The following is a 111,629-nucleotide window of genomic DNA, read 5'->3' on the forward strand; positions in this document are numbered from 1 at the left end:
GGCTTCCCATGCTCCGATTGTCGATAATTTAGTACTCTGTGGTGCGACAACAATATTCCGTTCTGAAATCCTATCTTGTATAATGTTGCTCACCGTGTTTTTAGTCCCGTTTATCGATGCGGCTGGGAATTGGAATGTGTCTACTTCTGGTTGAGATAAGATCATATCTTGCTCGTCTTCATTTCTGTCCAGAAATTCCGGATTTGTTGGTGGGTCACCTATCCCAAGTAATACTTCTGGTGCCTCGAATTCTTCGATTATTTTCTCAGTTCGATCACTCTCAAACCCTGATAGAAGGATTAACGTTGTAGGACGAGTTGATTTGTGAAGCCCTGACTGTCCCAATATATTTCTGATCTTTCTATGTCCTCTACTTAGCCATTGGCCGTGTTCCTTTGGCGATATGTAGAATATCTTAGGACTATCTGGTTTAAATCGGCGATATAGCAAATTCAGGAGAATTAAAAGAGTCTCTTTACTAAAACATGTTGAGTCAATACTAGCCTGTACTGAGGAGTCTTGGCCAGAATTGAATTCCTCCATTTCCCTTTCGAGCGCCCGGAGTTGTTTAACTGGGTCCAACCAACTTCCCCTAGCCACTCGGACCTCATCACAGTGATTTTGGAGTTTATCTTTTAATGATTTCAGATTATCCTTTGTCGATCCGACATCGGGCTCTGATAACAACTCCTCATTCACATACACAATTCCTACTCTGGCATGGTATCCAGAGGAGAGGGCATCAACCGCTGCTGTTGCACGTGGTTCAAACCCTGCACTCACAATGAATAAATCGTCGCTCTCGGTTCCTTGGAGTAGTCCTCCCTGAGATCTGAAATCTCGATAGTTGTATTGTTGGGTCATTGGTTGAAGTCCTCAAGTCCACTCTGTCTTTCATCATCACCTAGCACTCTACGAACAAATTCCTGTGGGTCATTACATCCTTCTTCTAACTGACGCTGAGTGAGACGTATTCTCCCTTGGAAACCTGATGGATCAATCTTGAACTGAGGAGCAAGCCTTCGGTTTAGAATATACCAGTCCTCTCTTCCTCCGCCATCCTTGCTACTATACGTATCCTTTTGGAAATATTGCATAGTTCGCCCGAGTTCAAGCACTGATTTCACTTCAGAGTCTTCGTCTATCTCTTCTCGGACCGTAAACGAGAATATTCGCGGCTCACGCGAATCCTCATCGTGGAGTCGGTTGTAGAACAGTTGGCCAAGCGATTTTATTAATGTAATCAGTTTATCCAGCTGACTGCGCCGCTCTGGCTTCAAATCTTTCTTCATCTTTTCCGGCTCCCCAATCAGCAAGTCTCGAGAATATTCCCGTAGTATCTTATCTTGTATGTTTGGTGGAATTTCCTCCATTTCCTCAATATCAACTCCATTGCTCTTCAACTCTTCCACCATCAAGAAACAGGGGTCAAGGAAATATCGAATCCGTCCAGAAGAAATGTGCACTAAATTCTCAAAGCCTGCGTAACTCTTCCTATTCTTTCTATTTGCTAGTTCCTGAAATAGCCTTGCGCTAGCATACCTATTGATAAAGTCTGAGCGCTCTCCTGGTTGACCTTTTTCTTCCCATTCTCTTTCGACCTGTTTTTTTATCTCCTCTAGTAACTCTTGCTCAAACTCATTCTTCGGAAGAAAATCCTCAATGCTATCTGCAGGGATATCGGACAGTTCTAACCGTTTGTTTGCAATTTCGCTGACTTTTTGAGCGTAGTTACTATCATTCCTAGTGTATATTTCATCAATGGAGACTTCGGTGTAATCATGGGGGATCTCAATTCTTCCTCGCCCTACGGTGTTGAATGTCTCATACCTCTCCTTACTAGAAGAGACTTTCACACAAATTGTTCCCTGATCACGATTTGCGATCCATGTATTGACAACTTGTTGTTGTCGCTTCGTCAGGTGGAACGCATCATCTAGTAGAATATATATTGGTACATTTGGCTGACGTAACAATTTTTGCACGTTCGATATTAGTGGCAGGAGAAAATCGTGATATCCACTTGTTGCTCCTTTATAACGGGCATCGTCTGTGAACGGAACTTTATTGAGATAGTGAGTTACTCTCCGTTTCTCCTCTTCGAAGAGTCTATTCAACCATTTGAGTGGCGAATCTGATCTATTATAATAATCATCTGCCCGGTTCTTTGATGCTGCAATAGAGGCTGTATCAAAGAGATTTGCAGCACGTTTTGCGAATTCTTCTTTATCATCTTGGTTGAGATAATCGCTAGGGAACTGAGTTGATAGTGCTGATGTAACTTCTTCGGCAATCGATAGATTTAGCAAATGTTCAGTAATAACACGGCCCTCAGCATCACTTAGTAGAGTCAATTCTTCCTTATCTATTTCTCCCTTACTACAGGGTGTGTATATCCCGATGTAAGGGTCGTTAGTATCAAAGAATTCTTCAACTCCCCCAGCTTCGATAAATTGACACTGTGGTTCCATATATCGGAGAATGAAACTCTTTCCAGAACCTCTGGATCCCCAAAGGAAGGAGTGCTTCTGCTGATTTATCGCTGAGAAACGCGTGTGCTTCTCAACAAACAAATTTACAATAGTTTCTGGCGGGACTTGGTCTAAGGCGTCAGGGCTATGAACCGTAAATGGGTTCTCAGATATGTTAATCATTCATTCTCCCTCCACTGCCTCCAGTTTTTCCGGACTGAGCCTTTTGTTCTTTTGGAAGAACTTATCGTATATCTCGACGTTGGGGTATCCATCTGCACTAGCGAGTCCCGATATTCCAAGAGTTTCATTTATTTCCTCCTCAATCTCACCCCCCTCACCAATCAAACTTAGTCTCACTTGCATGTTCCTTATGTCAACGAATCCTCTAAACTCTGAAGCACAGTACACCTTCTCGTTATTCATCTTTTCTATTCGACATATTATGTATTCGATGAGGGTGATTTTTCCATCTGTTCCCCTAGATTCGTATTCATCAGGAACAGGGTACCGATCCATGGCACTTTCCTGTGTCAATTCTATATTGACACTGACGGTGTTCCGTCTTGGCTTGGAAACGATCCCCGTTATAGAATCTGCGAACCGCCAATAAATCTCGCTTTCTTCGGGGATGTTCGCCCAAATAGCACTGCCTGCACTCACTCGTTCTTGATTCTCAGAAATTTCGTCTGCAAATCTTAGCAAAGCAGATAACGATCTAGATTTAACCGTGAACGATTCATGGCCAATTGTGACTTCGGTCTTTGTCCGTGGAATTTCCAGTCCGTTCTTTCCATCTCCCGTGTGGGCTTTAACAATCCGACTTACGACACTCTGGATGCCTGTATTAGGGAACGCGAGGTCTTGGATTTCCGCAGCAATTCTTGCAGCCTCGTCTTCGTGCCCAGCTCGTTTGCTTACCATCCCTACGTCATGCCAAATGGCACTTGTGAGAAGCAGATACATGTCCATATAGCTAAGAGAGCCATAGTCATCTGACTCTAACTCCTCACTCAAGAGACAATCTAGTTGGCTAATAACGGACTTTACGTGCTTTTCGCCGTGATCTGTAAACCATCTGCAATTATTTAACACCCATGGATAATATTCCCGCTCTAAATATCTTTTTACGCTTCTGTAGTTGTTTAGTAAAGTATCTGCAGACTCATTCCCTTCATCAGCAACTGATTCTAATGCCCCCTCAAGTGTAGCCATATTTGCATTTATTAGAGATCAAACTCATTTGTTGTCCAAGTCTTGTTGTGGATGTTACTATACCCTTCGATTGACTGTCTAGTAGTATGTGTTTCGGTACTCATAAATTACTTATGAAGAATCCATTTAGGGAGAGTCATCAAACTAAAGTATAGTGACGCAGTTCATTTGACCAGATGAGTTCGGATAGCAAGTTAACTGCTTTGGATCTATTTTGCGGTGCTGGGGGGCTCAGCTTGGGACTTGAGCAGGCTGGAATTGAAGTTGTTGCTGGTGTCGATGCGGACCAACACGCCATTTCCACATACTCTTATAATCATAAGGATAGGGGAATATGCCTTGATCTCACCAAGGCTAATCCCCACAGAGAAATTGCTGAGCAGATACGACAGACGGGATTTGATCCGATGGATATCGATTTGGTGGTTGGTGGCCCTCCTTGTAAAGGATTCTCTCAGGCGAATTCGGTCACGCAGAACCAGGACAACCCGCTTAATGTATTACCAGAGTTGTTCCTTGAAATCGCTGAGAATTTTGATCCGCGTGGAATCATTTTAGAAAACGTTCCTCCGCTTCTAACTATGGAGGAAGGGCAGTATAAAAGAAAAATATTAGACACCCTTCAACAATGGGGGTTCGATACTCGTGTTAAAGTTCTTCACGCTGATGAATATGGTGTTCCCCAATTACGGCGTAGGGTATTTTTCATGGCCTCTTCAAGTGAGTGTCCTCAAATACCAGAAACTACTCACAACCCCGGAGCTAGGGAATATGAAGAATTTGAGCAGGATCCCGAATTGAACGATCCCATCCCTGTGCGGGATGCAATTTATGATCTTCCCCGCCTGCCTAAAGGCGGGGGCGGAAGCGAAGTAATGGAATATGATCCCTGCCAAGAATTCATGACGGAATATGTTAAAAAAATACGTTCTAAGATGGAAGAACCTGTTATCTATAATCATAGAACTACGGTAAACAGAGAGTCAACTTTCCGCCGCTTCAAGTATGTTAGCCAGGGTGGGAATTGGGAAGACATCCCTGCAGAATTAATGTCAAACTATAAGAACAGATCTCAAACCCACGATCATATTTATCGTAGATTAAAGCCAAATATGCCTGCATATACTGTTGCTAACTTCCGAAAGCAAATGATGATCCACCCATTGAAGGATTCTCCAGGACACGAAAGGGAAGGTGACCAAGACAGATTATTGTCTGTTCGTGAGGCAGCTCGACTTCAGTCATTCCCTGACCATTATCGGTTCGTGGGTGGGTCGTTCAATGCTCGCCAGCAAATGGTTGGCAATGCGGTTCCAGTACGGTTGGCAAAGGCCGTTGGCAAAACTATGGTTAAGACCTTAAGTGGTAGCTCCCCCTCTCTGGGTTTATCGCAGAGTATGAATCCAAGTGGGATGAAGGAGAACTAAAAATGCGATTCAGTTTAAACAAGAGATTCTGGGTGAAGAGTCGGAAGGCTCGAACTGATAGGATCTGGAGTTCAGGGTTCTATTTCAACTGGAATGTCGCCATCTTGGCATGCCATCGAACTTCTTGGATCAGATCATAGACGTACTGGCTGAGACCGCATCCCTGTTCTTCAACTTCTTTCAGCCATTCACCCTTATGCTGACGGTGGTAATACACCTCGAGACTCGTCGTGTCTTCGGGTAGATCTCTAACTTCGTCGCTCGCCGTGGCGCTGGTGGTACATCGGACATCCAAAAACACCGTATGGATGGGCACTATATCAGATTTTAACAATACCGATAATCGGCTTACTGGTTCCGGATTTCGGTAGATAGTGTAGTGGTACATGTAAGTCGTTTGGGTTGGAGTGCCGAGGCCACGATTTTGACGAGAGACGGTATCTCTGGGTCATCTGGGTGCAGTTACAGTAATTAGAAACCTCGTCAGGCCCGTGCTGGCAGACACGGATTTAAGAACGTTGCTGGACAATCGTCTGCTATGGCCGCCGAAATTTCCGATCGAGTTCGAGAGATTGCGGAGGCTCGCGACCTCCCCGAGTCCGAGGTGTTCGAGCGGGCGCTCGAACGCGGCCTCGAAGACCTATGGGAAGACCTCGTCCTCGCACAGTATCTCGACGGACGTCTCGACCGCGAGGGCGCCATCGAACACGTCGGTCGGACGAAAGTCGAGCGAGCGGAGCGAGAGCGTGAGGTCGTTGAGGAAGATGTCGATTGGGGTCTGAACGCGTGACGCTTGCGGCCGTTTCGGATGCGGGACCGCTCATTCATCTCGCCGAAATCGATTCACTCGAGCTGCTGTCAGCGTTCGATACGCTCCTGATTCCGGAGACAGTCTACGAGGAAATCGAGAGAGGTGGTGTTCCGGACGGGTTTCGGCCCTCTCGTACGAACTCGTCGAAGCGGACGAGAAGCGAATCGAGTTCGAAGAGTTGGATGCTGGAGAACGCGCCGCGTTGGCGGTCGCAAAAGAGCGCGGAGTTGTGTTTCTGACAGACGACCATGCTGCTCGGGAGCGGCTTCCGATGTAGGCACTGAAGTACACGGCTCGATCGGCATACTCGCGCTCAGTTACGCCCGCGGAGAACTCGATAGAGACGAGGCAGCGTCACTCATGCGCGCACTCCAGCGTGAGACGAGTCTCTTCGTGACTGAGGCAGTCGTGGAGCGTGGCATCCAGTTGTTGGACGAACAGTAACGGAACGAGTGCGCTCGATAGATGGTGTAAACACATTCACTATGGATACATTGTGGGTTGTGAGTACTGACGCTCCCTCTCCGCAGGCCAATCTGGCCGCAACGGCCACACTCAGTTGGCGATATACCGAGCGAGGACGACGATCGGCAGGACCGGGATCACCAACCCCGTCGCGATGAGGGCGACGGCGACGATCGCCTTCTCGAGCGTACTCGAGTCGTCCCAGACCGATCGGGAGAGGCTGTCGATACCCGCCGCGGTTCGCTGGAGGAGTCCGGCCATGGCGACCAGCTACCGCGCCAGCGGGCGTAAAGCCTCGCCGTCCGGAGCGGACAGTCACCGGAATCGAAACGAACGCTCGCCGGACGGGTCCCTTGTATTTTCCCGTACGCTTACACTATCCGTTCTACCACTCGAAAAACACGAACGCCCCTCATATGCTCCTGTTACGGCCAGTAGTAGGCCGTTAGTAAATGCCGTGTCCGTCGACCGAGCGGTATGCGACTCGTGCAGGTCTTCGTTCCCAACGAGGACCGCGCCGCGGTGCGGGAGACGCTCGCCGAGATGGAGGTGGAATTCGTCTTCAGCGACGCGGCCGATCACCGGGACGGGAGTCTGGCGAACGTCCCGGTTCCGGCGGGGGCCGTGGACGCGGTCCTCGAGCGACTGTACGACGCCGGACTCGACGAGGACACCTACACCGTCGTCACGGAGGTCGATCGAGCCACCGTTCCGAACGCCGACGAGTTGACGGACCGCTACGTCGAGGGGCCGAAAGGGGAGCGCGGCGCGTCCCACGCCGAGATCCGGGAGCGCGCCGCGGACCTGACCCCCGACACCGCCACCTACCTCGCGTTCGCGATCGCGAGCGCGATCGTCGCGGTCGGCGGCCTCCTGCTGGATTCCGCCATCGTCATCGTCGGTGCGATGGTGATCGCGCCCTTCGCGGGGTCGACGCTCTCCGCGAGTGCCGGCGCGGTCATCAGCGACCGCGAGATGGTCGTCGACAGCGCAACGTCGCAGGTGACGGGACTGGTCGTCGCCTACCTGGGTGCGGTCGCGATGAGCGTGTTTCTGCAACGGTCGGGGTTCCTCCAGCCGACGCTGGACGTCGGTCGCGTCGGGCAGGTCGGCGCCTTCGCCACGCCGAACCTCCTGACGCTGGTCATCGCCATCGCGGCCGGGTTCGCCGGCGCGCTCGCGCTCGCGACCGACCTCCCCGTCTCGCTGGCCGGCGTCGCCGTCGCGGCGGCCATCGTCCCCGCCGCCGCCGCGGCCGGCATCGGGACGGCCTGGGGCGAGCCGATCATCGTCGCTGGCGGACTCGTCTTGCTCCTGATGAACATCGTATTCATCAATCTCACCGCGTATCTGACGCTCATCGCGCTCGGCTACCGCTCGTCGGTGATCAGCGACGTCCGCGAGAACGCGACCGTCTCGCTGCGTACGGGCGCGTACGCCGTCATCGTCCTCGTCTTCCTCGTCGTCGTCGCGCTGACCGCCGCCGGGACCTACCAGCACCTCGTCTTCGAACAGCGGGTCAACGGCGAAGTGCAGGACGTCCTCGAGGAACCGGAGTACGGCTCGCTGGAACTCGCCGGCGTCGAGACCGAGTACAACGACGGGAGCGTGTTCAGCGACGAGGTCTCGGTGACGGTGACCGTCGGACGCTCGAGCGCCCTCGAACACGAGGGGCTGGCGGACGACTTGCAGACCGAAATCGATGCTCGGACGAGCCGGGCCGTCAGCGTCGACGTTCGGTTCGTCGAGTATCAGCGCGCGGCGGCGGTCGGCAGCGACGACGAGCGGAGCGCGTGGTGGCCGATCGACGAGTGGCTGCCGACCGCGACGAGTCCCTCAGTCGCGCAGTCGGCGCCACAGGTCGCGGCACTTCCCGCGGACCTTGTTGAGCAACGAGCCGACCCGGCGTGACCCGGAGAGGAGTCGGAGCGCGCGGACCGACCGCCCGATGCGAAGCAACCGAAACGGGCGGAACCAGGGGACGACGGTGAGGATCAGGAACCAGTTCGAACGGACGAACCCCCTCGGGCCTTCGTCAGACCACCGGTAGAGGAGCGCGAGATCGAGAAGGAAGACGACGAGGAGCCATCGGAGGACGCCGCGAACCGTCGCCGCGACCGAGTCGGAGACGACGAGTACGTCGACGCTGATCGCGACGTCGACGACGAACAGGGCGATCCACACCAGCGCCACGACCTCGACGAAGGGTGGCCACCAGCGCTCGGCGTCCATCTACTGGTACGTAGGACGTGACGACCCAAAACGTTGGGTCAGTCGAGTACGAGTGACTTCTTCGAGACCGTCGTGGTACTGCTGTCCCCTCGAGTGTGTCTCCCACTGGCGACGGTCGATCGTCTCCGCGACTGACTGTCGATGGCCCCGTCTCCAACGCGCTGGAAATCGGGCTTAGCTCGAGGGTGCGGGGACGCCGAGAAAATCGAACGGTTCGGTTTCGACGAGTTCGTCGGCGACGTCGCCGGCGAAGACGTTCGTCTGGTTCTCACCGAGCGACAGCGATCGAACGGTATCGGTCTCGAACTCGACCTCGTCGAGGTCCAGCCAGAAGACGGCCGGTGAGAGCGCCGACTCGAAGTAGTACCGTCGGTCCCGATGATCGGCCACCGTGCGCCAGCGCGTCGAGGAGATATGCGGTTCGTCCGGCGTACTGATCCCGTACGGAACGGAGACGTTGCGGATCGCGCCGAAGACGCTCGCCGTCGCCGTTCGACGGTCCCGTGTCTGCGGAATCGCGTCCACGTAGAAACTCGCGCGGGCGAACCGGTCGGCCGGGCGATTCGTCCCCGGTAACATGGCCGTGCCACCGATCTCCGACCAGTACGCGTCGAGTGCGAGTTGCTGGTCGAACGGCGGGGAGTTCGTCAGCACCTGATACTCCCGATCGTGATGGATCACTAGTTCGCCGTCGACGTACTCGAGGACGGCGCTGTCACCCGCCGCGTCCGAGATGGACAGATGCAGGGTCGCGAACCGGCCCTCGTCCGGGATCTCGTCGGATACGACGGTGAACTCCTCGTTCCGGTGGTTCTCGACCGCCTCCGCGACCGTCGCGAAGTTATCGAGGACGTACTGCGCCCACAGCGAGATCGACAGTCCGGGTGTCTCGCCGTCCCACTCGGGGTAGTCGGACTCGGTGAGCCACAGGACGTTCGCGACCAGCCCGGCTTCGTTCATCCCATCGGTCGTCGCGATATCGTACGCGGAGGCGACGACACTGCCGTACTCGGCGGTCCACTCCATCGATGACGGACCGACTTCACCCGTTCGCTCCATGCCGCGCGGGAAGACCCAGATGTTGGTCCCGATTTCGCCGTGCCAGTCCATCGACCGGCCGGTGAGGACGATGTCTTCGGGGCCGAGATACACCAGTCGCGTACACATCTACGAGTCCCCTCGAGTCTCTCCGCTGTCGTGTCTCGTCGGCCCGGACATAGGACTGTCATACCGTAAGCAGGATCATAAGTTGCGTTCGGTCCGAGCTGATACGTCTTGGCCGCTGGAGTATCACCGGCCGGCGGCGGTCGGCGATGTCGCTGACGGGCGCTCTCATTCGTGCAGTCGCTGACGCAGGCCGTGGCCCTTTCGGCGGACTTCGTCGAGGAACGAGTCGGTCCGGCGGGAGAGTCCAAGCGCGACGCGATCGGTGAGAAACAGCCCCACCGTCTCGTCGCACTTCCCGAGCGGTCGCCGACTCCGTCTCCAGTCAGGGATCCAGCACGACCTTGATACAGCCGTCCTCCTTGTCGCGGAAGGTCTCGTACATTTCGGGTCCCTTCTCGAGCGGTTCCCGATGCGTGACGACGAACGAGGGATCGATTTCGCCGTCCTCGATCTTCGCGAGCAGCGGCTCGAGATACCGCTGGACGTGCGTTTGCCCCGTATTGACGGTCAGGGCCTTGTTCATCAGCGGGCCGACGGGAACGTTGTCCGCGTGGCCGACGTAGACGCCGGGGATCGAGAGCGTCCCGCCCTTCCGGCAGCACTTGATCGCCTGTCGGAGGACGTGGGGCCGATCGGCCTCGAGGTTCACCTGCTGTTTGGCCTTGTCCGTGAGGCCCATGAGACCGGTCCCGTGGGCCTCGGTGCCGACCGCGTCGATACAGCGGTCCGGGCCGCGGCCGCCGGTCATGGCCAGCAGCCGGTCGTAGACGTCCGCCTCCTCGAAGTGGATCGTCTCGGCGTCCCCGTGTTCGCGGGCCATGGCGAGCCGTTCGGGGACGCGGTCGATCGCGATGACGCGGCCGGCGTCGAACAGCCACGCGCTCTGGATGGCGAACTGGCCGACCGGGCCACAGCCCCAGACCGCGACGGTGTCGTCTTCGTCGATCTCGGCGTTCTCGGCGGCCATGTATCCCGTCGGGAACACGTCCGAGAGCAGCAGCACCTGCTCGTCGGGGAGATCCGCGTCGACCGTGATCGGGCCGACGTCGGCGAAGGGCACCCGTAGGTACTCCGCCTGCGCGCCGGCGTAACCGCCCAGCATGTGCGAGTAGCCGAACAGCCCGGCCGGCGACTGGCCCATGACCTTTCGGGCCATCTCGGCGTTCGGGTTCGAGTTATCACACAGCGAGTACATGTCCTGCTCGCAGAACCAACAGGAGCCGCAGCTGATCGTGAAGGGGACGACGACCCGGTCGCCTTCCTCGAGCGTGTCGACGTCCTCGCCGACCGCGACGACTTCCCCCATCGGCTCGTGGCCGACGATGTCGCCCTCCCGCATCGAGGGGACGTAGCCGTCGTACAGGTGCAGATCGGAGCCACAGATTGCCGTGGCGGTGATCTCGACGATCGCGTCGTGGGGGTTGGCGATCTCCGGATCGGGGACTTCCTCGACCCGGACGTCCTCCTCGCCATGCCAGCACAGCGCCCTCATAGGGCATCACCCGCGCCGCGGGCGGAGGGGTTCGACTCGAGCGTGGGTATCTCGCCCGTCTCGACGAGGCTCTTGAACCGGTCGAGGACGACCGCCGCGAGCGACTCCGGGACGATCCCGAGGCGGTCGGTCATCGCGGTGCCGACGGCGCCACCCGGGGGCTCGAACCGAAAGCGGAAGGTCACTTCCGTCCCGCGGCCGGTCGGTGCCTCGCGGAAGCGGACCGCCCCCTCGCTGTCGACGGGCGCGTTCCCGAGCGACTCCCAGCGCAGGTACTCGCCGGGGCGGTCCTCGATGACCCGCGTGTCCCACGAGACGCTCGCGCCGAGCGGACCGCTCGCGATCCAGTGCCACCGGTCCTCGCTCCGGGCTTCGACCTCGAGCAGGCCGCCGTAGAGACGTGACATCGTCTCGGGGTCGCGCCAGCGCTCGGAGACCGCCTCGGGCGACGCGCCGATCGTGACGGAGCGGGTCGTTTCCACCGCGGCCGTCGTGTCCTCTCGATCGGCCTCGCCGGCAGAACGCGTCCCCTCCGTATCGCTGTCGGCTCGGCCACCGACGAGTCCCCGATAGAGGAGCCAGCCGCCGGCGACCGTCGCCGTGACGCCGCCGACCGATCGTCGCCTGAGCCCAAGCACCAGCAGGGTGCCGCCGGCGGTCGCTGCGGCGAGTCGGCCGCCCCGGCCCAGTGACCGCCGCGACGGGCCCGATTCCGGGAGCCGCGGCTCCGCGTTCGTTACGTGCTGGCGATCGGCCGCCACGAGTCGCTCACCTCCGGACGGATCCGCTGGTCGGTTCGTCGGCGCTGGCGGCGTCGCCCCGTCGCCGGCCGTCGGTCCACCGATCTGCCCGGACACGGCCTCTCGTTCCGTGTAAGAAGGGATCGCCTCATTAGTTCCGTCGCGACGTTCACCGACCGGTCGTTTGTCAGTGGGCCCCGCAAACGCAGGCTCGAGCAGTCCCGTACCGGGCCGAAACGAGCGCGACCGGCCCGCTTCGAGGCGACACGCCCTCGATCGCGGATCGGTCCACCGATCGAAACTGATGGTCCTCGCGGATCCGAGGGCCTACGTGTCTCGCTCGTGGAATGTGACTGTCGGATGCCTACTGACGCCGCGCCCGGGAGCCGCGACCGCCGCGAGACCGTCCGGTTCTACCTGCTGGATCACCGGACACTGCTGGGGAAAGCGATCGACATTGCGCTGCTCGCGTTGAACCTCGCCTTCGTCGCCGTCTTCGTCGCCGAGACGTATCCGCTCCCCGCGGAGCTACGGACACGACTTTGGGGGCTCGAGGTCGCGATCGCGGGCGTCTTTCTGATCGAGTACGTCCTGCGGCTGTACGGTGCCAAAGACCGCCTCGCGGAGGCGACGAACCCCTACACCGTGGTCGACCTGCTCGCGATCCTCCCGACGCTGCTGGTCGTCCTCCTGCCGGGGGTCGGGACGGTCGCCGGCATCGGGTTCCTCCGGGTGGTTCGGGTGGTTCGGGTCCTCCGGTTCTATCGGTTTACGCAGGACGCGGAGTTCTTCTTCGGGACGGTCTCGGACAACGCCCTGCGTGCGCTGAAGTTGCTGTTGACGGTACTGGTGCTGCTGTTCGTTTCCGCCGGGCTGTTCTACAGCGCGGAACAGGCGGCCAACCCCGACGTCGCCACGTTCGGCGACGCGTTCTACTACGTCGTGGTGGCGCTGTCGACGGTCGGGTTCGGCGATATCGTCCCGATCACGACCGCTGGGCGGTGGATAACGGTTGCATCGATCCTGGCCGGCATCATCGTCCTCCCGTGGCAGGCGAGCAAGATCGTCCGCGAGTGGAGCCACAGGGAGAAAGTCGACGTCACGTGCCCGAACTGTGGGCTGTCCTCACACGACCGGGACGCCTCCCACTGCAAGGCCTGCGGTCACGTCATCTATCAGGAGGTCGACTCGAGCGAGTAGCCCGTCAGGTCGGGATAAAACTCCGGCGTCGTTTCCGCCCGGTTCGCCAACCCGTCCCGACGGCTGCCCGTCGCGACCGTCGTGAGAGGATCACCGCTCGGGCATCGACGACCGAACCGATACGTCGACTGTCGATAGAATAGTCGGTGACTCACGGGCGAATCGGGACGAAACGAACGGGCTGTGCCGGCGGAGTGGCCCGGTATCGGCGGATGCATACCTGGTAAAAACACTCGATACGGCGGGCCTATCGCGACATACTGTGTCAGCACGGTCGGCCGATAGAACCGAACGCCGGCCACGTCGATACGCATATCGACGACTGTCGAGATACGGATCGAAAAAATATGAGTTATACGTCTGGAGTCGAGGGGATGCAATACGGACTCACACGATTCAATAATGTCTGGTAAATACGATCTCGTCATCGTCGGTGGGGGTATCAGTGGCGCATCGCTGCTCTACACGACCGCGAAGTTCACTGACATCGACTCGATCGCCCTGATCGAGAAGGAGTCGGAGGTCGCGGCGATCAACTCGCATCACACGAACAACTCCCAGACGCTACACTTCGGGGACATCGAGACCAACTACACGCTCGAGAAAGCCGAGGAGGTCAAGGAGGGCGCGGAGCTGCTCGCCGGCTACCTCGAGAACTACGACCCCGACCGGGAGATGCACGACAAGCGCAGCAAGATGGTACTCGGCGTCGGCGAGGACGAAGTCGCCGAACTCGAGGAGCGATACCACGACGAGGGCTTCGGCGACCTCTTCCCGAAGCTCCGCCCGATCGACCGCGAGGAGATCGGCGAGATCGAACCCAAGGTCGTCGAGGGCCGCGACCCCTCGACGGAGATGCTCGCGCTGCAGACGCCGGACGGCTACGTCGTCGACTACGGTCAGACGACCAAGTCCTTCGTCGAGGAGGCCGAGGAGGAGGCCAACGTCGACGTCTTCACCGGGACCGAGGTCACGGACATCACGCCGACGCTGGACGGCTACACGATCGAGACCGACGCCGGCCGGTTCGACTGTGACGCGACGGTCGTCGCCGCCGGTTCCCACAGCCTCCAGATGGCCAAGGAACTGGGCTACGGCCAGGACAAGGTCTTGCTGCCCATCGCGGGGAGTTTCTTCCTCGCCGACGATCTCCTGAACGGGAAGGTCTACACGCTCCAGATGAAGAAACTGCCCTTCGCGGCCGTCCACGGCGACGCCGACGTCCACGACGACTCGATCACCCGGTTCGGCCCGACCGCCAAGCTCGTCCCCGCCCTCGAGCGCGGTCGCATCTCGACGGTCAAGGACTTCCTCGACGTCTTCGGGCTGAACGCGGCCGCCTTCCTCAGCTACGCGAACATCCTCTCGGATCGGGTCCTGCTACCCTACGTCCTCCAGAACCTCGTCTACGACCTCCCGAACGTCGGCCGGAAGCAGTTCCTGCCCCACGTCCAGAAGGTCGTTCCGAGCGTCGAACTCGAGGACATCGAACGCGCGAAAGGCTATGGCGGCGTCCGACCCCAGATCGTCGACACGAAGAACAAGTCCCTGGACATGGGCGAGGCCAAGATCGTCGGCGACGACGTCATCTTCAACATCACGCCCTCGCCGGGTGCCTCGACCTGTCTCAAGAACGCCATGCGGGACACGCACACGCTGCTTGACTTCCTCGAGGGCGACTACGAGTTCGACGAGGAAGCGTTCCGCGAGGAGACGATCGACAACTTCCCCCGTGGCGACGATTCGGCCGGCAAGAAAGTCGCCGCGCCCGGCGCGGACGACTGAGACGGTCCGTCGGAACGGGTTCCCGGTGCAACTGCACACGTCGCGGTCGCGCTGGAAACGACTTCCGACAGTCCGTCTGGCCCGCTAGCCGAGTACCGCTCGGATCCTGTTCGACAGCCGTTCGAAAACCGACGAGTCGTCGTCTCGAGCGGTCGCCGCCGATGACGAGTCGGATCGTACTCCGCCGGCCGCCCGGTCACAATACGGGCAGGTATCGGTCTCGTCGCCGTAGTACGGCAGGCCACACTCCTCGCAGGTCGTTCGCTGTTTTCGCGTGGCTGTGTCGGAACTCATCGGCCCGCTTGGGATACGGTACCAATCGAAATATAGCTGTGTCATCGCCGACCGAACTGACAGCCGTACTGACTGGTTCGCGATCCCCTCGGCGGCGGTCGGCCGACCGCGGCTCGCATCGGCACCGCCGTTTCCGCGAACGGGCGCGAGTCGTGATTGCAGCCTCGAGTCCGCGCTACGCCGTCTTTTCGCCCGCTTCCCGTCCCATCCGCTTGCTGTAGTCCCAGCTGTAGATCTCCCGGGGCTCGATCCGAACGCGGACCTCCTCGCGGTCGTCGTCGAGCAGCCGCGTTGCCAGCGGTGAGTCCGTGTCGCCGAGGTAGCGTTCGATCAGTGCCCGGAGGACGGCCTTGTCCTCGTCGGGTGCGATCTCGGCGGTGCCGGTCCCCCTGATCCCGCGGTAGGGCACGTCGTTCGTCGAGATGTCGAAGCCAACCGCCGGCTCGCGGCGGAGGAACCGAACGACGGCGGCGTTTGCACCCGTCGCACACTCGAGGGCACCGTCGCGGTAGCGATACCACAGCGCGACCGGCCACAGCGACCCGTCGGGCCTGTGGGTCGCGAGCCGGATCGGGATGGTCGCCTCCTGAAGGAACGCTTCGACGTCGTCTTCGTCCCACGCGCCGCGGAACTCGGTCATACGGAACCGCTTCGGAGAGCAGACTGAAAAAGCTCGACCCCGCTGTTCGACTCGGGTCGTCACTCGAGTGCGTCGGGGCCGTCCTCGAGGGCCGCCAGGAACGGCTCGACGTGGGTCTCGCGACTCGGCGAGTCGAACAGTTGATGGCCGCCCTCGTAGACGACGCGGTTCGACTCGGGCGTGCGGCGTTCGATCGCCGTCGTGCTGACGACGGGGACGGTCGGCGTGTAGAAGACGACGCCCGCTTCCTCGAACTGGAACGGCGGGAGCCGCGACTGAGCGCGTTTCGCCTCCCGGAGGAACGTCGGGGCGACCCGACTCGGCGTGTCCGCGAGTTGCCGGTCGGTCGCCAGCGCCCCCCAGCATCTCCCGGTCGGCCCCGCCGTTCGGGAGGATCGACCGCGACAGCGGGAGCCGCATGGCGAGCGAGACGATCGGATTCCGCATATCCCCGTGAAAGCCCCCCACGGGCTCAGGTAGACACGCCGGTCGGCTCCCGCGAGGAACTCCGCGATGAGCCCGCCGGTGCTGTGGCTCAGCAGCCGGAACGACTCGAGGCCGCGCACGTAGTCGTCGATCGGTTTCACCCATTCCGCATCGAAGTCGGTGACGACCGTCGGGATTTCGAAGACGGTGACGCGATAGTCGGCGTCGACGAGCCGGTCGACGAGCCACCGGACGTTCTCGTGGTCGATCCGGTTCCCCCAGCCGAGGACGAAGACGAGGTTCCGACTCCCCTTCTTCGTTGAACCTCTCGCTTCGAATACATATCTGGGTCGAAACGGAGTCGCCTATGCGTATCGGTCGCAGATTCCCGTCTCGCACACTACGATAGCCACTGTCCCTGCTGTCGGCGCAAATCACGCGACGGTGACGAAACGTATACTTTACTGCAATATAATTGTCGGAAAACACATGGCTCTGTACGGGGTAGTGGTCGTCGGATTCGGGTTCCTCGTCGTCGCCTACAGCGTCGTCCGGTATCTCGGACACGCACAGGCGCGGCTCATGACGGCCCACGAGAACTGCGAGAAGACGTGGGCCGACATCGAGGTCCTGCTCGAGCGGCGACGGGCAGAACTCGAGCAACTCGTCGACTTGACGAACGAACACGTCTCCCACGAGCGGGATCTACTCGCGGGTATCGTCGACGCCCGCGAGGGTGCGATCGAGGCGCAGTCGCCGGCGGAGGCTGCCGCGGTCGCGGTCTCACTCCGTGACGCAACCCAGGAAGTCTACGCGCTCTCGGACGAGTACCCCGAACTGGCGTCGAACGACCGATTCGAGGAACTCTCGCGTTCGATCCGACGCCTCGAGCAACGGCTGGAGGACCGCCGAGAGCAGTACAACGAGGCCGTCGCGACGTACAACGCGTTGCTGTACACGTTTCCCGAATCGCTGTTCGCCAGATACCACCGGTTCGGCCGCCGGCAGCCGTTCGTCGCCTCCCGCGGCGCACACGAGGGCGTCGACGTCGGCGAGCGCCTCGCCGTCGGATCGCCGACGACCGAGCCGTGATCCTCGCGATTTTCTTCTATCTCGGGCTGGTTCTCGGCTCGGGCTTTCTCGTGCTGGTCGGGATCCAGACCGTCAGCGACGGCTTCGAGCGCCACGAGGAACGGACCGCGATCCTCGATCGGCCCGTCTCGTCGCTCTCGGCTGTCGCGTTCGGCGAGACCGCACTTGTGGGGACGGCTCGAGCCGACGGACGTCCGGAGCGAGTTCCCTTCGGCGGGCAGGATCGAGCCCTCTTCTACGACGTGACCGTCGACGACACCAACAAACTCGAGACGCCACACGTCGACGAGCGGGTCGCACGGTCGTTCTTCCTCGAGCCCGACGCCGATGCGGCCGACGCCGACGGTCACGTCCGGGTCGACGCGTCGGGGTTTCGGCTCGACCTCTCCGACGATCGACGGTGGTCGACGGAGATAGCGAGTCACGAGGCCATTTCCGACGATCTGGAGGCGTTCGCCGAGGCAAAGGACGTGCCCGCACAGGGACTGGAACGGGACCGGGAGTTCGCCTACGAGTATCTCGCACCCGGCGACGACGTGTTCGTCTACGGCCGCGCGGTGCCGGATGACCGCGCGGGCGGCGACGGGAAGGGTGTCCTCGTGACCGTCCCCGAAGGCGGCGCCGGCGTCATCTCCGACAAATCACCCGAGACGCTGCTCGCCGAGCGCCGCCGTGTCTTGGCGAAGAGCGTCTTGCTCGGCGTCCTCGAGTGCGTCGTCGGCCTCGCGGTGTTCCTCTGGCTGACCGGCATCGCGCAGTTCCTGCTCGGCGCCTGACTCAGGCCCACGCTTCGCTGGCGACGACCCACAGCCCCGCGCAGATCCCTTTGACGATCCAGACCGTGATGACGCCGAGGATCGCGCCCACCGCGAGGAGCAGAACCGCGGCGGCATCGGAGAGTTCCCCGCCGAGGATCCGGTCGGCGACGGACAGCCCGATGAGCAGCCAGCCGACGATCGCCCCGAGATAGAGGACGACGTTCGTCCAGAACTTGGCGATCCGGTAGATTTCGTGGACCGGTTCCGGCAGGGCTCGAGCCCATCCGGGACCGGGACGGGGAATCCGATCGGCGACCGGCCTCGTTAGCTCGACGAACTTGATTACTGCAAGGAAGACGAGTCCGAGCGGGAGCAAAAGCGGGTCCCACCATTTCCGTTCGATCTTCGTACCGGGTGGTTGGACGACCCACTCGTCGGGGCCTGGCGCTGTCGACTCGTCCGTGAGCGCGGTCCAACACTCGTCACAGTACGTCGCCGGCGCTGCATCGAACCCGTCGAGGCCGGCGCCGTGTTCAACGGCACACGGTTGGCCGTCGTCGTCCGCATGAAAGTGCGTCCGCAGTCCCACCGTCGTTCCGACGACCGAGAGCGTCTCTTTCCCCAGCCGCTCGCGCTCGAGGTCGGTCAGGGAACCGCCGTCGAGTAGTCGGGCCGTCGAGACGATGCCGAGGGACTCGAACTCGAGGCCGACGCCGAACAACCCGAACTGCCCGTTTCTCATCGTGATGTAGCTGTCAGTAACGCCGATTGCGATGTCGAGGCCCTCAGCTTCGGCCTCGAGCGCGTCGAAGAACGATCCCACGTTACCGTCTGTCGAATCGTCCTCAGGGGGTTTCTCGAGCGGCGCTCGAACCGGGGCCGGCATCTCGAACGTCTCGCGAAGCGTCTCGGCGACTGTCTCACACGCCGCCGGCGACGGATCGCCGACCGGAATCACCGCGGCGCGCGGAACCTCGCCGTGCGGAAAGACGACCATCGATGCCACCACGTGTCCGCCCGTACTAATATGTATCCCGATACGTTCGACGGCGCGACGGATCGATCCGCTCGTCGGTGGCGTTCCGTGGTTTCGGTGCCAGCCGGCGAGGCCAACGAATCGGTCGATCTCGCCTGACGGGCGATCGGTTCGTCAGTGGATCGTTCGATATTTCAAATCACCATCTATTTGGAGCGGCCCGACGGCTACTGATCGCTCGCAGACCGCTCGGGGATACTACTATTACGGTCCCGCTATATGGTGTGTGGTACCATGACGGGGAACGGGGATACCTACGACTACGTGATCGTCGGCGCGGGACCGGCGGGCTGTGTACTCGCGAATCGGCTATCGGCCGACGGCGACGAGGTACTGCTTCTCGAGGCGGGCGAGCCCGACGAGCAACGCGAAATCTCGATCCCGGTGGCGTTTTCGGACCTCTTTCAGTCCGACGTCGACTGGAACTACCACACCGAGCCCCAGTCGGCACTGCACGACCGGGAACTCTACTGGCCCCGCGGGAAGACGCTCGGCGGCTCGAGTTCGATCAACGCGATGATCTACGTGCGGGGTCAGTCCGCGGACTACGACCGCTGGGCGGAACTGGGCAACGAGGGGTGGGGCTACGACGACGTGTTGCCGTACTTCAAGCGGGCCGAGGACAACGCCCGCGGTCCGTCGGCCTCCCACGGAGTCGGCGGCCCGCGACACGTCGACGATATTCGGTCGCCGAACGAACTCAGCGAGGCCTTCGTGAAAGCGGGGCAGGCGGTCGGTCTGTCCCACAACGAGGACTTCAACGCCGGCGACCAGGAGGGAGTCGGCTTCTATCAGGTGACCCAGGAGGACGGTCGCCGCCACAGCGCCGCCGACGCCTATCTGAAGCCCGTCCTCGATCGGCCGAACCTGACCGCGGTGACGGGGGCACGGGTCACGCGGATCCGGTTCGACGGCCAAACGGCCGTCGGCGTCGAGTACGCCCGCGACGACGGCGACGGCAGCCCCGCGACGGTCGACGCGAGCGAGGAGGTAATCTGTGCGGCCGGTGCGATCAACTCGCCGCAGTTGCTCATGCTCTCGGGTGTTGGCCCGGCCGACCACCTCGAGCGCCACGACATCGACGTCGTCGCGGACCGCCCGGGTGTGGGCCGGAACCTGCAGGACCATCTGCAGGTCGGGGTCAACTACGAGTGCGAAAAGCCGCTCAGCCTCGCCGATGCGGACTCCTTGCTGAACCTCGTGAAGTTCTTCCTCCTGAAACGGGGGCCGTTGACCTCGAACGTCGCGGAGGCCGGCGGCTTCGCGACCGGTACCGACGACGCCGACCGCCCCGAGATCCAGTTTCACTTCGGGCCGTCGTACTTCGTCGAACACGGCTTCGACAACCCCGACGGTCACGGCTTCTCGCTCGGTGCCCTTCGCCTGCGTCCCGACAGCCGCGGCCGGATCACCCTCCGGTCGGCCGACCCCTTCGACGAGCCGGCCATCGATCCACAGTACCTGACCGAGGGCGACGACCTCGAGGTGTTGCTCGAGGGGATCAAGCTGGTCCGGGAGATCCTGCGGGCCGAGCCGTTCGACGCGTACCGCGGCGAAGAGGTGTTGCCGGGATCGGACGTCCAAAGCGACGAGGCATTGATCGAGTACATTCGCGAGACCGCCGAGACGCTGTACCACCCCGTCGGCACCTGCAAGATGGGCGACGACGAGCTGGCGGTCGTCGACGACCGGCTCCGGGTACGGGGGGTCGAGGGACTGCGCGTCGTCGACGCGTCGGTGATGCCGACGATCACCAGCGGCAACACGGACGCGCCGACGACGATGATCGCGGAGAGGGCCGCCGACCTCGTTCGAACCGACGGCTGAGCCGATCGCTCGAGTGCCGTCGACGGTCGTCCCGCGGCACGGAATTGATGGATGAGTAACTATTTTACCGTCCCCTCCGAACCCTCGAGTGACTATGGATGTCGACGAATTCGTCACCGAGAACGAACCGAAAGCCGGCGGCGAGGCCTTCCAACTCGAGAGCGACAAGCTGCTCGACGTCGCCGTCGACGGCTCCGTGATCGCCAAGGCGGGCTCGATGATTGCCTACGACGGGGACCTCTCCTTCGAGGGGATCTCCTCGGCCGAGGGCGGCATTACCGGCTTCCTCAAGGAGAAGGCAACCGGGGAGGGGACGCCGGTCATGGAGGCGACCGGCACCGGCCACCTCTATCTCGCCGATCAGGAGAAGAAGATCCAACTGCTGGAACTCGATGCCGGTCAGTCGATCTCGGTCAACGGCAACGACGTCCTCGCGTTCGAGCCGAGCGTCGACTACGAGATCAGGACCGTCGAGAGCATCGCCGGCTTCTCGGCCGGTGGGTTGACCAACGTCTTCCTCGAGGGGCCGGGGACCGTCGCGATCACCACCCACGGGGAGCCCCTGGTCTTGCGACCGCCGGTCAGGACCGACCCCAGTGCGACCGTCGCCTGGAGCGGGACGACGCCGGGCAGTCACGTCGACAAGGCGTTCTCGAATATGATCGGACAGTCCTCCGGCGAGACCTACCAACTCGAGTTTACGGGATCCGAGGGGTTCGTCGTCGTCCAGCCCTACGAGGAGCGGACGCCACAGCAATAGCAGGCAGCACCGGCATCACACCGTCCCACGTATCACCGGTGGATCGGTACGCGTTCCTAGACGACTTCCATGAACCGACGAGCGCTCGGCGCGATTTCGGTCGCGGTCGCACTCACGCTCCCCTGGGTCGCCGTTGTGGGGGCAACCGACCTCCTCCCCTGGGTTGCGACGACGGTCGGGGTCGGGTACGAAGCACCGGCTGCGCTCCGAACGCTCTCGACGCTCGCGACGGTGATCCTCACAGGGCTTGCCGTCCTCGGTGCTGCGTTCCTGCTCGCGTGGGCCGCCGAAACCGCCGAGAAAGACGTTCCACAGGCGTTCGCGATCGCCGTCCTCGCCGTGTTGGCCGTCGCACCCGAGTACGCCGTCGACGCGCTCTATGCCTGGAACGCGGGCGTGTTCGCCGGGACCGAACGCGGGATGGAAGCCGGCAACCTGGCCGTCGCCAATATGACCGGCGCGAACCGCATCCTCATCGGCCTCGGCTGGGCCGGCATCGCCCTCTTTACGATCTACCGGAGCGGCGCGTCGACCGACCCCGCCGTCGAGCGACGCGACGGCTTCCTCTCGGACGTCGTCGTCCTCGACCGGGAGATCGGCCTCGAGATCGTTTTCCTGTTGCTCGCCACCCTGTGGGCCTTCCTCGTCCCGCTCAATGGCGGGATCGATATTTTCGACATGCTGTTTCTGGTCGGGCTCTACGTCTGTTACATCGCGGTCATCCTTCGGGGCGAGGTCGAACCCGACATGGACCACGTCGGCGTCCCGGCGTATCTCCAGCGCTTCTCGAAGCCAGCCCGGATCGCGACCGTCCTCCTGCTGTTTGCTTACTCCGGCGTGATGATCTTCACCGCCGTCGAACCCTTCGCTCACGGCCTCGAGTCGCTCGGTGAGAGCGTCGGGATCCCCTCCTTTTTCATGATTCAGTGGATCGCGCCGCTGGCCTCCGAAGCGCCGGAACTGATCGTCGTCGTCTACCTCGTCAACAAGGCCCGCTCGACGGCGGGTTTCAACGCCCTGATCTCCTCGAAGCTCAACCAGTGGACGCTGCTGATCGGGACCCTCGTGGTCGTTCATTCGCTGGCGCTTGGCAGCTATGGCGTCCTCGCGTTCGACTTCAAACAGTCCGCGGAGATCTGGCTGACCGCCGCCCAATCGTTCTTCGCGATCTCCCTGCTGATCCGCTTCGAGATCTCCGTGAAAGAAGCGGTCACGCTGTTGACGCTGTTTCTCTCGCAGGTACTGCTCGAGTTCGCCCTCATCCGTGAGTTGGTGACGCTACCGGTCTCGAGTACCGACCTCCTGTTGCTCTACAGCGGGCTTTACCTCGTTCTCGGGACGGCGCTGTTCGTCCGCCGTCGGCGGGCGCTCGGCAGCCTCGTTCGCCGAACCGCGGGGACCGTCGGCGACGCGATGTCGACCGGCGACGACCAACCCCACAGCGCCGACGACTGAACCGGCCGGCCATAGACATACGGGGCCGGAGGTGGTGACACCCTCGTGGCGTGTCCTCGATCGGCCCGCTTCCCGCCGATGCGGCACTCGCTCCCGCGCTCGCGGTCGCCCTCGCGCTGGTGCATCTGTTCGCCGGCCGACTGAGCGTCGGCGGGCGGATCCCGCGGAGCCGGTGGCTCTCCCTCGCCGGCGGCGTCTCGGTCGCGTACGTGTTCGTCCACCTCCTGCCCGAGATCGGCGCGGCCGCGACGACACTCGGGGCCCGCGGGGCGGCGACCGGCGAATCGGCTGGCTACCTGATCGCCCTGATCGGCTTCGTCGCCTTCTACGGCCTCGAGCAGTTCGCCCGGCGGTCGAACCTCGATCCCGGTTCGGACGGCGACCCGTCTGGGACCGCGGTGTTCTGGATTCACGTGGGCTCTTTCGCCGTCTACAACGCGATCGTCGGGGCCCTGCTTCTGGACCCCGAACTCGACGGGCTCTTTCCCTTCTTCGTCGCGATGGCGCTGCATTTCCTCGTCACCGACGACGGCCTTCGGGACCACCACGGTCCGACCTATCGGCACCGTGGCCGGTGGGTGCTGTCGGCCGCGGTTCTCGTCGGCGTCGTTGTCGGATACGCCCTCGAGGACACCGATCTCCTCGTCTCGGTGTTCGTGCCCTTTCTGGCCGGCGGGATCGTCCTCAATGTGATCAAAGAGGAGCTGCCGTCCGACCGCGAGAGTCGGTTCCCGGCGTTCGCTATCGGAGCGGCGGGGTACGCTGCGCTGTTGCTGTTCGTCTGAACGGTTCCGCTGCCGGGTGCTGTCACTCGACAAACAGGGGCGTTTTACCGCTCCGCTATAATCGATCGCTATGAAACTTCGACGGCCGCGCCGGCCGCGGGACTTCCGGCTCGCGGACTCGGCCCAGCAGATCGTCGGGGGGTTCCTGCTCGCCGGCCCGTTCGTGGTCACCGAGGAGGTCTGGACGCTCGCGGCGAGCATGAACCTCTTCCAAGCGATCGGGACCGTGATCGTGGTGTTCGGGATCGGCTACGGCGCGCTGTATACCGCGGACACGACCCGCGACGTCGACGACGAGCAGGAGGTCGCCGGGATTCCGTTGCGGTTTATCTCGCTGATGATCGTCTCCTTCGGCGCAGTGACCGTACTCGCGCTTTTACTGGACGCCCCCGATACCTTCATCGAGGACGCCAAGACGACCCGCGAAGTCGCACAGACGACGTTCAAGGCCATCAGCGTCGGCTCGGTATTCAGCGTCGTCGGCGCGGCGACGGCCGACAGCATCTTCGCGAAGAACGGTTAGAGCCGCGAGTCGTCGTACGACTCCTTGGACCGCTCGGCGTGGTCGTTCCCGCAGTCGGGACAGGCGAGCCGCTCCATGTTGTCCATCGAGACCTCGAGCGAGCCGCAGTTCGCACAGTAATAGCCGTACTGCTGTTTTCGATCCTCGTCCTCGTAGGTGTGGAAAAACGGCGCCGCGGTGCCGGATTCGGCCCCGTCGCGGTCGATGTAGACCGTCGTCCCGTCGTCGGTCGCGGTCAGGTCGCCGTCGGTTGTCTCCGTCCCGGGGAGGTCCTCGTCGGCGGTGTCGGCGGTGACTGTCGCGTCGTCCGCACGCGATTCCGTCGGGAGGGAAACGTCGATGTCCGGCTCGGTATAGACGTACTTGACGAGCGACTCGCCGGCGACCTCGACCTCCCGATCGCCGTCGTGTTCGAGGCCGAACCGTTCGACGAACCCGTGGCCCTCGGTGTTCTCCTCGAGGACGGTCACGCGGACGTGGTCGGCCCCGCGGTCGCGGAGACGCTCGGTCATCGACTCGTAGAGTTCCGTCCCGATCCCCTTGCCGCGGTGTTCCGGATCGACGAACAGCCAGTCGATCTCGCCCCACTCGTCCGCGAGTCGGCCCTCGACGACGCCGGCGATGGTTCGGTCCTCGATCTCCGCGCCGGTCTCGACGACGTAGAGGACGGTCTCGTCGTCCTCGAGTCGCTCGCTGACGGCGTCGTCGGCGAACTCCTCGTCGGTGATCCCGTCGATCTGCCCCGGGCTGAGCCTGAACGAGGTCGTCATCGAACTCTCCACCACGTCCCGGATCCGCTCGCTCTCGTCCGGTTCCGGCTCCCGTATCTCCATACTGGGTAGTCGACGCCGATCCGGATAAGATGGCTGCCGGCAGAAACAGCCGACGCTACGAGCGGGAACGGTCTGTCACGTCACTCCCCGCCGCCGCCGGTGACGACGACCGGCCGATCAGACCTGAGGATCACGCCCTGCGTGGTGCTGCCGAAGATCGCCTTTCCGACGGGCGAGCGCTTCCGGCCGCCGAGAACGATCGAATCGACGTCGTAGCCCTCGGCCTCCTCGAGGATGTCGTCTTCCGTGTCGCCACTGTCCTCGATCAGGGTCACGTCGACGCCGGCCTCCTCGAGGCGCTCCTTCGCGCGCCGGACCGAGCCGATCCGGGAGGCGGACTTGAACTTCTCGAATTCCTTCGGGAGCTTCTCGCTGTTTTCGGTGAAGACGAAGAGAATGTACGCTTCGACCGACTCCGCCGCGTCGGGCAGCGACGCGACGTACTCGGCCTGTTCGACTGCGCGGTCCTCGTTGGCATCGACGGGCATCAACACGCGGTACATGCGCAGTGGTTGGCATTCGGCAACAATAAAACCGGCCGTGACTGTCACCGCGCCGGATGGGTTCGACCGCGCTCGAGCGGTTCGGACGATTCCCACGCCCGACGGGTTACTCGTCGGCTCCGTCGCCCTCGCGCAGGGACCGGCGGCGGATCTTGCCGGTCGTCGTCGTCGGTAGCCGCTCGACGAACTCGATGTGTTTCGGATACTCGTACTCGGCGAGGCGGTCCCGGACCAGGTCACGGATCTCCGCGCGGAGTCCCTCGGGGTCGTAGTCGTCGACGGCCGGCTTGACGAAGGCCTTGATCGCCTCGCCACGGGTCTCGTCGGGGACGCCGACGACACCGGCCTGTTCGACGGCCTCGTGGGCGAGGACCGCGTCCTCGACCTCCGTCGGTCCGACGCGGTAGCCGCTGGTAAGGATCACGTCGTCGGCTCGCGAGTGGAACCAGACGTAGCCGTCCTCGTCGCGCTCGACGAGGTCGTCGGTCAGGAACCACCTTCCGGAAGACCGTTGCTCTTCCGACTCCCCGCTCGCTCCGCTCGCGGGGACGTCTTCGGTCCGCTTGTTCGCCGTCTTCTCCGGCAGGCCGTGGTACTCGTCGAAGAAGACCCGCCGGTCGGCCGGCTTCACCGCGAGTTCACCGACCTCGCCGCGCTCGAGGCGCTCGCCCGTCTCGGGGTCTACCACCGCGATCTCGTAGCCGGGTAGGGGCTTGCCCATGCTGCCGGGGCGGGTATCGAACCACCGCGCCGCGTTCCCGACGACGAGGTTGAGTTCGGTCTGGCCGTAGAACTCGTTGATCGCGACGTCGTCGAACGTCGATGCGACCCAGTCGACGACCTCCGAGGTGAGCGGTTCGCCGGCCGACGCGAACGTCCTGATCGAGAGATCGTACCGCCGTTCGGGGTCGTCGACGCCCATCAGCAACCGGAGCGCCGTCGGGGGCATGAACGCCTCGGTCACGTCGTGGCGCTCGAGCAGGTCGTAGACGTCGTCGGGATCGAACTCGTCGCGGGGCCAGCCGACGACCGAGCAGCCGTGGTGCCAGGCCGCGAACAGCGTGCCGCCCAGTGCCGCGCCCCACGCCCAGTCGGCGGGCGTCCAGAGCGTGGCCTCGCCGTCGGCCAGTCCGCCGTCGAAGTAGTTGGCGGCCGCGGCGGCCCGCCCGAGCCAGAGCGCGTGGCTGTGTCGAACGCCTTTCGGCGGCCCCGTCGATCCGCTCGTATACATGATCGCCGTCGGTGTCTCTGGCGTCGCGTTGTAGACGTCGATCCCGGGCTCGTGGGCTGCGATCAACTCCTCGAACGAGTGGGCGTCGCCCCGTACCGCGTCGCCGTCGTCGAGTTCGATCACGGCCTCGAGGGGGGGACACTCCTCGCGGATCTCGTCGACGGTCTCGCGGACGCTCGGATCGACGACGACCGCTTTCGCCTCGCTGTCCGCGAGCCGGTACTGTAAGGCGTCGCGTCCGAACAGGACCGTCAGCGGCACGGATACCGCACCGAGTTTCCAGTTCGCGAGGTGCGTGATCGGGTTCCCCGGTTTCTGCGGGATCACGACGCCGACCCGATCGCCCGCCCCGACGCCGAGGTCGGCGAGCGCGGCGGCGAGCCGATCCGACCGGTCGTCGAGGTCCGCAAAGGAGTAGGTCTCGAGGCCGCCCTCGGGGGTCTCGTACCGCAGCGCCGTTTGACTCGTGTCCTCGTGTTTCCGGAGGAAGTCGACGGCGGGGTTGTACTCGTCGGGGAGGTCCCACGAGAACGATTCGCGGGCCCGCTCGTACGACTCGAACTCCGGCATGACCGTCCAGCTCATGGCTCGTGATACCGAGGCCAGCACATAGCCTCTTTCGACACGCGCGAAAATGAGAAGTGATCGACGGGCCGGCGACCACGAGGCCGAATCAGTCTTCTTCGCTTTCCCCGTCCGCCTCGGATTCTTCTTCGTCGTTGCTCGCCTCGGGTTCCTCGTCCGTTTCGGACGCTTCTTCCTCGTCGGCCGTCGTTTCCTCGCCTTCGCCTTCGACTTCGATCTCCGCTTCGACCTCGATCGAGAGTCCGTCGGCTTCGAGTTCGCCCTCGAACTCGCGTTCGTCGCCGACCTCGATCTCGAGTTCGTTCGAATCCACTTCGACTTCGACCTCGACGTCGACGGTGACTTCGTCGTCCATACGCCCGCTTCGCCGGGCACCCCTAAAGTGGTATCGCGCGTTTTCGGGAGTCGAACACGCCCGCTGTTGTCCGTCCGGAAGACATTTTTAGGCCGGCCGAAAAAGAGAGGTATGACCGATCCCGTCCGGGTGACGCTCGAGGACGACGACGACGCGACCTCGGTCCGAGTTTACGACGACGAGGGCGACGTTTCGACCGACGGCGCGACGTTCCGGTTCAGCGTCGACGGGGACGGAAGCGGCGGCGACAACGCCGGCGCGGAACCGGCGGGGACCGATCCCGACCGCGAGCCGCGCTACGTCGCACCGCTGTCGGCCGTCCCGACCGACGGCACGCTTCGCTGTGAGGCCCGCCGGGACCGTCGCGGGACCGAACTGATCCTCCGACGACGCGGTGACGACGTCCTCGCGTGGCGCAACTCCTGTCCCCACAAGCCCGAGGTCCGACTCGATCCCGGCCCTGGCGCGATCGTCAGGGACGACCAACTGGTGTGTCACGAACACGCCGCCCGCTTCGACTGTGACGACGGTGTCTGTACGGCCGGTCCCTGCCGGGGTGACGCCCTCGAGGAAATCGCGGTCGCCGTCCGCGACGGCGACGTCTACCTGACCGACGACCGGTTCGATTCCTGCCGGCGGCTCGACGAGCCACGCGCGTAGTCCAGTCCCAGATGTCCCGTCGGAACTGACGTCCGAACCCGAACTGCGGTCGATCCCCGTGATCGTGCTGACGAGTTCGCCCTCGGAGGAGGATCTCGCTCGCTCGTCCGACCCTCCCGCCAACGCCTCCGTTCAGAAACCCGTCGAGCCCGAGGCGTTCATCGAACTGGGTCGCTCGTTCGAGGACTGCTCGCTGACGTTCGTCCGGTTTCCCGGCGACGCGTCCTGACGGCCTCGAGTGTCTCCCGCCTACGACTCGAGCAGGGCCGGCACGTCGTTGACCGACTCGAGGACCGCCGCCGCACCGTCGTCCTCGTACTTCCGTCGGCCCTCGTCGCCGGTCAGCCCGCCGGTGAGGACGCCGATCCCGTGGTACTCGCGGTCCAGGTCGGCGTCGCTCGCGTTGACCGCCGTCCGCACGTCGTCCAGCGTGTCGCCGACGAACGCGACCGAATCGGCGTCGAACCGCTCGGCCAACGTCGTCAGTGCGCGCGGATGCGGTTTGCCTTCCTCCCAGTCGTCCATCGTGAAGCGATGCTCGAGCGGCACCGCGTCGTCGAGGCCAACCCGCTCGAGGGCGATCTCGGCCTCGGCTGCCGGGCGCCCCGTCAGCACGCCCACGTCCCACGACGCGAGCAGTCGATCGCGCGTCCCGGGCTCGAGCAACACCGGCTCGTCGTGGATAAAACCCGGCGTCTCGCGCTCTAGATCGGGCTCGCCGCCCTCGAGCCCGCGGTAGAGTTCGTCGCCGAGATACAACTGTTGGAAGACGTCCCGCAGCCGCTCGCGGTCCCAACGGCCGGTCACGCGCTGGGTGGCCCGCGCGCCGATCCCGTCGCGAACGACGCTTTCGGCCGCCTCGAGGCCGCCGCCGTTCGCAGCGATCCCGTCGGTGAAGGTCTCGAGCGACTCGTCGTACCCCTCCTCGGTCGCGAGGACGTAGAGCGCGGCGGCGTACGTTAGTTCCCAGTCGTTGTTGAACCCGCCCGCGTCCTTGAACCGCTGGATGTCTGCCTTGCGGATCGTCCGGTCGTAGACCGCCTCGACGGACTCGACGATCGCCCGGCGATAGGAGTCGGCGACGTCGACGAGTACCCCGTCAATGTCCAGTACGACGGCGTCTGCGTTCATATCCGTCCCGACGGGCCGGCAGGGATAAAGGCGACCGGTTTCAGACCAGCCCGACGCTCCACGCCGCCGCGACGAACAGGGCGACGGCGTAGGCGACGTCCGCCCACAGCCTCGAGAGAAGGTTCGCGAGGTAGATCACGGCGACGATCGGCACCCCAACGAGGACGCTCGGCGACCGTCGCCACTCGGCCCGCGAGCGGTTCCAGAGCGTCCTCGCGTCCCCGGTACTCGGAAAGGCCTGCGTCCCGATCGCGAGGCCGAGCCAGCCAAGCACCACTCCGGCGGCCAGCGTCGATCGCGGGGCGCTCCCGACGGCGTCGATCCCCGCGACGATCGACGCCAGTCCGACGAACAGGCCGAACGCGACGGCGCTGTTGACGAGAAACGGCGCGACGCTGATGACAAACGACTCCCGATAGCGCTCGGGCTGGCCGTGGCGGACGTACCCAGGCGGGTTCCCGAGTCTGAAGTACGCGACCTCGAGGACGGGCACCCCGACGAGCCGACAGGCCGTCTCGTGGGCGAGTTCGTGGACGACGACGCCCGGCGCTGCGAGCAGCCGGAGCAGAAGCCGAACCAGTGCCCCGATCCCGAGGAGTACTGTCGCCAGTATCGCGACCGCGACGACTGCCGCGAGGACGTACGTAACCGTCTCCGGGTTCACGACCGCCGAACAGTCCCGTAACCGTATAATTCTTCGCCTCGAGACGGTCGACGAACTGGCCGCCTACTCCCCACGGACTCGAGCGACGTACAGCGTCCCCGTCTCGATCGTTTTCCGTTCGACCGGCACTGCAGACGGGTCGCCGCCCAGCGTCGTAAACAGGAAATCGGCGTCGGCGGTCCGGGCGACCTCGAGGGCCGGACGATGCAGTTCGGGCGGCAGGTTCCGCGCGTAGATCGCGTCCGCGTCGGCGTAGACGGACGGCTCGGGATTGACGATGTCGTCGCGAACGAACGCCACGCCCGCCGGCACGTCGCGCTCGTGGACGTCCGTCGCGGTGACGGCGACCCCGCGGTCGGCCAGCGCTCGAGCCAGGTCGGTCCGGCGGCCGATTCCGATCTCGACGACGCGATCGTAGTCCGCGAGGACCTCGAGCAACGCGTCGGGATTCCGGCGAGAGTGGGCCACGGCGGGACGTTTATGCCACCCGCGGCCATAGCCCTTGCTATGCTCGTCGATATCGTGCCGGTCGGCAGCGTCCCCGCCGAGGTCAAGCGGGCGGCCTCCGCCGCGTTGCGATCGGTCTACGACTGCGACGTCTCGATCAACGACTCGCAGTCGGTCCCCAACGGTGCCTACGACTCCGACCGGAACCAGTACTCCGCCGAGACCTTCATCCAACTCGCCGAACGGGTCGGTCGCGGCGAGAAAAACATCGCGATCACCCCCCACGACCTCTTCTACCGGCGGCGCAACTACGTCTTCGGACTCGCCTATCTCGATGGCAGCGGCAGCGTCGTTTCGACCTACCGGCTCCAGACCTCGAGCGACGGCGGCTTCTCGAATCAGAGCGCGGCCGACATCTTCGAGGACCGCGTCCGCAAGGAGATCGTCCACGAGATCGGCCATACCTACGGCCTCGAGCACTGCGACAACAACCGCTGTGTGATGAACTTCTCGCCGACCGTCCGCGAGGTCGACATCAAAGAGGAGAACCTCTGTGGCAGCTGTCAGCGACTGATGGGTTGACTCGACTCGCGCCCCCGTTTTCTCGATATCCGGTCTCGGCTCCCCATTCTCACGACAGGACGAACAGGACCGCACCGACGAGCCCGATGCCCGTAAACGCCATCGCCGTCCAGAACGGGACGGGACCGGGTTCGGGGGCCACGCCGTCGGTCGAGAGCGACTCGGCTGCGACCCCCAGCGTCTGTCCGACACCGCTGCCCAACAGTACTCCAGCGATGGTACTGCTCCCGCGTCTGGCGAGCAGTAGCAACGCGACCGACGTGAGGAGACCGCCGGTAACGGCGATCGAGAGCCGATAGAGTCGGACCCTGTCCATAGCCGTTCGACACGCTTTCCGCCAAAATAGTTGGAGTATAAACACTTTGGCCGGCAGCCGGCTCGAGGCCGAACTTCGAATCCCGGCGTCAGGGCGCGTAGTAGTACTCGCCGTCGTCTTTCTGCTGGCGGTCCAGCTGGGACTCGGGCTTGTTGATCCGCGGTCGGGACGTGCGCTCGTCCCGGCGGAACGTGACCTCGAGGTTCGCGAGGAACTCGTTCATGCCGTCGCGCATGGACTGGGGCTGGCCGGCACGGCCCTGGACGGCGGGCTCGCCGTCGAAAACCATCAGCCGATCGGCGAGCAGGTCCATCATGTAGATGTCGTGGTCGATGACCAGCACGGTGGCGTCCTGCTGTTCGGCGTAGCGCCGGATCGCCTTCGTGGCCTGGACCCGCTGTTCGACGTCGAGGTGGGCCGAGGGTTCGTCGAGCAGGTAGAGGTCGGCCGAATCGGAGAGACAGGCCGCGATGGCGACCCGCTGGCGCTCCCCGCCCGAGAGGTCCGAGAGGTTCTGCTCCATGATCCGCTCTAACTGTAGGGGCTGGGCGATCTCGGTGTTCCAGTACGAGGAGCCGAACTGGTCGGTGATCGACGAGAGGAACGCGTCGACCCGCATGTGCTGATCGATGGTGACGTACTGGGGCTTGTACGAGATGTCCAGATCGAGGTCGGCGTCGCCTTCGTCGGGCTCGAGGTTCCCTGTTAACAGTTTCGCGAAGGTCGACTTCCCGATCCCGTTGGGACCGACGACGCCCAGGACTTCGTTTTCCCGGATCGTGCCGCCCTCGACCTCGAGGGAGAACTCGCCGTCGCCGTAGCTCTTGGTGAGGTCGGGATACTCGACGAGCGTATCGGCACGGCTCACGCTCCGTGGTGCGTGTTCCTCGAACTCGATCGGGTTCGGTCGGATCCGCATGTTCTCGTTGTCGAGATAGCCCGAGAGGTACTCGTTGATCCCGTTGCGGACGGACTTCGGCGAGGTGATGACCCCGTACGCGCCGGGTTCACCGTAGGCGACGTGGAGCGTGTCGGCCAGCAGGTCCAAGATTGCGAGGTCGTGTTCGATGACCAGCATCGACTTGTCCTCCTCCTCGGCGAGTTCCCGGATCAGTCGCGCTGCAGTCACGCGCTGGCCGATGTCCAGATACGGCGTGATCTCGTCGAGGAAGTAGAAGTCAGTGTCCCGTGCCAGCGTCGCCGCGATGGCGACCCGCTGGAGTTCCCCGCCCGAGAGGTCGTCGATCGACTGGTCCATGACCGGCCCGATCTCGAGGCGCTCGACCAGTTTGTCGAGGGCACCGCGCTCGTCGGTCCGCTCGAGCAGCTCGCGGGTGTTGCCGTCGAAGCTCTCGGGGATCTGATCGACGTACTGGGGCTTTCGCGAGATCGTCACGTCGCCGTCCCGGACGTCCGCGATGTAGTCCTGCAGTTCGGTCCCCCGGTAGGCTTCCAGCACCTCGTCCCACCCCGGTTCCTCCTCGTGGCGGCCGAGGTTGGGCTCGAGTTCGCCGGCCAGAATGCGGACGGCGGTCGTCTTCCCGATCCCGTTCGGGCCGAGAATGCCGGTGACCTGTCCCTCCTGTGGAGCTGGCAGACCGTACAGCGAGAAAGCGTTCTCGCCGTAGCGATGGACGGGCTCGTCCTGTAGTTCCTGAGGGAGGTTGATGATCTCGATGGCGTCGAACGGACACTTCTCGACGCAGATGCCACAGCTCTCGCCCAGACAGATCTCCTCGGAGATGTGGATCTGCTCGGGCTGGCCCTCCGCTGCCTCCTCGCCCCGCAGGGTGATACACTCCTTCCCGGTCCGGTTGGGCGGGCAGTAGTTCTTGCACTCGTAGCCACACCGATCGGGCTGGCACCGATCGAGGTCTACGACGGCGATGCTGTCGTCGGCCATGTTAGCCCGTGACCTCCGCCGTCAGCAGGATTCCCCACGTCACGAACCACAGCGAGAAGGTCATGAACGCGACGAAGAGGTAGTGTTTCGCCCCGAACTCGTCGTCGCCGTAGATCCCCGCGGCGTTGATGACGACGTACTGTAGCAAAATTGCGCCGAGGACGAACGCGAGCGCCTGCGTGTTCTGGGCGGCCTCGGCGGTCGTTCCGACCCAGGTAGTAGACGCAAGCGCCGCGCCGACGCCCAGCAACGCCGACATCGCGGTGACGCTGACCGAGCGAATGTGTTCGCGCCGGTCGCTGATCGATTCGGTCGACATGCAGGGAACTCCGAGGGCGGCGCTAAAAAGGCGTTCGCATTGTGTACGCCCACGCCGGGCGGCGAGCTGTCGCCTCGTCGGCCGAACTCACGTCCGTCGGGACGATCGATCAGGTGATCTCAAAGATATCGCCGTCCTCGCGCCCGTCGCTATCGGCATAGGTCACCTGATACGACTCGCCGGTCGGACCGTCGACCTCGAGGTTGGCAATCTCGATCGTTACCGTGTTTTTCTCGTTGCTTTTGCTGCTATAGGTGAGCTGTGCGGTGTTCGGATCGAACGACGCGGTCCCCTTCCCGCTCTGTACCGTGACGTCGGCATCGGTCACGCTCGAATAACTGACACCACCGCTGTCCTGTGGGTCGGAGAAGTCGATCGTCGCTTCGCCCTTGCTCGACAGTCCCGTCGGATCGAACGAGACGGTCTGTGTCGTCCCGTCGCTGCTGACGTTGCTCGCGGCGAACGACACTTGACCGGAGAACTTCCCCTGTCCACACTGTATGTCGACGGTCGCGTTGAACGTCGGGTCGGCGACTGAGATGGTCGATCCCTCGACGCCGTCGACGCGAACCACGACGTCCCGTTCGTTGACCGTCTGTTTCGCCGCGCATTCGACGGTGACGTTCGCCGTCGTTCCGACGTCAATCGTATCGCCCGTATTTGGCGAGGCGACGGCCAGAATACCATCGTCGACGCTACCGTCTCCGATCGATGCGATCGTCACGTCCTGTACGGTGAATGGTTCGTTGACGTTGTTCGTGAGCGTACCTACCCGGAGCGGACCGCTGTCGGCTTTGAGCGCGGTTCCGGTCACGTCGCCTTCGCTTTCGATTCCGAGGTATGCGTCCGGGTCCGCGACGGTCTGGACGCCGACGCCGCGGTCGGCTTCGAGGACACTGAAGCCGGCCGACGGTCCGGCGACTACCAGTGCGCCGACGATGGCGAGTACGGCCCCAGCGTGTTTGATCGATTGCAGACGCATTCGGTTGCCCCCTCTCCTCGAGTCGCTTCCCGGGCAGAACCCACGTCGCTGCCCGCGGTCGCTTGTCGACTCTCTCGAGGGGTTCGATAAAAACACGGTCTACCTTCCAGACCGTTCACAGCGTTTACGACCGTTTAGTTCCCACAGCGGCCGGTCGAATTACCGCTCGAGGTTCGCATCAGTATAGGGCGTCTCGGTCACGTACAGCCGTCACACGACTCGTATGATCGATCGCCACCGATGTACGGCTCTCCGTCGAGGACGAGCGTTTGACTCGTCGTCACGTCACCCATGACCTGAGCGCCGTCGTTGATCGTGATCTCTCCACCAGCATCGATGTTGCCATCAACGTAAGCGTTCTCGCCGATGATCACGTCGCCGTCGGTCTGAATATCTCCGTGGACTTCCGCGCCCGCGGCGATCGTGACCGTCTCGGTGGCGGTCACGTCGCCGTCGATGTAGCTGCCGGCAACTGTAGTCACGCTACCGGTGCCGTCGATATTGCCCGCTATCGTCGTGTCCTCCCCGATGACGATGTCGTCCCCGTTGACGTTGCCGTCGACGTAGCCGTCGGTCCCGAAGACCGCGTCCCCGTCGGTTGTGACGTCACCCGCGATCGTACTTTCATCACCGGTCGTGACGTCGTCCCCAGCGTCGATGTCCCCGTCGACGTAACTCTCGTTTCCGAGCGCCGTCTCCCCGTCGGCGTTTACGTTGCCCGCGATGGTGTTTCCATCGCCGGTCGTGACATCGTCACCCGCATCGAGATCGCCGTTGACGTAACTATCATCGCCCGCAGCGATGTCGCCGCCGGCACTGACATCGCCCTCGATGGTACTCTCGTTGCCGGCGGTCACGTCGTCTCCGGCGTCGACGTTTCCATCGATGTAACTCCCATCGCCGGCCGAGACGCTCCCGCCGCTACTGACATCGTCGCTTGCGTACCCGCTATCGGAGACGACGGCGTCGGCGTCGGTGCCGCTGCAGTCGTTCGTCTCGGCGTTACAGGGCACGTCGACCGTCACTGTCTCCGTCGTCTCCGAGCTACCGCGGTCGTCGACGAACGTCACTGTAAACGATTCCGCGTTCATGTCGGCGTCGAACCGATCGATCTCGACGGTCGCGGTGTCACCACTCAGTATCTCGAATTTGCCGCCGATGTCGACTCGAGAGCCGTCGGTCCTCCACTCGGGGTTGTCGCTGATCGTCCGCGTTTCCCCGGCCGTCGTGATCGTCATCTCGCCGTCGATCGCCGTCGACTTCGCGTGATCGACTGCGACGGAGCGAAGCCGGAAGTCCGTCCCGGTGTTTTCCAGTTCGAAGGTCACGACCCCGCCGTTCGGTGGAGCGACGCTCGTGACGGACAGCCCGGGACTCCCGCCCGGACCGCCGCCGCCGTTGCCGCCACAGTTGACGTCGACTTCGTTTTCCGTCTTCCACGTGGTGTCGACGGTCGCCGTCCCGGTCGCCTCGAGGTCGAACACCATCGTCCCAGTTCCGCCGTCGGAGCCGGCACACTCGACGACAATCGGGTATTTGCCGTTTTCCTCCTCGACGGAGACGTCGAACCCGTCGTCTTGCTCGCCGGCAAACTCGACGATCTCGGCCTCGATATCCGCGGTCGAGTCGATTCCGACGCCGTTATCGTGGAGTCGGAGGACCTCCACCTGACTGTTCGGCCTGATCTGATTTTCCGTCGCCGTGTTGTCCTCGATACCGAGGTAGGCGTTTTGCTGATCGCCCGCGACCATCGCGGTGACGCCGCGTTCGGAGCTGACCGTCGCGAACCCGAACGCGGGACCGGCGAGCAACACGCCGCCGACGAGCAGACAGACGAGCGCAAGCCGATGGACGCCGTTCATGGATCAGGGCGGCCGCTCCAGTTCGCCGAGTCGCATCCGTCTGGTCTGTATCACGTGGACGACCGCCGACACGGCAAACAGCACAAAGACCAGCGTCGCCCACCCCAGTTCCGGGATCGGCTCCGTCGGGACGACCTCGAGCCACAGTCCGGCCATGACGATCGCACCGACCGCCGACAGGCCCAGGTAGTACACCCCCCACGGGACCGAATCGCCGGGAACGATATCCAGATAGACGTCCAACTCGGCGGCCTCGTCAGTGAGTTCGATCGTTCGATCGTCGAACTCGATGACGTCGGCCCGCTCGAGCGTGGGGAGGTGGGTCTGTTGTAATGAGGTGTAGACCCGCTTTCGCTCGGCGGAGGTGATCTCCTCGACTTCTTTCTCGAGTTCCCAGGCGGCAACGTGTTCGGCGAGGTCACCCAGCGTGACGGGGCCGTCCTCTCGCTTGCAGTAGTGGAGGGTATAGCGGCGTCGCTGGTTGCTCAGCAAATCGAAAATCTCGCCCTGCTGAGACCGCGACTCGTCCGTCGTCGGCCCCCCTGTAGTCGGCTTGCCGTCGCTGGTCGTCGCCATTCCCGTTCAGTGTAACTAACTGGTTCGCTGACTATAACGCTTGTTGCCATCAGTGCAACTCGTCCCCGTGTTGTGGATCATCAACCGCCGTATCTGTTTCTCAGTCGTCCGCGGCTCCCGAAAACGCCGTCCTGCTTGCCGATCAGTTAGGACTAGTATTAGTTATCGATCAAGACCGTCCGTTCGGAGACGCTAATCGCATACCCGCTCGTCGAGGTCGGCCGTTTGTTCGTGACGGCGACTTCGACCTGCGCGTCCGAATCGACCTTGACCTCGTCTTCGGCGATCGTGACGAACAATTCTCGAAGGTCCTCGTCGTTTTCGGCCCTGTAATATTCGCCACCAGTGTCGGTCGCCCACTCCTCGAGGTCGTCCTCCGGGATCGAACTGTTCCTCGGGCCGGTAAGACCGACAGTATAGAGTGTGACATTGCGGTCGTTCGCCACGTCGACGAGATCGTCCATGTCGTCGTTGTAGGATTCCCGGCTGTTCTTCCCGTCGCTCAGTAGCACTGCGACGCGCTGTCGGTCGTCACTGGGGTTCGGACCGTAATCATCGAGAGCCTGTTCCAGTCCGTCAGCCATATTGGTTCCGCCGTACGCATTGCCAACGACGCTCTTTTCGGCCGTCTCGAGGTCACCGTCGAGTTCGTGGAGAGTGTGGCCGTTCCTGTTGAAATCGTAGACGCCCGCACGGTCGCCGTTGGACTCGTTCATCAGACGAATGAAGTCCCTGGTCGCCTTGGCCCGTTCCCCGCCTGGATCGTTGCCCGGATGGTCGTACAGTCCAAGATCAGCGTGATCGAAACAGCCGAAGATCCCATAGCAGTGTTGGTCGACGACCCGGATCTCGTGCCAGTTTTCGGGGTCGACAGTCTCTCGATATCCCACTCGCTCGATGGTTCCAGTGGTCGTGTTTCTGACCTCGATGTCTCGGTCTGACTGGTCGTTCCGGAAGGGGTCACTGACGGGGATCGGTTCCCAGTTATCGTCGTCAATCCGCACCTCGCTGGTCGGTGTGTACGTGTTTCGGCCGAGGTTGTGCGGCCCCATCGATCCGGACCGGTCGAGGATGAACGTCGCGTCGATCGGGGGTCTCGTATCGCCGTACTCGAACAACAGGTTCTGATCGTCGTCCGAGAGTACCGTTGCCGTTCGCAACGAACGGTCGAAGTTGATCTGTACGTTGTCTTCGATCCCGGCGTCATTGCCGGCGACGACAGCGCCATCGACCGTCGTTCCGCTTTCGATCTCGATGTCCGCTCCGGGTGCGTAGACTACGCCCTGGAAGTCCCCGTCGATCGTCACCTCGGAATCGCTCGTGGCGTAGACCCAGAGCGCGTCTGCGCGATCGTTCGGCTGTATCTCTACGTTCGAGAGATCGACATCACCATCGACGTACAGGCTTGTCCGGTTGCCGCCGCGGACGTCGACGTTCGACAAGTCGAGATCACTGTCGACGCCGACGTACACGTTCCCAGCACTGGTGTCGAGTGTATTGATCGAGGAGTCGATCCCATCGTACAGTCCCGCGTCTACTGTTCCGCCAGCTGCTGATTTCCCGTCGAGATACTTCGTCTGGATGTTGTCGATCTTCCCGTCAATTTCGCTGATGTCACCGTACGAACTCGATAACTCAGTCGCGAGCGCGTTTTCGTGTGCGTCCAGCCAGTACGCGTTGTCCTCTTCGAACGGTTCTCCTTTCGGGCCCGGGTTAACGGACGTTCCGTATCCGATCGTGGAAATAGCCGGATTCCCTCTCGAGCCGAGCGTACCGTTAACTACTGGAATGCCATCGATGTCGGCGTGATTTTTCAGATCGTACGTCTCGTAGTTTGCGACGAAGAGATCCGCAGTCTCGTTGGTGCCGGTCGTGTGATCGTCGTAGCCAGTCACTGTGAGTTCCGAGTCGAAGGTGTCCGTCGTTCCTTCGAGATATAGACCGCCGTATACCGTCGGCTGCATACCGACGAGTGATGCGAGCGGTGTCTCCCCGTCGACCGCCGCGACGACGGTGACCTGTTCTTCCGACTCCTCGTGACAGATGATGTTCCGTTCGGCGTTCTCCGGGTTGTTACAATCGGCTGCCACGTCGTCACTGTCGGTCGCGTTGAACTCGTCTTTCAAGAAGTCGTACCAGCCGTGGTGGTACGACGTGTCGTCGACCGTTATAGTCACGTAATTAACGTATTCGACGTTGGAGCCGAACGAGTCGAACTGCTGCAATCCGGTCTGTTGCACGGTGTGTTCTCCGCTTCCGACGTTCCCTTCGACCGTCACCGGTGTAATACCGACTCGCCCTCGCCGTTGGCCGTCGACGGTTTCGTGGTAGTATCTGAGATTCGGTGCGGAGACGACCGACGATCCCTGGTCGGTGCGACGCCACACGCCGCCGGCCTGATACGCGAGTTCCTTTCCGCTTTCGTCGGTCATGACGAGGGTGCGCAATTCGATTGGTTTGCTCGTTTCGTTCGCATAGCCGTCGGAAACCGTGACCGTCAGTTTCCCGTCAGTCACGATTTCGTTGTCCGTCTGCTTGCCGAAATTGATCGTACCCTTCGTGTCGTTCTGCAACCCGAGCGTCGTCAGTTCGGAGTCGAACTCCAGCATCGTCTGCTCGTTTTGTTCCGAGTACGCCTGTTGTTGAATCGCATCGAACATCGACGATCCGACGACGAACACGAGCGTCGCACCGATCATCACGATGGCGAACAGTAGAACGATCCCCAGTAGAGGACTCGCACCACGCTCCGCTAACTGCCTTCCCCCCTGACTGTCGGCGTTTTTTCGCTCCATTGCTCCGTAGAGTCTACTCTCATCATAAAAGTACATATGATTATTCAATTATCAACACTGATCATCGACCTATCAAGGCCCGCTTGAGATACAAGCAAGGGTCAGGCGGTGGCTTTACTGCGGCGAGAACGCGTAATGCGTTCCAATTAGTCCCGGCGAGACCGAAGAGAACGTCCAATCCATCGCTGTTCGTTCGTTTGACTCACTCGAGCGGGAGTTCGACTTCGACGGCCGTCTCCGCAGTGGGGTCGTTGGGATCGAGTCCTTCCGTGTAGAGGATGACAGTCACGGTTTCACCGCTCATCTCGGCCTGAGGGTTAATTGGCCATCCATCGGTCCGGAACTGCTCGAGCGTGACCGATGCCCGTTCTCCCTGCTCGAAGACAGCGTTCTCATCGAGCGCGTATCGCGGGGCGGTTTCGCCCACGGAGAGGCTATCATCGACGCTGAGTCGTCCCTGATTCGCCGTCGCGATCACGACCTCGTCGCCGCTGCCCCAGTAAGAGATCATCGTGGCGTCACTCCCTTGATCGTCCACCGAAATACCGGTCACCGTCACTGATTCCGAGCCAGTGTTTTCGAGATCGAACGTCACGCGCGAGTTCTCGCCGGTATCGATACCACTCGACGGTGACGCCGACGGTTGACCGACAAGCTCGAGGTCGGTATCGCCGATCGGCGTGGGATCGTCCGCCGGATCGCCGTCTCCGGGAGTCGAGTCTCCATCACAGTCGAAGTCGACGTTCGAAATCAGGAAGTCTTCCCGGTGTACCGAGACATCCGAGCCGGTCGCGGACACGGTAAGTAACACGTCCCCGGTGGCAGAACCCGTGGTAACATCGCCGCTGCACTCCAGTTCGACGGTCCGTTGCTCGTTCGGCGCTAATCCGCCGTCCAGATCAGCGCCGTTCGCGATGGCCAGCACTCGACTATCGCGTTTCCCGTCCCAACGGACGCCAGTTACCGTCGCCTCGAGGTCGAACGGGCCGTTCGCGTTGTTCGTTATCCGGACCGCATCGGCGCTCACGTCGCCGCTGAACCAGCCGCCCGACTCGATTCTGGGGCCGCTATAGACGTCCTCGAGCCCAAGAATTGCCGTCCGTTCGTCGTCCGCGACGTCGACTTGCGTGACTCGATCGGCGAGCAACGAGTCGACACCGTAGATCGGCCCGAGGGACACGAGAGATCCGATGATGATGAGGACCACCCCGAATTTCATGAGCTTTCGAGACATATCGATCTGATTATTATCTTGACGACGTGTGCCAGTGTCCCAATCCGGATTTTGATCAGTCGGTACCGTGGAACCACATGTTATCGGTTAGTAATTAATAGTTCGGTGCGGACCCGATCAAGGGTGCGTTCAGGGAGAGACTGTTGGCTTCAAGCACCAGACAGTCGCGTTCAGCATCGGCTTGAACAACGTATTGGCGGTCTTGCTCCGGTTCTGGTCACTCAATACAAAGTGGGTGACGTTCATCGATGGGAGTAGGAACTGCGTTCCGGCACCCCTCGCAGGGCGGTGCTGGGGCGCGGAACGGAAACCATAACCATGAGAATGAATCGACGCAACGTGTTAGTCGGATTGGGTACGATTGTCGCGGGCGGCGGAGCCGCGCTTGGAACGGGCGCGTTTAGCAGTGTTAGTGCCGATCGAACGGTTAATGTTACTACTGCGGGTGATTCGTCAGCGTTACTCGCAATTCAGGTTGATAGTTCATATGCGGGAAGTGGAGATCAAGCCCAAATAAATCTCAATAGCCCTGGGAATTCTGACGGGTTAAACTCTAATGCGACGACAACATTCAACGCGGTTATAGCACTCACCAACCAAGGAACTGATGAAGTTACGATTTCCCCACCGAATCCAGACCTGTCATCAACTTCTGGACTAGATAGTATGTCATTTTCTGTAAATAGTGGTTACGATGTGAATGGAAATGGTAATTTCGAATCAGGTGCAGCAGATACAACCAGCAGCAGCACTAATGAAACTCTCTCACAGGGCGAGACCGTAGTTTACGATATGACCATCACTACGGGTTCAACCATTGGTTCGTTCAGTCCCTCCGTAACCTTCAAAGCTAATTCCACATAGGACCGTTCGGCGGAATATATACTAATATTTTCATGCCGTCTATCAAATACCCTACTGTCGCTGCAATCATCTGCTTGTTTGCAGTCCCAACTGTAGCAATAACGATAGGCGAAGATACGGCCGGTGACGACGTAATTCTCGAATCGACTGACGGCCGATACGCTTCAATTCAAGATGGCGAACTTCAAGTTGACTTCGAGACCCTCAACGACCGTGCGATCACCCGCGCGGATAACGTGTTCACGATTTCGGTCATCGTCGACGATGTCGAGCGGCTCTGGATCGAGAACGATGTTCCCGGCCTCACCTTCTACAGAGGCGGCGACCCAACCGCAACGATCTGCGAATCGCGCCCGCTCACACCGTCGGCGGGCTCGAGGACCAGCATCGGCGTCGCGGTCGACACGCACGAGGCGGTCAGCGGGACGGAGACGTTCACGGTCGTCGCGCAGTACGAGGACGAGGAAACCGAGTCCGACATCGACGGCTCGAGCCTCACCGTCTCGCCGACGACCGTCGAGGCGGGCGAGACGGTCACGGTCAACGCGACCTACCGAAACGACGGCGACGGGTGGGGAACCGAGACGGCCCGATTGGTCGTTGACGGCACCGTCGTCGATCGGCGGACGGTCGCGCTCTCGTCGGGCGAGGAACAGACCGTCAGCTTCGAGCGCCGGATGGAGTGGCCCGGCACCTACGAGATCGGGATCGAGGGGGTCGGGTACCAGTCCGTGACCGTCGCAGGCCCGCAGGTCGAGGTCTCGAGCGCCACCATCGACGACGCCACGATCAGCGTCGGGGAGACCACCGACGTACAGGCGACGGTCCGGAACCCCTCCGACAGGTCGCTCGAGCGCACGCTCGAGCTGTCGGTCGACGGGATCGTCGTCGATACCCGAACCGTTTCGATCCCGGCCAACGGCGAGCGGACGGTCTCCTTCCGGCGGTCGTTCGACGAGCCGGGAACCTACGCGATCGCGGTCAGCGGCGTCGACGCGGGGACGGTAACCGTCGAGGAGCGGGCCGGGTTCGACATCCGGAACCGCGAACTGTCGCCGATGACGACGGCGGCGCTCGCGCCGCCGGCGACGGCCGGATTGCTGTTCCTGGCGATCGCTGCGAACCGGCGCTGGTCGTTCGTCCGGTAGGTCGCGAACTCGGGTCGCCACGGAAGCGAGTCGGCAGCTCTCGCGAGTTTTATACTTCACCGGACATATACTTGGATCGAGGCGTCTGCTACCGATGACAGTCACTCACCGATGACAAACTCGACGCTCGTCACGCGGGGGCTCGGAGCCCTCCTCGCGCTGGTCGTAATCTTGCTGGTGGTCGGCCAGCTGCTGGGCCAGCCGATTCTGCTCGGCTACGTCGCGACCGGCAGTATGGAGCCGGAAATCGACGCTGGCGACGGCTTCGTCGCCGTGCCCAGCGTCGTGACTGGCCCGGTCGAGGAGGGGGACGTGGTCGTCTTCCAGGCGCGGGATCTCAACGGCGGCGGGCTGACGACCCACCGCGTCGTCGACGAGACCGAAGTGGGGTACGTCACGAAAGGGGACGCCAACCCCTTTACCGATCAGGACGGCGGCGAACCCCACGTCACGGAGGGACAGATCGTCGCCGAAGCCTGGCAAGTCAACGGGAAGGTCGTGACGATCCCGCATCTGGGTACCGCGATCATGGGATTCCAGAGCGCCGTCCAGAGCGGCGTCGAGACGGTCACGTCGGTGTTCGGCGTGACGACCGGCTCCTCGAACGGGCTCGGTGCCTTGCTGGTCGGGGTCGGGGTCGCGATGCTCGGGTTCGGGACCCTCCTCGAGCGGCTCGGGCCGGGCCGCCGTGAGACGAGCAGGTCCCGCTCGCGGGAGAACGTGATCGCGTTCTGGACGGCGCTGGGCCTCGTCTTGCTCGTGTTCGTGACCTTCGCGACTGCGGCGATGGTCGTCCCGTCGGGCACCACCGAGTACGGTCTCATCAGTTCCGAGTCGCCCACCGACGATCCACAGATCGTCGCGCCCGGCGAAACGTCGGAACTGACCCGGACGGTCGACAACGCCGGCTACCTGCCGATCGTGGTCGCTCACGAGGCCGAGAGCGGCGGGATCGGCGTCGAGCCGCGATCGCAGACGATCGGGATTCGTGACAGCGGGGAGGCGACGGTAACGCTGTCGGCACCCGAGCAGACGGGCGAGTACACGCGTCACCTCGGCGAGTACCGGTATCTCGCCGTGTTGCCACCATCGGTACTGCTCTGGCTCCACGGCCTCCATCCGCTCGCGGCCATCGCGGCGGTCAACGTCGTCATCGTCGGGATCGCGGTCGCGATCGTACTGCTGCTGTTCGGCAGCGACGACATCCGAGTTCGGTCTGCGGGGAGTCACGTCCCGCTGTCGACCCGTCTCAAGCGTCGCGCTCGGCGATGGTTCCGTGATTGGAAATAACGTTTCGTTGTTGCAAATACCACGGAAAGGCCACTATCCTTATAATGGTCTGTTTCTTTCACTTAGTCATGTATTGTCCCGAAGGCCGACCAGTTCGACCCCGATCGGCTCGTACGGAGCCGAGTGGTCGACTGGCCGGCCGGGACACCGGGGGACACAGGGATGACCGATAACCCGCGTCTCGAGTTGCTGTTGGCCAAGCACGGTCGGACCATCGTGATCGCACTGATCGCGGTCGGCGTGCTGTCGATCGCCGCGACGGGGTGGGCCGTCGCTAATCCGGACACGACGACCGCCCCACAGTACACCGAGGAACGCGTGACGACCGACGGGAGTACCAGCGCCGTCGTCACCGAGAGCGGGACGCTGTGGACGGAGGGCCAGCGGCTCTCGGACAGTGCCGTCTACCTGCTGAACGCGACACCGGAGCTGACGCTCGAGGCCGAAACCCGACTACGAAACGAGACCGGCGGGGCCCCCGTCGAGTCGGGGGACGTGACACACGAACTGGGACTGCGCTTCCAGGCGACCCGTGACGGCTCGCCGTTCTGGAACGAGACGACGACGGTGTTGCGCGAGTCGCCGTCGGTCGAGAACGGCGTCGCCACGTCGAACGCGACGATCGACGTCGAATCCTACCGCCGACAACAGCGCCAACTCGAGCGCGAACTCGGCGGGATCGGATCGGTCGAACTGGCCGTAGTGCTTCGCACCGAGTACGATACCGGAACCCATCAGGGGACGCTCACGACCACTGCCCCGATGACGATCACCGACGAAGCCTACTGGCTCGAGGGCGAGCTGTCGGAGTCGACGCCACACCGCTACCGCAGCGGGACCGAGCGGACGACCACGTCCCGCAGTCCGGCGATGATCGGCGGCCTGTCGCTGCTGGGGACGCTGTCGCTCGCCGGCGCGGCACTGGTCGTGCGCCGCTCGTCGGGCGACATCGAAGCCGCCCGCCGGGCGCTTCACGAACGGCGGTACGCCGAGTGGATCTCGCGGGGATCGATCCCGATGTGGATCGGCGACTACCACGTCTCGCTCGATACGCTCGAGGACGTCGTCGACGTCGCGATCGACACGAACGAGCGCGTCGTTCACGACACCCAGCGCGGACTGTTCGCGGTGGTCAACGACGGCGTGGTCTACTACTACAGCGACCGCGGGCTCTGGGAGGAGACTGCGTGGCCGGAGATGGACCTGGAGGCGAGTCCGGCCGTCATCGACGGCGACGGCGACCTCCCCACGCAGGATCTGTCGGAACTCGACACGAGCAACGAGTTCGCCGCACCCGACGACCCCGACGGGTTCGAGGACGACGAAGAGGTCTGGGAACAGCTCTGAGGATCCCACGGTTTCGTCGTGACGGTGTCGCTGTGCTTATCGGGCCGTCGCATCGAGCTGGCTACCGTTTGCATACGACCGAACGTTTTCGGTCCGACACCGATTCTGTATCTGAACCGAATCCCTCCCGATTGATCATAAACGAAATCCATATATGACCGTTCTGCAAAATTTGATCCGTATGGAAACGCCACTCATTGTCACGGACTTTCTCGAGCAGGCCCGTTCCCATTACGGGGACGAGGAGGCGATCGTCGGGGCGGACGGCGAACGGTTTACCTACGCCGAGTTCGGCGACCGAGTCGATCGCTTCGCGGCGGCGCTGCAGGAACGGGGGATCGAGAAGGGCGACCGCGTGGCCGTGCTGGATCCGAATACCCACTACCACCTCGAGGCGGCCCACGGCGCGATGGGGATCGGTGCCGTGCATACGCCGCTGAACTACCGACTCGAGCCCGACGACTACGAGTACATCCTCTCGGACGCGGGCGTCGACGCCATTTATGCCGACTACGAGTACGCCGACAGGATCGAGGCGATCCGCGACGACGTGCCGACCGAGACGTTCATCACGAACGACACTGATGCCGTCGAGGGCGACTGGGAGAGCTTCGACGCCGTCCTCGAGGATACGGCTCCGGAGTATGACCGCCCCGAGATGGCCGAAGACGAGGTCATTACGATCAACTACACGTCGGGGACGACGGGGGATCCGAAGGGGGTCTGTCGCACCCATCGGACGGAGACGATCCACGCTTACCTGATGTCGATCTATCACGAGATCACCGACGACGACACCTACCTGTGGACGCTGCCGATGTTCCACGTCAACGGGTGGGGCCACATTTACGCGGTGACCGGGATGGGCGCGACCCACGTCTGTACGCGCGGGGTCAACGCCGACGACGTCGTGTCGTCGATCCGTGATGAGGACGTCTCCCTGCTCTGTGCGGCCCCGGCGGTACTCAATCAGTTGATCGATTACTACGAGACCGAGGGCGAACCCGAGATGACGGGGGCGAATCCGGTCCGGGTCACGACCGCGGGCTCGGCACCGCCGGAAGCGACGATCCGTGCCGTCGAGGACCGCTTCGGCTGGTATCTCAAGCACCTCTACGGAGCGACCGAGACGGGACCGCTGATCACCATCTCCGACGCGAAGCGGCTGATCGACGATGGGAACCGCTTCGAGATCAAGAAACGGCAGGGCATGGGCGTCCTCGGGACCGACGTCCGCGTCGTCGACGAGGATGGAAACGACGTCCCCCGCGACGATCAGACGCTGGGCGAGGTCGTCGTCCGGGGCAACCAGATCATGGACCGCTACTGGAACAAGCCCGAGGCGACAGAGGAAGCCTTCAACGATCGCGTCGAGGGCTACTACCACACCGGTGACCTCGCCACGATCGACGAGAACGGCATGATCGCACTCCGCGATCGGAAGAAAGACATCATCATCTCGGGTGGGGAGAACATCTCGAGCATCGAGCTCGAGGACACGCTGTTCGATCACGAGGCGGTCGCGGACGCGGCCGTCATTCCGGCGCCGAGCGACGAGTGGGGCGAGACGCCGAAGGCCTTCGTCGTGCCGTCGAACGGCGATCCGACCGATCCGCCGGTCTCGGCTGAAGAACTGACCGCGTTCACCCGCGAGCAACTCGCGGGCTACAAGGTCGTTCGCCGGGTCGAGTACGTCAAGGAACTCCCCAAGACTGCGACTGGCAAGACCCAGAAGTACGAACTCCGCCAGCAGGAGTGGGCCGACGAGGACCGAATGATCGGCGAGGGGTAACGTCTCGTCCCGTTGATTCACGTCTTTTTTGACGCGTTTCGATCGACCGGTGACGACACGCATATCATCCGCTGTAGCGACTCACGAGGCACTTTACTCGGCGATATATATAGAATCCTATCGCGGTTCGATCCAGGGTAAGGCTCAACTTTTATACTGCTGGGGCCTTTCGAATCGTAATATGGCAGAGACCGACGGGGAGGAGATCGAAGACTTGCCACCGAGCGCGAAACTCGTCTTCAAGGTTCTCGAGTACGACGGGCCGCTGACGCAGAAACAGATCGTCGAGGAATCGATGCTCTCGGCCCGGACGGTACGGTACGCGCTCGAGCGCCTCGAGGAGATCGGGATCGTCGACGAGGACATCTACTTCGCTGACGCCCGTCAGAGCCTCTATCGGCTCGAGGAACCGGTCGCCGCCGACGGTAACGGCGTCGAGGAGTCCCCGAAAAAGGACGCCTGCTGCGCGGAGTAATCGGTCAAACGGCAGTCTTATTTTCCAGCCGTGACCGTCCCCGATATGGACAAAGAGCGGCTCCCACGCTGGGGCTGGCTGTTGATCGGCCTGTTTCTCGCGGCGCTGGTCGCCAACCTACTCAATCTCGTCGTGTTAGTGCCGACCGTCTTCCCCGAGGCGTACCGATCGATCACGGTCATCACGACCATGTCGCCGGTGTTGATCTACGTCGGCGTCTGGTACGACGAGGATCGGCAAGGCTACTGGCGACACTCGCGGGCGCGGATCGTCGGCGATGTCCTCTACGTCGTCACGGGGGCCGCGATCGGGTCGGCGATCGTCCTCGTGGCGCTGGTCGATCGGGGGCTGCCGCCGTTCCTGCTCGACGTCCTCGCGATGGGTGCCGGTTTCCTGCTCTCGTGGGGGCTGTTCTGGTGGCGGAATCCGGATCTGTACAGCACCGACGACGAGCGCTGAACCGCAGCGGACTGTGTCACCGCCGAGCGCGATCAGCCCGCCGAGCGGTCGTCACCGCGACCGGCGAGTCCCGGCGTCGGCGGCGTCGCCCGCTTGTGATCGGTGGCGACGTACAGCGACGCGATGTCGGCCGCGGTCTCGCGGTCGATCCGCAACCCCTTCATTGCCTCCTCGAGCGGACGACCCTCGTCGATCAGCCGGACGAGCAGGGGATCGATGACGTCGTAGCCTGCTCCGAGTTCGCCGGCGTCGGTCTGGGTGGCCCAAAAGCCCGCCGTCGGCTCCTTGCTGACGATCCGGCGGGGAAGGCCGAGGTGTTTCGCGAGCGCGCGAACCTCCGTCTTGTAGCAGTCGCCGAGCGGATAGCTGTCGGCGGCGCCGTCGCCGTATTTGGTGAAATAGCCCAGCAGCCGCTCCGAGCGGTTCGCGGTCCCGATCACGAGCCGCGACTGGCAGTTCGCGGCGTAGTAGGCGGTGACCATCCGTAGCCGCGCGACGGCGTTGCCAATATCGTGGGGCCGATCGTCGTCCCCCTCGTCGGCGGTCCCGAGTCCGCCCGCGACCGTTTCCTCGAAGGCCTCGAGCAGCGGCCGTAACTGGATCTCCTCGAACTCGATGCCCATCCCCTCCGCGAGGGTACGGGCATCACTGACGTGTGTCGCCTCGGTCTTGTGACAGGGCAGTCCCAGTCCGAGAACGTTCTCGGCCCCGACGGCTTCGACCGCTAGTGCCGTCGTTACCGTCGAATCGATCCCGCCGCTCATCGCCACGACGACGCCGCTTGCATCCGCCTCGTCGACTCTCGTCTCGATGTCCGCGACGATCCGCTCGTGCATCGCCTCGAGCGACCGGTGATCCGTCAGAAACGGCCCGTTCGATCGCTCGATTCCCGAATAGACGAACGTCGTCCTATCTGCACTCATCCGTTGGAATCACTCCGTTGTTCACACCGAATGCAGACGATTGTCTTCTATATGAATCTAATCCTTAAACACCTAGTTACAATGTCCGTGCCGTCGATGCACATGGTCTGGCATCTGGGGAATCGGCTGATCATGTGTCCACTTTCCCCACGCAGGCGTCTCCGTTTCGTCCGATCGTAGTCTCCCACTCGACCGGACCGATGGTCACCGGTCGGGAGGGTCGTCGCTTCCTACGAGGAGAGATATCGACCGACGGCGTAGACGACACAGGAACTGATCGCCGCCGCGGCACCGACGACGATTACGGGGACCGAGATGCCGGTCTGTCCGTAGGGGTTTCGCGGCGCGGATTCGACGACCGCGCTGACGGTCTCGGCGCCGGCGTGGCCGAGCAGGAAGAACCCAACCGTGATCAGGATCGCGAAGCCGCCAGTTGCCAGTCCGAACATCGAGGCCACGTCCTCGACGTTTAGCAGCGCATGTACCTGCGACTCCGAGAGTGAGTGTTCGTACCGCCGACGTGCGATCGCTACCGCGACGAGACAGGCTGCAGTCCCCAATTCGATGCCGCCGGCGTAGACACCGACCCAGAGGACCAGCGGCGACGACCATAACGGGTCGCCGCCCGGAAACGTCGCTTGTACCGACGACGGATAGGTGGCGACGATCGGAACGACGAGTGCGATCGCAAACAGCAGGCCGCTCTGATAGACGAGCTTTTGCGGAATTCGGCGCTTGATCAGCGCGTATCGCTCGACTCTGAGTCGTTCGTACGTTGATTCACCGAGGAGTGCGTCCGCGATCGGATCGTTCGGATCAGGCGAAGTCATCGGTTGTGGCGGGTGTTTCGGGCTCGGGGTATGCGATCGGACACAGAACACCCCAAAATACGCTGCGGTTTCACTCCCCACGTCGAATTTCTTGACATACACGCTACGATGGGTGTTATTTTCGTTAGGCTCAAGCGGTATGTATTGTCCCTTCATAGCAATCACCATGGCCGCAACAGTTGGCCCAGAATCCATTTGGTTGTGGATCGGCACGATCGGAATGACCCTCGGAACCCTGTACTTCGTCGGGCGCGGACGTGGCGTTCGCGACCGGAAGATGCAGGAGTTCTACATCATTACGACCTTCATTACGACCATCGCCGCTGCGATGTACTTCGCGATGGCGACCGGCTTCGGCGTCACCGAAGTCGTAGTCGGCGACGAGGCGCTCACGATCTACTGGGCGCGCTACGCCGACTGGCTGTTCACGACGCCGTTGCTGCTGCTCGACCTCGGACTGCTGGCAGGGGCGAACCGAAACACGATCGCGACGCTGATCGGACTCGACGTGTTCATGATCGGGACCGGCATGATCGCGGCGTTCGCCGCCACCCCGGGCACCCGGATCGCCTGGTGGGGCATCAGCACCGGCGCCCTGCTCGCCCTGCTGTACGTCCTCGTCGGAACGCTCTCTAAGGACGCGCGCGGTCAGTCCCCCGAAGTCGCGTCGCTGTTCGGTCGGCTGCGCAACCTGGTCATCGTGCTGTGGCTCCTCTACCCGGTGGTCTGGATCCTCGGTACGGAGGGGACGTTCGGCATCCTCCCGCTGTACTGGGAGACCGCCGCGTTCATGGTACTCGACCTCTCGGCGAAGGTCGGATTCGGCGTGGTCCTGCTCCGGAGCCGCTCCGTCCTCGAGCGGGTCGTTACGCCGACGGCCGCACCGGCCTGAGAACACAGCATCGACGCCTAATGGTCGGCTTCGCGGGGCTGTCTCGTGGCCGACCCGCGGTCGGTTTCGTTTGCCGGTTCGAACGCGAGTTCCCGCCGGACGACGCCCTCGAGCGGAGCTATGCGGCCGCGGGTACGACGACGGCCGATCGACCCTAACCAGTATGGACGCGGCAGTATTCCGCTCCCGTCCGTAATGTCGGTCACGGCGGTCCCGGCTCCCGCTGGTCACTGACAGAGACCGCCGATACGCCCATGATCTCCCCGCTTACGTACTTCGGAATCCACCTCACCTTGCTGCTACCGCCAATCCTGATTCTGGGATGGCTCGCGGTTCGGCGTGATCGCGCCTGGTGGGGCGTTCGCCCCCTCTCGGGTCTCGTGATCATGATCGCCCTCGCTGTCGTCTATACGACACCGTTTACGAACCGCCTCATCCCCGCCGGCGTCTGGTGGTACGGGGACGGTGCCGTCCTCGCGACCGTCTGGTATACGCCGATCGAGGAGTACCTCTTTTTCGTTCTTCAGCCGATACTGACGGCGCTCTGGCTGTTTCAGGTACGACCGAGCGCCGATCGATCGCTGGCGATTCCTCGCATACACCGGCTGCTCGGCGTCGCTGGCGGGCTGGCGATCGCCGTTATCGGCTGGGCACTTCTCGACACCACCGCGACGTACTACCTGGGCTGGCTGCTCCTCTGGGCCGGGCCGGTCCTCGCCATCCAGTGGGGGTTCGGGCTGACGTACCTGTGGGACGTTCGCCGGTCGCTGCTGGTCGCGATCGCCGTCCCGACGCTGTACCTCTGGGTCGTCGACCGGATCGCGATCGAACTCGGCGTCTGGGTCATTTCCGATACCCACACTACCGGGTACGCACTCCTCGGGCTCCCGATCGAGGAGGCGCTGTTTTTCCTCGTGACCAACCTCTTCGTCGTCCAGGGGATCACCATGTACGTCTGGCTCCTCGATCGAATCGGCGCCGCTTCGGCGTGGCCGAGCGCATCACCGCGGCTTCCGACGAATTCCGATGACCGGTGACGCGATCGATCGGCGCACCGACCTGCGAGCGAGCGCCGAAAGCCGATCGCGAGCCGCTCGGCTGACCCTCGGTTTCGGTTCGTCGCTTGCCGTCGCTGCCGTAGCGACGGTCGCGTTCGGGCCGCCACCGCTCGTCTATCAGTACGTGCCACTGGCACTCAGCGTCCTCGTTCTCGGACTCCCCCACGGTGCCGTCGACCACCTCGTGGTACCGCGGGCTCGAGACAACCCGGTAACGCCGCGATCGCTCGCGTCCATCGGCGTCCTCTACCTGCTCTTCGGATCCGCCTACGCCCTCGTCTGGGTTCTCGCGCCCGTCGCCGCGTTCGTCCTGTTTCTCCTCGTCACGCTCGTCCACTGGGGGCAGGGTGACGTCTATGTGCTTCTCGAGTTCCTCGGTGCCGACCACCTCGAGACGCGGGCCAGTCGACTGCTTGCCCTCCTCGTCAGGGGCGGTCTCCCGATGCTCGTCCCGCTGGTCGCCTTTCCGGCGCAGTACGCGTTCGTCGTCGAGACGATCGTCGGACTGTTCGACCCCGGCGCGGCGACCGCGCTCGAGCCCCTCTTCGAACCGCCGGTTCGGGCGGCCGTGGCGGTCGGATTCGGATCCCTGATTGCACTCTCGCTCGCCCTCGGGGTCCGCCGAACGAGCCCCGGCGAGCGGCGGCCGTGGCTCGTCGACGCCGCGGAGACGATCGGCCTCGTCGGCTTCTTCGCCACTGTCCCGCCGATCCTCGCCATCGGGCTCTATTTCTGTTTCTGGCACTCGCTCCGGCACGTCCTCAGAACGATGCTCGTTGATCCCGTCGCCAGCGCGGCCCTCGAGCGCGGAGCGACCCGGACCGCCTTCCGGTGTTTCGCCAGGGACGCGACGCCGCTGACCGTCGCCGCGCTGGGCGTCCTCGTCGGTATCTGGTTCGCCGTCCCCCGGACGCCCGCAACCGTCCCCGACGTCCTCGCGGTCTATCTAGTCGCGATCGCCGTGCTGACGCTTCCCCACGTCGTCGTGGTCGCGCTGCTCGATCGAGAAGCGGGGATCTGGTCACCCTGAGTCGAGACGCCGGTCGCTCGCGAAAAAATCTAGACCCAAAAGCCGCTCACTCGCTCCGCTCGTTCACGTTCGGTTCCCTACGAGGGAACGACCGTCACTGGATCCTTCCGGTCGATCGCCCGCTCGAGTTCCTCGGCGATCCCGCTCCCTCTCGAGACCTGAATCTCGCCGCCGCGGCTCACCGTCGCTGTAAAGAGGTACTCGCCGCCGGCCTGAATCTCGACGGTTTCGCCGTGGTTGCCGTCGACCGGGATGACGATGTGCCGGGAGGTGATCTCCGGCTGTACCATCTGGCCGGCCTGGGAGCCGCCACCGCCGCCGTTGGCGCTGGCACCGCCGCCACCGCCGCCTGCGCCGTAGTTGGGGTTCTCGTCGTGGGTCCGGACGTCGATGTCGATCCCCAGCCGGTTCTCGACGTCGGTGATCCGACCGCCGCCCTTGCCGATGACGCTCGAGATGTCGTCCTCCTCGACGTAGACGACGGCCTTGTCCTGGCTCTTGAGTTCGACGTCGACGTAGCCCCGCGCGATCGAGCGGATCTCCCGTTCGATCTCCTGTTTGGCGATCCGGTCGACGCCGGACTCGGTGCCGGGACCGCCGTCCTCGTCGTTCAGCGGGACGGTGACGACCTGGCGGTTGAAGGTGTAGATCTCGTACTCGGGCTCGCCGGTCCGGAAGTTCGTGACCTGAATGACCGGCCGCGCGAGGTCCTCTTCCGTGAGGCCGGCGGGGACTTTGACCTCGGTTCTGACGTCGTAGACCGTCTCGACCTCGCCGGCCTCGATGTAGACGACGGTGTCGACGACCTGCGGGATCATCCCGAGTTCGACCCGGCCGACCAGGCGCTGGAGGGCGTCGATCGGTCGCGTCGCGTGGACGACGCCGAGCATGCCGACGCCGGCCAGGCGCATGTCCGCAAAGACCTCGAAGTCGTCGGTCTTGCGGACCTCGTCGTAGATCGTGTAGTCCGGTCGGACCATCAGCAGGGCGTCAGCGGTCTTTGCCATCTCGCCGCCCAGTTCCGTGTACTGGGTGATGTCGGGGCCGACCTGCAGGTCACGCGGCTTCTCCATGGTCTTGACCGAGTAGTCGTGATCCGCGATGTAGCGGGCGACCGCCTGCGCGAACGTCGACTTCCCCGCCCCGGGTGCCCCCGAGATCAGGACGCCGCGCTGGCGCTCGAGCAGTCGTTCTTTGAGTTCGTCGGCGTGTTCGTAGTCCTCGATGTCGGTCTGGGCGATCGGCCGGACGGCGGTGATCTCGATGCCGTCCGAGAAGGGGGGTCGGCCGATCGCGATCCGGTAGTCGCGGAACTGGACGATCTTCATGCCCGGTTCGGAGAGTTCGATGAAGCCGTCCGGGGACTCCTTGGCACCGTCGACGACCTCGCGGGCGTACTCGTCCATCGTCGCCTCGTCGGTGGGTTCGTCGGCGATCGGCTCGTAGACCATCGCGCCGAGTTCGCCCCGCTTTGCTTTGGGGACGGTGTCGGTCTTGAGGTGGACGCTCATCGTCTGCTCGTCGAAGAACTCCTCGACGGCGAGCGTCCCGACTTCCCGTACCTCGGGGGAGACGTGTTCGACGTCGAGCCCTTTGGCCTGTGCGACCTCGGCCTGGACGACGTCGCTAGTGACGAAGGTCGCCTCCAGCTCCTCCGCGAGGTCCCGGATGAGGGCGTCGATCTCACCCTCGGAGGCGTGGCCCCGCTCGATGGCGTTGGGCCGCTCGCCGACGTACTCGAGGTCGACGACGCCGTCGTCGGCGAGGTCGGCCAGCCGCTGGAGTTCCTCGAGACCGTCCCAGCCGCTGTCGATCCCGTCGTTTGCCTGCGCCTCGAGTTCCGCGACGACTGCCTCGGGGACACAGATCGTCGCTCCCTCGAACTGCCCGTCTTCGATTGTCGCCGAGACGCGGCCGTCGATGACCACGCTCGTATCCGGCACGACGTTCATACGTAAACTGGTCGACGTACGCCTATAAGGGTGTTCACAGCGGCTCCGTGCCGTTCGATCCCGTTCCCCACGCTCTCTTCGGAACTCGCGTCCAATTCCTATTCCGCGGGAACACTCACGGAACTTAATGAACCGACCGAACACGTTTCCGCCATGCAACCGCAGGAGACGTTCGGCCAGGGTGGACTCAACGGCTTTCTCGACGTCGACGACCTCATCGATCGGATCGGGCTCGACGAAGACGAAATCGCGTGGCGCAAGGAGTTCATCGGGTTCGACGAGGCCGACGAGCGCCGGCTGGCCGACCTCGAGCCGCTCTTGCGGGCCAATTCGGAGACGATCGCCGACGACTTCTACGACAACGTCCTCGAGTACGAGCAGACCCGGGGGATCGTCGACCGCTCGCCGAAGGGGATCGACGCGCTCAAACGGACCCAGCAGGCGTATCTCGTCTCGCTGGCGACCGGCGACTACGATCAGTCGTACTTCGAGAACCGGACCCGGATCGGCAAGCTCCACGAGATGCTCGATATGCCCCTGAAACACTACGTGGGGCAGTACGGTGTCTACTACGATCTCCTCCTGTCGCGGATGAACGAGCGCGTCCAGGCACAGGTCGTCGACGCCATCGAGGAGTGGGCCGCCGAGCGCGAGGCCGAACAGGACGGGGGCGGCCTCGGCCGGTTCGTCGGCGCACTCGGACTGGGCGGCGAGGATGGGGACAATGACGACGGCCTCGAGGAGTCGTTCGAGCGGGCCGTCAGGGATGCCATCGACGAGGGCATGATGGACGTCCTCTCGCTGTTGCGGATCATCAACCTCGATATGCAGGTCGCGACCGACACGTACGTCGACTCCTACGCACAGCGCCTCGAGGAGTCGATCGAGCGCCGGAAGCGCCTCGCCGAGGAGGTCGAAACGGACGTGCAGACGCCACTCGGAGAGCTGTACGATGCCAGCGAAGCCGTTTCGAAACGCGCCGAAGCGATCAGCGACCACACGGAGTCCCAGGCCGCGGGCATCACGCAGGCCGCCCGCGAACTCGACGAGGTCAGCGCCGCCGTCGAGGAGGTCGCAAGCGTCGCCGACGAGGTCAGCGAGGAGAGCGACCGGACCGAGCGCCTCGCGGCCGAGGGCGTCGAGGCGGCCGACGACGCGTTGGACGAACTCGAGGCCATCGAGGACGCGACCGACCGCGTCGCCGAGGCGGTCGACGGGCTCGCGGCCCGGACCGACCAGATCGACGAGATCGTCGATCGGCTCGACGACCTCGCCGAGCGAACGACGGTGCTGGCGGCCAACGCCAAGATCGAGTCCTCCCGGTCGGGCGACCAGGCCAGCGAGACCATGGGCGTCATTGCGGGGGAAGTGCGGTCGTTCGCCGAGCAGACGAAAGACGACCTCGCGGAGATCGAAGACGCCGTCGAAGCCGTCCGCGAGGACGCGGCGGCGACGGTTGCGACGACGGAGGAAACCGTCGCTCGCGTCGATACCGGGACCGATCGCGTTCGGGAGACGATCGACTCGCTCGAGGAGATCCACGATGCGGCCGAATCGACGGCCACCGGCATGGAAGACGTCGCGAGCGCGGCCGACCAGCAGGCCCACGGGGTCGAGACGACGGCCGAGACGCTCGCGGATCTCTCGCAGTCGGCTGATAAGGTCGCCAGCGCCGCGGAATCGGTCGCGGCGGCGAGCCAGCAACAGACCGCCAGCCTGCGTGAGGTACAGCAGTCGGTCGCCCGGCTCACCGACGAGGAGGCCGAGCCGGAGCAACCGGTCTACGAGCGGATGGACTAACGCCCGACTGACTCGCCCGCCGGTTCCGATGCACTGAACAGCGACGCCGTCGACGGATCGGCCATGACGCTCGTCGAACTGACCCGCGACCTCGCCGCGATCCCGAGCCACGAGGACGCGACCGCCGCCGGCGACTTCCTCGAGGACTGGCTCCGCACGGAAACCGACGCGGCCGTGACTCGAGACGAGGCCGGGAACGTCATCGCCCGAACGGGAACGGGTGCGGAGACGCTGGCGCTGGTGGGCCACCACGACGTCGTGGAACCGGCCGAGTCGCAGGTCGTTGAGTCGGCCTCGAACGCCGCCGGAGCCGGCCACGGCACGGGCGAGTACGTCGTCGAAGAGCGCGACGGCCGGCTCTACGGCCGCGGTACGGCGGACATGAAGGGGGCACTCGCGGCCGCCCTGCTGGCTTTCCGCGAGGCCGACCCGGCCGGGGAACTCGTCTTCGTGAGTTTCGTCGGCGAGGAGGTCGGCGGCGTCGGTGTCCGATACGCGATCGACGACGGGTTCGCCCCCGACTACGCCGTGGTCGGCGAGGGCTCGACGAACTACTCCGGCGCCGACGTCACCGACGTGGCGGTCGCCCACAAGGGCCGGCGCGGGAGTACGATTACCGCCCGCGGCACCGCCGCCCACGCCAGCGAGGCCGACGCCGGCGAGAACGCCATCTATCGGGCCACCGCCGCCGTCGATCGAGTCCGCGACCTCGCGGTCCCCGCCGTCGACGTCGCGGGCGAGACCCTCGAGGGACGGCTCACCGTCACGGAGATCGAGGGCGGGTCGGCGATGAACGTCGTTCCCGCCCGCTGTACGGTCACCGTCGACGAGCGGACGGTCCCCGGCGAGCGTGCCGCCCTCGAGCGGGTCGCCGACCTCGAGGGGGTCGAGTGGGCGGTCGACCAGGACCTGCCGCCGATGCGCTGCGAGGACCGGGCCTTCGCCGACGCGGTGCGTGCGGCCGCCGACGCCGCGCAGGCCGGCGAGCCAGAACTCGTGACGAAGCCCCACGCGACGGACGCGGGCTGGCTCGCCGAGGCCGGGACGGAATGCGTGATCTACGGGCCCTCCGAGCCCGGCGAGGCTCACACCGACGACGAGAGCGTCTCGATCGACGTTCTCGAGCGGTGTCGGGAGACCTACCGGCAGGTGGCGGAGCAGTGGCCGGGGGAGTGACCGGTGGTTTGCAGTGCGCCCGCGACTCAGAGCCCCGGGACCCCGACCGCTTCGAAGCCGGTGACCCCGAGCGCGGCGAGGGCATAGAGGACGAGCAGGACGGTGACCCAGGCGACGAGGCCGATCATCGCCGCGGCGGTCCAGTCGCCGGGATACCGCCAGTTGATGACGCCGACGTAGGCGACCAGCGCCAGCAGCGGGCCGAGAAGGGGGATCCAGCCGACGACGAAGCCGACGATCGCCCAGACGATCGCGCCGATCAACGCGGTGACGATGGCGTGGTCGTAGTCCCCGCGGCCGACGATGACCCGCGCCCCGGCGTAGATGCCGAGGGCGCCGATCAGCAGACTCACGACGAACACGACGGCTGCCGCGATTGGCGAAGCGAGGGCCATGGTGTCACGACGTACGTCAGATCGGCGGAACAGTTCGCTGCTTGCACGTTCCGCAGCGTTCGCATCCGTTCCCCGATGCGGGCCCGCGAGCCACTGACGGCGGCATCGATACCGAGTACGTACCGTCTCGAGACCCGACACCTCGGGTTGTCCCACACCCTGACGGGTGGTTCGTGGGTGGGTCGCGCTGTCCGGAACCCCGACGTTGATACCGATTCCGGTCGAACGGTACGCCCATGGCGACCGATCAGGCCGACGCGAGCGAGGCCGACACCTACGAGCAGTTCGAAACGCGAGTCCAGCGGATTTCGAACGTCGGGAACGCGGCCGGCGTCCTCCGGTGGGACCAGGAAGTCGTAATGCCCGACGAGGGCACCCCGGCCCGGGCACAGCAACTCTCGACGCTGTCCTCGCTCAGTCACGAACTCCTGACCGCCGACGAGACCGGTGACTTGCTCGCGGAGTTAGAGGAGACGGCCCTGGCGGACGAGCGGGCCGCGGTCGTCCGCGAGATCCGCCGCCGGTACGACCGCGAGACCAGCGTCCCACAGGACCTCGTCGAGGAGATCTCTGCGACGGCGTCGAACGCCCATCCCACGTGGAAACGGGCCAAGGAGGAAGACGACTTCGAGCAGTTCGCGCCCACCCTCGAGCAACTGGTCGATCTCAAACGCGAGTACGCGAATCACATCGATCCCGACGCCGATCCCTACGCCGTTCTCTTCGCGGACTACGAGCCCTACATCGACCTCGAGACGGCCGAACGCGTCTTAGAGCGGCTGCGCGAGACGCTCGTCCCGCTGATCGACGCCGTTCAGGAGAGCGACGCCGAGCTGACGACTGACGCTTTTGCCGGGCAGTTCGACGACGACGATCAGGAGGCGCTCGCCCGGGACGTGCTGGACTCGCTGGGCTACGACTGGGACCGCGGGCGGCTCGACACCGCGCCGCATCCGTTCTCCTCGGGCACGCAGTTCGACGCCCGCGTGACGACCCGCTTCGAGGAAGACGATCTGCTGGGCTCGATCACCTCGACCATCCACGAGTTCGGCCACGCCAACTACACGCAGGGGCTGCCCGACGACGGCTACGGCACGCCGCTTGGCGAAGCGCGGGACCTCTCGGTCCACGAGTCCCAGTCGCGTCTCTGGGAGAACCACGTCGGCCGCTCGCGGCCCTTCTGGGACCACTTCCTGCCGATCGCCCGCGAGCGGTTCCCCGAACTCGCGGACGTGACCCCCGAGGAGGCCTACGAGTCGGCCAATCAGGTCCACGACGACAACCTCATCCGGGTCGAGGCGGACGAACTCACCTACCACCTCCACATCGTGATCCGCTTCGAGATCGAGCGGGATCTGATCCGGGGCGACCTTGAGGTCGCGGAGGTCCCGCAGGTCTGGAACGACAAGTACGAGGAGTACCTCGGCGTCCGGCCGGAGACGGACGCGGAGGGCTGTCTGCAGGACATCCACTGGTCTCACGGCGACTTCGGCTACTTCTCGACGTACTCGCTGGGCTCGGTACTCGCGGCCCAGCTATACGCCGCCGCCGAGGCCGATCGCGGCCCCTTCGACGACGAGATCCGCGAGGGCGAGTTCGACGACCTCAACGGCTGGCTCCGCGAGAACGTCCATCAGCACGGCAAGCGATACGTCACGCCCGACCTGATCGAGCGGGCCACCGGCGAGGGCCTGACCGCCGACTACTTCCTCGAGTACGTCGAGTCGAAGTACGGCGAGCTGTACGATCTCGAGGAATACTGACCCTCTTCGGCCGGACTCCGCTCCCGGCGATTCGTGCCCTCACGATCCGCGACCCTCGATTTTAGGTCGCTGCCCGTCTAGCCGTCGGACGATGTCAGCGACACTCGAGTCGAAGACGGCCATCGTCACCGGTGCGAGTTCCGGTATCGGCGCGGCGACCTGTCACGAACTCGCCGACGGCGGTGCGAACGTCGTCCTCGCGGCCCGCAGCGAGGACCGCCTGTCCGACCTCGCGGCCGATCTCGAGGCTGACCACGGCGTCGAAGCCCTCGCCGTACCGACGGATGTCCGCGAGGAGAGCGCCGTCGACGCGCTCCTCGCGGCCGCCGTCGACCGATTCGGCGGGATCGACGTGCTGGTGAACAACGCGGGACTGGCCCGGGGCAGCGACGTCGAATCGATGACGACCGAGGCATACGAGACGATGCAGGAGACCAACGTCGACGGCGTCTTCTACGCGTCTCGAGCGGCGTTGCCGCACCTCCGTGAGCGTGAGGGCCACCTCGTTTTCGTCGCCAGCTTCGCCGGCCGACATCCGCGGCCGTCCAATCCGGTCTACGCGGCCACGAAGTGGTGGGTTCGGGGCTTCGCCAAGAGCCTCGCAGCCCAGGTCGGCGACGACGGCGTCGGCATCTCGATCGTCAACCCCGCCGAGGTCCGCTCGGAGTTCGGGGCGGCCGACGGCGAGAGCTTCGCCGAGCGGTTCGAGGAAGGCGAGGTCAGCGAACCCGAGGAGGTCGCGCAAGCGATCCGCTTCGCCGCGAGCCGTGAGGGCTCGAGCATCAGCGAACTCGACATCAACCGCCGGGACAAGTTCGCCGACACCTTCCACTGACCGAACGCCGGCGACCGGAGCCGCCCGCGACCCGTATAAAACCGGGCTGTGAGTGCCGGGTGGGAACTCACCCGTCCCCGGCCCCCTCCCTCGAGTATGCGACTCTCCATCCCCGGCGCTCCGGGCGTCTACTTCGACACCGATGCGGAACCGCTGGCGATCAACGTCGCCATGACCGCCGCCGGCCGCCGCGCGCCGAAACCGCAGGGGTACGCCCTGCAGGCCCTGCCGTACCTCTGGTCGTTCGACGTCGACTTACGGGAGGTGCCGACCGACCACCCGATCCAGTATCTCCACCCCGAAGGCGCGCGGAGTCTGGGCGATCTTTCCCATCGCCGCGGCGTCGGCGAGGCCGGCACCGAACTCGAGTCGGTGTTGCGGTTCGTCTGGTCGGTCAATCGGGAAGTGGAGTCGGCGACCGGGCAACTGCTCGGCATGGCCGACGGCGATGACGGCGTCACTATCGAGATTCAGGACGGTGCCGTCAGTGCCGCGGGCGCTCCCCTCGAGACCGACGCGTTCGACATCGATGACTCCGATATCGGCGAATCGGGAGCCGACGAGTTCGACGTCCACGAGCCGGACCACGACCGGTTCGATCCGGACGACTCGTAACTGGCGCTCGAGCGGATCGGCTCACGCGGCCGCAGCGAACGCTATAACTCCCTGGCCGCGCTGGGTCGACCTGATGGCTCGCCGCGCGTTCCGGATCGCCTACGACGGGACCGACTATCACGGGTTTCAGCGTCAGCCCCAGCCCGACGTGCCGACCGTCGAGGACGCCATCTTCGACGCCCTCCGCGACCTCTCGGTCCTCGAGCCCGACGCCGACAAACCGGCGGGCTACGCCGCGGCCGGGCGGACCGACGCGGGCGTCTCCGCGCTCGCCCAGACGATCGCGCTCGAGGCCCCCGACTGGCTCGCGCCGCGGGCGTTGAACGGCCGTCTCCCGGCCGACATCCGGGCGTGGGCGGCGGCCGACGCGCCCCCGGACTTTCACGCGACCCACCACGCAACCCGACGGGCCTACACCTACCACCTGTACGCGCCGCTCACCGAAACGGACGGCGCGCCCGCCGTCGACGACGATCGGTTCCACGCGGCCTGCGAGGCGCTGTCCGGGACACACGACGTTCGCAATCTGACGCCGGACGATCACAACACCGAGCGCTCGCTGGCCCTCGCAGCCGAGCGGGACGGCGACTACCTCGTCCTCACGGTCGCCGCGGGCGGGTTCTCCCGCGAACTCGTCCGTCGGCTCGTCTCGCTCGCCCGCGCCGTCGGGACCGGCGACGCCCCCCGCGAGAAGATCGACCGCGTCCTCGAGCCCGAGCCGCTGCCCGGCCACGAGGGGATCGCACCCGCCCCGCCGGAGCCGCTCGTCCTGACCGACGTTCGATATCCCGACCTCGAGTTCGAGATCGACGATGAGGCGGCCCAGAGCGCTCGTTCGGTGTTCGATCGCCGCCGTATCGACCGGCGAACGGGCGCGCGGGTCGCCGGACAGCTCACTGACGGAATGCGGTGACCGGCGGCCACGTGGCCCTGCTCGTCGCAGCCTGCGTACCAGTGCTTTTGGCCCCCGAACGCACATCTCGGCGCATGGAACTCTCGCCGGAAGAGTACGGAACCTACTGGCGCGCGTCGATCCGCGTCGCCGCGGGCGCGCTCGTGATCTTCTTCGGGACGCGGCTGACCGCGCCGCTGCGGACCCATCCGGAGATCGGCGCGTCCGCGCTCGGCGTCGTCCTGTTCGTCTTGCTGGTCCTCGTCGGTACCTATCTCGCCACGCTCGGGCTCGCCCGCGTCGTTCGGACGGCGGTCGATGCCGAGAGTTAGGCCTCGAGCGCCCGGACCGTCCCGCTCCCGTCACCGACGACGATCGCGCCGTCCGCGACCGCCGGCGATGCGACCACGCGACTGTCGGTCGGGAGCCGCCACAGCCCCGTCCCGTCGGCCAGCGAGACGGCGACGACGCCCGCCGTGGTTCCGACGACGACCGCATCGCCCGCGATGACCGGTGACGACCAACTCGGCGCGTACTGGGCCGTCCCGGCGCTGCCGACCGATCGCGAGAGCGACTCGACTTCCTCGAGCGGGGCTCCCCACCGCTCGCTCCCATCGCTCCGATCCAGCGCGACCAGTCGCTCGTCGGAGTCATGACGCACGACCCGTTCGTCGCCGACAGCCACTGAGGGGGCCATCGGCGGGAGTTCCTGTCGGCGAACGCTCTCCCCGGTGCCTTGCAGGGACAGCGACGCAGCCCCCTTGCCGCCCCACTGGAGCTGGCCGCTTTCGGCTGCCAGCGCGACCGGCGTCGCTCCCCCGACGTAGACGGCTCCGTCGACCACCGCCGGCGCGGACCGGACCGCACGCTCTGTGTCGTGGGTCCACTCGCTCGAGCCGTCGGCGGCGTCGAACGCGGCAATCCCGGCTTCCGTTCCGACGACGACGCGGCCGTCGGCGACGGCCGGGGAAGTGACCCCGCCGGCCGTCTGGCGCTGCCGTGCTAGCGACGCCCAGCCGTCGGTCGCCGGCGAGCGCCACGTCACCGCGCCGTCCGCGAGCCCGATCGCGACGAGGTCGCCGGCCGGCGTCCCAACGTACGCCGTGCCGTCGACTACGGTCGGTGATGACGGTACTGACGGCCCGGCCTGTTGCTGTGCGGTCAGCCGAGCAGTCGTCGCACCGTCGTACGGGACGTGACGCCGGTCGTTCCCCTCGTGGTCGACGACGAGTAGCCCCTCGGCGTCGGGACAGACCACGGCGTCCTCGGCGATGGCCGGCGATCCGGTTCGGGCCCCCTCGAGGGCGACCGTCCAGCGCTCGTCGCCGTTCGAGAGATCGATCGCGGACAGCCTCGAGCCGGCCGCGAGGTAGGCCGTGCCGTCGGCGATCGCGGCCGTTCCAGGGGCGGTCGGCAGGTCGACCGTCCAGCGTTCCGCCGGCTCCTCGTCGAACCCGTCCACGTCGGCGACCGCCGCGTTGGACGGGCCGCCGCGAAACGACGGCCACGTCCCGCTTTCGGCCGCCGATCCGTTGCCGTCCCCGTTCGCTTCGTCGTCCGTTCCGTCCCCGAGACAGCCGGCCCCGAACGCGAGAGCCGCCCCGCACGTTCCGAGTACCCCGCGGCGTGAGATCGGTCGCATCGTTCCCGTTTCGGGACCGATCCGTCAAAAGTAGTTCGCAGATCTGACAGTCACGCGATCGAATCCGCTCTGATGTCGGTCGGGTTCGTCGCCCGCCTGCCTTCGATCCGTCCCCGATCGCCGCAAGCACGCCGTCGAGACCGGCGCGTGGCTCAGTCGTCCACGGAGCCGGCGGGTTCGGCGTCTATGGCCTCCGAAGCCGGCTCCGAGTCGGTCGCTGGGGCGTCGAACAGCGGACTCGCCGCGCCGGGGACGAACGTGTTGAGGACCAGCGCCGACAGTGCGGTCACGATGACCGACTGTCCGAAGAACAGTTCCGCGCCGCTCGGGAGTCCCGACAGTGCCTCGGGCGTCGTCGCGACGCCGAGTCCGAGACCGAGCGAGACGGCGACGATGACCGTGTTCCGACGATCGAGGTCGACGTGCGTGACGACCAGTCGGAACCCGCTGGCGGCGACCATCCCGGCCATCAGCAGGACGGCGCCGCCGAAGACCGCGCTGGGGATCGTCGTGACGGCAGCGCCGACTTTGGGACTCAGTCCGAGGACGGCGAGGAAGACGCCGCCGATGCCGACGACGTGACGGCTCATCACACCGGTGAAGTTGACGATGCCGACGTTCTGGGAGAACGACGTGATCGGGAACGCACTGAAGACGGCGCCGATCGAACTCAACAGGCCGTCGTTGAACAGCCCGCCGCGGAACTCCTCGTTCGTCGGATTGCGCCCCTCGGCGGCCGTGACGCCGGACATGTCGCCGACGGTCTCCATCGAGGAGACGAGAAAGAGGACGGCGAAGGTGGCGATCGCGATCGGCTCGAACTCGAAGCCAAAGCGCGTCGGCGACGGGAGCGCGATCCACGCGGCGCTCCCGACGTCCGAGAAGTCGACGAGTTCGAGCCCGGTCGCGAACGTGAGAGCGATGGCGGTCACGTAGCCGACGAAGATCGCAAACAGCACGGACAACAGTCGCGTGACGCCGCGCGTGAACATGTTGAGACCGACGGCGATCGCCAGCACGAGCGCGGCGAGTCCGATGTGGTGCAAGGCACCGAAGTCCGACGCGCCGACCCCGCCGGCGGCGTAGTCCATCGCGACCGGCACGAGATAGAGGCCGATGATGACGACGACGAGGCCGGTCACCAACGGCGGGAAGAACGGTTTGATACGTTTGAACTGCCAGCCGATCAGGCCCTCGACGACGAAGCCGGTCACGAGGATCGCACCGAAGACGGCGGACAGTCCGAAGCTAGCGCCGATATCGATCGTCGCGCCGACGAAGGTAAAACTCGATCCCATGACGATCGGCAGCCGCGCACCGACCGGGCCGACGGTGTAGGCCTGGACCATCGTTGCCAGTCCGGAAAACAGCAGGACCATCTGGACGAGGTAGGCCGCGTCGGCTTCGGCACCGACCCCGTTTGCGACGACGTACGCCACTGCCGTCGCCGGCACGATCATGACCGCGACGTGTTGCAAGCCCAGCAGGATGGACTTCGGTAACGGCGGTTTTTCGTCGACGCCGTATTCGATCCGAATGCCCCCGTCAGTTCCGTTCGACATACTATACCCACCCCGTAGCGAATCGATGTACAAAAAATCTCGTATATGCGCTTATCGAGCGGTCGATTGGGGCCGACTATGACCACAATCGTGCATATGTTTCGGGGAGCGGCGACGGGGAGCCGCCGCTACCCACTACTCTTGTAGGACAACAACGGGAACCAACGGGGGCGATCAGTGAACCGTTACCTCACCGTCCTCGACGGTGATGTCGAGGAGGCTCGTCGCATCGAACTTCGTGTCGTCGAGCGCGGAGTCGCCGACCTTTCGAAGGACGACCACGATGTCGACGATGTCGGCACCGATATCGTCCAGCGCGGTGCAGATGGCCGCCAGCGTGCCGCCGGTCGAGAGCATGTCGTCGACGATCAGGACGCGATCGCCCGCCTCGACGTCGTTGATGTACATCTCCGACTCCGAGTAGCCCGTCTCCTGATGCAGGGAGACCTCGCCGTCGAGCCCATAGGCCCGCTTTCGGATGACGACCAACGGCACGTCGGCCTGCAGGGAGAGTGCGGTCGCGAGGTGGATGCCCATCGCCTCCGGCGCGACGATCTTGTCCACGTCGAGGTCCGCGGTTCGCATCACTTCGACGACGACCTCCCGCAACAGGGCGGGATCGAGCTGTGGGACCCCGTTGCTGATCGGATGGACGAGGTACTCGTACCCGTCCTTGTCGATGATCGGCGCGTCGTCTAACGACTCGAGGAGCCGGTTCATACTGGCGATTCGGGAAATGAGAGTGAAAAGCCGTTCGTTCTTCCGGTCGGGGCACCCGCCGCGAACGCTCGGCGGACAGGATCGGGTTGATCCCGGCTTCCCGTACCCTGAAGGGGTCCGACACGCTTTACCGCCACCGCTTCGAACGCGTGGCTATGAGTTCCGTACCCGAACGCTCGGAGGTCGACGAGCAGTATACGTGGGACCTCGAGAGCATCTACGCGACCGACGACGACTGGGAGGCGGCCTACGAGGCCGTCGCCGAGCGCGTCGACGACCTCGAGGCTTACGAGGGACAGGTCACCGACGACGCCGAGACCCTCCTCGAGACCCTCGAGTTACGCGACGAGATCATGCGCGAGGTGTCGACGGTCGCCGCCTACGCCCGGATGCGCCGCGACGAGGACACGACGAACCAGCAGTACCAGGCCCTGACCGCCCGTGCCCAGTCGCTGGCGGCCGACGCCCAGTCCGCCGCCTCCTTTATCGAACCCGAACTCCAGGACCTGACTCGCGAGGCCTTCGACGAGCTGGTCGACGAGGAACCGTCCCTCGAGACCTACGACCACTACGTCGACGACGTTCTCCGGATGAAACCCCACACGCGCTCGGCCGAGGTCGAGGCGCTGTTGGCCGACCTGAGCGAGGTGACCGGGGCGACCGGCGAGGTCTACAACATGCTCTCGAACGCGGACATGGCGTTCCCGACCGTCGAGGATCCCGAGGGCGAGGCCGTCGAGATCACCCAGAGCAACTTCACGAACCTGCTCAAACGGCCCGACCGCGACTTTCGCAAACGGGTCTACGAGGGCTACTTCGACGAGTGGGAGTCGGTTCGCAACACCGTTGCGGCCAGCTACAAGAACAGCGTCAAGGCCGACGTCAAGACCGCTCGAGCGCGCAACTACGACACCGCCCGCGAGGCCGCCCTCGACGGGCCGAACGTCCCCGTCGAGGTCTACGACACGCTCGTCGATACCGTCCACGACAACCTCGACAAGCTCCACCACCACGCCGAACTCAAAGAGCGGGCGCTCGGCGTCGACGACCTGCAGATGTGGGACCTCTACATGCCGCTGACCGGCGACGAGGGCCCCGACCTCGAGTACGACCAGGCCACCGAGTACGTCGTCGACGCGCTCGCGCCGCTCGGTGAGGAGTACCAGTCCCGCGTCGCGGACGGCCTCGACTCCCAGTGGATCGACGTCTACGAGAACGAGGGCAAACAGTCGGGTGCCTACTCCGGCGGCACCTACGACACCCAGCCGTTCATCCTCCTGAACTACCAGCAGGACATCGCCTCGATGTACACGCTGGCCCACGAACTCGGCCACTCGATGCACTCGGAACTCACGAAGGACGAACAGCCCTACATCTACTCGAGCTACGAGATCTTCGTGGCCGAGGTCGCCAGTACGGTCAACGAGGCCCTGTTGACCAACCACCTGCTGGAAACCGTCGACGATCCCGAGTTCCGCAAGCACGTCCTGAACGAGTTCTTAGAGCGGGTTCGCTCGACCCTCTATCGGCAGACCCTCTTCGCCGAGTTCGAACACGAGACCCACCGCCTCGAGGAGGCGGGCGAGCCCCTGACCGCGGACCGGCTGGACGACCTCTACCGCGGGCTGAAAGAAGACTACTACGCGCCCGCTACGATCGACGACCGGATCGCCCGCGAGTGGATGCGAATCCCCCACTTCTATCGGGCCTTCTACGTCTACCAGTACGCCACCGGCATCTCGGCGGCGCTGGCGATCGTCGACGACGTTCTCGAGAACGGCCAATCCGCCGCCGAGGACTACCTCGAGTTCCTCCGGCACGGCTCCCGGGAGTACCCCCTCGACCTCCTGCGGATCGCCGGCGTCGATATGAGTTCCTCGGCCCCGATCGATCGCGCCCTCGAGACCTACGGCCAGCGCCTCGAGGAGTTCGAATCGCTGCTCGACTGAGACGATCCCTTCTACCGGTTTCCCGGCGACCCGCGGGACGGTTGCGGTTGTTCCGGACATGACTTCCAGCGGTCCATGCGCGATCACCGCTTCTCACGCCGGAGGCTGCTCGGGCCGAAACCGTCAAACTGCGGGTTCTGTTTCCCAGTCGCGTCAGAAAACCCTCCGGGACCCAAAGGCACATTTACCGTCGAAATCCTATCGGCGTACATCAGGATGTCTCGAAGCCCGTCTATTCCCGACCGACCTCACCGCGATATCGACTCGGATCTCCCTGACGACGAACGGCTCGAGGCGCTTCGGGGACACTACGAGGACCTCGTCGACGTCAACGAGCAACTGTCCGACCAGCTCGACGACGCCGAGGACCGCCGCGAGCGCCTGCGGGAGAAAGTCGACCGCGTCGAACGCGAAAACGAGACGCTGAAAAGCTCCTCGCTGTATATCGCCACCGTCGAGGACGTCCTCGACGACGAGGAAGTCATCGTCAAGCAACACGGCAACAACCAGGAGGTGCTGACCGAGGTCTCTTCCCGACTCGTCGACGACCTCGAGCCCGGCGACCGCGTCGCGGTCAACGATTCCTTCGCGATCCAGACTATCCTCAACGCCGAGACCGACGCCCGCGCCCAGTCGATGGAGATCACCGAGAAGCCGGCGGTCGCATACACGGACATCGGCGGCATCGACGAACAGGTCCGTGAGGTCCGGGAAGCCGTCGAGCAGCCGCTCGCCGAGCCCGAACTCTTCGACGAGGTCGGGATCGATCCGCCAAGCGGCGTGCTACTGTACGGCCCGCCGGGGACGGGCAAGACGATGCTCGCGAAGGCCGTCGCCAACGAGACCGACGCCACTTTCATCAAGATGGCCGGCTCGGAACTCGTCCGGAAGTTCATCGGCGAGGGCTCGCGGCTCGTCCGCGACCTCTTCGAGATGGCCCGTGAACGCCAGCCCGCCATCATCTTCATCGACGAGATCGACGCCATCGCCACGCGTCGCACCGAATCGAAGACCTCCGGCGACGCCGAAGTCCAGCGGACGATGATGCAACTACTCAGCGAGATGGACGGCTTCGAGGCCCGCGGTGAGGTCCGCATCATCGCCGCGACCAACCGCTTCGACATGCTCGACCGCGCCATCCTTCGTCCCGGCCGGTTCGACCGCCTGATCGAGGTCCCCGAGCCCGACGCCGAGGGCCGCGAACAGATCCTCGAGATCCACACGCGGACCATGAACGTCTCCGACGACGTCGACTTCGCCGCGCTGGCGGCCGACACCGACGGCTACTCCGGAGCCGATATCGAAAGTCTCGCTACCGAGGCCGGCATGTTCGCCATCCGCAACGACCGCGACGAGGTCTCCCATCAGGACTTCACCGAGGCCTTAGAGAAGATCGAGGAAGACGACTCGAGCGACGTGGTCTCCTCGGCCGGCTACTTCTACCAATAAGCGCGAAGTTTTGCTCTGCGGGCGCGGCGAAGCCGCGCCCGCGGCAAAAATTCGATTAAAAGCACTCCTCCTTCCTCTCCGTTCGCATTGCTCACTTCGAGTCAGTCGTCGGCCCGCTCGCTCGGCCTGTGTCCTCGCTCGCGGTGAGTGTCAGTAAACCGCCTGCCCTCCCCCGACTCGCGGAGTCCTCGGTTCTTCGGGCTCCGCTCGTGGCCACAGAACCGGTCCGTTTCCGCTCGGGTCCGGATCGCAAGCCCTTACGCCGCCCGTCCCCGAATTCGGGTATGAGTACGATCCGAGTCGTCTGGGGTGCCGCGTCGGCGCCCACGGCGATGGCTTCTTACGACGCGGCGCTGGCCGAGGCCGGCATCGAGAACTACAACCTCGTCTCGGTCTCCTCGGTGATCCCGGCCGATGCCGAGGTCGAGGCCGTCGGCACCGCACCCGATCTCGGCCCCGCCGGCGAGCGCCTGACCGTCGTCGAAGCACGCGCTACGACCGCCGGCCCCGGCCGCGTGAGTGCGGCGCTCGCGTGGGCCCAGTCCGCCGACGACGGCCCGGGACTGTTCTACGAGACCGCCGGCGAGATGGATCGCGAAGACGTCGAGCGGGGGGTCCGGGAAGGACTGGCCGCAGGGCAGGAGCTTCGCGACTGGTCGTTTGCCGACCCGCGGGTGACCGTCGAGAGTCGGCAGGCCGACTCGGGCCAGCACACGACGGCGGTCGTCCTCGCCGTGTACGGTGACAGCGAGCCGATCATCTAGTCCGGACTGTCAGTCGGTGCCGGGACACTCCCGTAGGTAGCCGGGAACCGCGACACCAGCCCCACGGGATTGTCCCAAAGCGAACCCTTTTGACCGGTCGGCTCGTTGCTACTGGCACACACTTCTCATGAACGGAAACACGCCGTACGCAGGGCTACCGGGCGAGACTGGGGCTGGGCAGCGAGCCGCGGCGGACGTTCCGGACCTCTCGAACGCGCAAAAGCGGCTCCTCCACCGCGACGTCTCGCGGATCGCCGCCCGCACGCGGGAGTTTCTTCCCAACGAATACGTCGTCGATTCGGATATCTCGAGCGGGATGAGCGGCCCGCAGGTCACCGTCGCCGTTCGCCCGCCGGTCGGCCACGCCGTCTCCGCCGGCTTCACGCCCGATCTAGAGGACGCGGCCGCCGCCGAGGAGGCCATCACCGCGGACGAACGCGACGAGGTCGCCCGCGGACTGGCCGCAAGCGCTGCCTTGCAGGTCAAACAGGCCGTCAGCAACAACGTCACGCCGACCGGGAAGTAGTCAGTCGATCCGCACGCGCCCGTTTTCGCCGCCGTCAGTACAGCAGTTCCTCGAGCTGGTGGCAACGCCGCTCGAGATCGATCGTGGGCTCGACCGATGGGTCCGCGACGAGGCGATCGAAGACGAGCAGCGGGTCCGTCCCGGCCCGTTCGACCGACTCGAGGAGTTCCTCGATGGCAGCGCGGTTCGTCGCGAGCGAGGAACACAGCCCGATCGCAAGCACCAGCGGGACGGCGCCCTCGGGATCGGTCGGGAACGCGTCGCTGATCCGCGAGACGTCGGTGTCGTTGCCCGCGGCCGCCGCGGCTCCGTCGTCGATCGGTTCGAGCGTCAGACAGCGTGGACAAACGGCAACGGTTGCGGCCGTCTCGGGAACATAGTCGCGGTACTCGGCGGGGACGGCCATCGAAAGCGTCGGCGTGTCACACTCGGGACAGTTCATCGGTCAGGGAAGAGAGGGCTGCAAACGCGACGGCCCGGCGGAGTCAGTCGTCCGCGGTTGCCTGCTCGAGTTCGTCGTCCGCTTCGGCCTCGGCTTCGGCGGCCGCTTCGGCCTCCCGTTCGGCGGCTTCCTCGGCTTCTTTCTTCTCCTTGATCTTCTTCAGGCGGAACGTCTCCTCGCGTTCCTGTTCCTCGAGTTTCTGCTCGATGTACTCCTGGTTCTCGTAGAGTTCGGGCAGGAGCTTGAACTCGAGGGCGTTGACGCGGCGCTTGGTGGTCTCGATCTCGCGGAGCATCTTCTTCATCGCCGTCTCGACCTCGGCGGCGAGGATGATGCTCTCTAAGAGGTCCTCGTAGGCCTCGGCGGCCTCGTCGATGCGGGCAGAGGTCCCCATGATCCCGTAGCCGCGCTGATCGAGGCTCTTGGTGACCTTCGAGGACTCGATCTGGGGGACGACGACGCCCATGATGTTCTTCGATTCGGTGGTGATCTCGGGGTGTTCCTGCAGCGCCGCCGCGGCACCGCGGACTGCGACGTCGCCTTCCATCGCCCGGGCCATGTTGATCTTCTTCTGGGCGTCCTCGTAGTCCTGTGCGAGGTCGCCGCGGACGTCCTGGGCCTTGTCCAGAATGTCCATGAACTCCATGATCAGCCCGTCGCGTTTCTTCTCGAGCGTGCCGTGACCCCGCTCGGAGAGCTCGATGCGATCCTCGATCGCCATCAAGTTCTTGCGGGTGGGCTTGACGTCGTTGGCCATCTTGTCGAGGGGTAACGCCCCCAGTCGGATAACTGTTTACAGTTTTCCGTGAGCGACGGTGTCGACGGCGTGACGCCGCAACCGCCGTCTCAGCCGAGGAACAGATCGATCATATCGCCGGACGACTGGCCCTTGTAGAGTTCCGAGTAGCCACAACTTGTACAGCTCACGACGTGAAACCGCCGATTCTGGATGTCGAGCATCTTGGAGAGCCCGCCGCCGGTCGTCGAGATCTCGTCGATTTCCGTTTCGGTGTGACCGCACTTCGGACAGCCGCGCTCGTCGTCTCGCATAGCGGGTTCTTTCATCTTTTCCAACAAATCTTTTGTGTTCGCCCCCTCGAGTATCGACCGAACCATGGCCGTTACCGTCGTGATCCTGTTGGTAGTCTCCCTCGCGATCCCGCTGGTGCTGTGGCTGGCGATCAGTCGGGAAACGTCGGACCCGACCGTCGTGGATCGACGCGAGGCCGAACGGATCGCGAAAGAGCGCGGCGGCCGCGAGCCGTCGCGTTCGGCGGGGGAGCCGGATCGTCTGGCCGACGACCGCCACGGGAGTACCCGCTCGGATCGCGACGAACGGGACGACGGCTCGCGGGGATTCGGAACCCGTCACGACGACCGGTGACGCCGCTTCACGCGCTAGGAGCCGACCCGAACCGACGACATCCCTACTCGAGCAGGTGGACCCGCTGCTCGTCGATCGAGAGCGGGACCGAGTCGCCCACCCGGTAGCCGTCGATCCCGTCGGCGTGTAGCGTCACCGTCGTGTCGTCGGGCAGCGTCGCCGTCAGCTGGGTCCGGTCTCCGAGGTAGGTCACGTCCGTCACGTCGGCCTCGAGCGATCCCTCGCCGAGTTCGAAGGCGGCGGGCCGGGCCGCGACCCGCACCGAGCCGTCCGTCTCGGCCGCCACGGGCAGTTCGGTAAAGCCCAGATCGACGTGGCCGTTCTCGGCGACGCCCTCGAGGAGGGTCGAACTCCCGACGAAGTTCGCGACGAAGGGGTTGGCGGGCCGGCGGTAGATCTCCGCGGGCGAGCCGACCTGCTCGAGCGTGCCGTCCGCCAGCACCGCGATCCGATCGCACATCGCCATCGCCTCTTCCTGGTCGTGGGTGACGTAGAGGGCGGTCACCTCGAGGTCGGCAAGCAGGTCGCCGATCTCCTCGCGCAGCCGGGTCTTGAGTTCGGCGTCCAGCCCCGTCATCGGTTCGTCGAGAAGCAGGACGTGGGGTTCGATCGCGAGCGCCCGCGCGAGGCCGACCCGCTGTTGCTGGCCGCCCGACAGCGTTGTCGGCCGCCGGTCGGCCAGTTCGGCGATGTCGAGCATGGCGAGCAGGTCGTCGGCCCGCTCGCGGCGCTTGGCTTTCGGGACCCCCTGCATCTTCGGCCCGAACGCGACGTTCTCGCGGACGGTCATGGTGTCGAACAGGGCATACGACTGGAAGACCAGGCCGACGTTGCGCTCTTCCGGCGGGACGTGTGTCACGTCGACCCCGTCGAACAGCACCCGGCCGTGGGTCGGCGTCTCGAAGCCGGCGATGGTCCGCAACGTGGTCGTCTTCCCGCAACCGGAGGGACCGACGACCCCGAGGATTTCGCCGTCCCGGATCGTCAGGTCGATCCCGTCGACGGCCACCTCGTCGCCGTAGGTCTTGGTCAGCGACTCGAGGGTGACGTCGCTCACGGTTGCTCACCTCCCTCGAGCGCGCTCCGGTCGATCGGTGTGCGAGCGATTCGACGCCGTACTCCGTTCGTAGCGTGTCTCATTGGTGTGCGGTCGAGAACCCCCGTTTGCCGAGCAGTTGCAGACTGATGATCGCGCCGGCGACGATCAGGAAGTACACCGACACTGCCGCGGCCGACTGGAGGTAGAGGGCGTTGTTCGCGATGTTATCGTAGAGAAACATCGCGAACGGGTCGGGGCTGCCGCTGGCGACCATGTGTGTGAAGTTGAACTCCGCGGCCGCGAGCGTCCAGGTGATGATCGCGCCGGCGATGATTCCACGTTTCGCGTGCGGGACGACGACCGTCAGGAACGTCCGTGGCCACGAAGCGCCGAGCGATCGGGCGCTCTCCTCGAGGCGAACGAGGTCCATCGACTGGAACGAACTCTGGACGGTCAACACCATGTACGGTGATTTGAGCAGACAGTAGCCGGCCAGCAGTCCGAGTGCGGATCGGCCGTGCTGGGGGTAGGTCTGGACGAAGGCGATTCCCAGGATCAGCCCCGGGACGAGCGGCAAGATCGCGAACGTGTTGACCCAGTCCCGTGCGTAGAAATCGTATCGGGCGAGCGCGTACGCGACCGGGACGCCGATCACTACGTTCAACACCATCCCCCCGGTCGCGATCAGGAGGCTGTACGTCAGCCCCGGAATCGCGTTCTTTCGGACGCCGTATTCGCCGAACCCGAGTACCTTCCGCCAGTGATCGAACGTGACGAACCCCGTGGGCAGGACGCCGCTGCCGCTCTCCGCGAACGAGGAGACGAACGCGACGAGTACCGGAACCGTCAGGAACGCGGTCACGACGGCGACGACGCCGGCGACGATCGGCCGACCGAGCAGCGTCGAGAAGGCCCTGCCGGACCGCGACCACCGGCGGTTCCCTGACGCCGTTACCGAGCCGCCGTCGGGACGAGTCGTCAATGCGGCGTCCGCGTTCTCGGCCGCAGTCGAGCCGTCGTCGGCTCGCGGTGACGTGTTCCCGGTCATCTCAGACCTCCACCGCGTCGTCGTCGACGAACCGCAGCCCGACGAACGTGAACGCGACGATGAAGACCACGTAGACGAGCCCGATCGCGGCTGCCACGTCGGGGGCGTACGAGCCGACGCTGATCTCGTTGTGTATTTGCAGCGTGACCACCTGGTGGCTCTGGAGGATGAGTACCGTCCCGAAGATCGCGAGGCCGGAGCGGAAGGTGAGGATCGCGGCGGCGGCGATGCCCGGCCTGATCTCGGGGAGCGTCACGTGATAGAACGTCTCCCAACGGCTGGCACCCAGCGCACGGGCCGCCTCCTCGGCCTGTTCGTTGACCTCGGCGTAGGTGCCACGAAGCACCATCGTCGCCCGTGGCAGCAGTGAGTAGACGTAGCCGAGGAAGAGGCCGGTGATCGCGGTCGCGCTCGCGAGCCCGTGCGCCCCCTGGCCCGTCGCGACCGCGATCGCGTTCGTTACCAGCCCCTGTCGGCCGAGCAGGACCGTGATGAGGTAGGCGACGACGATCCCCGGCAGCGCGATGGGGAACGACACCGCCGCGACGACGATCCGCTCCGCGGGCAGGTCGTACTTCTCGAGGGCGTGTGCGACGGCGACGCCGAGCGCGACGCTGACTCCCGTCGCCAGCCCGACGAACCACAGCGTGTTCCAGGCGACCCGCCGGTACGCCGGGGTCGTCGCGAGCGTCTCCCAGGCCTCGAGCGACCAGCCCTCCATCCAGATCGTGTCCTCCGCGAGGCTGATTCGGACGAGCATCGCCAGCGGGACGAACCCCGCCACGATCGCCAGCGCGAAGAAGGGGAGACAGAGGACTACGATCCGCCGGCGCTCGCGCTCGCGTTCGGTCGTCGGACGGGCGGTCGTCGACGCGAGCGTCGCGATTCGACGGACCGACGCCGTCGCCGATTTCCGGACCGACATCCGCGATCACTGGGCTCCCTGCAGCGGGGTTCGGTCGACGAGTTCCTCCTGAATGTCGGCTTGCTTCTCGACGAGGCTCTGCTGATCGACGGTGAATCCGGCCGCCTCGTAGGACGACTGGTCGGGGAACTCGTCGGGCTGGTCGAGTTCGTTCGCCCGGATCGGGCGGACGTAGGCGTCGAAGAACAGCGACTGGCACTCCTCTGTCAGGACGTAGTCCATGAACAGCTTCGCCGCCTCGGGGTTGGGCGCGTTCCGCAGGAGGGCGTAGCCGTAGGGGACGTTCATCGCGCCCGGCTCGCTGTCTGGCCCCTCGAGGACCGCGACCTCGATCTGATCTTCGTCGAACTCGTCGTTGTTGTACTTGAGATTGAGGCCGGTGTAGTCGTACTCGACGACGGTCGAGATCTCGCCGCTGGTCATCGGCCCCTCGACGTTGCGCCGGAAGTCCGCACCGTGGTCGGCGATCGCCTCGTGGTACTCGATGACCGGATCGAGGTTATCCAGACCGCCACCGTAGGCCCGGTTGACCGACAGCGCGGAGGCCTGTCCGTTGGCGGTGTGGGGCGGCGTGAAGGCAAGATCCTGCGCGATGTCGGGGTGTTTCAGGTCCTCCCACGTTTCGGGGGCATCCAGTCCCCGCTCCTCGTAGATGTCGGCCCGATAGGTCACCGCGGTCGTCATCTGCCGGGTCGCGGTCACGTGTCCGTTGTCGGTCTTCAGATCGTCGGGAACGACGTCCCAGTTGGCCGGCTTGTAGTCGGCCGTCAGTTCGTCGTTCATCGCCTCGAGACCGAACGAGTAGCCGCCGTTGTACGCCGAGTGGGTCGGGTTCCGAGCGTTGGCCCGCATGTCCTCGAGGGCCTCGCCGGAGGAGCCCTGTGCGTCGTACAGCGGGAGGTCGTACTCGTCTTCGAACGCCTCCATGACGGCCCCCCAGTTCGACCAGCCGGTCTGGACGCAGTAGATCTGCAGTTCGTCGGGAAACGCCGAGGAGTCGACCTCGGTTTCGTACTCGCCGTAGCCGACGGTGTAGGTTTCGCCACTTCCCCCGCCGGTGAGGTCGCTCAGACAACCGGCGACCGCGGCGGTCCCGGCGGCGGCCCCAGTCGAAAGTACTGCGCGTCGTGTCGTCCCTGTCGGGTCGGACATACCCGAGAATCCGCCAAAAACTACTAATCCGTTGCTATGTTCATAACACTGACCTATATAATGGGCCGTAGCGACACGAAACGGTCGGGTTCGATCCGTACCTGACTACCGACCCGGTTATCCCTGTCCGACCATCCGCTCTTCGTCGTCCCACTCCTCCTGGCGGAGTTCGTACTTCTGGACCTTGCCGGTCGCGGTCGTCGGCAACTCGTTGACGTACTCGATCCGGCGGACGGCTTTATAGCCCGCGAGCTGCTCGCGGGTGAACGCGGTCAGTTCTTCAGCCGACACGGGCGGATCGGTCGGATCGCCGTTCGACGGCACGACGAAGGCCTTCGGCGTCTCACCCCACTCGTCGCTCGGCGCCGGGATTACCGCCGCATCCGCGACCGCCTCGTGATCGAACAGCGTGTCCTCGAGCTCGATGCTCGAGATGTTCTCCCCACCCGAGATGATGATGTCCTTCTTGCGGTCCTGAATCGCGATCATGCCGTTCTCGTCGACGGTCGCGAGGTCACCGGTGTGGTAGTAGCCCTCGACGCGGTCAGTGAAGGCCTCCTCGGTCGCCTCGGGCTTGTTCCAGTACTTCTCCATGATCTGGTTACCCCGGACGACGACTTCGCCGAGCGTCTCGTCGTCCCGGGGAACGTCCGCGCCGTCCTCGTCGACGACGCGGATCTCGGTGCCCAGATAGGCCAGTCCCTGGCGTTTCTTGATCCGGAACCGGTCGTCGCTGTCTGCCTCGAAGTGGCGGCGCGCGTCGGAGGTGGTGATCAGCGGCCCCGTCTCGGTCGCGCCGTAGACGTGTTTCAGGTACCAGCCGAACTCGTCCTCGACGGTCCGGATTGTCGCCTCCGGCGGAGCCGAGCCGGCGGTCGCGAGCCGGACGTCGGTGTCGCCGGTCGTCTCGGGTTCGTGGTCCCGATAGTAATCGATCAGCATGTTCAACACCGTCGGCGCGCCGCACATGTAGGAGACGTCCTCGGCTCGGACCGTCTCGAAGATCTCCGCGGCGTCGACCCCGCGCGTACAGACGTGGGTCGCGCCGATGCCCGTTACCGCGAAGATATGGCCCCAGCCGTTCGCGTGGAACATCGGCAGCGTCCACAGATAGGTGTCGTCGTCGGTGATCTCCTGGTGGCCGACCAGCAAGTAGGCGTGGATCGTCTCGCAGCGATGCGTTCGGCAGACCCCCTTCGGATCCCCCGTCGTCCCCGACGTGTAGTTGATCGTGATGATCTCGTCCTCGCTCATCTCCGGCCGGTCGTACCCGGGGCCGGCGTCCTCGAGAAGCGTATCGAAATCCTCCCAGTCGCCTTCCACGGCAGCCGCATCGTTCGTGACGAACGTCTCCGTCGGCACGTCATCGCGGATCGCCTCGATTCTGTCGGCGTACTCGTAGTCGGCGTAGATCGCATCCACGCCCGCGTCCGAGAGGATGTACTCGAAGTCATCGGGCGTGAGCCGATAGTTCAGCGGCGTGTGAACCGCCCCGATCTGCATGCTTCCGTACGCCGCCTCGAGGTGGTAGTGGGTGTTCGGATCCAGCACGGCCACGCGGTCGCCCTTCTCGATCCCCCGTGCTTGCAGCGCCGCCGCAAACCGATCGGCGCGCTCGCCGAGGTCGTCGTAGGTGAACCGTTCGCCCGTCGTCGCCACGACGGCCTCGTCGTCGCCGTAATGGGTCCGCGCCCGGTCGAGGAACTCCGGAACGAGCAGTGGTTTGTGCATACATAACACGCTTTACCGACGATCCATACGATCCTTTCCCCCTGTTGCACGCAGTGATAGTCAAGGAATCTGACTGATCGGAATCGGTTTCGCCCGCTCGAGGTCGACCGTCGAATCGGTCCCGCCGTTGGGGCTGACCGGCGCGATTCACGGCCCCTGTGGCGGCCACGGCTGCGGGGGCGCGACGCGCCGACGACGGCCTTGTCTGTTCCGTTGCCTGTTCGAGCGTGTCGCCCGCGTGCGCGGAAACTGGTGTATTGCTCGAGTACCAGCGACTCCCCGGTGGCTCGAGTCGAAGAAACGGAGGCGGCGGTGAAACGCAGGTGGTCGTCAGTCGGCCTGCACGGCTTCGGCCGATTCGTCTTCGCGGTAGTGTTCCGCGATGAGGTCCTCGTCGATCCGGTTGAGTTCCTCCTTCGGGAGGTCCGAGAGGAGGTCCCAGCCGAGTTCGAGGGTGTCGTCGATCGAGCGGTTGGTGTCGTACCCCTGCTGGACGAACTCCGCCTCGAAGCGGTCGGCGAAGTCGAGGAACTTGTTGTCACGCTCGGACAGTGCCTCGCGACCGACGATGTTCACGAGGTCGCGCAGGTCCTCACCCTCCGCGTAGGCGGCGTACATCTGGTCGGAGACGTCGCCATGGTCTTCGCGGGTCAGGCCCTCGCCGATCCCGTCGTCCATCAGCCGCGAGAGGCTGGGGAGGACGTTGACCGGCGGTTCGATGCCCTGACTGTTTAAGTCCCGATCCATCATGATCTGGCCCTCGGTAATGTAGCCGGTCAGGTCCGGAATCGGGTGCGTGTCGTCGTCGCCGGGCATCGTCAGGATCGGGATCTGCGTGACCGAGCCCTCTTTGCCCTCGATTCGACCGGCGCGCTCGTAGAGCTGTGCCAGGTCGGTGTACATGTAGCCGGGGTAGCCACGACGGCCCGGGACCTCCTCACGTGCGGCACCGATCTCGCGCAGTGCCTCACAGTAGTTGGTCATGTCCGTCAGGATGACCAGCACGTGGTAGTCCTTCTCGAAGGCCAGATACTCGGCCGTGGTCAAGGCGAGTCGCGGGGTGACCTGGCGCTCGACTGCCGGGTCGTCCGCGAGGTTCATGAAGACGACCGACCGCTCGAGCGCGCCGGTGCGCTCGAAGTCGTCCATGAACTCGTTTGCCTCTTCCTGGGTGATCCCCATCGCGCCGAAGATGACGGCGAATTCCGAGCCCTCGCCTTCTTCGTCTTCCTCGGGCACCGTCGCCTGACGGGCGATCTGCAGGGCGAGTTCGTTGTGGGGCAGCCCCGACCCGGAGAAGATCGGCAGCTTCTGACCTCGGACCAGCGTGTTCATGCCGTCGATGGCGGAGACGCCGGTCTGGATGAACTCCTCGGGGTACTCCCGGGAGTATGGGTTGATCGCCTTGCCGACGATGTCCTGTCGCTTATCGGGGACGATTTCTGGACCGCCGTCGATCGGGTTCCCGGAACCGTCCAGCACCCGCCCGAGGAGGTCCTCGGTGACGGGCATCTTCATCGTCTCGCCCAGGAAGCGAACGGAGGCGTTGCGGTCGATCCCGCCCGTCCCTTCGAACACCTGGATCGAGACGATACCCTCGCTCGATTCCAGCACCTGGCCGCGCAGCGTCCGTCCGTCCTCGGTCTCGATCTCGACGATCTCGTCGTACCCGACGGGCTCGTCGACCTCGGCGAACACCAGCGGACCGCTGATTTCCGTGATAGTCTGGTACTCTTTCATCGTTAGTACAGTGCTCGTAGTTGTTCTTTGAGGTCGTTCTCGATCTCGTCGATGAACTCCTCCCACTCCTCGGCCGTGCCCATCCGGTTGAGCTTCGGCGCGGCGTCGACGTCCGTGATCTCTTCCGGCGGCACGCCGGCGTCGAGTGCCTCGAAGGCCTCGTCGTTGAACGTCTGGATCGCGCCGAGCATCCGGTAAGTCTTCTCGGGTTCGCAGTAGGTGTCGACGTCGTGCAGGGCGTTCTGCTGGAGCCACGCCTCACGCAGGTAGCGAGCGACCTCGAGCGTGAGCTGCTGGTCCTCCGGCAGCGCGTCCTTGCCGACGAGCTGGACGATCTCCTGGAGCTCGTCTTCCTCGTCTAAGACGTCGACGGCCCACTGGCGGGTTTCCGCCCAGTCGCCGGCGACGTTGTCCGTCCACCACGGGTCGAGCTGGTCCTTGTACAGCGAGTAGGACTCGTTCCAGTTGATCGAGGGGAAGTGCCGACGCTCCGCGAGGTCGGCGTCCAGCGCCCAGAACGTCTTGACGATACGCAGCGTGTTCTGGGTGACCGGCTCGGAGAAGTCACCGCCCGGCGGCGAGACTGCCCCGACGACCGAGATCGATCCCTCGCCGCCGTTCATCAGCTGGAACTTGCCGGCACGCTCGTAGAACTCCGAGAGCGCGGCCGCCAGATACGCGGGATAGCCCTCTTCGCCGGGCATTTCCTCGAGTCGGCTCGAGATCTCCCGCATGGCCTCTGCCCACCGGGAGGTGGAGTCGGCCATCAGTGCGACGTCGTAGCCCATGTCGCGGTAGTACTCCGCGATCGTGATCCCCGTGTAGATACAGGACTCACGGGCTGCGACTGGCATATTCGACGTGTTGGCGATGAGGCAGGTCCGGGCCATCAGCGGGTTCCCGGTCTGTGGGTCCGGCAGTTCCGGGAAGTCCTCGATGACCTCGGTCATCTCGTTGCCGCGCTCGCCACAGCCGATGTAGACGACGATGTCCGCGTCGGACCACTTGGCGAGTTGCTGCTGGGTGACGGTCTTCCCGGAGCCGAAGGGGCCCGGAATCGCCGCGGTCCCGCCTTTCGCGAGCGGGAACAGGCCGTCCTGGACGCGCTGGCCGGTCACCAGCGGCTCGGTCGGCGTCTCCTTCTCACCGGCGGGCCGGGCTTCACGAACCGGCCACTCCTGGTGCATCTGGATCTCTTCGCCGTTGTCGAGTTCGACGACGGTCTCCTCGACCGTGAACTCGCCGCTCTCGACCGACGTGACTTCGCCGCCCTCGTAGTCCGGCGGCACCATGACCTTGTGGTCGATGGTGACCGTCTCTTCGACAACGCCGACGACGTCGCCGGGCTCGACCGCGTCGCCCTCCTCGACGGTGGGTTCGAACTCCCACTCCTTCTCGAGGTCGATACCGGGGGCGTCGACCCCGCGGTCGAGGAACGCGGTCCCCATCTTGTCCTCGAGGACGTCCAGCGGACGCTGGACGCCGTCGTAGATGGAGTCCATCATGCCGGGTCCGAGGTCGACGCTCAGGGGCTCGCCCGTGTTCTCGACGGGTTCGCCCGGGCCGACGCCGGAGGTTTCCTCGTAGACCTGAATCGTGGTCAGGTTCCCTTCGATCTCGATGACCTCGCCCATCAGTCCTTCGTCGCCGACGTAGACGACGTCGTTCATCCGGGCGTCGAGGTCCGTGGCGGTCACGACGGGACCGCTCACGCTTTCGATTACACCGTCTTCGTCGACGGTCTCGGTTTGTTCTGCCTGGCTCATAGTTTAGCTGTCTTCGTCCTCGTCCATCAGGTCGATACCGATCGCACGCTTGATCTGGTCGCGCAGCCCGCCGCCACCGGTGCCGCTGCCGATGGTGACGACGACCGGTTCGACGCTCGTCTCGACTTCCTGGCGTACGTTGCGCGACAGGTACTCGAGGTCGTCGTCGTGCATGACGACGATGCCGACGCCCTCGTCCTCGAGGGCTGCCGTTGCAGCGTCGTCGAGTCGCTCGTCTTTCTCGTCGTCCGGGACGTTCTCGAACCGGCGGACGCCAGCGAGGCGGAAGCCGGTCGTGAACTCCGGGCTGCCGACGACTGCGATCTCCTGGCTCATAGGATCACCAGCTCCTCTTCGATCTCGTTCTCGTCGAGTCCGACCTCGCGACCACGCGCGATCGCGCGGATGTTCTCGACCTCCCGTTCCTTCGCGAGGATGTACGACAACACGGCCGACACCGAGGCCGGATAGATGCTCGAGAGCGTATCGGCGTACTCGAGCAACGCAGCGTCTAGTGCGTGTTCGAACTGGATAAGGCTGTCAGCATCGCGGAGCCGACCGAGCGCCTCGGAGAGGCGGTCCCCGTAGCGGCGGTTCTCGGCGATGTGATCGACCAGTGCGTCGTAATCGCCGACCAGTCGGCTCAGCTCCGACTCGTCGAACAGGACGCCGCCGTCGATGTAGTAGGTCGCGGGATCGAGATCGGCCCCACTGCGGGCGAGCCGTAGCGCGTTCCGGGCGTTCCGGAAGTCGATCTCGGCCTGCAGGAACTCGATGTATTTCGCTTCCGGGCCCTCCTGTGGCTCGTTGCCCGGGCCGCCCGAGACGTCCGCCAGCAGGTTCTCGTAGAACTCCCGGTCGAGGGCGTTCTCGAGGGGGACGAGCGCGCCGGTCTCCTCGAACTCCTCGTAGGCGACGGTCAGCGGCTCGTAGTAGATCGTCCCGTACAGCACTTCGATCGCGTCCTCGATGTCGTCGGTCTCGAGGAGCCGATCGATCGTCCGCTCCTCGAGTTCGCCGGCTCGGATGAGGTCGGTCCGGATGTCATCGGGGGCGGTATCGGTGTAAATCCCGCGGATGATCGTCTTCAGGTTCCAGACGTCGAACTTCCGCAGGTAGCGGGCGATGAGGTCGTAGAGGCGACCGTCGGCCCAGTCGATCAGGTCTTCGAAGTGCTTCGCGAGGTTGCGGTTCAGCGCGTACTCGATCAGGTCGACGCCCGAGAACCGCGCGCCGAGTTCGTTGATCTCGCGTTCGTACTCGGTCTCCTCCATGAACCGCGCGATCTCGCTCGGCCCCATCCGGATCAGCTTGCGGTAGTCTTCGTCCGAGAACAGCGAGGCTCGGCGCGACCGAACGCGAGCGTTCACGTATTCCGGATTCGAGGCACCTGCGCTCATTGCTCGAAGAGTCGGTTGCTGATCCCCTGGAGGTTGTCTTCCCAGACGTCTTCCAGGACCGAGTCGAACGTGTTGTTGACTCGGACCCGGGACTGGTCGCTCTCGACGACGACGCCGCCGAGACAGTCGACTTCGCCGGCGTACTCGTAGCCGTCGTAGTCCGCGACGATCGACTCGAGCAGCTCCGCGTCGTCGCTTCGACCGTAGACGTTGACGTCGTTGCCCTCGTCGAACTCCTCGCTCGCGGCCTCGAGCAGGTCACGAGTGAGGTCCTCGCGGGTGTCCCCCTCGAGGGTGGTGAGTTCGTCCTCGACGGCCTCGCGGACCTCTCCGAGGACATCGCGGCGGGCCTCCAGACGCTTCTGTTTCGCCTCCAGCTTCGCACTGGAGAGGCGCTGTTCGCGGAGCTGGTCGATCTCGCGGTCGACCTCGGCCTCCGCATCGGCGCGGATCTCCTCGGCGTCGGCCTCGGCCGCCGATTCGATCTCCTCTGCGCGCGTCTCGCCCTCACTGCGGATGTCCTCCGCACGCGCGTTGGCCTCTTCTCGAATGTCTTTGACGACTGTGTCCAAACTCATTGTGAGAGAAGGGGGTGTGGTTATCCGACGATGAAGACGACGACCAGCGCCAGGATCACGAGCGTCTCCGGAAGGACGGTCATGATCAGGCCCGGGACGAACATGTCGTCGTCTTCGGCGATGGCACCGACTGCGGCCGCGCCGATACCGCGCTCGGCGTATCCTGCTGCGAGCGCGGCGAGACCGACGGCGATCGCCGCGGCACCGGCGTCGTTGAGCGTGGGCGCTGCTTCGACTGCTGCGTCTCCGCTTTGAAGTGCGATGTCAAGCATTGTTTATAGGTCCTCTGTGTGATTTCGATCGGTTCCGAACGGTTCGTAGTTCTCCCCACCGCCTTCATAAAACTTGTTAAAGAATTCGACGTACTCGAGGCGCACAGCCTGTAAGCCGGCGCTTGTCACGCCAAGCACTAACACAACGATGTGTCCGAGTACGAGAATAACAAGTCCACCGAGCAGGGCCGCGGTCCCCGAGTGCATGAGCCCGTTGAAGATGACGTCTGCACCCTCGCCGTAGTGTTCGGCGACGTAGCTCGGTTCGTGATTCCGAAGGAAGTGGAACTCGCCGTCGGGGTCCTCGTAGGCCCCGAAGAACAGCAGGTTGACCACGAAGGCCATGCCGGCCTTCGCGAGCAACACTGCGCCCATCCGGGTGTAGGAGAACACGTTAACGACGACGTCGAGCGATTCGACTGCTTCGACCGGTTCGCTCACGATGAGCATGACGAGCCCGATCAGGAAGATCAGGAACGGGGCCGTCAGCAGGAAGTCGATCCCCGGAATCGTGACGAGTCCCCACTCCGGGAACCCGGTAAAGCCGATCGGGAACGGGCCGTCGCTGGCGAACGTCTCGAACAGGAAGTCGGGCTTCGAGCCCTCTGCCTGGGCCGAGAAGATCCAGATCCAGATCCCGTTGATCATCAGGATCCAGGAGCCGCTGTGGAAGAGAGCGTCCTTGAATCCGTGGCTGAGATTCTCGTAGAAGTCCAGGATGTACCCGATGTTCAGGTGGACGATCCCGGCCAGCACGCTCACGACCATCCAGCCGAGCGCGAAGTCACTCGCGGCCGGCTCGAGGCCCTTGTTCAGCGGCAGGAGTTCCGAGTGGAACACGTCGTGCCAGATGACCTCGCCGAGGATGTGCAGGCCGAATATCTCGCCGTAGATGATCCCGAAGAGGATCGTGAACAGCCCTGCCCAGATGGCGACGCCGCCGAGACTGGTGACTCCCTTGCTATCGAACTGCGTGGCCATGTACGCGCCGATGGCGACGTACATGATCCCGTAGCCGACGTCCCCGATCATGAACCCGAAGAACGCCGGGAACGTCAGGAACAGGAAGATCGTCGGATCCAGCTCGCTGTATTTCGGTCGGTTGACTGCCTGTACGAGCAGTTCGAACGGCTTGGCCACGCCCGGATTGTTCTGGACCGTCGGCGGCTCGTCGCCCATCGTGACCGTCGAGCCACCGTCGGTGACCGCCTTCTGTTGCTGATCGTCCGCGTCGGCGGCCGCCTCGTCGTCTTCGTCCGCTGCCGACGGCGCACCCTCCTGTACGTCCTCCGTATGCGAGTGTGCCCCGTGGCGGTCGTAGTCCGCCCGCTCGAGTTCTTCGATCTCGACGCTGTCGCCGACGGCGTCGTCCAGCGCGGCGACGAGTCGGTCGTACTCGTCGGTCGGGATCCAGCCCTCCGCGATGAAGGCGCGATCGGTCGTTGCGAACTGCAGCGGCGCTTCCGCTTGCTGGACCTCGACCGTCAGCTCCTCTTCGACCCGCAGGAGGAAGCCGGCTTCCTCCCGCTTGATCTCCGCGAGTTCCGCGTCGATCTCCTCGCGTCTGCTCTCGAGGTCCGCCTTCTCGTCCTCGAGGTCGGCGACGTACGCCTCCGGACTCTGTTCGGTCTCGGGCACCGAGTGGCGCGTAACGTCGACGCCGACCAGGGCGTCGTCGATCGGCGCGTCGTCGGCGTCCTCGGTCGGCGCGGCGACGATCGCCACGACGTCTCCGCCGGTGAACGTCTCGAACGCTCGCACGTCGTCGGACGCCGCGATGGCGTCCTCGATCGCACCGACGGGACCTTCGACGACGGCCACGTCGACCGACTCGTACCCCGACAGCAGGTCGAGGTCGATCCCGAGTTCCGCGAAGGGCGCGACGCGGTCGATCTTCTCGTTAACCTGTCGCAGTTCGTCGGTGACCTCACCGCGTTGGTCGTCGAGTTCGTTGACCCGCGTGCGGATCTCCTCGAGTCGATCCTCCCAGCCTGTCTCGAGTCGCCCCGGCTCGGCCTCGTCGGCCGACAGCTCGAGGGTGTTTTCGAGGGCTCGGACGGTCACGAGCTTTTCCGACGCCTGATCGGCCCCTTCGATGGGGTTGCCGTTATCGAACCCCTCCCACGAGCCGTCGTAGTCCGAGAGATGGACCAGGTTCAGCTCGTGGATCGTCTCGATGACCGGAGCCATGACGGCTCTGGATCCGGTCATCGAGACCTTGCTCATCTGCTCAGGTCTGAGCATGGACGTCCTCCTGGAACAGTTCGACGACGTGGTCGGTCACTTCGTCGACCCGCTCCCGGGCGCGCTCGGCGAGTTCCTCGCGCTCCTGTTCGCCTTCTTCGAGGACCTGCTCACATTCCGCATCGATCTCCTCGCGAGCTTCCTCCAGGCGGCGCTCCCGCAACTCCTGGGCCTCCTGTTCCGCTTCCGTGCGAATCTCCTCGGCACGTTCCCGGGCCTCGGCTATTCGCTCGTCGCGGTCGTTCTCTGCCAATGCGACGATCTCGTCGGCCTCCTCTTCCGCCGACTTAATTCGTTCGAGAACCTCTGGCCTCGGCATACTCTAAGCAACCGGACGTTTGCCAGAGCGCGTATATGGTAGTTGCGAAAGTCCCTCAGCGGGAACCGGACCGATCGCGGATAATGACGGCTTACGTTCCAGCCGCGAGCCCCCGGGAACGGCAGACATATGCCGATCCGACCGAAACTCGCTCCTAATGGGACTTCTCGAGAACAAGGCCCGCGCTCGACTGTTCTATAAGTACCTCTCGCGGGTCTACGACCAGGTCAATCCGTTCGTCTGGACCGAAGAGATGCGCACCGAGGCCCTGTCCCTGCTCGAGTTAGAAGCGGACATGACGGTACTCGACGTCGGCTGTGGCACCGGGTTCGCCACCGAGGGACTGCTCGAACACGTCGACGAGGTCTACGCGCTCGACCAGAGCGAACACCAACTCGAACAGGCCTACGAGAAGTTCGGCAAACGCGGGCCGCCGGTCCACTTCCACCGCGGCGACGCCGAACGGCTCCCATTCGCGACGGACACGTTCGACGTCGTCTGGTCGTCGGGCTCGATCGAGTACTGGCCGAACCCGATCCTCGCGCTCCGGGAGTTCCGCCGCGTCCTCAAACCCGGCGGGCAGGTACTGGTCGTCGGCCCGAACTATCCCGACAACGTCGTCAGCCAGCTGCTTGCCGACTCGATCATGCTCTTTTACGACGAGTACGAGGCCGACCGGATGTTCAAGGCTGCCGGCTTCGAGGACGTGAAACACGCCTTCATGGGGCCGTCCTACGAACCCGACGTCGCGATCACGACGATCGGTCGCGCGCCCGAGTAGCCCGTTCCCGATTCAGGTCGCCGTCGTCTCGAGGGTCGCGATCCGCTTTCCGTCCGTCGCGAGCGTGACCGTAACCGAATCGCCTGCTGCAAGCGTTGGACTGTTGGTCGACGCGAGCGCAACGCCAGCGCGCTCCCCCGCTGTCCACTCCGAATCGCTTTTGGCGTTGAACGGACCGTCGGGCGCGCCGTCGAATCCGCTTGCACCGACGAACGGAATCGGCGGTTGTTCGGCAATCGCCGTCCCGTTTACGGCAATCGTTACTGACAGCGTCTCGACGTCGATGGCATCCCCTGTGACGTGGGTGATCGCGATCGCGGAGCGGTCTCCGTCAGCCGAAAGTTCGAACGTCGCCGTCGCGCTAGCGTCCTCGAGCGACCACGTGCCAACACCGACTGCGACGACGGCTGCCAGACAGACGGTGAGTGCAACCAGTGCGAGTACGCCAATAACTGGACTCACGGCCCGTGTGTCGACAGTCGCGGTTCGATCCGTCTCCTCGGTCACGACACCTTCTGGCTGCGGCTTGTCCTATAAATGCTTGACCACGTATCGATGGTCTGTCGGCCAACCGGGAAAAGAGCAGCCACTCTCGAGTCCCGGATCGCGATTCGTGGTTAGGAACTCGAGAGTATGACGGAAGCACTAGCTCCGTCCGCTGTTTCCGCTCGCAGTTCGTATTCGTCTCCGGGCGGCACATACCAGAGACCGCCGTCATCGTCGGTCGTTCCGACCGCGAAGCCGTCGATGGTAATCGTCGCGGAAACGGGATCGCCTGTTTCCGAATCATTCACCACGACGGTAGCTGGCCCGTTCGCTTTCGTTTCCATGATCGAGAGTTTGAGTCCGTTTTTGACTGCAGTTGTGTTGTTTTTGTTGGGTAACGAAGTCCGATCAAGAATCTGAACTTCTCGATAAATATCACCCGTCCCACCGTCGAGGTATGCCTCGAGATCCCCTTGATCGTGGTTATTGTTTATCTTGTACAGCTTTACCGTTGTGTATTCATTGAACGATGGGGACTGGACCGTTTCGTACGCCCAGGGGTACAGTCCGCGGGCATGATCGTATGCATCCAGAATGTCCTCGAACTGTGTCGACTGTGACGCGTTCCGGTTATCGAAGCGGACCGCTTCGCGGACGTAACTGTCCCCGAGTAGGGAGAGAACGAATCCGTTCTGTGACGTCTCGATGAGAATTACGTTGCCGTTGACGGAGTCGCCGTACCTGTATGCCGAGTCGAGTTGAGAGCGAATTTTCGTTCGGTGCATCTCGAGCTTGTCCCGCTCGTCACTGACCGAGAGTGAGAAATCCTGAACCTGCTCCGATCGCTCATTGAGTTCGGCGAACGCCTCGGAGAGAACTGCTGCTTCCCGGTGATTTCGAAGCAAGACCTGCAGTAACTGTGCGCTCGATAGTTCGTTGCTGGCGTGGGCACGGACGGCGCGTCGCTCACGTTCTTCGAGTGCCTTCGATTGCGCTACCAACCGCTCGTAGCCGTTTTGGAGCAGTTCTCGTCGTTCGGCCGCGGTCGCATCGTCGAACCCCTGATCCACGGTCGTGTATTGGGCGTGATCGACCCGAATTTCGTCGTCCGCACTCGCGAGCGCTGCACCGAGGTCGGAGCCGTAGTCGGCGTACTCGCTTCTGGACGTTTCATCGAGTGAGAGGCGGTTCGTCGTATTATTGACTGTCTGTGGAACCATGCTATTACTGCGCAGTAAACTCTCCTGGTGGAGGGTCTCGGTAGCGTCGTTCGCTCCCGTTGTAGGGGTTGCCATCGCTGGAATCGCCAGCAGCGATAGAACCAGAAGTACTGCGAGGAGGGACGGAATCGCGCGGTTCATCGAGCGACCGTACGTTCCCCTGATACAAAAACTGGTCGCACTTCAGTTCAATCGAATACCGGATTGAATTCGTGCTACCGACGTTTTACCGCCCCTATCAGAGATGTTCTCCGGCTCGGAAACGCTTTAGGACCGGTAGTAACGTTTTATTTTCGATGGAAAGGGTTTTTTCCCCCGGGCGACCACCCGATGGTACGCATGCGGGTATCCACCGCCGTCACAGTCGCCCTCACAATCCTCCTCATCACGACTCTTCTGGGGGCGGTGGCCGTGACACCGGCTATGTCCGCTTCGACACCGGCGTCGGAGCGGGCCGATACGATCGGTGATCGGTCCCCAACGACGATAGAACGGTCGCCAACTGACTATCGCGTGGCCGACTCCCGATTCCGAACGGCTGGTTCACCACCGTCGGCCGTCACTGCCCAATCGGCAGAGCCACTCGAGCGACCCGCTACTCGGCAGGTATTTCGACTTACCGTTCGCGACAACGGCGATGTCAGGTGGACGATCGAGAGTCGCTTTCTCATAACGAACGAGAGCGACGAGACGGTGTTTCGAGAGTACGCCACGGAAGTCACGAATAACCAGCGTAACGTCGGATACGATCTCGACGTATTCGAAGGTTTCCGTCGAACTGCTGAACAGGAGACCGGACGTGAAATGTCAATCGAGGAGCCTCAGTGGGACGATCCGACGGTCATCGAGTCGCCAAACGACACTGCCGTGCGTGACGACACGGCGACAGACGATGTCAAAATCGGTGTCATTTCCTACTCATTCACTTGGACCAACTTCGCCACTGTCGACGGCGATCGGATTCACTTCGGCGACGCGTTCCGAACGGAGGGCGGAGTCTGGCTTCAACTGTACGATGGACAGCGCCTCGTCGTCGAAACACCACCACAGTACGCCCTCGAGACGCCGACGCAACTCTCCTGGGACGGTTCTTACGAGTTTGATGAGACTGAACTCGAGATCGTGTTTATCCAAACCAGTGATTCGATCGTACCGATGTGGGGGTGGCTGATTGGCGGCCTCCTCGTAATCGGGTTCATCGGTGGTGGATACCTCGTGGTACGGCGGGACGGCCGGACCAGCCTGTCAGTTCCGACCGATAGATTGCCATCGATCGAAGCGGTCGGGATCGGCACCAGTACTGCCAGCGACGGGAACGGTACCGAAGCAGCCGAGTCCGATGGCCCGGGGTCGACAGGCCGGAACCCGACTGATTCGGCCCCTTCGGCCGGTACCGGTACCGACGACGATCGCGACGCTGGAACCAGTCTCGAGTTCGAGGAACCGGTCGGGGACGCGGTCGATCCGGAACTGCTGAGCGACGAGGAGCGTGTCCTTCGAATGCTCAAGCAAAACGGCGGCCGGATGAAACAGGCCTCGATCGTTTCGGAGACCGGCTGGTCCAACGCCAAGGTGTCGCAACTGCTCTCGCAGATGGACGACGACGACGAGATCGAGAAACTCCGTATCGGCCGGGAGAATCTCATCACGCTGCCGGGCGTCGATCCGACCGAAGTCGACTGATCGTTCGGCCCGAAGTAGCCGATCCGCGGCTACCGCACGGCTACCGAGTAGTTCTCGCCCGATTCCGAGTCACCGTCGGTCGAACTCGAGTCGCCGTCGCCCGTCTCCGGATTGAACTGAACGTCCTTGCCGACGGCGTCGTAGATATCGTCCCAGTCCTTGTCCTCATCCATCAGGAAGACTTCGACGGTTAGCGACCCCGAGTCGAACTCCTCGAGTCCGGCCGGGCGAACCTCGATGTGGAACGTGCCGTTTTCTTCCATCCGAACCTCGCCCGTCCGCTCGACGAGCTTCTGTTCGTCCTCGTTGATCTTGACGAAGAAGTACGGCTCGCCCTCTACGTCACCGTGTTCCGGTGGATCGACGTTCTCCATGCTGGTGTTGGCGACGACCTCGAGGTTGAAGTTCGAGTAGCCGTCCCCGTTCTCCGCCGGCTCTTTGTCGACGAACTCGACGCTCTCGATTCGGTCCTCGCGTTTGTCCTCGAGGGGTCGGTTCGGTTCTTCCGGCGGAGACCACTCTGCGGTGGTGTCTGTGTCCCCGGTATCGTCTCCGCCGTCCGGGTCCGTTTCGTTCTCGCTTCCGCTCGACTCGACGTCATCGCCGGGGGGCTCGGATTCATCGTCTGCTATGCCGTTCGTGTCCGTCTCGGTGTCGTTCGACGGCTCCGCTTGCGATCCCCCGAGGGCGCTGCATCCCGAGAGGGCCACGAGCAGCGCAACCGCGACGACGGCGACGTTTCGAAGTTCCATCGTGGCTCCCGCTTCCGACGGGGAGACCATTATTACAGCCCCGATAAGCGTCGGTGACTCATTCGACGACCGACGCGTCAGTACGGTTCCGAGTCGGCGGTCCCGTGGTGTTGAACGATGCGAAACGATCCTTATCTCATGCAAAAACCTGCATCAAGACGGCCGCTCGCTCGCGGGCCACTCGTTCCTGGCCCTCACTCGCTTCGCCCGTTCCGAACTGCGCAGCCTCGCGGTCCTTACGCTAGTGGCATCCGTTCGACGACCTGTCCGTCATAGGTCGGATACTGCTCAACGATCTGCGCGCACCTTTTTCTCGTCGGGTTCGCGATGCTCACCACTCCTCGAAAAATCTGCACCAAAAAGACCGCTCGCTTCGCTCGCGGCCCTTACGCTAGTGGCGTCCGTTCGACGACCTGTCCGTCGTAGGTCGGATACTGCTCGACGATTTCACCGTCCTCGAGGTCACCCTCCTCGATCATCTCCTCGAGAAGCCACCAGGCGACCTCGACGTGGTCGCTCTTGACGGTGTAGAACTCCTCGGGGACACCCAGTGCCTCGAAGCGGTCGGGGTCGGCGTACGTCTTGCCGTAGACGAGCGTCCCGTCGTCGGTGACGTCGTCGAACTCGCGGCGGATGTTGCGGGCCATGCGTTTCAGGCGGCGGCGGTGTTGGGCGGCGTCTTTGAACACGGAGGTACAGAAGTAGACCTTCTCGTGGTCGCCCATCACGTCGAGGATCTCCTCGCGGTCGCCGTCGACGGCGCTCATGTGGTCTTCCTTGAGTTCGTACCCCTGTTCCTGCATCCGGCGGTAGTTCCCGTCGCTCATCTCGAACTCGTTGACGTTACAGAACTCGGCCGCGCCCTCGTCGATGAGTTCGAGGAACTCCTCCTCGGGGCGGATACCGGGGATTTCGAACGCGGGGGTCAGCCCCTCTTCGCGGGCGATGTAGAGGATTTCCTCCCACTCGGTGCCGTGGAGATTGCCCCACTGTTCGTAGGGTGGGTGGAACCGGATCTCGTCGAGTCCGGCCTCCGAGAGGCGGCGCATGTTCTCGCGGCCGCCGGTGATGCCGGTGTAGAGGTGAGTGTGGTGGTCCTCGCCGAACTCGTCTTTCAGCAGTTCGAGATAGTGACAGGTCCGGCCCAAGGCCTCTTGGGGTTCGCCGCCGGTGATCGAGGTGCCCAGCGCATCCATGCGGTGGGCCTCGGTCAGGACGTCCTCGTCGCTTTCGACGAGTCGCTCGTTGGCGTAGATGTCGGTGACGTTTTTCCGATTTTCGCCGAGCGGGCAGTAAAAGCAGTCGCGCTGGTCGCAGTAACCGTAGACGAACAGCACCATCTTGCCGCCTTTCGCGCACTGCTCACAGCCCTTCGAGATCATTCGAGGGTACGTACCCTCCCGAGCCTCAAAAGCCGTGCGAAACCGCCGACCCATGTGTCGTGGCACCACACAGCCATATATTATTATGCGATGAGACTGTACGTAACGTAACCAATGTCTCCGGGGATCCGCGTTCTCTCTGTCGATGACGACCCCCAACTGCGCGAGCTGACCGCCACCGTTCTCGAGCGACGGACCGACCAGATCGACGTGACGACCGCGGCGAACGGTCGCGACGCGCTGGCGGTCTTCGACGGCGCGAGCGACGGGGCCGACCGACCGATCGACTGCGTCGTCAGTGACTACGAGCTGCCGGGGATGGATGGCCTCGAGCTGTTCGCGGCGATACGGGAGCGCGATCCGGCGATCCCGTTCGTTCTCTTTACTGGCACAGCTCCCGACGAGATCGCGAGCGAGGCGATCTCGGCCGGCGTTACCGACTACCTCCGGAAGGGGTCGGGAACCGCCCAGTACACCGTGCTTGCAAACCGGATCGAGAACGCCGTCGCGAAACGCCGCGCCGAACGGGCCCGCCGCGAGAGCGAACGGCAACTCGAGCGATACCGGGCCCTCGTCGAGAACGATCGAATCCTCGAACTCGTGCCGACCGCGCTGTTTACCCTCGACGCTGACGCCGTCATCAACTGGTGTAACGACGAGTTCGCCGACCCTTTCGTCGAGGGACGGACGGAACTGATCGGAACGCCGTTCCCGGATCTCATCGATCGCGGCTACTACGACGGGCAGGTGACGACCAAGTACGTCGAGGAAGTCCGTGACCTGCTCTCCTCGACGGCCGACCGCGAGCGGGCGAAGTATCAGGTTCGGTTTCAGTCGCCGGACGGTGAGGAACGAATCCACGACGTCCACACCAGACTCCTGCCGCTCGAGAACGGGGAGTTCACCGGAACGGTACACGCGATTCGGGACGTCACGCGCCGGCGACGCTACCGACGCGAACTCGAGCGCCAGAACGAACGGTTGTCGGAGTTCGCGAGCCTCGTTAGCCACGACCTGCGGAACCCACTGAACGTCGCGCAGGGGCACCTCGATTTCATCGCGGAAGGGGCCGACGACCGCCACGTCGAGAAACTACAGCGGTCGCTCGCCCGGATCGAGGAACTCATCGACGGACTCCTCCAGCTGGCCCGACAGGGAAAAGCGATCGGTGACGAGGAGCGGTTTTCGCTCGCTGACACGGCCCAAGCGGCCTGGGCGACCGTCGACACCGGTGATGCCCGCCTCGAGATCGAAACCGATCCGATGCTGTACGGCGACGAGACCCGTGTTCGATCGCTGCTCGAGAACCTCTTTCGAAACGCTGTCGAACACGGCTCGACGAGCCCTGACTCCCGCCCTCGTCAGGACGCCGTCGAACACGGCGGCGACGACGCCGATCGGCTGACAGTCACCGTCGGCCCGCTCGAGCGAGAGTCCCGGTCCGCCGGCAGCGGCGACCGTCCCGACGGCTTCTACGTCGAGGATACGGGACCGGGGCTGCCGGCCGATCGCGAGTCGTTGTTCGAGTTCGGCCACACGACCGCGGCGGAGGGGACCGGGTTCGGACTGGCGATCGTCGAGGGGATCGCCGAGGCCCACGGCTGGACCGTCGCCGCGTGCGACGGCGACGACGGCGGTGCGCGGTTCGAGTTCCGGGACATCACCGTGCCGACCGGCGGGACGACATCGGCCCGATCGACGTAGGGTCGGTGGTCGACGGGCGTCGGTCGCCGATCCTCGAGCGGAGTCGCGGACCACGACACCCGTCCGCCCTCGAGCCCCTCGAGCGTATTCTTCCGTCCCCAGAAGATGGAAATACCCCGCCCTCGAACGTCCGACTGATGCTGCTGGTCCTCTGTGTCGACCTCGACGATGACCTCGGGCGCAAGACCGGCTTTTCGACGCCGGTTATCGGTCGCGAGCCCGTCGAGGAGGCGGCCGTCGCTCTCGCGACCGCGGACCCGGAGGACTCGGACGTCAACGTAATCTTTCAGGGGTTACACGTCTACGACGATCTGGCCGACCGCGACGAGAGCGTCGAGGTCGCCGTCGTCACCGGCAACGACGAGGGCGACGTCAGCGCCAACCGCGAGGTCGGGGACGAGGTCGACACCGTTCTCGCGAGCCTCTCGACCGGGGAAGACGTCACCGCCTTGGTCGTCACCGACGGCGCACAGGACGAGTCCGTCATTCCGATCATCCGCTCGCGAGTCCCGATCGACGGCGTCCGCCGCGTCGTCGTCCGGCAGGCACAGAACCTCGAGTCGATGTACTACACGATCAAGCAAGTGCTGGACGACCCCGAGACCCGCGGGACGGTCCTCATTCCGCTTGGTATCCTCCTGTTGATCTACCCCCTCGCCCTGTTCGGCTCCGTCCTCGACATGCCGGGGTTCGTCCTCGGGACGACCTCCGCCCTGCTCGGGCTCTATCTCATCTCGCGGGGGCTGGGGCTGGGCGATCGCCTCGACGCGAGCGTCGAACGCGCCCGCCGGTCGCTGTACGCCGGCCGGACGACCCTGCTCGCCTACGTCGTCGCCGCCGCCCTGTTCGTCCTCGGGGGCGTCAACGGACTCGACACCCTCGAGGCGGTCCGGGAATCGACCGCCGGCGACCTCGGGGTCCCGGTCATGCTGGCCGCGCTTCTCAACGGCTCGATCCGCTGGTTCGCCGTCGCGGGGCTGACGACCAGCCTCGGCCAGATCACCGACGAGTACATCGCCGGCTCGCTCGAGTGGCGCTACCTTAACGCCCCCTTCTACGTCCTCTCGATCGCCGTCGTTCTCCACGCGGTGAGTGCCTTCTTCCTCGACCGGGTCGAACTCACCTTCCTCGCGACGGCGCTGACGGCAGGGACGCTGCTGGGAATCGTCAGTACGCTCACCTTCGCCGTCGCGGAATCGCGCTTTTCGGACTCAGAGCGGGAGGAAGACAGGCGAGGCGCGGAGCGAGTCTGACCGCCTTACCGCTCGCGCTCGACGACGAACTCCGCCAGCTCGAGCAGATACTCTCGGGCCTCCGGATCGGCGACCTCGACCCGTTCGAGGGCATCGATCGCCCGGTCGGCCTCTGTCCGGGCGCGGGCATTGGCTGCTTCGGGCGTGAGGTCGGTCACCTGGACGACCGACGGCCGCTCCAAAGCGGCGTCGTGGCCGGTCGGCTTGCCGAGTTCCTCGGGGTCGGCGACGGCGTCTAACACGTCGTCTCTGATCTGGAAGGCGACCCCGACGCGTTCGGCGTACTCGCCGAGCGCCTCGACGGTGACGGGATCGGAGTCGGCGGCGATCGCGCCGAGTTCGGCTGCAGCCCGAAAGAGTGCGCCGGTCTTGCGGCGGGCCAGCGTCATGTACTCGTCCTCGTTTTCCGGCTGGGCCGAGAGTTCGGTCGCCTCGCCGACGCCGAGTTCGACCATCGCATCGGCGACGACGCGAGTGGCGTCGGGATCCGCCGAAAACAGTGCGAACGCCTCCCCGAGCAGGCCGTCACTCGTGATGATCGCCGGTCCGTGGCCGAACTCGGCCCACGCACTGGTCGTCCCGCGTCGGAGTTCCGATCGATCGATGATGTCGTCGACGACCAGCGAGGCCGTGTGGACGAGTTCGATTCCGACGCCGAACTCGACCGCGTCCTCGGCCCGCCCGCCGACCGTCTCGCAGGCCAGCAGGGTCACCATCGGTCGAACGCGCTTCCCCCCGGAGAGCGCGACGTGGCGGACCTCATCGCTGAGCGTCTCGGGCTCGAGCCCCTCGACGACCTCGACGAGACGCTCCTCGATCAGCGCCCGTCGCCGCTCCAGCAGTTCCATCACCCGCGCTTAGGATGGGATGAAAAAGTAGCTAACGGATCACCAACGACCTTTTGTACCGACCTTTTTTCCGCTCGGGTTCGCTTCGCTCACCACTCGCGCAAAAAATCTCGACCAAAAAAGCCGCTCGCTCACTGCGTTCGCTCGCGGTACTACTTCTTGCCCCGGTAAAGTCTACAGTCTCCGTTAGAGCCGTTCAGCGTGTTCCGCCCACTCGCAAAAAATCAACTAAACCGTGGTTGACGCCTGCTCAGCCTTCGAACTCTTCGATGAGTTCGGGGACGACGTCGAAGAGGTCGTCGACGATCGCGTAGTCGGCGATGTCCATGATCGGCGCGTTGGGGTCCGTGTTGATCGCGACGATCGTATCGGAGCCCTTCATACCGGCGACGTGCTGGACCGCGCCGGAGATCCCGATGGCGATGTAGACGTCGGGGGTGACGACCTTCCCGGACTGGCCGACCTGACGGTTCTTGGGCAGCCAGCCGTTGTCGACGATCGGTCGCGAGGAGGACAGCGTCGCGCCGAGCGCGTCGGCCAGATCGCGGATGAGGTCGAGGTTCTCCTCTTCCTCGATCCCGCGGCCGATCGAGACCAGCAGGTCGGCCTCGCTGATGTCGACGTCGCCGCCGCCGACTTCCTCGAAGCCGCTCACGGTGGAGCCGATCGCGTCCTCGTCGATGTCGGCGTCGAACGCTTCGATGGCGGCGTCGCCGGTGCCCTCGGCGGCGGGCCACTCGGCGCCGCGGATCGTGACGATCGCGTCGCCCTCGAGTTCGTTGGTGGTCTCGACTTTCCCGCCGTACATCTCGCGGGTCGCGATCAGGGTCTCGCCGTCGGTCTCGAGATCGACCGTGTCGGTAACGATCGGCAGGTCGAGTTCGTTGGCGATGGCCGGCGCGTAGTCGAGCCCGTTGACGCTGTTGGGCGTCACGACGAACTGGGGTGCGAGGTCGTCGTAGAGCTGCGTGATCGCCTGCGAGTAGACGTCGTGGTTGAACTCCTCACCGTGGGAAACGGTGTGGATGGCGTCGACGCCCTCGCGGTTGAGCTTGTCGGCGAACTCGTCGACGGTGCCGCTGATGACCGCGAGGTGGAGGTCGCCACCGGTCTCGTCGGCGAGCTGGCGACCGGCGGTGATGATCTCGTAGCTGACGTCGCGCAGTTCGCCGCGGCGGTGGTCCGCGACTGCGAGGACGTCCGTCATTGTGCCACCCCCTTGTCGCGGAGCAGTTCACCCAGCTCCGAGGCGGTCTCGTCGGCGCTTCCCTCCCAGGTCGTCACGTCGCTCTCGCTCTCGGGCTCGTACATGTCCGTCAGCTCGAGTTCGGTCTCGATCGTGCTCTCGTCGACGCCGATGTCGGCGAGTGCCTTGACGTCCATCGGTTTCTGCTGTGCCTGTCGGATGCCACGGAGGCTGGCGTAGCGGGGCTCGTTGATCCCGGTCTGGATCGTCAGCACCGCGGGGAGTTCGATGTCGGTCAGCTCCTCGACGCCGCCCTCGAGTTCGCGCCGCACGGAGGCGATCCCGTCGTCGAGATCGTGTTCGAGGTGGTTGACGACGGCACCCCACTGGAAGCCGATGTTCTCGGCGACGGAGACGCCGGTCGCGGCGAAGCTGTCGTCGCCGGCCTGGACGCCCGAGAGGACGAGGTCGGGGTCCTCTTCCTCGATGACGGCGCTCAGAATCTCCGTCTTGGCGTTGACGTCGAGCAGGTCGACGTCTTCCAGCGCGTCGTCCCAGACGCGGACGGCGCGGTCGGCGCCCTTCGCGAGCGCCTGTCGGATGGTCTGTTCGCAGTCTTCCGGCCCGATCGTGACCGTCACGACCTCGTCGGCGATTCCGTCCTCCTGGAGCTGGACGGCCTCCTCGATCGCGTAGTCGTCCCACTCGTTCAAGTCGGCACCGAGGTACTGCTGTGCGATTTCAGTTCCCTCGATTTCGAACTCGTCTTCGACGGTCGCCACCTCTTTGACCGTTACGAGAATTTTCATCGTTTGTCACTGCTACGTCCATACCGTAAACCTTTTCGAAACCGCACGTCACCCAGGCGTCGTTTCGTTACCATGTTTTCACTTTCCGTCGGTGACTGTTAGTGGTGCAGCCTCGCCCCCCGCTCTTTACTTCCAACGTTTCGCCCCGCCGTCGATCCACGAGACGGAAACGGTTTAACGCCACCGCTGGTAGTGGCGTGCATGGCAGACTGTCCACTCGCCGACGACTGCCCGGAGTTCTCCGAACGGATCTCGGGGATGGGGTGTCAACACTACGGTGACCGGGGTGGCAAGGAGTGGTGTAACCACTACAATCAGCCGATAGAGGACCTCAAGACCCAGCCGGTCAAGGCGGGCCAGGAAGTCGTCATCGACGTCGTCGACATGCACGAAAGCGGTGCCGGTGTCGGGCGGACCGAGGACGGCTTCATCGTCATGGTTGACGGCGTCCTGCCGGAGGCTCGCGCTCGCGTCGAGATCACCCGCGTTCACAGCAACCACGCCCGTGCGGAGGAACTCGAGTTGCTGCCGATGGAACCCGACGAGGACGACGTGGACGACGACGCGTCCACTGATGGCGATGCCGCTGACGGCGATGCTGCCGACGAAGCCGCAGCCGACGACGCCGACGGCGGTCCCGAGCGCGAGCGACTCGGCAGCCGCGACAACTTCTGGGGCTCGTAAGCCCCGCGAGTGGACAGTCGATCCGAGGCGGCGGTTTTGCCGCGGCTGAGACGATAGCTGAGCCCCGGCCTTCCGATGTGCCGCTTCAGATAACGTTTTCTCGGCCCCGTGCGATATGACCCCATGGAACGCATCTCGTTATCGAACTCGGCGTTCGAAGGCGACAACAACGCGTACCTCTTCGCGGACGGCCCCGAAACGGCCCTGATCGACACCGGCGACTGGATGGCGACCACGCGCGAACAACTCGAGGCGGCGCTTGCCGACCGCGGGCTCGCCTTTTCCGACATCGACCGGATCTTCCTGACTCACTGGCACCACGATCACTGCGGGCTGGCCGGCGAGATTCAGGCCGAGAGCGGGGCCGACGTATACGTTCACGAGAACGACGCGGCGCTGGTCGAGGGCGACGAGGACGCCTGGGACGCGATGTACGACCGCCAGCGGGGGTACTTCGAGGAGTGGGGGATGCCCGAGGACCGACAGGAGGTATTGCTCGAGCGGATGGCCGACGGCGAGACGACGGTCGAGACGCCGACCGTCACGGCGTTCGAGGACGGGGACACGTTCTCGATTAACGGCACCGAACTCACGGCGGTCCACACCTCCGGCCACGCGGCCGGGCTCAGCATGTTCGAGGCCGACCTCGAGGGCGGCCACGAGGTCTTCTCCGGCGACGCCTTGCTGCCGGTCTATACCCCGAACGTCGGCGGCGCGGACGTCCGCGTCGACCGGCCGCTCGAGCGCTACCTCCGGGCGCTGCAGGGGATCGTCGACGCGGATTACGACCGCGCGTGGCCGGGCCATCGCGATCCGATCGACGACCCCGCCGACCGCGCTCGGCATATCATCGATCACCACGAGGAGCGCTCCTGGCGGGTCCTCGACGCCCTCGACCGGAAGGGGCCCTGCGACGCCTGGACGGTCAGCGCCGACCTGTTCGGCGACCTCGAGGGGATCCACATCCTCCATGGCCCCGGCGAGTCCTACGCGCATCTGGAACACGTAGAACGGGCGGGAACCGTCGTCCGCGAGGGCGGGGAGTACCGACTCGCCGACGGCGTGAGCGAACGCCTCGCAGCGGCCGATGCGGAGCGCTGGGACCTCGAGTACTGAGACGGTTTGCTGTCCCTGTTTTCCCCGTACGGTCGCCGCTGCAATACCGAGAAGTATTTACTCGACACCGAGTTAGGAATGCGTATGATGTGGCAAGACCTCGTGTTCCTCGCCGGTAGCATCCTCTCGATCGTCTTTCTCGCGCCCACGGTTCGGGACGTGACGGCGAACGTTCCGCTCGGCTCGAGCGTCCCCTCGATGACCATCGGGACGATCTACGCGGTGACCTACGCGACGATGGGGATGCGCTTCTCCGCGTTCGGCTCGCTGGGCGTCGCGACGATGTGGTCGCTGATCGTCTGCTATCGCTCGCCCGGTCCCCGCGACGGCCCCGCGAACGTCCTCCGGTTCGTCCGCTCGCTGGCCCGCCAGGCCCACAGTGCCGTCACCGGGACGCCGACCGACGACGACCGCGTCGCGGCCGGCCAGTCAGCCGACTGAGTCTCCGCTCGTTCTTCCCTCGTTCCGTGACCCCGCGCTGGGACCGTGGAAGCTTTGATCCCACCGCCGATTAGTTCACCGTATGTCCACGCGAGCCTGCGGCTCCCGCGGGAGGGGATCGCCGTGATCGACGACGTCGAGGACCTCCTCGCGGAGATCGGCTTCGACCCCGAGACCAGCGTGTTGACCTATCGGCAGGCACAGGTACTCGCGTTGCGCGAGCGGGGCGTCTCGCAGGCCGACATCGCCGCGGAACTCGGAACCTCGCGGGCGAACGTCTCCTCGATCGAATCGAGCGCCCGCGAGAACGTCGAGAAGGCCCGCGAGACGGTCGCGTTCGCGGAGGCGCTTCGGGCACCGGTCCGGGTTCGCGTCGCCGCCGGGACGGACCTCTACGACGTTCCCCAGATGGTCTACGACGCCTGCGACGAGGCCGGCGTCAAGGTCGACCACACTGCGCCGGACCTGATGAAGATCGTCAGCGACGCCGCGGGCTCGGCCGTTTCGGGTCGGCAGATCTCGACGCCGCTGATCGTCGGCGTCACGTCGGAGGGGATGGTCCGCGTTCGCCATCAGGAGTGACGGCGTTGCTATAGTAGCCACTGACAGTCATTGCACACCTGATCGAACGACGGCGTTGCGATCAGTGTGTGAATCGTTTCAGCGGCTACTATAGCTGCCGGCTCCCCGACCCATTTGTAGGCCGCTCCCGTGTCGTCGGGTATGGACTTCGACCTCGACGGCAATTCGGCGCTGGTGACAGCCTCCTCGAGCGGCCTCGGCTTCGCGAGCGCGCAGGCACTCGCCGAGGAGGGTGCGAACGTGGCGATCTGTGGCCGCGACGCCGAGCGACTCGACGCGGCCCGCGAGGACCTCGAAGCGGCGGGAACGGGCGACGTCCTCGCCGTCCAGACCGATCTCACGGACCCCGATGACGTCTCCCGGCTCGTGGGCGAGACGGTCGACGCCTTCGGCGGGCTCGATCACCTCGTTACCTCTTCGGGCGGCCCGCCGAGTACGACCTTCCGCGAGACCGACGAACAGGATTGGTACCAGGCCTACGACCTGCTCGTGATGAGCGTCGTCTGGACGCTCGAGGAGGCCTACGAGCCCCTGCTCGAGTCCGAGTACGGATCGATCACCTGCATCACCTCCCGGACCGTCCGGGAGGTCGCGGACGGCCTCCTGCTCTCGAACTCGGTCCGCCGGGGCGTGATCGGCCTCGTCAAGACGATTTCGCGGGAGTTCGCGCCCGAGATCCGGGCCAATGCCGTCCTGCCGGGGACGATCGAGACGCCCCGGATCGAGGAACTCATCGAGGCCGGCGTCGAGCGCGGCACCTACGACGACTACGAGGAGGGGCTGGCGGCGATGGCCGACGACATCCCGGCGGATCGCATCGGCGACCCGCGGGAACTCGGCGACGTCGTCGCCTTCCTTTCGAGCCCGCGGGCGAGTTTCGTCAACGGGGCCGAAGTCCCCATCGACGGCGGGCTATTGCGGAGTTGAGACCTGTCCGCGAGGCCGGACCGACCGATCGCCGTGCCCGCGACCCGACAGCCGGCTCCCGATTCTCCGAATCGTAACCCTCTCGGACCCCCTCGGGAGAGTGGGAGTGTGTACGGTCCGATTCGACTCGCCGGCTACCTCGCGCTGCTCGTGACGCCGGCCGCGTTGCTCCTCGGTGCCGTCCGTGCGCCGCCCGACCTCCACGCCGGAGCGGTCTGGGTGCCGCTCGGCGTCGGGCTCGCCGGGACCGTCGTCGCCGCGACGGAGCGACGGCGACTCTCGAGACTCGAGGGGAGCGGGCTCGCTCGAGCGGACGCCGTCAACGCGCTCGCGGTCGCAGCCGCAGCGGTCGTCACGTACGTCCTGAGCGTTCGCGCTGGCCTCGGCCCGGTCGTGGCCGCCGCCGCGGTCGGGTTGCTCGTCGGGGTTGGCCTCCCCCGGATCGACGGCCCGGCCTACTGCGGGACGTTCGTCGGAATGGCCTCGCCGGCGGTGTTTCCCTCCCTCGAGCCGGTCGCGGTCGCGGGCGTGATCGCCGGGCTCGCGTTCGTCGCGACGGCCGGCTCGTTCGACGGCTTCGGCGGCAAGTACGGGACGATCGCGCTCTTTGGCTGCATCACGACGGTTGCCCTGCTCGACGTTGACTACGCCGCCGCCAGCGCGCTCGAGCCGCGCCTCGCCCCGGCAGTCGTCCTCGTCGCCGGCGTCGCGGCGGTCGCGACCGTCGCGCTCCGGACCCGCGGTGGGGCCAGCTCCGTCGTCGCCTCTGCCGCGGTCGGGCTCGTCGCCGGCATCGCGTTCCCCCCGCTCTTTCCGTCGCTCGGGTCGACGCTGGCCGTGGTCGCCTTCTGTGCCTCGTTCGTCGGGATGTCGGGCGACGAGCGGCTGGCGACCACCGGACAGGTCGCCGCCGCCGGCTGCCTCTGTGGCCTCGTCTACTTCGCGGTCGCGCCGTCCCTGTCCGGGGCGGGCGGCAAGCTCGGGACCACCGCGTTCGCCTCCTGTCTCGCCGTCGCCGGCACGTTGCGACTGCCCGCCGTCGTCCGATCGAGACTCGGCCGCACCGCCTCGAGCGGGTGACGGTGGAGCCGGTTTCACCTTTGCGACCGGACTGCATGCCGACTCGAGGAGTACGTTGAATGGCCGTCAGAACTCAGTCGGCCGAAATCTCGCAGGTCCCCTCGTAGGCCACGTCCGAGACCGACTCGATCTCGGGGTCGTCGCCACAGACCGGACAGGCCGGGTTCGGCTGCACGGGCACCTCCTCGAAGCTCATGTCCATCGCGTCGTACAGCAGGAGCCGTCCCTCGAGCAGGTCGCCTTTCCCGAGCAGGTATTTGACGACCTCGGTGGCCTGAATGCAGCCGACGGTTCCGGGGAGGACGCCGAGGACGCCGGTCGTCGCGCAGTCGGGGACGGTACCGGGTTCGGGGGCTTCGGGGAAGATACACCGGTAACACGGCCGCGGCTCGTCGCCGCCGCGTTCGTTCGTGAAGGAGGTGAGCTGGCCCTCGAAGCGGTAGATCGCGCCGTGAAACAGCGGCGTTTCGGTGAGGACGCAGTGGTCGTTCAGCAGGTACCGGGTAGCGAAGTTGTCGCTGGCGTCTAACACGATGTCGTAGTCGGCAACGAGGTCCGCGACGGTGTCGGCCGTGACGCGAGTCTCGTGGGTCTCGACGGTGATATCGGGATTCAGCGCCGCGACGTAGTCGGCCGCGCTGTCGACCTTCGGTCGCCCCACGTCGTCGTCGCCGTGGACGATCTGGCGTTGCAGGTTCGAGCGCTCGACGACGTCGTCGTCGACGATCCCCAACCGGCCGACGCCGGCGGCCGCGAGATACTGGATCGCCGGCGATCCCAGCCCGCCCGCGCCGACGATCAGCACCGACCCCTCGAGCAGCCGCTGTTGGCCCTCCGGACCGATCTCGTCCATGATCACGTGTCTCGAGTAGCGATCGAGTTGGGTCGCGTCCAGACGCAGGTCGCTCATACGTCGTCGTAGGCTCGAGAGCGAGAAAAGTCCGCGGGTCGACTCGAGAGGGGGCGACGGCTGGCCGAGTCGGTCGCGGTCGGTTCCGTGGCCGCGGGGCCGACGTGTGGGATCGCGAAGGAGGCAGGATTAGCAGCCACCATTCGATTTAATACTGTGGGTTGTGTTCACATGGATATGGCAACCTCACCCAATGACGCCGGTGACGACGTCATCGACCAATTCCTGTCCGACCGCGGTCACTCGGTCGAACGAGTAGGGTGGGAGCAGGAGTATAACAAGAAGCAGTGTCCCGACTGCGGCGGCCTTCACGAGACGTCCGCCAACTCCTGTAGCGTCTGTGGGTGGGAGCCGACGCCGTAGGGTCGACCGCTGACTCGAGCCCGTTGCGACCGTCCCGTCGATAAATTCGCGTTCCGTGTAGTGTTTTTATCAGTGCGTATTCGACACAATTATAATGGGTTACAGATGATAGCGTATTGAGGAGAACTATGCCGGAATGCCAGAACTGCGGTGCGTTCGTCACGGAGACGTACGCCCGGGTGTTTACGCCCCGCGGCGTTGAGGATCCCCGCGTCTGTCCGGACTGTCAGGACAAGATACGCGACGGTGCCGAGGTTCGAGACGCCCGCTCCCCCCGCGATCCCTGATCGTCGCGTCGTCGTCGGCTTCTGTCGCCGAAAACCCACGTCACTTATGGGTGTCGCGCTCCTGTACAGCTACAATGACTACGACGGACACGACGGTTACCCGCCTGTTCGGCGGTCCGGGAAGCGGGAAGACGACCGCCTTGCTGGACCACGTCGAGGAGATCCTCGAGCAGGACGGGGTCACTTTTCGGGATATTCTGGTCGTCTCGTATACGCGAGCGGCGGCCCAAGAGGTTCGCGAGCGGTTAGCCGAGCGCCTCGACGAGAGTCCGCGTGCGCTGCAGGGCAACGTCTGTACGATGCACGCGAAAGCTTACGAACTGCTCGATCTCTCCCGGAGCGACGTCATCGGCGAATCCGACAAGGAGGGGTTCTGCGAGCAGTACGGCATCGAGTACGAGGACGAGTACTCCGGCGCGGGGCGACGCACCGCCCGTTCGACGACGATCGGGAACAAGGTCATCGCGACGAGCCAGTGGCTCCAGCGGACCAGCCGCGACGTCTCGGACTGGTACGACGTCCCCTTCCAGTGGGACGACGAGGAGGTCCGGCTCCCGCCCGAAATCGACCCGAACGCTCAGGAGGGTAACAAGTACACCCCGACCTGGCCCAGCGACGACGACCGGATCGACGTTCCCGAGGCGATCCGTGGCTGGCGCTCCTACAAGGGCGAAGAGGGTAAGATCGGCTTCGCGGACATGTTAGAGCGGGTCAAACAGCGCTCCCTGCTCCCGAACGTCGACTACCTCGTCATCGACGAGTTCCAGGACATCACGACCCTGCAGTACGACGTCTACGAGGAGTGGAAACCACACATGGAGCAGGTCCTGATCGCCGGCGACGACGACCAGGTCGTTTACTCCTGGCAGGGTGCCGACCCCGCGCTCTTGCTCGAGGAAGAAGTCGACGAGGACATCATTCTGCCGAACTCCTATCGGTTGCCCTCGAACGTCCTCAACGCGGTCAACAAGGAGATCCGTCACATCGAGACCCGACAGGACAAGGACCTCAAGCCCCGCAAGGAAGGCGGTGCCGTCGAGGCCCGTACCAACGCCTCGATGCTCGACGTCGTCCGGAACGTCCGCCGAACCCTCGTCGAGGGCGACGGTACCATCATGGTCCTGTTCCGGGCCCGCTACCAGATGTTCCAATTCATCGATGAGTTCATCACCGAAGGGGTCCCCTTTACCTCGCTGACCGACCAGCGGATGTGGACCGACCGACTCACCCAGTACGTCCGGGCGGTCGAGGCCATCGACGCCGGCGAGGACGTCACCGGCCTGCAGGCCCGCCGGCTCGCCGACATGCTCCAGGAGTCGGCCTTCGGTACCGCGGAACGCGACGACCTCTTCGACGAGATCGACGATCGACAGGAAGAAGCGGGTATCGACGATCTCGAGGACCTCATGATCCCCGCCGATGTCGTCGAGGACCACGCGCCGTTCATGCCCGGCCCCGGCTCGGCGGCCGACATGCTCCGGAAGGTTACCAACTTCCAGAAGAAAAGCGTCCGTTCGTACTTCGCCATCGGCGAGTACCAGGGGATGGACACCGACCGCGTCCGCGTCGGGACGATCCACTCCGCGAAGGGCCGCGAGGCCGACCACGTCTTCGTCGGCACCGACCTCACCGAGAAGGTCGTCGAGCAGATGGTCGCCACCGTCGACGACCCCACCGACATCCCCGGCTGCGAGGAGTTCACCAAGACCACCTCGCCCGTGCCCGTGCTGACCGACAACGAACGCCGCGTCTTCTACGTCGGCATGTCGCGGGCCCGCGAGCGACTCGTCCTCCTCGAGAACCTGGTCGACGGCGCGCCGACGCTGCCGGTCGACGTCCTCCTCGAGAACGAGCTGACCGACATGACTCTCGAGGAACTCGTCGAGCAGGCCCAACAGCCCGATCCCGACGCCGAGGCCGACGATCTCGAGGCCGAAGCCGAAGCGCCGTGACCGGTGGGAACGCCGACGGCGCGACGGACAGGCCCGGGTTCGACGACGGCACGGAACTCGGCCGCGAGCGCCGGCGCCACGCGGCCGACGTCCTCTCGACTGCCCTCGCCGACCGCGACAGCGCCGCGTTCGTTCACGCCGGCGTCGACCGCGATCCCGGGATTCGCTACGCCTGCGACCGGCCGGCCGACACGACGGCCGTGGCCTACGACGGCACCGCCGACGAGTGGCTCGTCCGCTCGAGCGCCGAGGGCGGCGGCCACCCCGCTGAGCGGCTGGCGTCGACCCTCGTCGATCGGGGGTTCGAGGGAACGATCCTGACGCCGCCGCGAGTCCCACACGACGCCGCGCTCTATCTCGAACGGGCGGGGTTCGACCTCGCCTCGACGGACGCCCTCGAGCGGGCGCGAGCGACGAAAACGGCCGGCGAGCGCGAGCGCATCGCCGCCGCCCAGCGGGCGGCCGCGGCCGGGATTCGGCAGGCGGCGTCGCTGCTGGCCGAGTCGGCGGTCGTCGACGGCCGGCTCGCAGCGGGCGAGAACGGCGGCGACGGAGCCGACCCCGAACCGCTGACGGCCACCCACCTGCGGACCGCCATCGACGAGGCGATCGTCGGTGCGGGCGGGTTTCCGGCCGGCAATACCGCAGTCGATCCGGACTCGAGTCGCGACCCCGACGAACCGCTCCGACCCGGCGAGCCGATCGTCATCGCGACCGCGCCCCGCGATCGGACCGGCTACTACGGCGGCCTCGTTCGGACGCTGGTCGTCGACGGCGACGGTGGCCGGGAACGTCGGGTCCACGTCGCCGTCACGCAGTCGTTTCGCTCGGCGCGGTCGATGCTGACCGCCGGCCCGGAGTCGGTGACCGCCGTCGAAGCCGACCTCGAGGCCGAAGTCCGGTCGTTCGGGTTCGATACCGAGCAGACGGTCGCGACCGAGGTCGCCGGCGTGGGACTCGAGCCCCGCGAGCGTCCTCTCGCGGGCGGCGACGAGGTCGGTCCCGGCGCCGTGGTCCGACTCGACGTGGCCGGAGCGGTCGGTCCGGGGAGTCGGATCCGGATCGCCGACGTGCTGGCGGTCACCGACGAGGGCGAGCGGCCCGAGTGGCTCGCCACGCCGTCTCAGTCGCTGTCGCCCGCGTCGCTACTGTAGGTCAACGGGAGCAGTGGCTTGCGTCGACGCTCGCCCGGGCGGCCGAGCCCGGGCCTACGGCTCGTCGTCGCCCTCTGAGTCGGGCTCTTTTGCGATCGTCCCCATGACCCGCTCGGCCAGTAGCTCTGGAATGTCGGTCGGCATCGTTAGCCAGTGCTGGACGATCACGAGGCCGACGGCGAGTCCGAGCAACGCAACGCCGAACCCCGTCTGGCCGCGAAGTAACAACAACTCGAGTCCGGCGAGGGCCGCGGGCAAGGCGAGAACGAGCGTGCCCGCGAACTTGATCGTCTCGATGATACCGGCCATCGATACGCGGTAGGGCGGCGACCGGTAAAAACACGGCGACGAGGCACGCTGACCGATCGCCGTGGCCGTCTCTCGTCGGGCGTTTCGTTTGCCGTTGGACGTTCGGATAATTTACTAAAAGATTGAAACCTGTCGGGAATCGTGGTTTCGGTATCGGCTCCGAAACCGACCGCCACCCATGGATCAGGACCCGCGACAGCGATACGAAGCCATCTGTGAAGCCTCGCCCGACGCGATCGTCGTCGCCGACCGCGACGGACGTATCACCTACGCGAACGGCCGCGTCACCGATCTGTTCGGCTACGATCCGTCCGAACTCGTCGGCGAACCGATCGAGACCCTCGTTCCCGAGGCCGCTCGAGCGGGCCACGTCGCCAAACGCGACGCCTACATCGCCGATCCCGAGACCCGCCCGATGGGTGCCGGACTGGACCTCTCGGGCCGGCGGAAGGACGGCTCAGAGATTCCCATCGACATCAGCCTGAGCCCGATCGAGAGCGGCGGCCGATGCGAGGTCATGGCCGCCGTCCGGGACGTTCGCGACCGGGAAACGCTCCGCGCGAAGTACCAGACGATCCTCGAGGCAGTCCCGGACGCTGTCGTCGTCGCGGACGCGGCGACGGGCGATATCGTCGAAGTGAACGAACGGGCCGGTGATTTGCTCGGGTACGAGCCCTGTGACCTCGTGGGGCGGCCACAGACCGTCCTCCACCCGTCCAGGGAGGCCGACCGCTATCGGGCGCTCTTCGAAGAATACGTCGCCGGCCCCCGTTCCGATCGATCGATCTTACATGCGTTTCCGGATGGTGCCGACATCCACGTCGAGACCAGCGGTGGCGAGCGGATCCCCGTCGAGATCAACGCTCACGTCTTCGACCTGTACGACCGCCGATTGATCGCCGGCGTCTTCCGCGACGTGACCGACCGGAAAGAGTACCAGCGACAGCTTCGAACGCTCCATTCGGCGACGCGGCAGCTGATCGCCGCCGACGGTCGCGAGGAGATCGCCGCCCTCGTCGCCGATGCCGCGCGGACGATCCTCGGTTACGAGTACAACGTGGTCCGGCTCGCCGACGACGACCGATTGCGGCCGGCCGCTGTGACCGACGGGGCCGAAACGGAGATGGGCGACCGTCCGATGTACCCGATCGACGGGTCGGCTCCGGTCAGTCGCGTCTACGACAGCGGCGAGTCGCTCCGGTTCGACGACGTTCGGACCCTCGAGGACGGGTACGACCGCGGCGACGCGCGATCCGCGATGTACCACCCGATGGGCGACCACGGCGTGATCAGCGTCGTCGATCCCGCGGTGGGGACGTTCGATCCGTCCGACGAGGAACTCGCCTCGGTGCTGTCGGTCAACGCCGAGATCGCACTCAACCGACTGTCCTACGAGCGGGATCTCGAGCGCCAGAACGAGCGGTTGGACGAGTTCGCGAGCGTCGTAGCCCACGACCTCCGGAACCCGCTCAACGTCGCCCAGGGACTGCTCGAGGGCGAGCGGACCGGTGCCGTAGCCACCCATGGCGACGAGATCGCAGCCGTCCTCGACCGGATGGAAGGGATCGTCGACGACGTGTTGACGATGGTCCGGGACGGGTACGAGGTCGACGACGCGGAACCGCTCGAGTTCGATACGATCGTCGCCGACTGCTGGGACTGCGTGGCGACCGCCGATGCGACACTGCGGGTCGAATCCGACGGCCTCCTCTATGCCGACTCGAGTCGGATCCGCAACCTGTTCGAGAACCTCTTTCGCAACGCGGTGGAACACGGCGGTCCGGACGTCACGGTCACGGTCGCGCTCTCGGAAGGGGGGTTCGCCGTGGCCGACGACGGGCCGGGCATCCCGCTCGCCGACCGCGACCGCGTCCTCGAGCCGGGGTGGACGACCGGCGAGAACGGGACGGGGCTGGGGCTGAACATCGTCCGCGAGATCGCACGGGCCCACGA

At 64.4% G+C, this 111,629-nt stretch carries 111 protein-coding genes and 1 pseudogene (2 of these 112 only partly in view); 53 read left to right on the forward strand and 59 right to left on the reverse strand.

Annotated elements, in window-relative coordinates:
- The 3 genes in view from ACERIM_RS04470 to ACERIM_RS04480 are tightly spaced (each overlapping or abutting the next) and all read right to left on the reverse strand, a layout consistent with a single transcriptional unit that may run on beyond the window.
- Positions 1-864 carry the 5' portion of a hypothetical protein gene (locus tag ACERIM_RS04470; protein WP_373631471.1) on the reverse strand. The gene continues 111 nt to the left of window position 1, outside the view, so 864 of the gene's 975 nt are visible here — the first part of the coding sequence; it begins with the start codon at positions 862-864; its stop codon lies off the left edge, out of view.
- The gene (locus ACERIM_RS04475) at positions 861-2,654 is read right to left on the reverse strand and encodes a hypothetical protein (RefSeq protein WP_373631472.1); all 1,794 of its coding nucleotides are present in this window, start codon (positions 2,652-2,654) and stop codon (positions 861-863) included. Before ACERIM_RS04475 ends, ACERIM_RS04470 begins: the two co-directional genes overlap by 4 nt.
- The gene (locus tag ACERIM_RS04480) at positions 2,655-3,686 is read right to left on the reverse strand and encodes a hypothetical protein (protein WP_373631474.1); all 1,032 of its coding nucleotides are present in this window, start codon (positions 3,684-3,686) and stop codon (positions 2,655-2,657) included. It lies immediately after the preceding gene.
- Positions 3,687-3,862: 176 nt separating this feature from the next.
- Here ACERIM_RS04480 and ACERIM_RS04485 point away from each other — a divergent pair, with 176 nt between their 5' ends.
- The 3 genes and pseudogenes from ACERIM_RS04485 (at position 3,863) to ACERIM_RS04495 (ending at position 6,368) form a co-directional block, all read left to right on the forward strand.
- Positions 3,863-5,113, forward strand: coding sequence for a DNA cytosine methyltransferase (locus ACERIM_RS04485; RefSeq protein WP_373631475.1), 1,251 nt, complete (start codon positions 3,863-3,865; stop codon positions 5,111-5,113).
- 538 nt (positions 5,114-5,651) lie between these two features.
- The gene (locus tag ACERIM_RS04490) at positions 5,652-5,903 is read left to right on the forward strand and encodes a hypothetical protein (protein WP_373631476.1); all 252 of its coding nucleotides are present in this window, start codon (positions 5,652-5,654) and stop codon (positions 5,901-5,903) included.
- Positions 5,900-6,368: pseudogene (locus ACERIM_RS04495) on the forward strand (nucleic acid-binding protein). Before ACERIM_RS04490 ends, ACERIM_RS04495 begins: the two are co-directional and overlap by 4 nt.
- 111 nt (positions 6,369-6,479) lie before the next feature.
- Here the strand turns inward: ACERIM_RS04495 and ACERIM_RS04500 are convergent.
- Positions 6,480-6,650 (reverse strand): hypothetical protein, encoded by a 171-nt coding sequence (locus ACERIM_RS04500; RefSeq protein ID WP_373631477.1) that lies wholly within the window; start codon positions 6,648-6,650, stop codon positions 6,480-6,482.
- Between the two features lie 216 nt (positions 6,651-6,866).
- Between ACERIM_RS04500 and ACERIM_RS04505 the strand changes: the two genes are divergently transcribed.
- Complete coding sequence (locus tag ACERIM_RS04505; RefSeq protein ID WP_373631478.1) at positions 6,867-8,300, forward strand: DUF389 domain-containing protein; 1,434 nt, start codon at positions 6,867-6,869, stop codon at positions 8,298-8,300.
- On the opposite strand, the gene ACERIM_RS04510 is transcribed toward ACERIM_RS04505, so the two are convergent.
- From ACERIM_RS04510 to ACERIM_RS04525, 4 genes are all read right to left on the reverse strand, one after another.
- Entirely contained in the window at positions 8,226-8,621 is a 396-nt protein-coding gene (locus ACERIM_RS04510) for a hypothetical protein (protein ID WP_373631479.1), read from the reverse strand. The two genes, ACERIM_RS04505 and ACERIM_RS04510, sit on opposite strands and share 75 nt — an antisense overlap.
- Before the next feature lie 174 nt (positions 8,622-8,795).
- Complete coding sequence (locus ACERIM_RS04515) at positions 8,796-9,788, reverse strand: linear amide C-N hydrolase (protein WP_373631480.1); 993 nt, start codon at positions 9,786-9,788, stop codon at positions 8,796-8,798.
- Between the two features lie 322 nt (positions 9,789-10,110).
- Entirely contained in the window at positions 10,111-11,280 is a 1,170-nt protein-coding gene (locus ACERIM_RS04520) for a zinc-dependent alcohol dehydrogenase (protein ID WP_373631481.1), read from the reverse strand.
- Positions 11,277-12,137 (reverse strand): SRPBCC family protein, encoded by an 861-nt coding sequence (locus ACERIM_RS04525; RefSeq protein WP_373631482.1) that lies wholly within the window; start codon positions 12,135-12,137, stop codon positions 11,277-11,279. The genes ACERIM_RS04520 and ACERIM_RS04525 overlap by 4 nt, the downstream gene beginning before the upstream one ends.
- Before the next feature lie 243 nt (positions 12,138-12,380).
- On the opposite strand from ACERIM_RS04525, the gene ACERIM_RS04530 reads away from it, so the two are divergent.
- Both ACERIM_RS04530 and ACERIM_RS04535 read left to right on the forward strand, forming a co-directional pair.
- A complete protein-coding gene (locus tag ACERIM_RS04530) occupies positions 12,381-13,220 on the forward strand; it encodes an ion transporter (RefSeq protein WP_373631483.1) in 840 nt (279 codons plus the stop codon).
- Positions 13,221-13,622: 402 nt separating this feature from the next.
- On the forward strand, positions 13,623-15,005 hold the full coding sequence (locus ACERIM_RS04535; RefSeq protein ID WP_006180386.1) for an FAD-dependent oxidoreductase: 1,383 nt from the start codon (positions 13,623-13,625) through the stop codon (positions 15,003-15,005).
- A gap of 84 nt (positions 15,006-15,089) precedes the next feature.
- Here the strand turns inward: ACERIM_RS04535 and ACERIM_RS04540 are convergent, their stop codons facing one another.
- The 3 genes from ACERIM_RS04540 to ACERIM_RS04550 all read right to left on the reverse strand — a co-directional run bounded on the left by ACERIM_RS04540 (position 15,090) and on the right by ACERIM_RS04550 (position 16,526).
- Positions 15,090-15,299 (reverse strand): hypothetical protein, encoded by a 210-nt coding sequence (locus tag ACERIM_RS04540; protein ID WP_373631484.1) that lies wholly within the window; start codon positions 15,297-15,299, stop codon positions 15,090-15,092.
- A 175-nt stretch (positions 15,300-15,474) separates the two neighbouring features.
- Positions 15,475-15,939, reverse strand: coding sequence for a pyridoxamine 5'-phosphate oxidase family protein (locus ACERIM_RS04545; RefSeq protein WP_373631485.1), 465 nt, complete (start codon positions 15,937-15,939; stop codon positions 15,475-15,477).
- 59 nt (positions 15,940-15,998) lie between these two features.
- Entirely contained in the window at positions 15,999-16,526 is a 528-nt protein-coding gene (locus ACERIM_RS04550; RefSeq protein WP_373631486.1) for an alpha/beta hydrolase, read from the reverse strand.
- Between the two features lie 328 nt (positions 16,527-16,854).
- Here ACERIM_RS04550 and ACERIM_RS04555 point away from each other — a divergent pair, with 328 nt between their 5' ends.
- Together ACERIM_RS04555 and ACERIM_RS04560 are read left to right on the forward strand one after the other, a co-directional pair.
- Positions 16,855-17,457, forward strand: a complete 603-nt coding sequence (locus ACERIM_RS04555) for a LemA family protein (protein WP_373631487.1) — start codon at positions 16,855-16,857, stop codon at positions 17,455-17,457.
- A complete protein-coding gene (locus ACERIM_RS04560) occupies positions 17,454-18,233 on the forward strand; it encodes a hypothetical protein (RefSeq protein ID WP_373631489.1) in 780 nt (259 codons plus the stop codon). Before ACERIM_RS04555 ends, ACERIM_RS04560 begins: the two co-directional genes overlap by 4 nt.
- 1 nt (position 18,234) lies before the next feature.
- Here the strand turns inward: ACERIM_RS04560 and ACERIM_RS04565 are convergent, their stop codons facing one another.
- Entirely contained in the window at positions 18,235-19,212 is a 978-nt protein-coding gene (locus tag ACERIM_RS04565) for a peptidase zinc-dependent (RefSeq protein ID WP_373631490.1), read from the reverse strand.
- A 273-nt stretch (positions 19,213-19,485) separates the two neighbouring features.
- Here ACERIM_RS04565 and ACERIM_RS04570 point away from each other — a divergent pair, with 273 nt between their 5' ends.
- The 5 genes from ACERIM_RS04570 to ACERIM_RS04590 all read left to right on the forward strand — a co-directional run bounded on the left by ACERIM_RS04570 (position 19,486) and on the right by ACERIM_RS04590 (position 24,601).
- On the forward strand, positions 19,486-21,078 hold the full coding sequence (locus tag ACERIM_RS04570; RefSeq protein ID WP_373631491.1) for a GMC family oxidoreductase: 1,593 nt from the start codon (positions 19,486-19,488) through the stop codon (positions 21,076-21,078).
- Between the two features lie 94 nt (positions 21,079-21,172).
- Positions 21,173-21,838: an AIM24 family protein gene (locus ACERIM_RS04575; RefSeq protein WP_006180382.1), complete on the forward strand. Its 666-nt coding sequence runs from the start codon at positions 21,173-21,175 to the stop codon at positions 21,836-21,838.
- A 69-nt stretch (positions 21,839-21,907) separates the two neighbouring features.
- Positions 21,908-23,293: a sodium:calcium antiporter gene (locus ACERIM_RS04580; protein ID WP_373631492.1), complete on the forward strand. Its 1,386-nt coding sequence runs from the start codon at positions 21,908-21,910 to the stop codon at positions 23,291-23,293.
- A 50-nt stretch (positions 23,294-23,343) separates the two neighbouring features.
- Entirely contained in the window at positions 23,344-24,078 is a 735-nt protein-coding gene (locus ACERIM_RS04585; protein WP_373631493.1) for a hypothetical protein, read from the forward strand.
- A gap of 70 nt (positions 24,079-24,148) precedes the next feature.
- Entirely contained in the window at positions 24,149-24,601 is a 453-nt protein-coding gene (locus ACERIM_RS04590) for a DUF2391 family protein (RefSeq protein ID WP_006648052.1), read from the forward strand.
- On the opposite strand, the gene ACERIM_RS04595 is transcribed toward ACERIM_RS04590, so the two are convergent.
- The 4 genes from ACERIM_RS04595 to ACERIM_RS04610 all read right to left on the reverse strand — a co-directional run bounded on the left by ACERIM_RS04595 (position 24,598) and on the right by ACERIM_RS04610 (position 28,108).
- On the reverse strand, positions 24,598-25,434 hold the full coding sequence (locus tag ACERIM_RS04595) for a GNAT family N-acetyltransferase (protein WP_373631495.1): 837 nt from the start codon (positions 25,432-25,434) through the stop codon (positions 24,598-24,600). The genes ACERIM_RS04590 and ACERIM_RS04595 overlap by 4 nt on opposite strands.
- An 80-nt stretch (positions 25,435-25,514) precedes the next feature.
- Positions 25,515-25,937, reverse strand: a complete 423-nt coding sequence (locus ACERIM_RS04600) for a universal stress protein (RefSeq protein WP_006648050.1) — start codon at positions 25,935-25,937, stop codon at positions 25,515-25,517.
- Positions 25,938-26,043: 106 nt separating this feature from the next.
- On the reverse strand, positions 26,044-27,753 hold the full coding sequence (locus tag ACERIM_RS04605) for an acyl-CoA synthetase (protein ID WP_373631497.1): 1,710 nt from the start codon (positions 27,751-27,753) through the stop codon (positions 26,044-26,046).
- Positions 27,754-27,841: 88 nt separating this feature from the next.
- Entirely contained in the window at positions 27,842-28,108 is a 267-nt protein-coding gene (locus tag ACERIM_RS04610; protein WP_373631498.1) for a hypothetical protein, read from the reverse strand.
- Positions 28,109-28,219: 111 nt separating this feature from the next.
- Here ACERIM_RS04610 and ACERIM_RS04615 point away from each other — a divergent pair, with 111 nt between their 5' ends.
- Positions 28,220-28,768 (forward strand): Rieske 2Fe-2S domain-containing protein, encoded by a 549-nt coding sequence (locus ACERIM_RS04615; protein ID WP_006648047.1) that lies wholly within the window; start codon positions 28,220-28,222, stop codon positions 28,766-28,768.
- A gap of 58 nt (positions 28,769-28,826) precedes the next feature.
- Positions 28,827-28,997: a response regulator receiver protein gene (locus ACERIM_RS04620; protein WP_373631501.1), complete on the forward strand. Its 171-nt coding sequence runs from the start codon at positions 28,827-28,829 to the stop codon at positions 28,995-28,997.
- Between the two features lie 20 nt (positions 28,998-29,017).
- Here the strand turns inward: ACERIM_RS04620 and ACERIM_RS04625 are convergent, their stop codons facing one another.
- From ACERIM_RS04625 to ACERIM_RS04635, 3 genes are all read right to left on the reverse strand, one after another.
- On the reverse strand, positions 29,018-29,899 hold the full coding sequence (locus ACERIM_RS04625; RefSeq protein WP_373631503.1) for a TIGR01548 family HAD-type hydrolase: 882 nt from the start codon (positions 29,897-29,899) through the stop codon (positions 29,018-29,020).
- A gap of 40 nt (positions 29,900-29,939) precedes the next feature.
- Positions 29,940-30,563 carry a DUF3267 domain-containing protein gene (locus ACERIM_RS04630; protein ID WP_373631504.1) on the reverse strand — a complete coding sequence of 208 codons (624 nt, stop codon included), beginning with the start codon at positions 30,561-30,563 and terminating at the stop codon, positions 29,940-29,942.
- Positions 30,564-30,626: 63 nt separating this feature from the next.
- Positions 30,627-31,031, reverse strand: coding sequence for a UPF0146 family protein (locus ACERIM_RS04635; RefSeq protein ID WP_006648043.1), 405 nt, complete (start codon positions 31,029-31,031; stop codon positions 30,627-30,629).
- Between the two features lie 39 nt (positions 31,032-31,070).
- Here ACERIM_RS04635 and ACERIM_RS04640 point away from each other — a divergent pair, with 39 nt between their 5' ends.
- Positions 31,071-31,592 (forward strand): archaemetzincin family Zn-dependent metalloprotease, encoded by a 522-nt coding sequence (locus ACERIM_RS04640; RefSeq protein WP_006648042.1) that lies wholly within the window; start codon positions 31,071-31,073, stop codon positions 31,590-31,592.
- Positions 31,593-31,641: 49 nt separating this feature from the next.
- Here ACERIM_RS04640 and ACERIM_RS04645 read toward each other — a convergent pair whose 3' ends face one another.
- The 8 genes from ACERIM_RS04645 to ACERIM_RS04680 all read right to left on the reverse strand — a co-directional run bounded on the left by ACERIM_RS04645 (position 31,642) and on the right by ACERIM_RS04680 (position 41,564).
- On the reverse strand, positions 31,642-31,908 hold the full coding sequence (locus tag ACERIM_RS04645; protein ID WP_373631506.1) for a hypothetical protein: 267 nt from the start codon (positions 31,906-31,908) through the stop codon (positions 31,642-31,644).
- 88 nt (positions 31,909-31,996) lie between these two features.
- Positions 31,997-33,811, reverse strand: coding sequence for a ribosome biogenesis/translation initiation ATPase RLI (locus tag ACERIM_RS04650; protein WP_373631508.1), 1,815 nt, complete (start codon positions 33,809-33,811; stop codon positions 31,997-31,999).
- Position 33,812: 1 nt separating this feature from the next.
- A complete protein-coding gene (locus ACERIM_RS04655; protein WP_006648039.1) occupies positions 33,813-34,130 on the reverse strand; it encodes a hypothetical protein in 318 nt (105 codons plus the stop codon).
- A 109-nt stretch (positions 34,131-34,239) separates the two neighbouring features.
- Positions 34,240-35,112 carry a hypothetical protein gene (locus ACERIM_RS04660; protein WP_006648038.1) on the reverse strand — a complete coding sequence of 291 codons (873 nt, stop codon included), beginning with the start codon at positions 35,110-35,112 and terminating at the stop codon, positions 34,240-34,242.
- Positions 35,113-35,309: 197 nt separating this feature from the next.
- The gene (locus tag ACERIM_RS04665) at positions 35,310-36,974 is read right to left on the reverse strand and encodes a polymer-forming cytoskeletal protein (protein ID WP_373631510.1); all 1,665 of its coding nucleotides are present in this window, start codon (positions 36,972-36,974) and stop codon (positions 35,310-35,312) included.
- Positions 36,975-36,977: 3 nt separating this feature from the next.
- Positions 36,978-37,550: a hypothetical protein gene (locus ACERIM_RS04670; protein WP_373631512.1), complete on the reverse strand. Its 573-nt coding sequence runs from the start codon at positions 37,548-37,550 to the stop codon at positions 36,978-36,980.
- Positions 37,551-37,708: 158 nt separating this feature from the next.
- Positions 37,709-40,345 carry a VWA domain-containing protein gene (locus ACERIM_RS04675; RefSeq protein ID WP_373631513.1) on the reverse strand — a complete coding sequence of 879 codons (2,637 nt, stop codon included), beginning with the start codon at positions 40,343-40,345 and terminating at the stop codon, positions 37,709-37,711.
- Positions 40,346-40,547: 202 nt separating this feature from the next.
- Positions 40,548-41,564, reverse strand: coding sequence for a hypothetical protein (locus tag ACERIM_RS04680; protein ID WP_373631514.1), 1,017 nt, complete (start codon positions 41,562-41,564; stop codon positions 40,548-40,550).
- Positions 41,565-41,897: 333 nt separating this feature from the next.
- Here ACERIM_RS04680 and ACERIM_RS04685 point away from each other — a divergent pair, with 333 nt between their 5' ends.
- From ACERIM_RS04685 to ACERIM_RS04715, 7 genes are all read left to right on the forward strand, one after another.
- A complete protein-coding gene (locus ACERIM_RS04685) occupies positions 41,898-42,443 on the forward strand; it encodes a hypothetical protein (RefSeq protein WP_373631516.1) in 546 nt (181 codons plus the stop codon).
- Between the two features lie 32 nt (positions 42,444-42,475).
- Complete coding sequence (locus ACERIM_RS04690) at positions 42,476-43,591, forward strand: CARDB domain-containing protein (RefSeq protein ID WP_373631517.1); 1,116 nt, start codon at positions 42,476-42,478, stop codon at positions 43,589-43,591.
- 111 nt (positions 43,592-43,702) lie between these two features.
- Positions 43,703-44,881 carry a signal peptidase I gene (locus ACERIM_RS04695; protein WP_373631518.1) on the forward strand — a complete coding sequence of 393 codons (1,179 nt, stop codon included), beginning with the start codon at positions 43,703-43,705 and terminating at the stop codon, positions 44,879-44,881.
- Between the two features lie 162 nt (positions 44,882-45,043).
- Positions 45,044-46,228 (forward strand): DUF5305 domain-containing protein, encoded by a 1,185-nt coding sequence (locus tag ACERIM_RS04700; RefSeq protein WP_373631519.1) that lies wholly within the window; start codon positions 45,044-45,046, stop codon positions 46,226-46,228.
- Positions 46,229-46,409: 181 nt separating this feature from the next.
- Positions 46,410-48,020: a long-chain-fatty-acid--CoA ligase gene (locus tag ACERIM_RS04705; RefSeq protein ID WP_373631520.1), complete on the forward strand. Its 1,611-nt coding sequence runs from the start codon at positions 46,410-46,412 to the stop codon at positions 48,018-48,020.
- Between the two features lie 181 nt (positions 48,021-48,201).
- Positions 48,202-48,495, forward strand: coding sequence for a helix-turn-helix domain-containing protein (locus ACERIM_RS04710; protein ID WP_006180348.1), 294 nt, complete (start codon positions 48,202-48,204; stop codon positions 48,493-48,495).
- A 45-nt stretch (positions 48,496-48,540) separates the two neighbouring features.
- Positions 48,541-48,954 (forward strand): hypothetical protein, encoded by a 414-nt coding sequence (locus ACERIM_RS04715; protein WP_049905377.1) that lies wholly within the window; start codon positions 48,541-48,543, stop codon positions 48,952-48,954.
- 32 nt (positions 48,955-48,986) lie between these two features.
- On the opposite strand, the gene ACERIM_RS04720 is transcribed toward ACERIM_RS04715, so the two are convergent.
- Together ACERIM_RS04720 and ACERIM_RS04725 are read right to left on the reverse strand one after the other, a co-directional pair.
- On the reverse strand, positions 48,987-49,877 hold the full coding sequence (locus ACERIM_RS04720) for an NAD+ synthase (RefSeq protein WP_373631522.1): 891 nt from the start codon (positions 49,875-49,877) through the stop codon (positions 48,987-48,989).
- Between the two features lie 230 nt (positions 49,878-50,107).
- The gene (locus tag ACERIM_RS04725; RefSeq protein ID WP_006648026.1) at positions 50,108-50,707 is read right to left on the reverse strand and encodes a hypothetical protein; all 600 of its coding nucleotides are present in this window, start codon (positions 50,705-50,707) and stop codon (positions 50,108-50,110) included.
- 166 nt (positions 50,708-50,873) lie between these two features.
- Between ACERIM_RS04725 and ACERIM_RS04730 the strand changes: the two genes are divergently transcribed.
- From ACERIM_RS04730 to ACERIM_RS04740, 3 genes are all read left to right on the forward strand, one after another.
- Positions 50,874-51,599, forward strand: coding sequence for a bacteriorhodopsin (locus tag ACERIM_RS04730; RefSeq protein WP_084813269.1), 726 nt, complete (start codon positions 50,874-50,876; stop codon positions 51,597-51,599).
- Between the two features lie 254 nt (positions 51,600-51,853).
- A complete protein-coding gene (locus tag ACERIM_RS04735) occupies positions 51,854-52,636 on the forward strand; it encodes a lycopene cyclase domain-containing protein (RefSeq protein WP_373631523.1) in 783 nt (260 codons plus the stop codon).
- The gene (locus tag ACERIM_RS04740; protein WP_373631524.1) at positions 52,626-53,687 is read left to right on the forward strand and encodes a Brp/Blh family beta-carotene 15,15'-dioxygenase; all 1,062 of its coding nucleotides are present in this window, start codon (positions 52,626-52,628) and stop codon (positions 53,685-53,687) included. The genes ACERIM_RS04735 and ACERIM_RS04740 overlap by 11 nt, the downstream gene beginning before the upstream one ends.
- A gap of 77 nt (positions 53,688-53,764) precedes the next feature.
- On the opposite strand, the gene ACERIM_RS04745 is transcribed toward ACERIM_RS04740, so the two are convergent.
- The gene (locus tag ACERIM_RS04745) at positions 53,765-55,639 is read right to left on the reverse strand and encodes a PINc/VapC family ATPase (protein WP_373631526.1); all 1,875 of its coding nucleotides are present in this window, start codon (positions 55,637-55,639) and stop codon (positions 53,765-53,767) included.
- Positions 55,640-55,792: 153 nt separating this feature from the next.
- Here ACERIM_RS04745 and ACERIM_RS04750 point away from each other — a divergent pair, with 153 nt between their 5' ends.
- Both ACERIM_RS04750 and ACERIM_RS04755 read left to right on the forward strand, forming a co-directional pair.
- Positions 55,793-57,439, forward strand: a complete 1,647-nt coding sequence (locus tag ACERIM_RS04750; protein ID WP_006648021.1) for a globin-coupled sensor protein — start codon at positions 55,793-55,795, stop codon at positions 57,437-57,439.
- Positions 57,440-57,502: 63 nt separating this feature from the next.
- The gene (locus tag ACERIM_RS04755) at positions 57,503-58,615 is read left to right on the forward strand and encodes a M20 family metallopeptidase (RefSeq protein WP_373631528.1); all 1,113 of its coding nucleotides are present in this window, start codon (positions 57,503-57,505) and stop codon (positions 58,613-58,615) included.
- A 26-nt stretch (positions 58,616-58,641) separates the two neighbouring features.
- Here ACERIM_RS04755 and ACERIM_RS04760 read toward each other — a convergent pair whose 3' ends face one another.
- Positions 58,642-59,010, reverse strand: coding sequence for a hypothetical protein (locus ACERIM_RS04760; RefSeq protein WP_006180337.1), 369 nt, complete (start codon positions 59,008-59,010; stop codon positions 58,642-58,644).
- A 236-nt stretch (positions 59,011-59,246) separates the two neighbouring features.
- On the opposite strand from ACERIM_RS04760, the gene ACERIM_RS04765 reads away from it, so the two are divergent.
- From ACERIM_RS04765 to ACERIM_RS04785, 5 genes are all read left to right on the forward strand, one after another.
- Positions 59,247-60,773, forward strand: a complete 1,527-nt coding sequence (locus ACERIM_RS04765; RefSeq protein WP_373631530.1) for a carboxypeptidase M32 — start codon at positions 59,247-59,249, stop codon at positions 60,771-60,773.
- Positions 60,774-60,864: 91 nt separating this feature from the next.
- Positions 60,865-61,608 carry an SDR family oxidoreductase gene (locus ACERIM_RS04770; RefSeq protein WP_373631532.1) on the forward strand — a complete coding sequence of 248 codons (744 nt, stop codon included), beginning with the start codon at positions 60,865-60,867 and terminating at the stop codon, positions 61,606-61,608.
- A 96-nt stretch (positions 61,609-61,704) separates the two neighbouring features.
- A complete protein-coding gene (locus tag ACERIM_RS04775) occupies positions 61,705-62,223 on the forward strand; it encodes a hypothetical protein (protein WP_373631534.1) in 519 nt (172 codons plus the stop codon).
- Between the two features lie 73 nt (positions 62,224-62,296).
- On the forward strand, positions 62,297-63,136 hold the full coding sequence (truA, locus tag ACERIM_RS04780; protein WP_373631536.1) for a tRNA pseudouridine(38-40) synthase TruA: 840 nt from the start codon (positions 62,297-62,299) through the stop codon (positions 63,134-63,136).
- Positions 63,137-63,210: 74 nt separating this feature from the next.
- A complete protein-coding gene (locus tag ACERIM_RS04785; protein WP_049965664.1) occupies positions 63,211-63,447 on the forward strand; it encodes a hypothetical protein in 237 nt (78 codons plus the stop codon).
- Here ACERIM_RS04785 and ACERIM_RS04790 read toward each other — a convergent pair.
- The 3 genes from ACERIM_RS04790 to hpt all read right to left on the reverse strand — a co-directional run bounded on the left by ACERIM_RS04790 (position 63,444) and on the right by hpt (position 67,039).
- Positions 63,444-64,757, reverse strand: a complete 1,314-nt coding sequence (locus ACERIM_RS04790) for a PQQ-binding-like beta-propeller repeat protein (protein ID WP_373631538.1) — start codon at positions 64,755-64,757, stop codon at positions 63,444-63,446. The genes ACERIM_RS04785 and ACERIM_RS04790 overlap by 4 nt on opposite strands.
- Before the next feature lie 152 nt (positions 64,758-64,909).
- Positions 64,910-66,319 (reverse strand): uracil-xanthine permease family protein, encoded by a 1,410-nt coding sequence (locus tag ACERIM_RS04795; RefSeq protein ID WP_373631539.1) that lies wholly within the window; start codon positions 66,317-66,319, stop codon positions 64,910-64,912.
- A 174-nt stretch (positions 66,320-66,493) separates the two neighbouring features.
- A complete protein-coding gene (hpt, locus tag ACERIM_RS04800) occupies positions 66,494-67,039 on the reverse strand; it encodes a hypoxanthine/guanine phosphoribosyltransferase (RefSeq protein ID WP_006648011.1) in 546 nt (181 codons plus the stop codon).
- 155 nt (positions 67,040-67,194) lie between these two features.
- Between hpt and pepF the strand changes: the two genes are divergently transcribed.
- The 4 genes from pepF (at position 67,195) to ACERIM_RS04820 (ending at position 71,727) form a co-directional block, all read left to right on the forward strand.
- Positions 67,195-68,988: an oligoendopeptidase F gene (gene pepF / locus ACERIM_RS04805; protein WP_373631540.1), complete on the forward strand. Its 1,794-nt coding sequence runs from the start codon at positions 67,195-67,197 to the stop codon at positions 68,986-68,988.
- A gap of 216 nt (positions 68,989-69,204) precedes the next feature.
- The gene (locus tag ACERIM_RS04810; protein WP_006180325.1) at positions 69,205-70,437 is read left to right on the forward strand and encodes a proteasome-activating nucleotidase; all 1,233 of its coding nucleotides are present in this window, start codon (positions 69,205-69,207) and stop codon (positions 70,435-70,437) included.
- A 284-nt stretch (positions 70,438-70,721) separates the two neighbouring features.
- Positions 70,722-71,201, forward strand: a complete 480-nt coding sequence (locus tag ACERIM_RS04815; protein WP_049965671.1) for a pyruvoyl-dependent arginine decarboxylase — start codon at positions 70,722-70,724, stop codon at positions 71,199-71,201.
- A 127-nt stretch (positions 71,202-71,328) separates the two neighbouring features.
- Entirely contained in the window at positions 71,329-71,727 is a 399-nt protein-coding gene (locus tag ACERIM_RS04820; protein ID WP_006648007.1) for a DUF5811 family protein, read from the forward strand.
- A 34-nt stretch (positions 71,728-71,761) separates the two neighbouring features.
- Here ACERIM_RS04820 and ACERIM_RS04825 read toward each other — a convergent pair whose 3' ends face one another.
- From ACERIM_RS04825 to ACERIM_RS04835, 3 genes are all read right to left on the reverse strand, one after another.
- On the reverse strand, positions 71,762-72,169 hold the full coding sequence (locus tag ACERIM_RS04825; protein WP_373631542.1) for a DUF6276 family protein: 408 nt from the start codon (positions 72,167-72,169) through the stop codon (positions 71,762-71,764).
- A 43-nt stretch (positions 72,170-72,212) separates the two neighbouring features.
- Positions 72,213-72,926, reverse strand: a complete 714-nt coding sequence (locus tag ACERIM_RS04830; protein ID WP_006648005.1) for a V-type ATP synthase subunit D — start codon at positions 72,924-72,926, stop codon at positions 72,213-72,215.
- Positions 72,927-73,015: 89 nt separating this feature from the next.
- Positions 73,016-73,219: a zinc ribbon domain-containing protein gene (locus ACERIM_RS04835; RefSeq protein WP_373631544.1), complete on the reverse strand. Its 204-nt coding sequence runs from the start codon at positions 73,217-73,219 to the stop codon at positions 73,016-73,018.
- Positions 73,220-73,283: 64 nt separating this feature from the next.
- Here ACERIM_RS04835 and ACERIM_RS04840 point away from each other — a divergent pair, with 64 nt between their 5' ends.
- Complete coding sequence (locus ACERIM_RS04840) at positions 73,284-73,553, forward strand: hypothetical protein (RefSeq protein WP_006648003.1); 270 nt, start codon at positions 73,284-73,286, stop codon at positions 73,551-73,553.
- Positions 73,554-73,596: 43 nt separating this feature from the next.
- On the opposite strand, the gene ACERIM_RS04845 is transcribed toward ACERIM_RS04840, so the two are convergent.
- The 13 genes from ACERIM_RS04845 to ahaH form a co-directional block, all read right to left on the reverse strand.
- Entirely contained in the window at positions 73,597-74,610 is a 1,014-nt protein-coding gene (locus ACERIM_RS04845; RefSeq protein ID WP_373631546.1) for an ABC transporter ATP-binding protein, read from the reverse strand.
- A 79-nt stretch (positions 74,611-74,689) separates the two neighbouring features.
- The gene (locus ACERIM_RS04850; RefSeq protein WP_006648001.1) at positions 74,690-75,640 is read right to left on the reverse strand and encodes an ABC transporter permease; all 951 of its coding nucleotides are present in this window, start codon (positions 75,638-75,640) and stop codon (positions 74,690-74,692) included.
- 1 nt (position 75,641) lies between these two features.
- Complete coding sequence (locus ACERIM_RS04855) at positions 75,642-76,565, reverse strand: ABC transporter permease (protein WP_373631547.1); 924 nt, start codon at positions 76,563-76,565, stop codon at positions 75,642-75,644.
- Positions 76,566-76,571: 6 nt separating this feature from the next.
- A complete protein-coding gene (locus ACERIM_RS04860) occupies positions 76,572-77,717 on the reverse strand; it encodes an extracellular solute-binding protein (RefSeq protein WP_373631549.1) in 1,146 nt (381 codons plus the stop codon).
- 117 nt (positions 77,718-77,834) lie between these two features.
- Complete coding sequence (locus ACERIM_RS04865) at positions 77,835-79,448, reverse strand: long-chain-fatty-acid--CoA ligase (protein ID WP_373631551.1); 1,614 nt, start codon at positions 79,446-79,448, stop codon at positions 77,835-77,837.
- Between the two features lie 330 nt (positions 79,449-79,778).
- On the reverse strand, positions 79,779-81,188 hold the full coding sequence (locus tag ACERIM_RS04870) for an ATP synthase subunit B (RefSeq protein ID WP_006180311.1): 1,410 nt from the start codon (positions 81,186-81,188) through the stop codon (positions 79,779-79,781).
- 2 nt (positions 81,189-81,190) lie between these two features.
- Positions 81,191-82,954 (reverse strand): ATP synthase subunit A, encoded by a 1,764-nt coding sequence (locus ACERIM_RS04875; protein WP_006647997.1) that lies wholly within the window; start codon positions 82,952-82,954, stop codon positions 81,191-81,193.
- A gap of 3 nt (positions 82,955-82,957) precedes the next feature.
- Positions 82,958-83,290, reverse strand: a complete 333-nt coding sequence (locus ACERIM_RS04880) for a V-type ATP synthase subunit F (RefSeq protein WP_006180308.1) — start codon at positions 83,288-83,290, stop codon at positions 82,958-82,960.
- Positions 83,287-84,354, reverse strand: a complete 1,068-nt coding sequence (locus ACERIM_RS04885; protein WP_373631553.1) for a V-type ATP synthase subunit C — start codon at positions 84,352-84,354, stop codon at positions 83,287-83,289. Before ACERIM_RS04885 ends, ACERIM_RS04880 begins: the two co-directional genes overlap by 4 nt.
- Positions 84,351-84,932 (reverse strand): V-type ATP synthase subunit E, encoded by a 582-nt coding sequence (locus tag ACERIM_RS04890; protein WP_373631554.1) that lies wholly within the window; start codon positions 84,930-84,932, stop codon positions 84,351-84,353. The genes ACERIM_RS04885 and ACERIM_RS04890 overlap by 4 nt, the downstream gene beginning before the upstream one ends.
- A gap of 20 nt (positions 84,933-84,952) precedes the next feature.
- A complete protein-coding gene (locus ACERIM_RS04895) occupies positions 84,953-85,204 on the reverse strand; it encodes a hypothetical protein (RefSeq protein WP_373631555.1) in 252 nt (83 codons plus the stop codon).
- Between the two features lie 3 nt (positions 85,205-85,207).
- Positions 85,208-87,448, reverse strand: a complete 2,241-nt coding sequence (locus tag ACERIM_RS04900) for a V-type ATP synthase subunit I (RefSeq protein ID WP_373631558.1) — start codon at positions 87,446-87,448, stop codon at positions 85,208-85,210.
- Complete coding sequence (gene ahaH, locus ACERIM_RS04905) at positions 87,435-87,767, reverse strand: ATP synthase archaeal subunit H (RefSeq protein WP_006180303.1); 333 nt, start codon at positions 87,765-87,767, stop codon at positions 87,435-87,437. The genes ACERIM_RS04900 and ahaH overlap by 14 nt, the downstream gene beginning before the upstream one ends.
- A gap of 157 nt (positions 87,768-87,924) precedes the next feature.
- Between ahaH and ACERIM_RS04910 the strand changes: the two genes are divergently transcribed.
- Positions 87,925-88,548, forward strand: a complete 624-nt coding sequence (locus tag ACERIM_RS04910) for a methyltransferase domain-containing protein (protein WP_006180302.1) — start codon at positions 87,925-87,927, stop codon at positions 88,546-88,548.
- Positions 88,549-88,560: 12 nt separating this feature from the next.
- On the opposite strand, the gene ACERIM_RS04915 is transcribed toward ACERIM_RS04910, so the two are convergent.
- The gene (locus ACERIM_RS04915; RefSeq protein ID WP_373631561.1) at positions 88,561-89,055 is read right to left on the reverse strand and encodes a type IV pilin; all 495 of its coding nucleotides are present in this window, start codon (positions 89,053-89,055) and stop codon (positions 88,561-88,563) included.
- Between the two features lie 110 nt (positions 89,056-89,165).
- A complete protein-coding gene (locus tag ACERIM_RS04920; RefSeq protein WP_373631562.1) occupies positions 89,166-90,395 on the reverse strand; it encodes a hypothetical protein in 1,230 nt (409 codons plus the stop codon).
- Between the two features lie 663 nt (positions 90,396-91,058).
- On the opposite strand from ACERIM_RS04920, the gene ACERIM_RS04925 reads away from it, so the two are divergent.
- On the forward strand, positions 91,059-91,937 hold the full coding sequence (locus ACERIM_RS04925) for a helix-turn-helix transcriptional regulator (RefSeq protein WP_373631564.1): 879 nt from the start codon (positions 91,059-91,061) through the stop codon (positions 91,935-91,937).
- Positions 91,938-91,966: 29 nt separating this feature from the next.
- Here the strand turns inward: ACERIM_RS04925 and ACERIM_RS04930 are convergent, their stop codons facing one another.
- Together ACERIM_RS04930 and ACERIM_RS04935 are read right to left on the reverse strand one after the other, a co-directional pair.
- On the reverse strand, positions 91,967-92,689 hold the full coding sequence (locus ACERIM_RS04930) for a hypothetical protein (protein ID WP_049966881.1): 723 nt from the start codon (positions 92,687-92,689) through the stop codon (positions 91,967-91,969).
- Positions 92,690-93,075: 386 nt separating this feature from the next.
- A complete protein-coding gene (locus tag ACERIM_RS04935) occupies positions 93,076-94,071 on the reverse strand; it encodes a radical SAM protein (RefSeq protein ID WP_373631566.1) in 996 nt (331 codons plus the stop codon).
- Between the two features lie 114 nt (positions 94,072-94,185).
- On the opposite strand from ACERIM_RS04935, the gene ACERIM_RS04940 reads away from it, so the two are divergent.
- Positions 94,186-95,775: a response regulator gene (locus ACERIM_RS04940; RefSeq protein WP_373631567.1), complete on the forward strand. Its 1,590-nt coding sequence runs from the start codon at positions 94,186-94,188 to the stop codon at positions 95,773-95,775.
- A gap of 137 nt (positions 95,776-95,912) precedes the next feature.
- A complete protein-coding gene (locus ACERIM_RS04945) occupies positions 95,913-97,028 on the forward strand; it encodes a DUF373 family protein (protein WP_373631568.1) in 1,116 nt (371 codons plus the stop codon).
- 5 nt (positions 97,029-97,033) lie between these two features.
- Here the strand turns inward: ACERIM_RS04945 and ACERIM_RS04950 are convergent, their stop codons facing one another.
- The 3 genes from ACERIM_RS04950 to ACERIM_RS04960 all read right to left on the reverse strand — a co-directional run bounded on the left by ACERIM_RS04950 (position 97,034) and on the right by ACERIM_RS04960 (position 99,871).
- Positions 97,034-97,876 carry a polyprenyl synthetase family protein gene (locus tag ACERIM_RS04950; RefSeq protein WP_049965686.1) on the reverse strand — a complete coding sequence of 281 codons (843 nt, stop codon included), beginning with the start codon at positions 97,874-97,876 and terminating at the stop codon, positions 97,034-97,036.
- A 250-nt stretch (positions 97,877-98,126) separates the two neighbouring features.
- Positions 98,127-99,083 (reverse strand): electron transfer flavoprotein subunit alpha/FixB family protein, encoded by a 957-nt coding sequence (locus ACERIM_RS04955; RefSeq protein WP_373631569.1) that lies wholly within the window; start codon positions 99,081-99,083, stop codon positions 98,127-98,129.
- Positions 99,080-99,871: an electron transfer flavoprotein subunit beta/FixA family protein gene (locus ACERIM_RS04960; RefSeq protein WP_006180287.1), complete on the reverse strand. Its 792-nt coding sequence runs from the start codon at positions 99,869-99,871 to the stop codon at positions 99,080-99,082. The genes ACERIM_RS04955 and ACERIM_RS04960 overlap by 4 nt, the downstream gene beginning before the upstream one ends.
- A 201-nt stretch (positions 99,872-100,072) precedes the next feature.
- Here ACERIM_RS04960 and ACERIM_RS04965 point away from each other — a divergent pair, with 201 nt between their 5' ends.
- From ACERIM_RS04965 to ACERIM_RS04990, 6 genes are all read left to right on the forward strand, one after another.
- Complete coding sequence (locus tag ACERIM_RS04965; RefSeq protein ID WP_006180286.1) at positions 100,073-100,555, forward strand: TRAM domain-containing protein; 483 nt, start codon at positions 100,073-100,075, stop codon at positions 100,553-100,555.
- A 123-nt stretch (positions 100,556-100,678) separates the two neighbouring features.
- Positions 100,679-101,671: an MBL fold metallo-hydrolase gene (locus tag ACERIM_RS04970; RefSeq protein ID WP_373631570.1), complete on the forward strand. Its 993-nt coding sequence runs from the start codon at positions 100,679-100,681 to the stop codon at positions 101,669-101,671.
- Positions 101,672-101,758: 87 nt separating this feature from the next.
- Positions 101,759-102,112: a hypothetical protein gene (locus ACERIM_RS04975; RefSeq protein WP_172704499.1), complete on the forward strand. Its 354-nt coding sequence runs from the start codon at positions 101,759-101,761 to the stop codon at positions 102,110-102,112.
- Between the two features lie 123 nt (positions 102,113-102,235).
- Entirely contained in the window at positions 102,236-102,694 is a 459-nt protein-coding gene (locus ACERIM_RS04980; RefSeq protein ID WP_373631571.1) for a Tfx family DNA-binding protein, read from the forward strand.
- Positions 102,695-102,835: 141 nt separating this feature from the next.
- Complete coding sequence (locus ACERIM_RS04985) at positions 102,836-103,621, forward strand: SDR family oxidoreductase (protein WP_049965693.1); 786 nt, start codon at positions 102,836-102,838, stop codon at positions 103,619-103,621.
- Positions 103,622-103,729: 108 nt separating this feature from the next.
- A complete protein-coding gene (locus ACERIM_RS04990; RefSeq protein WP_373631572.1) occupies positions 103,730-104,701 on the forward strand; it encodes a hypothetical protein in 972 nt (323 codons plus the stop codon).
- Positions 104,702-104,774: 73 nt separating this feature from the next.
- Here ACERIM_RS04990 and ACERIM_RS04995 read toward each other — a convergent pair whose 3' ends face one another.
- Entirely contained in the window at positions 104,775-105,611 is an 837-nt protein-coding gene (locus tag ACERIM_RS04995; RefSeq protein ID WP_373631573.1) for a ThiF family adenylyltransferase, read from the reverse strand.
- Between the two features lie 177 nt (positions 105,612-105,788).
- Here ACERIM_RS04995 and ACERIM_RS05000 point away from each other — a divergent pair, with 177 nt between their 5' ends.
- The 4 genes from ACERIM_RS05000 (at position 105,789) to ACERIM_RS05015 (ending at position 109,367) form a co-directional block, all read left to right on the forward strand.
- On the forward strand, positions 105,789-105,974 hold the full coding sequence (locus ACERIM_RS05000) for an HVO_0416 family zinc finger protein (RefSeq protein WP_049905393.1): 186 nt from the start codon (positions 105,789-105,791) through the stop codon (positions 105,972-105,974).
- A gap of 128 nt (positions 105,975-106,102) precedes the next feature.
- A complete protein-coding gene (locus ACERIM_RS05005) occupies positions 106,103-106,261 on the forward strand; it encodes a hypothetical protein (protein ID WP_006180277.1) in 159 nt (52 codons plus the stop codon).
- 74 nt (positions 106,262-106,335) lie between these two features.
- Positions 106,336-108,213, forward strand: a complete 1,878-nt coding sequence (locus ACERIM_RS05010) for a UvrD-helicase domain-containing protein (protein WP_006647975.1) — start codon at positions 106,336-106,338, stop codon at positions 108,211-108,213.
- Complete coding sequence (locus tag ACERIM_RS05015) at positions 108,210-109,367, forward strand: M24 family metallopeptidase (protein ID WP_373631574.1); 1,158 nt, start codon at positions 108,210-108,212, stop codon at positions 109,365-109,367. The genes ACERIM_RS05010 and ACERIM_RS05015 overlap by 4 nt, the downstream gene beginning before the upstream one ends.
- A gap of 54 nt (positions 109,368-109,421) precedes the next feature.
- Here ACERIM_RS05015 and ACERIM_RS05020 read toward each other — a convergent pair whose 3' ends face one another.
- A complete protein-coding gene (locus ACERIM_RS05020; protein WP_006647973.1) occupies positions 109,422-109,676 on the reverse strand; it encodes a hypothetical protein in 255 nt (84 codons plus the stop codon).
- Positions 109,677-109,854: 178 nt separating this feature from the next.
- On the opposite strand from ACERIM_RS05020, the gene ACERIM_RS05025 reads away from it, so the two are divergent.
- Positions 109,855-111,629, forward strand: partial view of a PAS domain-containing sensor histidine kinase gene (locus ACERIM_RS05025; RefSeq protein ID WP_373631575.1) — the 5' portion only. The gene runs 112 nt beyond the window's last position; only the first 1,775 of its 1,887 coding nucleotides appear in the window; it begins with the start codon at positions 109,855-109,857; its stop codon lies off the right edge, out of view.

It is taken from the genome of Natrinema sp. H-ect1, assembly GCF_041821105.1.
GTDB classification, from domain to species: domain Archaea; phylum Halobacteriota; class Halobacteria; order Halobacteriales; family Natrialbaceae; genus Natrinema; species Natrinema thermotolerans.

Excerpts from the sequence above, each read along its gene's own strand:
- ACERIM_RS04475 (WP_373631472.1), bottom strand. The coding sequence starts at position 2,654 with ATGATTAACATATCTGAGAACCCATTTACGGTTCATAGCCCTGACGCC.
- ACERIM_RS04480 (WP_373631474.1), bottom strand. The coding sequence starts at position 3,686 with ATGGCTACACTTGAGGGGGCATTAGAATCAGTTGCTGATGAAGGGAAT.
- ACERIM_RS04485 (WP_373631475.1), top strand. The coding sequence starts at position 3,863 with ATGAGTTCGGATAGCAAGTTAACTGCTTTGGATCTATTTTGCGGTGCT.
- ACERIM_RS04490 (WP_373631476.1), top strand. The coding sequence starts at position 5,652 with ATGGCCGCCGAAATTTCCGATCGAGTTCGAGAGATTGCGGAGGCTCGC.
- ACERIM_RS04500 (WP_373631477.1), bottom strand. The coding sequence starts at position 6,650 with ATGGCCGGACTCCTCCAGCGAACCGCGGCGGGTATCGACAGCCTCTCC.
- ACERIM_RS04505 (WP_373631478.1), top strand. The coding sequence starts at position 6,867 with ATGCGACTCGTGCAGGTCTTCGTTCCCAACGAGGACCGCGCCGCGGTG.
- ACERIM_RS04510 (WP_373631479.1), bottom strand. The coding sequence starts at position 8,621 with ATGGACGCCGAGCGCTGGTGGCCACCCTTCGTCGAGGTCGTGGCGCTG.
- ACERIM_RS04515 (WP_373631480.1), bottom strand. The coding sequence starts at position 9,788 with ATGTGTACGCGACTGGTGTATCTCGGCCCCGAAGACATCGTCCTCACC.
- ACERIM_RS04520 (WP_373631481.1), bottom strand. The coding sequence starts at position 11,280 with ATGAGGGCGCTGTGCTGGCATGGCGAGGAGGACGTCCGGGTCGAGGAA.
- ACERIM_RS04530 (WP_373631483.1), top strand. The coding sequence starts at position 12,381 with ATGCCTACTGACGCCGCGCCCGGGAGCCGCGACCGCCGCGAGACCGTC.
- ACERIM_RS04535 (WP_006180386.1), top strand. The coding sequence starts at position 13,623 with ATGTCTGGTAAATACGATCTCGTCATCGTCGGTGGGGGTATCAGTGGC.
- ACERIM_RS04540 (WP_373631484.1), bottom strand. The coding sequence starts at position 15,299 with ATGAGTTCCGACACAGCCACGCGAAAACAGCGAACGACCTGCGAGGAG.
- ACERIM_RS04545 (WP_373631485.1), bottom strand. The coding sequence starts at position 15,939 with ATGACCGAGTTCCGCGGCGCGTGGGACGAAGACGACGTCGAAGCGTTC.
- ACERIM_RS04555 (WP_373631487.1), top strand. The coding sequence starts at position 16,855 with ATGGCTCTGTACGGGGTAGTGGTCGTCGGATTCGGGTTCCTCGTCGTC.
- ACERIM_RS04565 (WP_373631490.1), bottom strand. The coding sequence starts at position 19,212 with ATGGTCGTCTTTCCGCACGGCGAGGTTCCGCGCGCCGCGGTGATTCCG.
- ACERIM_RS04570 (WP_373631491.1), top strand. The coding sequence starts at position 19,486 with ATGACGGGGAACGGGGATACCTACGACTACGTGATCGTCGGCGCGGGA.
- ACERIM_RS04575 (WP_006180382.1), top strand. The coding sequence starts at position 21,173 with ATGGATGTCGACGAATTCGTCACCGAGAACGAACCGAAAGCCGGCGGC.
- ACERIM_RS04580 (WP_373631492.1), top strand. The coding sequence starts at position 21,908 with ATGAACCGACGAGCGCTCGGCGCGATTTCGGTCGCGGTCGCACTCACG.
- ACERIM_RS04590 (WP_006648052.1), top strand. The coding sequence starts at position 24,149 with ATGAAACTTCGACGGCCGCGCCGGCCGCGGGACTTCCGGCTCGCGGAC.
- ACERIM_RS04595 (WP_373631495.1), bottom strand. The coding sequence starts at position 25,434 with ATGGAGATACGGGAGCCGGAACCGGACGAGAGCGAGCGGATCCGGGAC.
- ACERIM_RS04600 (WP_006648050.1), bottom strand. The coding sequence starts at position 25,937 with ATGTACCGCGTGTTGATGCCCGTCGATGCCAACGAGGACCGCGCAGTC.
- ACERIM_RS04605 (WP_373631497.1), bottom strand. The coding sequence starts at position 27,753 with ATGAGCTGGACGGTCATGCCGGAGTTCGAGTCGTACGAGCGGGCCCGC.
- ACERIM_RS04610 (WP_373631498.1), bottom strand. The coding sequence starts at position 28,108 with ATGGACGACGAAGTCACCGTCGACGTCGAGGTCGAAGTCGAAGTGGAT.
- ACERIM_RS04615 (WP_006648047.1), top strand. The coding sequence starts at position 28,220 with ATGACCGATCCCGTCCGGGTGACGCTCGAGGACGACGACGACGCGACC.
- ACERIM_RS04625 (WP_373631503.1), bottom strand. The coding sequence starts at position 29,899 with ATGAACGCAGACGCCGTCGTACTGGACATTGACGGGGTACTCGTCGAC.
- ACERIM_RS04640 (WP_006648042.1), top strand. The coding sequence starts at position 31,071 with ATGCTCGTCGATATCGTGCCGGTCGGCAGCGTCCCCGCCGAGGTCAAG.
- ACERIM_RS04645 (WP_373631506.1), bottom strand. The coding sequence starts at position 31,908 with ATGGACAGGGTCCGACTCTATCGGCTCTCGATCGCCGTTACCGGCGGT.
- ACERIM_RS04650 (WP_373631508.1), bottom strand. The coding sequence starts at position 33,811 with ATGGCCGACGACAGCATCGCCGTCGTAGACCTCGATCGGTGCCAGCCC.
- ACERIM_RS04655 (WP_006648039.1), bottom strand. The coding sequence starts at position 34,130 with ATGTCGACCGAATCGATCAGCGACCGGCGCGAACACATTCGCTCGGTC.
- ACERIM_RS04660 (WP_006648038.1), bottom strand. The coding sequence starts at position 35,112 with ATGCGTCTGCAATCGATCAAACACGCTGGGGCCGTACTCGCCATCGTC.
- ACERIM_RS04665 (WP_373631510.1), bottom strand. The coding sequence starts at position 36,974 with ATGAACGGCGTCCATCGGCTTGCGCTCGTCTGTCTGCTCGTCGGCGGC.
- ACERIM_RS04670 (WP_373631512.1), bottom strand. The coding sequence starts at position 37,550 with ATGGCGACGACCAGCGACGGCAAGCCGACTACAGGGGGGCCGACGACG.
- ACERIM_RS04675 (WP_373631513.1), bottom strand. The coding sequence starts at position 40,345 with ATGGAGCGAAAAAACGCCGACAGTCAGGGGGGAAGGCAGTTAGCGGAG.
- ACERIM_RS04680 (WP_373631514.1), bottom strand. The coding sequence starts at position 41,564 with ATGAAATTCGGGGTGGTCCTCATCATCATCGGATCTCTCGTGTCCCTC.
- ACERIM_RS04685 (WP_373631516.1), top strand. The coding sequence starts at position 41,898 with ATGAGAATGAATCGACGCAACGTGTTAGTCGGATTGGGTACGATTGTC.
- ACERIM_RS04690 (WP_373631517.1), top strand. The coding sequence starts at position 42,476 with ATGCCGTCTATCAAATACCCTACTGTCGCTGCAATCATCTGCTTGTTT.
- ACERIM_RS04695 (WP_373631518.1), top strand. The coding sequence starts at position 43,703 with ATGACAAACTCGACGCTCGTCACGCGGGGGCTCGGAGCCCTCCTCGCG.
- ACERIM_RS04700 (WP_373631519.1), top strand. The coding sequence starts at position 45,044 with ATGACCGATAACCCGCGTCTCGAGTTGCTGTTGGCCAAGCACGGTCGG.
- ACERIM_RS04705 (WP_373631520.1), top strand. The coding sequence starts at position 46,410 with ATGGAAACGCCACTCATTGTCACGGACTTTCTCGAGCAGGCCCGTTCC.
- ACERIM_RS04710 (WP_006180348.1), top strand. The coding sequence starts at position 48,202 with ATGGCAGAGACCGACGGGGAGGAGATCGAAGACTTGCCACCGAGCGCG.
- ACERIM_RS04715 (WP_049905377.1), top strand. The coding sequence starts at position 48,541 with ATGGACAAAGAGCGGCTCCCACGCTGGGGCTGGCTGTTGATCGGCCTG.
- ACERIM_RS04720 (WP_373631522.1), bottom strand. The coding sequence starts at position 49,877 with ATGAGTGCAGATAGGACGACGTTCGTCTATTCGGGAATCGAGCGATCG.
- ACERIM_RS04725 (WP_006648026.1), bottom strand. The coding sequence starts at position 50,707 with ATGACTTCGCCTGATCCGAACGATCCGATCGCGGACGCACTCCTCGGT.
- ACERIM_RS04730 (WP_084813269.1), top strand. The coding sequence starts at position 50,874 with ATGGCCGCAACAGTTGGCCCAGAATCCATTTGGTTGTGGATCGGCACG.
- ACERIM_RS04735 (WP_373631523.1), top strand. The coding sequence starts at position 51,854 with ATGATCTCCCCGCTTACGTACTTCGGAATCCACCTCACCTTGCTGCTA.
- ACERIM_RS04740 (WP_373631524.1), top strand. The coding sequence starts at position 52,626 with ATGACCGGTGACGCGATCGATCGGCGCACCGACCTGCGAGCGAGCGCC.
- ACERIM_RS04745 (WP_373631526.1), bottom strand. The coding sequence starts at position 55,639 with ATGAACGTCGTGCCGGATACGAGCGTGGTCATCGACGGCCGCGTCTCG.
- ACERIM_RS04750 (WP_006648021.1), top strand. The coding sequence starts at position 55,793 with ATGCAACCGCAGGAGACGTTCGGCCAGGGTGGACTCAACGGCTTTCTC.
- ACERIM_RS04755 (WP_373631528.1), top strand. The coding sequence starts at position 57,503 with ATGACGCTCGTCGAACTGACCCGCGACCTCGCCGCGATCCCGAGCCAC.
- ACERIM_RS04760 (WP_006180337.1), bottom strand. The coding sequence starts at position 59,010 with ATGGCCCTCGCTTCGCCAATCGCGGCAGCCGTCGTGTTCGTCGTGAGT.
- ACERIM_RS04765 (WP_373631530.1), top strand. The coding sequence starts at position 59,247 with ATGGCGACCGATCAGGCCGACGCGAGCGAGGCCGACACCTACGAGCAG.
- ACERIM_RS04770 (WP_373631532.1), top strand. The coding sequence starts at position 60,865 with ATGTCAGCGACACTCGAGTCGAAGACGGCCATCGTCACCGGTGCGAGT.
- ACERIM_RS04775 (WP_373631534.1), top strand. The coding sequence starts at position 61,705 with ATGCGACTCTCCATCCCCGGCGCTCCGGGCGTCTACTTCGACACCGAT.
- truA (WP_373631536.1), top strand. The coding sequence starts at position 62,297 with ATGGCTCGCCGCGCGTTCCGGATCGCCTACGACGGGACCGACTATCAC.
- ACERIM_RS04785 (WP_049965664.1), top strand. The coding sequence starts at position 63,211 with ATGGAACTCTCGCCGGAAGAGTACGGAACCTACTGGCGCGCGTCGATC.
- ACERIM_RS04790 (WP_373631538.1), bottom strand. The coding sequence starts at position 64,757 with ATGCGACCGATCTCACGCCGCGGGGTACTCGGAACGTGCGGGGCGGCT.
- ACERIM_RS04795 (WP_373631539.1), bottom strand. The coding sequence starts at position 66,319 with ATGTCGAACGGAACTGACGGGGGCATTCGGATCGAATACGGCGTCGAC.
- hpt (WP_006648011.1), bottom strand. The coding sequence starts at position 67,039 with ATGAACCGGCTCCTCGAGTCGTTAGACGACGCGCCGATCATCGACAAG.
- pepF (WP_373631540.1), top strand. The coding sequence starts at position 67,195 with ATGAGTTCCGTACCCGAACGCTCGGAGGTCGACGAGCAGTATACGTGG.
- ACERIM_RS04810 (WP_006180325.1), top strand. The coding sequence starts at position 69,205 with ATGTCTCGAAGCCCGTCTATTCCCGACCGACCTCACCGCGATATCGAC.
- ACERIM_RS04815 (WP_049965671.1), top strand. The coding sequence starts at position 70,722 with ATGAGTACGATCCGAGTCGTCTGGGGTGCCGCGTCGGCGCCCACGGCG.
- ACERIM_RS04820 (WP_006648007.1), top strand. The coding sequence starts at position 71,329 with ATGAACGGAAACACGCCGTACGCAGGGCTACCGGGCGAGACTGGGGCT.
- ACERIM_RS04825 (WP_373631542.1), bottom strand. The coding sequence starts at position 72,169 with ATGAACTGTCCCGAGTGTGACACGCCGACGCTTTCGATGGCCGTCCCC.
- ACERIM_RS04830 (WP_006648005.1), bottom strand. The coding sequence starts at position 72,926 with ATGGCCAACGACGTCAAGCCCACCCGCAAGAACTTGATGGCGATCGAG.
- ACERIM_RS04835 (WP_373631544.1), bottom strand. The coding sequence starts at position 73,219 with ATGCGAGACGACGAGCGCGGCTGTCCGAAGTGCGGTCACACCGAAACG.
- ACERIM_RS04840 (WP_006648003.1), top strand. The coding sequence starts at position 73,284 with ATGGCCGTTACCGTCGTGATCCTGTTGGTAGTCTCCCTCGCGATCCCG.
- ACERIM_RS04850 (WP_006648001.1), bottom strand. The coding sequence starts at position 75,640 with ATGACCGGGAACACGTCACCGCGAGCCGACGACGGCTCGACTGCGGCC.
- ACERIM_RS04855 (WP_373631547.1), bottom strand. The coding sequence starts at position 76,565 with ATGTCGGTCCGGAAATCGGCGACGGCGTCGGTCCGTCGAATCGCGACG.
- ACERIM_RS04860 (WP_373631549.1), bottom strand. The coding sequence starts at position 77,717 with ATGTCCGACCCGACAGGGACGACACGACGCGCAGTACTTTCGACTGGG.
- ACERIM_RS04865 (WP_373631551.1), bottom strand. The coding sequence starts at position 79,448 with ATGCACAAACCACTGCTCGTTCCGGAGTTCCTCGACCGGGCGCGGACC.
- ACERIM_RS04870 (WP_006180311.1), bottom strand. The coding sequence starts at position 81,188 with ATGAAAGAGTACCAGACTATCACGGAAATCAGCGGTCCGCTGGTGTTC.
- ACERIM_RS04875 (WP_006647997.1), bottom strand. The coding sequence starts at position 82,954 with ATGAGCCAGGCAGAACAAACCGAGACCGTCGACGAAGACGGTGTAATC.
- ACERIM_RS04880 (WP_006180308.1), bottom strand. The coding sequence starts at position 83,290 with ATGAGCCAGGAGATCGCAGTCGTCGGCAGCCCGGAGTTCACGACCGGC.
- ACERIM_RS04885 (WP_373631553.1), bottom strand. The coding sequence starts at position 84,354 with ATGAGCGCAGGTGCCTCGAATCCGGAATACGTGAACGCTCGCGTTCGG.
- ACERIM_RS04890 (WP_373631554.1), bottom strand. The coding sequence starts at position 84,932 with ATGAGTTTGGACACAGTCGTCAAAGACATTCGAGAAGAGGCCAACGCG.
- ACERIM_RS04895 (WP_373631555.1), bottom strand. The coding sequence starts at position 85,204 with ATGCTTGACATCGCACTTCAAAGCGGAGACGCAGCAGTCGAAGCAGCG.
- ACERIM_RS04900 (WP_373631558.1), bottom strand. The coding sequence starts at position 87,448 with ATGCTCAGACCTGAGCAGATGAGCAAGGTCTCGATGACCGGATCCAGA.
- ahaH (WP_006180303.1), bottom strand. The coding sequence starts at position 87,767 with ATGCCGAGGCCAGAGGTTCTCGAACGAATTAAGTCGGCGGAAGAGGAG.
- ACERIM_RS04910 (WP_006180302.1), top strand. The coding sequence starts at position 87,925 with ATGGGACTTCTCGAGAACAAGGCCCGCGCTCGACTGTTCTATAAGTAC.
- ACERIM_RS04920 (WP_373631562.1), bottom strand. The coding sequence starts at position 90,395 with ATGAACCGCGCGATTCCGTCCCTCCTCGCAGTACTTCTGGTTCTATCG.
- ACERIM_RS04925 (WP_373631564.1), top strand. The coding sequence starts at position 91,059 with ATGTCAATCGAGGAGCCTCAGTGGGACGATCCGACGGTCATCGAGTCG.
- ACERIM_RS04930 (WP_049966881.1), bottom strand. The coding sequence starts at position 92,689 with ATGGAACTTCGAAACGTCGCCGTCGTCGCGGTTGCGCTGCTCGTGGCC.
- ACERIM_RS04935 (WP_373631566.1), bottom strand. The coding sequence starts at position 94,071 with ATGATCTCGAAGGGCTGTGAGCAGTGCGCGAAAGGCGGCAAGATGGTG.
- ACERIM_RS04940 (WP_373631567.1), top strand. The coding sequence starts at position 94,186 with ATGTCTCCGGGGATCCGCGTTCTCTCTGTCGATGACGACCCCCAACTG.
- ACERIM_RS04945 (WP_373631568.1), top strand. The coding sequence starts at position 95,913 with ATGCTGCTGGTCCTCTGTGTCGACCTCGACGATGACCTCGGGCGCAAG.
- ACERIM_RS04950 (WP_049965686.1), bottom strand. The coding sequence starts at position 97,876 with ATGGAACTGCTGGAGCGGCGACGGGCGCTGATCGAGGAGCGTCTCGTC.
- ACERIM_RS04955 (WP_373631569.1), bottom strand. The coding sequence starts at position 99,083 with ATGACGGACGTCCTCGCAGTCGCGGACCACCGCCGCGGCGAACTGCGC.
- ACERIM_RS04960 (WP_006180287.1), bottom strand. The coding sequence starts at position 99,871 with ATGAAAATTCTCGTAACGGTCAAAGAGGTGGCGACCGTCGAAGACGAG.
- ACERIM_RS04965 (WP_006180286.1), top strand. The coding sequence starts at position 100,073 with ATGGCAGACTGTCCACTCGCCGACGACTGCCCGGAGTTCTCCGAACGG.
- ACERIM_RS04970 (WP_373631570.1), top strand. The coding sequence starts at position 100,679 with ATGGAACGCATCTCGTTATCGAACTCGGCGTTCGAAGGCGACAACAAC.
- ACERIM_RS04975 (WP_172704499.1), top strand. The coding sequence starts at position 101,759 with ATGTGGCAAGACCTCGTGTTCCTCGCCGGTAGCATCCTCTCGATCGTC.
- ACERIM_RS04985 (WP_049965693.1), top strand. The coding sequence starts at position 102,836 with ATGGACTTCGACCTCGACGGCAATTCGGCGCTGGTGACAGCCTCCTCG.
- ACERIM_RS04995 (WP_373631573.1), bottom strand. The coding sequence starts at position 105,611 with ATGAGCGACCTGCGTCTGGACGCGACCCAACTCGATCGCTACTCGAGA.
- ACERIM_RS05000 (WP_049905393.1), top strand. The coding sequence starts at position 105,789 with ATGGCAACCTCACCCAATGACGCCGGTGACGACGTCATCGACCAATTC.
- ACERIM_RS05005 (WP_006180277.1), top strand. The coding sequence starts at position 106,103 with ATGCCGGAATGCCAGAACTGCGGTGCGTTCGTCACGGAGACGTACGCC.
- ACERIM_RS05010 (WP_006647975.1), top strand. The coding sequence starts at position 106,336 with ATGACTACGACGGACACGACGGTTACCCGCCTGTTCGGCGGTCCGGGA.
- ACERIM_RS05020 (WP_006647973.1), bottom strand. The coding sequence starts at position 109,676 with ATGGCCGGTATCATCGAGACGATCAAGTTCGCGGGCACGCTCGTTCTC.